Genomic DNA, 87,960 nt, shown 5'->3' with positions numbered 1-87,960 from the left:
AATTATAAAAGAATAAAAAAATTATATGAAAGCATTTGTTTTTCCAGGACAGGGTTCACAGTTTGTCGGAATGGGCAAAGACCTGTACGAGTCTAACGAGACAGCAAAGAATCTTTTCGAGAAAGCCAACGAAATCCTTGGCTTCCGTATTACAGATATAATGTTTGACGGCACAGACGAACAGCTTAAGGAGACCAAGGTGACACAGCCTGCCGTTTTCCTTCATAGCGTAATTTCTGCCATCTGCCTCGGCGACGAGTTTAAGCCTGCAATGGTAGCAGGACACTCACTTGGTGAGCTGTCAGCTTTGGTGGCTGCGGGTGCTGTTTCATTCGAGGACGGTCTGAAGCTGGTTTATGCTCGTGCTATGGCAATGCAGAAGGCTTGCGAGGCTGCTCCCGGAACAATGGCTGCTGTCATCGGTCTTTCTGACGAAGTGATAGAGCAGACATGTGCTGAGGTAAGCACAGAGGGCAATGTTGTCGTTGCAGCAAACTATAACTGCCCCGGCCAGCTGGTTATTAGCGGCAATATGGACGCTATTAACGCTGCTTGCGAGAAGCTGAAGGCAGCCGGCGCAAAGCGTGCTCTGCCTCTTAAGGTTGGCGGCGCTTTCCACTCTCCGCTTATGCAGCCCGCTAAGGAAGAATTGGAGAAGGCTATTCAGGCTACAACATTCTCGGCTCCTCTTTGCCCCGTATATCAGAACGTAGACGGACTGCCTCATACAGATCCTTCAGAGATTAAGGCCAACCTCATCGCACAGCTGACAAGCAGCGTACGCTGGACTTCAAGTGTGAAGAATATGATTAAGGATGGCGCAGACGACTTCACAGAATGTGGACCGGGCAAGGCCCTTCAGGGTATGATCGGCCGCATCGACAAGACTGTGGCAGCTCACGGTATCGCTTAAAGATATTATGGCCAAAGAGAAAATACTTATTTATCAAGTGTTCACCCGCCTTTTCGGTAACCGTGTCAACAACAATAAGTTCGATGGCACGATTGCCGAGAATGGTTGCGGAAAGATGAACTTCTTTGACGATAAAGTACTAAAACAAATCCGAGGCAAGGGATACACCCATGTATGGTATACGGGAATCATCCGTCACGCCACATCTACAGACTACACCTCTTATGGCATTCCGCGCCAGCATCCTGCTATCGTGAAAGGAAAGGCAGGTTCGCCTTATGCCATAACCGACTATTACGATGTCGATCCAGACTTGGCGGAGAATGTAGACAAGCGTATGACGGAGTTTGAGCAGCTGCTTAAGCGCAGTCATGCTAACGGACTGAAGGTCATCATCGACTTTGTTCCCAACCATGTGGCACGTCAGTACAAGTCGATAGCCAAGCCGGAAGGTGTGGCAGATCTTGGAGCTGATGACAATAAGGACCATTCCTTCAACCGCGACAATAATTTCTATTATTGCGTAGGCGAGGAGTTTCGTCCTGATATCGACCTCTACGGCGGAGAAGACACTCCGTACACAGAATATCCAGCCAAAGCAACGGGTAATGACCACTTCGATGCCCGTCCTGGAAAGAACGACTGGTATGAAACAGTAAAACTGAATTATGGCATAGACTATTGTGATGCCGGCGGAAGATCCGAACACTTCGAACCTACACCTGATACCTGGAAAAAGATGTTATCAATCTTACTTTTTTGGGCGTCAAAGGGCGTAGACGGTTTCCGTTGCGACATGGCTGAGATGGTGCCGCCAGCTTTCTGGAATTGGGCTATCGGTAGCGTAAAGCGTGCTTATCCGTCTATACTGTTCGTTGCGGAGGTCTATAACCCCATGGAGTATCGCCATTATGTTGACGCAGGCTTTGATTATCTTTATGATAAGGTGGGCATGTACGACACTATGCGTAACGTGATTTGCGGCAATAGCCCCACATCCCAGATAACAACGGCCTGGCAATGGGTTGACCCCATCCACGACCATATGCTGTATTTCCTGGAGAATCATGACGAGCAACGCGTAGCAAGCGATTTCTTCGCAGGCGACGCTTTCCGCGCTTATCCGGCTTTTGTCGTAAACACTCTGATGCGCTCCAATCCGTTTATGGTTTATGCGGGTCAGGAGTATGGCGAGAGAGGCATGGACGCAGAGGGATTCAGCGGCAAGGACGGACGTACCACCATCTTCGACTATTGGACAGTACCGTCATTATATAGAGCATACGTCGATAACAGCCTGTCAGAAGACGAGGCAAGACTTGACGCTCTTTATACCCGCATACTCCAAATCGCCAGCAAGGAGAAGGCTGTAAGCGAAGGTCAGTTCTTCGACCTTATGTATGTCAATGGGCATTTTGCCTCAAGACAATATGCTTTCCTCCGTAAGGCAGATGACGAAATGATGTTGGTGGTAGCCAATTTCGCAGACGAGGATGTAACGTGCAAGGTGGTCATCCCATCACATGCATTCGATTTCCTCGGTATTCCGCATAAGGCTGTTGAGGCTGAGGACATGCTGGGTGGCGGAAGAATGACTGCCGATTTCAAGAATGACGATTTCGTACTGGTGAATGTAAGTGGACACGATTGTAGAATATTTAAATTCAATTTGAGTATGGATACAGATATTGTCTTCAATGAGCATAACAAGGAAGAGTTTCCTCCTGCTCATACAGCCGAACATCTCCTCAATCAGACGATGATCAGAATGTTCGGATGTGAGCGCTCGCGCAACGCTCATATAGAGCGTAAGAAGAGCAAGATAAGCTTCATCCTCGATCACAAGCCCTCACGCAAGGAGGAGAAGGAGATAGAGGACCGCATGAACCAGCTTATCGCTGAAGACCTTCCAGTTACCTACGAGGTTGTCGACAGAGACCACATTCCTGCGGATGTCAAGCTTGACCGTCTGCCGGCTGATGCTTCCGAGAAGCTTCGCCTGGTGCGTATCGGCGACTATGATGTCTGCCCCTGTCTTGGAAAACATGTACGTTCCACCTCACAGATTGGCAAGTTTGTAATGCTTGGAACCAACTGGGACGAGATGAAGCGTTCATTCCGCATTAGATACAAGATTGTATAACATAAACGATATTTATTAACAAACATTATGACTGAAAACAGACAAACACTGAACCGCAACTTGGCACAGATGCTCAAGGGCGGTGTAATTATGGACGTTACTACACCTGAGCAGGCTCGCATCGCTGAAGCAGCTGGTGCATGTGCAGTTATGGCACTCGAGCGTATCCCCGCAGACATCCGTGCTGCTGGTGGCGTATCTCGTATGAGCGACCCTAAGATGATTAAGGGCATTCAGGAGGCAGTTTCAATCCCCGTTATGGCTAAGTGCCGTATCGGCCACTTCGCAGAGGCTCAGATTCTGCAGGCTATCGAAATCGACTACATCGACGAGAGCGAGGTTCTCTCTCCCGCTGACGATGTTTACCATATCGACAAGAACAAGTTCGAGGTTCCCTTCGTGTGTGGAGCACGCAATCTTGGCGAGGCTTTGCGCCGTATCGCTGAGGGTGCCACTATGATTCGTACAAAGGGCGAGCCGGGAACTGGCGACGTTGTACAGGCTGTTCGCCACATGCGTATGATGCAGAGCGAGATACGTCGTCTCACATCAATGTCTGAGGACGAGCTCTACGAGGCAGCTAAGCAGCTTCAGGTTCCCTACGACTTGGTGAAGTACGTACACGAGAACGGCAAGCTTCCCGTCGTAAACTTCGCTGCCGGTGGTGTTGCTACACCTGCTGACGCTGCTCTTATGATGCAGCTTGGTGCTGAGGGCGTATTCGTAGGTTCTGGTATCTTCAAGAGCGGCAATCCTGAGAAGCGTGCAAGAGCTATCGTTCAGGCCGTTACAAACTTCAACGATGCCAAGATGCTTGCTGAGCTTTCTGAGGATCTCGGCGAGGCTATGGTCGGCATCAACGAGCACGAGATCGAGGTTCTTATGGCCGAGAGAGGCAAGTAAGAAATGAGAATAGCAGTATTAGCATTACAAGGTGCCTTCATTGAGCACGAGATGATGTTGGAGCGTCTTGGAGCCGAAACCTTCGAGATTCGCCAGTTGTCTGACTGGGATCAGCCCAAGGACGGTCTTGTGATTCCTGGAGGCGAGAGTACTGTGCAACTGAAGCTTCTGAAGGACTTGGGCTTGCTCGAGTCCGTCAGAAACGACATACGTAACGGACTTCCCGTATTCGGCACATGTGCCGGACTTATCCTTCTGGCAAAGAAGGTGGAAGGACAGTCTTTCGACCGTATTTCCACTATGGACATCGACGTATGTCGCAATGCTTATGGTCGTCAGCTTGGCAGCTTCTATACGGAGGACAAGATGAACGGCGTTGGTGAGGACATCCCGATGACATTCATCAGAGCGCCTTATATTAATAAGGTGGAAGGTGACGCTGAGATTCTTGCTGAGGTCGGCGGACACATCGTTGCCGCAAGACAAGGCAATCAGTTGGTTACGGCGTTCCATCCAGAACTCAACGACGATGTTCGTGTGCACCAGTATTTCCTCAATATGATAAAGGGAGCGTAAGGCTTCTCTTTGAAAGGCAGAATAATGTAATAAAGACAAAAAGCGGACGATACAACTATAAAAAGTGTATCGTCCGCTTTGTTTATTCAGTTGTTTAAGTGTTTTCTCTTGTGGGCATTACTTTTTCTTCACTTCCTCCAATGCCTTCACCCAGTCTGTATCAAGCGAGAACTGCGTTATGAACTTGTCGTTGTCCACGTATCCGTAAACTAGTTCCTTGTCCATGTCGTTAAACAATGAGTTGTTTATTGTGGCAGCCTTAAACTTAGCCTTCAGCAGATCCTTGTCCTTAGCCTTGTCCGTAACCTTGAGACGGGCCACGAAGTAATTCACAAACTCTATCATGGCGTCAGTCTGTAAGCCCAATTCGTATTCTGTGAATGTGGGTTCCACGGCTGCCTTGTCGATGAGGTAATAAATGGCATCATACTTGAAGCAGGCAATCTTGCGCGACTCGAGATTCTTTGTCGTGTCGTTTGCAAGTGCTTCTGCGCTCTCCTGAATGTGCTTCACCTCCTTGAATATTTCTTGTCCTTGCGAGTTGATGGCGAATGTTAGCATCGCCACCATCATAAATACGATTTTCTTCATAATCCCGTGTGTTTCGTTATTTCTTTGTTGTTTAATGTCCGTTCTCGCTTAGTCGGTCCTTGTTTTTGTTCACAAAGTCCTTCCATCCCCGGTAGTGGGTTGTGGTGACTGGATTTCCGGCTTGCATGAAGTGGCAGTAAGCCACGCCCATAGCGTCCGTTGCGTCCATCAGCTTAGGCATTTCCTCCGTGTCCAGTCGGAGTAATCTTTTCAGCATTTCCGCCACTTGCTCCTTAGAAGCCTGTCCCTGGCCGGTAATTGCCATCTTTATCTTCATAGGGGCATATTCGTGGATGGGAACGCTATGATTGACGGCTGCTGCGATGGCCACTCCCTGCGACCTTCCAAGCTTCAGCATCGACTGTACGTTCTTACCGAAGAAAGGCGCTTCGATTGCCATCTCGTCCGGCAGATATTGGTCAATGACCTCCGTCACTTGTGCATAAATCTTGCCCAGGCGCAGGTAAGGATCTGAGCATTTGCGCATGTCAATTACGCCCATGCAAACCTTCTCAGCCTTGTTGCCTATGACGCGCAAGACTGCATAGCCCATGACGTTCGTACCAGGGTCGATACCTAAGATTATCTTTTCTGTTTTCAATCTCAACTTTTTAACTTCTCTAACTTCTAAACTTTTTTGAAAGTTTTGGCTTCTTATCTGTCCAGATACGGATTGTGTGCCAACTCATATCCCATCGTTGTCTTCTGTCCGTGTCCCGGCAGGAGAGTAATGTCGTCAGGGAACTGTACGAACATTCTTAGGCTCTGGATAATCATAAGCATGCTGCCACCCTCAAAGTCTGTACGTCCGATGGAGCCGCGGAAGAGCGTGTCGCCCGTGAAAGCCACCTTCTCGTCCTTGATGTAGAGTACCACCGAACCCATAGAGTGTCCCGGCGTCTCTATAACTTCGATGTCATGATTGCCGAAAAGGATGTGCTCGCCGGCGTGGAAAGTCTTGATGTCAGTCACGATAGGCTCATCCAGCGTCATTCCGAAAAGTGCAGCCTGCTTGTCTGCGGCTTTAACGTATTCCTCATCCGAGCTATCTATTTCGAGTGGAATACCGAACGTGCTGGTAATGAATGCGTCGCCGAAGTTATGGTCGAGGTGTCCGTGTGTGGCTATAAGGTGCTTTGGGGTAAGTCCGTTCTCCTTTATATACTTCTCGATGGCAAGCTTCTCTTCCTCATAATAAGCTCCGCAGTCGATGATGACGCATTCCTTGGTGTCGTCGCTAACCACGTAGCAGTTCTCCTGCAACATGTTGCATGTGAAGGTCTCTATATTAAGCATTTTTTCTTTTTTCTTGATTAATGATTTATAAGGGCAGATATATCAGATATTTCTCCTTGAACCACTCCTCGTCAAACATGTCATGGATGTCAGTCATGCTGACGATATTCTTAAATGGTCTTGTCTCGTTGTTGAGGTCGCCACCCTTCAGACAAATAAGACCGTTAGGCAACGAGTTCTGCTGACGCTTATGGTCGACGTTCTTCTTTATTATCTTCACAAGGTCGGGGAGGGGCATTACGGCGCGACTCACCACGAAGTCGTACTTCCCCTTTTCCTCTTCGCCTGAAAGCTGCTCCGCTTTCACATTCTCCAATCCAAGCGCCTTAGCCACCTCGTTCACCACGAGAATCTTCTTTCCAGTACGGTCAATCATCTTGAACTGACATTGCGGGAACATTATGGCGAGGGGGATTCCAGGGAATCCGCCACCTGTACCAAGATCGAGAATCTTCGAACCGTCCCTGAACTTAATCTCGTGAGCGATGGCAAGCGAGTGAAGCACGTGATGCTCGTAGAAGTTGTCCATGTCCTTTCTCGAAATCACGTTTATCTTACTGTTCCAGTCGTCGTAAAGCTCCTTCAGCTTGCCGAACTGTTCCGCCTGCTTGTCGGTTATGTTGGGGAAGTATTTCTTAATCAGTTCCATTTATTTGTTATTTGATAAATTGTATTTTAATTCTTGCTTGCAAAATTACGTAAAATCATCGAATTATACTAATAATTTATTGTACCTTTGCAAAGATATCGATTAATAAACTAATTTGTTATGGTTAAAATCACATTTCCGGATGGCTCTGTTCGTGAGTACGAAAAGGGCGTAACGGGGTTACAAATCGCCGAGAGCATCTCACCGGCTCTCGCTCGCAACGTTGTATCTTGCGGTGTAAATGGTGAGACAGTAGAGCTGAACCGTCCCATCGAGGAGGACTCTACCATCGCTCTCTACAAGTTTGAGGACGAGGAGGGCAAGCACACATTCTGGCACACATCAGCCCACCTGCTCGCAGAAGCGCTTCAGGAACTCTATCCTGGCATTCAGTTCGGCTTCGGTCCTGCAGTTGAGAACGGCTTCTTCTACGACGTAATGCCGGCAGAAGGACAGGTCATTTCCGAGAACGACTTCGGAAAGATTGAGGCAAAGATGATGGAGCTTGCCAAGAAGAACGAGCCGGTTGTTCGCCGTGAGGTTTCAAAGACCGACGCCCTTGAGGAGTTTAAGGCTGATGGTCAGACTTACAAGTGTGAGCACATCGACCTTGACCTTGAGGATGGAACCATCACTACATATACCCAGGGCAACTTCACCGACCTTTGTCGTGGCCCGCACTTGCTCAACACAGGCCTTATCAAGGCTGTGAAGATCACAAGCGTGGCTGGTGCTTTCTGGCGTGGCGATGCTAAGCGCGAGCAGATGACCCGTATCTACGGCATCTCATTCCCGAAGAAGAAGATGCTCGATGAGTATCTCGTAATGCTCGAGGAGGCCAAGAAGCGCGACCATCGTAAGATCGGTAAGGAGATGGAGCTCTTCATGTTCTCTGATCGTGTGGGTAAGGGTCTTCCCATCTGGCTGCCTAAGGGCACAGACCTCCGTCTGCGTCTGCAGGAACTTCTCCGCAAACTCCTCAAGCCGTACAACTATCAGGAGGTTATCACTCCGGGTATCGGCGGCAAGAGCCTCTACGTCACATCGGGCCACTATGCTCACTATGGCAAGGACGCTTTCCAGCCCATCCACACACCGGAGGAGGACGAGGAGTATATGCTCAAGCCGATGAACTGTCCTCACCATTGCGAGATTTTCGCCCGCAAGCCGCGTTCTTACAAGGACCTTCCTCTTCGTATAGCAGAGTTCGGTACAGTATTCCGCTATGAGAAGAGTGGTGAGCTTCACGGTCTGACACGTGTCCGCACGTTCACACAGGACGACGCTCACCTCTTTGTACGACCAGATCAGGTAAGGCAGGAGTTTGAGAACATCATCGACATCATCCTCAAGGTGTTCAGCATCTTCGGATTCGACAACTATGAGGCTCAGATTTCGCTCCACGATCCGAAGGATACCGAGAAGTATATTGGTTCTGAGGAGATTTGGGCAGAGAGCGAGAACGCCATTCGTGAGGCTTGCCGTGAGAAGGGGCTTGAGGTTCGTGAGGAGGTTGGCGAGGCTGCCTTCTACGGTCCTAAGCTCGACTTCATGGTTAAGGACGCCATCGGACGCCGTTGGCAGCTTGGTACCATTCAGGTGGACTACAATCTCCCGCAGCGTTTCAAGCTGGAGTATACAGATGAGGACAACACCAAGAAGACTCCGGTGATGATCCACCGTGCACCGTTCGGTTCAATGGAGCGCTTCACAGCCGTGCTCATCGAGCACACAGCTGGTCACTTCCCGTTGTGGCTTACTCCTGACCAGGTGGCCATTCTGCCTATCTCAGAGAAGTATAACGACTATGCCAAGGAGCTTCAGGCTTACTTCGACAACGCTGGCGTAAGAGCAATCGTTGACGACCGTAACGAGAAGATAGGCCGTAAGATTCGCGACAACGAGCTGAGCCGTGTCCCATATATGGTTGTCGTTGGCGAGAAGGAGGCTGCTGAGGGTCTCGTTGCTATGCGTAAGCAGGGTGGTGGCGAGCAGGCCACTATGACCAAGGAGGAGTTTGTTAAGCGAATCCTTGACGAGGTGAATGCACAGCTTAACGTTGCTACAAAGTAAGCGACGACTGATTTATAAAACAAAAAGTTGGGGATATTCTTGCATACAAGAACTTCTCCAACTTTTTTTGTGCCCTTTCCAAAGCTCAATCTTACTTCTTTAAAAGCCTTGCTTCGTTCGAATCATAACTTAAATAATTCTATTTCTAAACAAATAGAGTGCTTCTTCAGAATTTCCATTTCGCCTGTATTTCCATGTCGGTCTTCTTTGAATCGTTTATCTCTTGATAGCCGCTTGAAATCTTGTCACGGTCGAAATATTTCGTTGTGCCCACCTTGCAGATTAGCTGTAAGTTCTTTGTTGGCTTTGTGCTGAGGTGGAGGAAGAAGCGCATGCCCTCTCCGTAGAACATGGGGAAGGAGAAGTCGTAGAGCATGCCTCGTTCGTAAGTGTAGATGCGGCTGTCGTAGTCATGCGTCCGGAAATAACCCACGCCGGCGTTGCATTCCAGTATTTCTTTATATTTATATCCTGCCGACTGCGACACCATCCATCCAATGCTTTGACTGGTCTTCGTGGTGTATGCCATGTCATACTGCGTTCTCATAGTGAAACTTTTCTGCTTGTAGTTAAGCTGAAATCTTCCACGATGTTCTGTCTTGTCTATGAGTGGGGAAGAAGCGTCCGCACCGTTTTCCTGCTTCAGACGGAGACGATAGCGTAGAGTTATGTCTACGGGTGAAAAACTCAAGGTAGTCTGAATGAGATTGTCTATGGAACGAGACGCTTTTGAGGCGCGATAGACTGGCATAGGATGATAGGCGTAGTCGGAGTAAGCCATGATTTTCAGCTGTGAGAAAGGTGTCCATGTGGCACCAAGATACATTCCCGACTCGTTCTGCACATGACCGCCGTCGCTGAACGAACGGCTGAAGAGCGAATAATACTTATACGAGTAGAAGCGTTGTATTGCTGTCAGGGTGAGCGTCCGGCTGGCTTTGAGGGAGATGGTGTTGATGGTGGCAAGAGCATGTGAGTTGCCCGTTGCCGTCTCGCCCTTTACGGAGATTCGTGGATGTATGTATGCGTAGTCGATGCTGACGTTCCAGAAGTTGTTGCCGTTGGGAGAATAGAGTCTGAATGCTTGCGACTTGTCTGGCTTCAAGTCCTTGCTGAAAGCCGTATATACAGCCGTTGCACCTACGCTTATTCCGTTGTGCTTGACATTGACGTTCATTCCTGCTGTGGTCTGCGAAGCGTTGTGACGTTTCTTTATCTCGGTTTCGGTACGATGATAGCCGGTTTTGAGTATGGTCTTGATGGTAGAGTCGTCGTTAAGCGTGGCATCAATCTTGCGGTATGAAGCAAAAGCCGTAGTGGTGATGTTTTTGTATATCTCTATGGTGGATGCCACGCCTTGTAGGTATGCCGCTTCCGAACGTGAAGCGTTGGCTGTTATGCTGTTTTGTGGGGTTGCGAGAACCTGGGAAGTGGTCTTGCCCATACCGAATCCGGCGTTCATGACAAGTCCAAGACCGAACCTTGCCTTGTATTGTCCTAAGGCAAGAGTCCTGATTCTGCCGAGTTTTCTTGCAAGGACATAGAAAGCATAGTGGTCGTAGCCCATCTTGTTATGACTTCCGAAGAAAGGCTCGCCCGCATCCTGCGCCCCCGTAATGCCGGCTTGCAGGAGTTGTCCGTAACTATACTTATAGCGTATCCAATGCTTGTATTTATATCCAAGATACGCTTCGCGGTCGCCCTTACGTTCATAGAATGGTATCTTTACGTAGCCCACCAGCTCGTTCTTGCCATGCTTCGTTATTTCCTTCCAAGTCGGAAACTTACGGCTCTCGTCTATGTTGCCCAAATATACAAAGCAGTTCAGCAATCTCAGCGTAACATTATCGAGCGACTTTATCATTGCCAGTTCGCCTATGGAGCGGATAGGGCGGTGGCGGTCGAGGTATTCGGTAAGCTCCTCACGTTGTGTGTTGCTGAGGAAAGCCAGTCGTTGGATGTCGTCGTCCGTGGCGTTATTGAGGTCTATGGGATTGGTCTCCAGCTCACGCAGCAGCTCGTACATCTCCTCCGTGTTACCAGCTTCTATGTCGTCATAGTCGCTGAGATTGTCAAGGAATTGTTCCCATAGGCTGCTTGTCCCTGTCGGGGCTTGCCAGGTGTTGTTCTGGGCGTGTATGGCAGAAGCAGACAGCATAAGGACGACTGCGATGGCTTGCTTTTTCATGTGGGGTAGGTTTTGGTAGGTTGTAATAATTACTTTGTTTTTGTCTTCTTTTTTCTCCAGAAGAAGAGGTCAGACATCTTTGTGAAGTCCTTCCTCATGATTATACCCACTCCCTGCGTGTTAAGGCTGTTACGTGTGAAGTAGCGGTCATTAGTCTTGTTGTAGACGTTGATGGCGAGGTTGCCGTTGGGGAAGAGCAGGTATCTCAGGTCGAAGTCGCCGATGAAGCTGGTGGTGGCGTTCGGATTGTCGCGATAGCCGAACTGTCCGTTCAGAAGCAGGCGGTTATTGAGCAGGCGTCCGGATAGCAGACCTTCATATTCGGCGTTGTTGAATCCTTCGTCGCCCGTAGAGATGTTGGCTCCGAAGTTCCAGTTGCTGCTGTTTATGACATTGCTCAGCACGGTATTTATCTGTTGGCTGACCGTACCGCTCAGAAAGCTCTGCATGGCGAGCGATGTCTGGCTGTACTGCTGACCGGACTCGCCAGCGGCATTGTTTGTGCCTTGTGAATAGAATCTGCCAACAGCCAGCAGATAGAGCACCTGCTGATTGGTCTCCTCCTCGGCGTTGAGCAGACTGTATACCATCTGCTTCACGTCGTTGCCAAGCGTAGGCATGTCCAGATTGAAGTCCACCTTCGGTGCATCGGGAGTGCCCGTAATGTTCATCAGACAGTTTACGCGTACGTTGTTGTTTGTGAACGACTTGCCGATGTTAAGGTCGCTCAGGCTCACGCTGTTGAGCGTGTAGAGTGCCTTCATGTCCAGCGAGGCGTTGTATGGGTCGCCGCCGAACGATATCATGCCACCCTTTTGGAACTGGAAGTCCTTCTTGATGATGTTCTGTATAGTGAGCTTGTAGATGCCGTGGTCGATGATGTAGTTGCCGTAAAGGTCGAACGATCCCTTATTGAAGTATGAGGCACGCATCACGCCGTTTCCGTTAAGCGTGATGTAGTCGCCCGTGGCCTCGTCCATGATGATCTTCAGGGTGGCGTCAGGGTTGCAGTTGATGAGGAAGTTAAGCTTGATGTTGGTGCTGATGTCCACCTTGTTGCGCTTGTCGTTGTCCTTTTCATCGTCCTGACTGTCGTCCGTCTGGTCGTGGTTAGCCCAATGTATGTAGTCGTGAGAAGATACGGAACTGTTGTCGCTCACGTTATAAACAAGGATGCTGTTCTTTTCGGGCACGCCCTCCACGTCGATGGTCACCTCGCCGCTCTTGCCCACGATGGAGCAGTCGCCCGTAACGTACGCCGTGCCATAGAACGAGTTGCCGTCGAAGGAATGGGTGTCGTACGCTAAGAGGTTCTTTGCCTTCACGTTCAGGCTGTATGAGAGGTTGGTAAGGTGCTTGTGATAGATGCTGCCTGAGAGCAGACCTATGTTGCCGTTGCGGTCGCGTATGGTGTCGCCGGCGAACTTAATCTCGTCCGGAACGAATGTCACGGTGTCGTTCTTTAGATAATATGTGGTGTTCATCGCCGACATGTGCGCCTTGCCGCTCACTACAGCCTTACCCACAAGGTTGATGTTGCTGAGCGGTCCCACGACGTTCAAGTTGCCGATGATGTCGGCGTCGATGTTGTCCATGAAGCTGTCGCAGAATCCCTCCATAAATTCGGCTCTTGTGCGGTTGGCGTTAATGGCAAGGTCGATGAATTTGTGCTTCGGCGACACATATCCGTTGATTATCGTTCGTCTGTTGTCCTCGTCGAGCGCTTTGGCGTCGATGTTGATGCGTCCCTCCTCGTTGTCGTAAGCCACGTTGGCATAGAGTGTGCCCATGCGTCCCGTCTCGAACTTGAATTGCTTGACGGTAAGGTCGGCGCCCATCTGCGGTTCCTTGCTGAACACGCCAGCCATGACTGCGTTGCCCGACGCCATTCCGAAGAAGTCGACAGAATGGAAGTTGACGAGATTCAGGATGTAGCTCACGTCGATGTCCTTCAGCGCTATGGTAAGCGAGTCCTGCAGGTCGTTCGTGGCTGTGCCGTTAATGATAAGATGCTGGTCGCCGTGCTTGATGGTGAAGTTGTCTACGTCAAGATGATTCTTATAGTAAGTGATGCTTGCCGGCATGATGTGCCATGTGGAGTCGCCTATGGTGGCTTCAGACTTCAGCACGTCCACGTAAGCCGTGGCAAGTCCCTCCTCGTTCTTGGCGAAGAGGGTGCTGGCGTTGATGACGCCGTGCATGGGATGGCGGCTGTTGGTGCGGAATGCGGCGGAGGTCTTCAGACGGTTGCCGAAAGCGTCCGCCGAGAGACGGAGCGCCAAAGCCTTGCCCTTGTCAGACAGCTTCTTGAGGCTGATGTCGGCACGTAGAGTGTCGCCGGGCGAACCGATAGTCACAAAGGCGTCGCTAAAGTGTGAGTCTTTATAGGAAAAGTTGGGGATGTCGCAACGCAGGTCAATCTTCTGATTCTTCTCGTCCATGCCGCCACTAATGCTTATGGGCTGTGAGATATAGAGAGGTACGCCCAATAGCTTGTTGAGCCATTCGGTATCATTAATGAGTGCGTTGATGGTGAATGCGTTGTCGCCGCGTGTGGGCTTCTTTTCAAGACCCGGCATGGAAGGCAATTTGGACGCTATCATGTTCTTAAGGCTACGGACGATGGTCTGATAGTCAAAGCTACCCGTAATTGCCACGTTGCCGAAGTCGCTGTTCATGTCGAGGAAATGTTCGCCGTCCTTAAATCCTGTGTCAATTCTGAGGTTGGCGAGCGAGTATGCGTCCTCCGTCTCCTGCATGCTTAGATTGCTTATCTGCAACGAGCCTGCAGCATCGTTGACGTTATTGCCACGAATGTTGGCATCTATGTTGAGGGCGAATGCAGCAGCTCCCCATTTGTTGCTGATATTCAGCACGCTTGGCACAAATCTGCGAACTTCTGCTTTAAGGTCGATGTTAGGTGTTTTGGACGCTCCGTTATAGAGCGCGTTAATGTCGATGTCGGCGTTGCGGTCGTTCATGGTAAGAACGCCCTTGAGCGTCTTGCCGCGATAAGAAGCGTCAAGACGTATGTTGCGGTAAGTATATTTGTTGAAGTCGAGGCTGGCGATATTACCCTTCAGATGCACGTCGTCCTTTGACGTAGCCGTAGCAGTCAGATTGGCGGCTATGCGTCCGAGATTGTCGTTCTGGAGCAGTTCGCCTATGCCCAGTCCGTTTGTCTTGACGTCAGCCACAATCTTCTTGCCCTCCTTCTTCACGCCGAAGTCGGCATCGCCGAGATTGGTCTTCAGCTTGCCGTCTGCATGCAGAAGGTCGATGTTGCCGTAAGAGTGAGCCGTAAGGGCTATATGGTCTATATTTTCAACCACCTTAGGCAGGTCCTTGCCCGTAAACGTTTTCAATACCATAGCTGCAAACTGCTGCTTCATCTGCATTTCCTTCAGTCGGCAGTTCCATGAAGGCTTGGAGGAAAGTCCGTTTACGACGCCTTCCGCTTCAAGCTTCATGCCCATGTCGTTGGAAACGGCAAGCTGCTTGATGTCAATGCTTTCCGCCGTGCCACTGAACATCGCTTTAAGGGAAGTGCGACCGGTAATGTTGGCGAGTTTGGGTACGAAACATGCAAGGTCGGGTAGGGCGAAGCGTTCGGAAAGTATCTCGCCACGGTATTTAAGCGATTTCTTCTCGATGGTGTTGTCCTTGATGTTATACGTGGCCTCGATGTTCTTGACAAGCAGCTCGGAGTTGGGCAGTTTTATTTCGAGGTAGGGGAGTTCTGCCTTAGTTCGTCCCACGACTGCGTGAAGCGAAAGATGGTCTACGGAAAGTCCGCAACGCTCCTTGAATGACAGGCGCTTCACCTTAATATTGAGCGAATCGTTGGTGATGCGGTCAACTATAATATGTGAGCTGATATTGCGCACGTCAATATCGTCCACGGAGAAATTCTTCCGCGTACCGGCTTTCGAGAGACATCTGTATCGGATGTCGCTATGACGTAGAATAAGCGAGCTGATCTGCAGGTTTATGGGAGTGCTTTGCTTGGTTGTGTCCTTCGACGCAAGTGAGTCGATGACAAACTGAAAATTAGGCTTGGCCTCCGGAGTGGTCTTGTAGAGATTGGCTTTCAGACCGAAGAATTGGGCTGACGTAATCTCTATCTCGCCCTTTGCCAATGCCAAGGGAGAAATCTTTACAGATATGCGCGACACCTTTAGCATCTGCTTTCCGCTTTGGTCGAGCATCTGCGAGTCGTCGATGATAAGGCGATTGATAAAGCCCAAGTCTATGCGTCCGATGGTAACCTTCGTGCCTAACTTGCTGCTTAAAGCATTACTTGTGGCATTTCCTATAAGTGACTGAACTGTAGGAATATGTATGACAGCCACAATAAAGGCGTAAAGCCCTATCAAGGTCCATACTGTTATGTTGACAATTCGTTTTAACACCTGCTTGTTATTACTCTTTTTTTAACTTTAAAAAACCAATAGATTCTGAACCCGTGAGAGTCCGATAATTAAATCAAGTCTGCAAAGTTAGCCATTTTTTTTGGATTATGCTTTGGCTTTTCATACTATATTTTCTATTCGGAGTGCCATCGTGTCCTTGTCTATACATACTCCGTTGTCGCCGATATAGGCTTTCAAGTCTCCATTCTTAACAATATCTTTAGGCGTACCTTCCACAATGCCGTCTTTCTGCATCAGCCAGATGCGGTCAGCTGTCTGTAAGGCAATCTCTATGTCATGAGTAGACATTATTATTGTCTTGCCCTGCTCGTGGGCGAGGCGGCGTAGCGTCCGAAGCATCTCCACCTTTGCAGGAAAATCGAGAAAGGCGGTTGGTTCGTCAAGGATGATGACAGCCGTCTGCTGCGCCATCGACTTGGCTATTAGCACTTTCTGCATCTCGCCGTCACTAAGGCTCAAGGCTCTTCTGCTGCGCATGTGCGTCATTCCCACGCTCTCAAGGGCTGCGTCCACCTGACGACGGTCGTCCTCCTTAAGCGTTCCCCAGATGTTGGTGTAAGGAGCACGTCCTAATGCCACAAGCTCTTCTACCGTGGCGTTGGCAGTCTCAGGTCGTCTTGTCAGCACTATACTTATGGTTTGTGCCAATTCCGAAGCCGACAAGTCCTCCACCCGTCGCCCGCCTACGGCAATACAGCCGTCAGAATAGTCCTGAAGGCGAGCTGCGCAACGCAGCAGGGTGGACTTTCCTATACCGTTTCTGCCTATCAGACAGGTCAGTTCGCCTGCTTTTGCGCAAGCGTTAATGCCACGTGCAATCTCCGTAACAGAACGGCTGCCCTGCGTCCGGTAACCGAAAGCCACGTCGCGTAAGGAGATATTATTAGGGGCGGATTTTATGTCGATTTTTGGAATTGTATGCATCTGCTTTATGGTTTTGTGTGCAAAGTTAGTGGTATTGACCCAAAATTCGCTACTTGTAGTCCACTTTCCTTGCAAAAAAACGTTGTAAACACAGAATATTTCAGTAATTTTGTAGGCTGAAACGGCTATTGTCTAATTTTTGTTAAGGACAAATCTGCTACAGAATCAAAACGAAGACAATTTTATTATCTTTTTTATATATTTATGGCAAATGTAATTAAGTTACGTAAGGGTTTGGACATCAACCTGAAGGGAAAGGCTGCTAAGCAGAAGTTCTCCGTTAAGGCTGCTGCCCAGTACGCCCTTGTACCTGACGACTTTGTAGGCATGACTCCTAAGGTTGTCGTTCGCGAGGGCGACAAGGTGAAGGCAGGCGACGCTCTCTTTGTCAACAAGAAGCAGACCGACGTCAAGTTCGCCTCTCCGGTTAGTGGAGTAGTGCAGGCAGTTGTCAGAGGCGACCGTCGCAAGGTATTGCGCGTTGTCGTAGAAGCTGACAAGGATCAGCAGTATGTCGACTTCGGTCTGAAACAGGTGGCTTCGCTTGACGGCGACGCCGTGGTGAAGACTCTGCTTGAAGCTGGCTTGTTCGGCTACATCAACCAGCTGCCCTACGCAGTATCCACCACTCCCGACCAAAAGCCCCGTGCCGTCTTCGTCAGCGCTCTTCGTGATATGCCGCTGGCTGGCGACTTCGAGTATGAGCTGCAGGGTAATGAGGAGGACTTCCAGACGGGTCTGACAGCCCTCTCGAAGGTGGCTCCCGTTTATCTCGGCATCGGCGCAAAGCAGACCAGCAAGGCGCTTACCGAAGCAAAGGACGTGGAGGTGAACGTATTTGACGGACCCTGCCCCGCAGGCAACGTAGGCGTTCAGGTGAACAACATCGCCCCCGTCAACAAGGGCGAAGTGGTTTGGACTGTCGATCCGACAGCCGTAATCTTCTTCGGACGTCTGTTCCGTACCGGTAAGGTGGACCTCCGCCGTCTTGTGGCTGTAGCAGGTAGCGAGATCACGAAGCCGGAGTATGCAGAGGTGCTCGTAGGACAGCCCATAGCTGACCTCCTTGAGGGCAAGCTCGCTGCCAAGGACCACGTACGCATCATCAACGGCAATCCGCTCACAGGACGCAAGGCTACGAAGGACGACTTCGTAGGCGGTCATACATCGGAGATTACAGTCATACCTGAGGGTGACAACGTGGACGAGATGCTCGGATGGATTCTTCCGCGTACCAACGACTTCTCTGTAAGCCGCAGCTACTTCTCATGGCTCTTCGGCAAGAACAAGGAGTATGCTCTCGACGCTCGTGTGAAGGGTGGTGAGCGCCACATGATCATGAGTGGCGAGTACGACAAGGTGCTCCCTATGGACATCTATGCCGAATATCTTATCAAGGCCATCATCGCTGGCGACATCGACCGTATGGAGCAGCTTGGCATCTATGAGGTGGCACCAGAAGACTTCGCCGTGGCTGAGTTTGTTGACTCTTCCAAGCTCGAACTCCAGCACATCGTGCGTCAGGGTCTCGACATGCTCCGCAAGGAGAATGCTTAACGTTTAATTTAATTACAAAGAGAAAAGTATGAATTTTCTGAGAAAATATCTTAACGACATCAAGCCCAACTTCGAGCCAAAGGGAAAGCTCCACGCCTTCCGCAGCTTGTTCGACGGCTTTGAGACTTTCCTGTTTGTACCCAACCAGACATCCAAGACCGGTGTGAGCATTCACGACGCCATCGACTCGAAGCGCATCATGAGCTTCGTGGTGATAGCTCTGCTCCCCGCCCTGCTGTTCGGTATGTACAACGTGGGATTCCAGAACTACAAGGCTGCCGGCGCACTTGCCGACGCTTCGTTCTTCTCAATGTTCCTCTACGGAGCGCTTCAGGTGCTTCCTAAAATCATTGTCAGCTACGTGGTAGGTCTCGGCATCGAGTTTGCCTGGGCACAATGGAAGGGTGAGGAAATCCAGGAGGGCTTCCTCGTATCGGGTATCATCATCCCCCTCATCATCCCCGTGGGCTGTCCGCTGTGGGCACTCGCTGTGGCTGTAGCCTTCGCCGTGGTTATCGGCAAGGAAATCTTCGGCGGTACGGGTATGAACATCTTCAACGTGGCGCTCATCACGCGCGCGTTCCTCTTCTTCTCATATCCTACAAAGATGTCAGGCGACGCAGTATGGGTGGCTAACGACACATTCTTCGGTCTTGGCAACACTCTGCCTGATACCTTTACCTGCGCCACTCCGCTCGGCGAGATAGCACAGGGAACAGCCGTGAACGGTAGCCTCTGCGACATGATCGTAGGTCTTATCCCGGGTTCAATAGGTGAGACAAGCGTTATCGCCATCGCTATTGGTGCCGTTATCCTCCTTTGGACTGGCATCGCTTCTTGGCGCACCATGCTCAGCGTCTTCGTTGGAGGCGCCGTGACAGCCTACATCTTCCAGGCTCTCGGCATGACTCCGATTGCTTGGTATGAGCACCTCATTCTTGGTGGCTTCTGCTTTGGTGCTGTCTTTATGGCTACTGACCCCGTTACTTCAGCCCGCACACAATGTGGCCAGTACTGGTATGGAGCCTTGATCGGCATCGTGGCAGTTATCGTCCGCGTTATGAACCCCGGTTATCCAGAGGGCATGATGCTCGCCATCCTCTTCATGAACATGTTCGCTCCGCTCATCGACTACTGCGTGGTACAGAAGAACATCTCCAAGAGAATGAAACGTTTAACAAACAAATAACAAATTCGGAATATGGAAGAAACAAAGAAAAAGGGGCTGAACACCAGTTCAAACTCCTACACAATCATATATTCTGTCGTTATCGTAGTTATCGTTGCGTTCCTGCTTGCATTCGTGTCTTCTACACTCAAGCCGCAGCAGGACGAGAACGTGGCTCTCGACAAGAAGAAGCAGATTCTCGCTGCGCTCAACATCCGTGACATCGACGGAGCTGAGGCAACCGAGACATATAATAAGGTAATCACAGCCGACATGATCATCGACCGTAATGGTGCCACTATCGAAAAGGGCGCACAGGGCGGCACAGAGGCTGGATTCCTCTGCAACAGCGCCTCTATGAAGGAGGGTAAGCTCGCGCTTTACGTATGCAACGTGGACGGCGAGACAAAGTACGTCATCCCCGTATACGGTATGGGCCTTTGGGGCGGCATCAACGGCTACATCGCCGTAAACGCTGACAGGCAGACAGTCTATGGAGCCTACTTCAATCATGAGGGCGAGACCGCAGGTCTTGGTGCCGAAATCAAGGATTCACGCGCATGGCAGGACCAGTTCAAGGGCAAGCACATCTTCGTGGATGGCAAGTCTGACGTGGCTCTCTCAGTAGTGAAGAAGAATGAGGTGACAGACCCCGCCACACAATGCGACGCCGTAACCGGCGCTACGCTTACATGTAACGGCGTGAGCGACATGCTTCACACATGCCTCGGTGAGTATTCAAAATTCTTAACATCTAAATAAGGAGGAGAAATAAGATTATGAGTTTGTTTTCAAAAGAAAATAAGGCGGCTTTCACCAATCCTCTGAACCTCGACAACCCTATCCTCGTACAGGTGCTCGGTATCTGCTCGGCTCTCGCCGTGACATCGCAGCTCAAGCCTGCCATCGTGATGGGACTTGCCGTGACGGTGATCACAGCCTTCGCAAACGTGATTATCTCTATAATCCGCAACACCATACCTAACCGTATCCGCATCATCGTGCAGCTCGTGGTTGTTGCTGCTCTCGTTACCATCGTGAGCCAAATTCTGAAGGCCTACGTCTATGATGTCAGCGTAGAGCTGTCAGTATACGTTGGTCTTATCATTACCAACTGTATCCTCATGGGACGTCTTGAGGCATTCGCCATGCAGAACAAGCCTTGGCCTTCGTTCCTCGACGGCGTGGGCAACGGTCTCGGCTATGCCTACATCCTCGTTGTCGTTGGCGGTCTGCGTGAGCTTCTCGGTCGCGGCACGCTCCTCGGCTTCCAGGTTATCCCGCAGGGAGCCTACGATGCCGGCTACATCAACAACGGTATGATGACAATGCCTGCCATGGCGCTCATCCTTCTCGGAGGAGTGATATGGATACACAGAGCTTATTTCTACAAAGAAAATAACTAAGAATTATGGAACATTTAATAAGCCTTTTCTTTAGGTCCATTTTCGTGGACAACATGATATTCGCCTTCTTCCTCGGTATGTGCTCGTTCCTTGCCGTGTCGAAGAACGTGAAGACATCATTGGGACTGGGTCTTGCCGTAACGTTCGTCTTGCTCGTAACCGTGCCTGTCGACTATCTGTTGCAGACAAAGGTGCTGGGCCCGGACTGTCTCGTTGAGGGCGTCGACCTTTCTTACCTTAGCTTCATCCTCTTCATCGCTGTGATTGCAGGTATCGTGCAGCTCGTCGAGATGGTTGTCGAGAAATACTCTCCGTCGCTTTATGCAGCTCTGGGTATCTTCCTTCCCCTTATCGCCGTTAACTGCGCCATCATGGGTGCTTCGCTCTTCATGCAGCAGCGCATCAACCTCGATCCTTCCAACACGCAGTATATCGGCAACGTCGTTGACGCCATCGTATATGCGCTCGGTAGCGGTATCGGATGGACAATGGCCATAGTAGCCATGGGTGCCATCCGTGAGAAGATGCAGTACAGCGACGTGCCCAAGCCTCTTCAGGGTCTCGGCATCACATTCATCACCGTAGGCCTCATGGCAATGGCCATGATGTGCTTCTCTGGTCTTAAAATTTAATAAGGAGGACTCAACGCTATGAATACATCATTTATATTTGCAAGTATCGGAGTTTTCCTCGTTGTGATACTCCTCTTGGTTGTCATCCTGCTCGTTGCAAAGAAGTTCCTTAGCCCGAGCGGTAATGTCAACATCGAAATCAATGGCGACAAGACCATCAACGTGCCGCAGGGTTCGTCACTCATGACCACGCTTAACGAGAACGGCATCTTCCTTCCCTCTGCATGCGGCGGTAAGGCCAGCTGCGGACAATGCAAGGTGCAGGTGCTCGAGGGTGGCGGCGAGATTCTCGATTCTGAGAAGCCCCACTTCACACGTAAGCAAATCAAGGACAACTGGCGTCTCGGATGCCAATGCAAGGTCAAGTCTGACATGAAGATAAAGGTGCCCGATTCGGTTATGGGTGTCAAGGAATGGGAGTGCGAGGTTATCTCCAACAAGAACGTATCGTCGTTCATCAAGGAGTTTAAGGTGGCTCTGCCTCCTGGAGAGCACATGGACTTCGTTCCTGGTTCGTACGCTCAGATCAAGATTCCGGCATACGACTGCATCGACTACGACAAGGACTTCGACAAGGACCTTATCGGCAAGGACTATATCGGCGCATGGGAGAAGTTTAATATCTTCTCACTCAAGGCACACAACCCCAACCCCACAGTACGTGCCTACTCAATGGCCAACTACCCCGACGAGGGCGACATCATCACCCTTACCGTGCGTATCGCCACAACGCCGTTCCTGCCGCGTCCGCAGGTGGGCTTCCAGAACGTGCCCACAGGTATCGCTTCGTCATACATCTTCTCACTCAAGCCGGGCGACAAGGTTATGATGTCAGGTCCTTACGGCGACTTCCATCCTAACTTCACCTCAGGCAAGGAGATGATCTGGATTGGTGGTGGTGCCGGTATGGCTCCGCTCCGCGCTCAGATCATGCACATGACCAAGACGCTCCACACTACAGACCGCGAGCTCCACTTCTTCTACGGCGCACGTGCTCTCGGTGAGGCGTTCTTCCTCGAGGATTTCTGGGAACTGGAGAAGGAATTCCCCAACTTCCACTTCCACCTCTCGCTCGACCGCAAGGACCCCATTGCCGATGCTCAGGGCGTGAAGTACTACGAGGGATTTGCCGTCAACTGCATCCGCGACACCTACTTGAAGGATCACGAGGCTCCCGAGGACTGCGAGTACTATCTCTGCGGACCTCCAATGCTTATCAAGACTGTTACCGACTATCTCGATTCGCTCGGAGTGGATCCCGAAAGTATCATGTATGACAACTTCGGATAAACCGAAACTTATTGCGTGAACATTTCACGTAGCTTAAACATAAAGCCAAAAGGGAGATAAAAACTTTCTTTTGGCTTTTTTTGTGTCCATAAAAAACGCTACCTTTGTGGACTTTATAAATGGAGGAATTCTATGGAGACACGCATTACTGAGCAGTCGTCGCACTACGACCATTTGGAGCAGATGACTGTGGAGCAGATTACCGAGGGAATTAACAATGAGAGCATGTCGGTGGCTGTGGCTGTCGGCAAGGCCCTGCCGCGGCTGAACAGTCTGATAAGTGCCATCGAGGAGAGGCTTCGCGAGGGTGGCAGACTCTTCTATGTGGGCTGCGGCACGGGCGGACGGTTGGCTACGCTCGACACCATTGAGGTGCAGAACACGTATGGCACCGACGGAACGCAGATTCAGGCCATATTCCCCGGAGGTACGGGCTGTCTGACGCAGACACGCGAGTCGCGGGAGGACGACCTGCAGAACGGCTGGGAGCAACTGACAAAGCGAGGTGTCAGCGTTAAGGACATTGTTGTAGGTTTCTCTGCCAGCGGCACAACTCCTTTCGTCCTTGCCGCATTGAAGCGTTGTCGTGAGGCAGGAATAGCTACGGGATGTATTGTCAACAATCCTGACTCGCCCATATCCCGTGAGGCTGATTATGCAGTGGAGGTGATCACCGGACCGGAGTTTGTAACAGGCTCCACTCGCATGAAGGCTGGAACGTCGCAGAAGATGTGTCTCGACATGATTAGCACTACGGTGGAAATCAGACTTGGCAGGGTGGAGGGCAACAAGATGGTGAATGCCAAACTGATAAATGCCAAACTTATTGACCGCGCTGTCCGCATTTTCATGGAACGCAATCCGCAGATAACAGACCGTAAGGAGGCTGAAAGGCTGATATTGCAGGCTGGAAGTGTGAAGAAGGCAGAGGAAATGTGAGGAGGGGACGGGAGTGGACAGCCATCTGCATTCTTCCGTTTATGCTGCAAAGATACGGCGTAATCTCCGCTTATGCAATAGTTGTCCTTTACGACGTGCAAAGTTGACTTTTACAATATCCAAAGTTCTCCTTTACGACGTGCAAAGTAGCGCAAGCGCAATTCTGATTGTCATCTTGTCATTTTGTCATTTTGTCAAAATGAGAAAGCGAAAGTGTTTGTCAGACTCCTATAGTATAATATATATTAAATATATTATTCTATAGAGCTAAATAACGATATTCAGAATTTGATTTTGACAAGATGACAAGATGACCAAATGACAAGATTCCATCCCTGTATTTCTATGTTTTTCCTGATGAAAGAAACGATAGAGGGGCGTCGCGAAATGCGACACCCCTTCTGAATCTCGATTGATTGTATTGTGAACTGATGCAGATCAGTTGTCTATGAACTTCTTGGCTGCTCTCAGCTGATGGCGCATGTTGCTGAGGAGCTGCTGGCTCTCCTGCAGGAGGTTGAGATAGACGAGCGAAACCTGCAGCTTGCTGTTGTCCTTGCTCTGCTGTATGCGGTCGATATGCTTCTTGCGGATAACAGAAAGCTCGTCCTTGCATTGGTCGGCGAGGGATAGTGTCTCGCGATAGTTCTCGAAGCGGCATGTTGAAATCTGCGATTCGGTCTGCTGCATGAGGTCGTTGATCTGAGCGCGGATGGGACGGAACTCCTCAATGTACTCAGCCGGAAGCGGATTGAAGTTGTTGTCGACGTGCTCCTTTACAGGGTCGAGGATGCGGCGGAGACAATAGATGAACTGCTCTGAAGAGTTGATGCCGAGGTGGAACCATGTGTTTCGCTCTATGGCAATCTCTGTGGGTACGCGTCTCAAGGCGAGAAGCTCCTGACGGCGATACTTCTTAAGCTCAATCTTTTCCTTTGCCAAGTCGTTTGAGACACGGCGTAGTGTCTTTGCACGCTCGCTTTCCAGTCCGTCGATGATGGCGTTGAAGTTCTGCATTACGAAGCGTGTGGTAAAGCTCTGTGTGCGCGATACGTGCTTTGCAAGGAGGTCCCAGACAATCTCCGGGTCGCGGGTGCGCATCATCAGACGGAACACGTCCTCCTTGTCTGCGTCCTTCTCCTTCTCGGCATACTTGCGGTTGCTGCGGATGAGGAGGAAGACGACGAGAGCCATGAATGCTATCTTGGCAACAATGCCGCCGTAATACATTATGATGCAGACAATTGCGCAGGAAACGAAGGCTACACCTGCTGTGATAAACCATCCACCGATGACACTTATCACACCTGTTACGCGGAATACTGCGCTCTCACGGCTCCATGCACGGTCGGCAAGGCTCGATCCCATAGCCACCATGAACGTAACGTAAGTGGTGGAAAGCGGCAACTTGTAGTTGGTGCCGACGGTGATGAGGAGCGAAGCAAGCACAAGGTTGATGGCTGCACGTACCACGTCAAAGGCAGCGCCTTCGTTAAGTTCTGCCTCTTCCTTGTTGAAGCGGCTGTCAATCCAGCGTGCGATGCTCTTGGGCATGTATTGTGAAATCCAGCTTGACGACTCCTGTGTCACTCTAACGATGCTGCGTGCAGCACGGCTCGAACCGAACATCTCGTCGCCTTCGTCCTGACGTGCAAGGTCTACGCTGGTCTTGATTACGTTCTGGGCTTTCTTGGATGTAGCCATAGCCACAATCATTACCACGCCGGCAGCAAAGAGATAGACGGGAGGTGTCTGGGCGCTACCGTTGAGCGAGTCCATCATGAAGTGTGATACGCCTACGCCACCAGAGTTGGCCACATAGTCGTTGTATGAGTCGAGTCCTGCGAGAGGCACGCCGATGAAGTTGACGAGGTCGTTGCCTGCGAATGCCATAGCGAGGGCAAATGTTCCCATAAGGACGATAAGGCGGAAGATGTTGACGCGGAGCAGATGGAGCACCTCCATGACGATGGACGAGCCTACGAAAGTGGCAAGGAGGAGCATCTGCGTGTTAGCCTCCACCCATGTGCGTACGTCCTCAGCGATGTAGTGCGACTTGGCGATGCCCTTGAGGAAGATAAAGTAAGCGAGGGCTGTGAAAGCGATGCCGCCGAAGATGGCGATGGAGTAACGAGAATGGCGCTTGTAATTGAATGTGAAGACAATACGCGAGAGCCATTGTACGATAATACCGAACACGAAGGCGATGGCAACACTCACGAAGATGGCTATGATGACGCTCAATGCCTTGTCCGTATTGAGGAGGTCGCTGAAGGCAAGATTAGGGTCGGCTGCCACCTTCAGGACGGCGAGGATGAACGTACCTCCGAGAAGCTCGAACACCAATGAAACTGTGGTGGAGGTTGGCATTCCGAGCGTGTTGAACATGTCGAGGACGATGATGTCCGTCACCATGACCGCAAGGAAGATAGTCATCACGTCGTAGAAGGAGAAGTTGGACGGCTGCATGATGCCGTGTCTTGCCACGTCCATCATGCCCGAAGACATTATAGCTCCTATTGCCACACCTGCCGAGGCGACGATAAGGACGGTTCGAAACTTCGCCACTTTAGCTCCAATGGCGCTGTTGAGAAAGTTGACGGCGTCGTTGCTGACACCCACGAAAAGGTCGAATACTGCAAGACATAGCAGAAAGACGACGATGCATAAATAAATTGGTTCCATATATTTGTTTGTCTTTATTTTTCTGCTGCAAAGTTAGAATCTTGATGTTACACCATGTTTAAACACATATTACAATCGTGTTACAACGTTATTGTGAAAATTGATATGTTAAATTTAGGGGACAAATGAGTCATAGCTAAATATTTATTATTAATTTTGTAGGCAGAAAAATATTGCATCAATATAAGATATGAATGAATTTGAACTTATTGCCAAAACATTCATGGGACTGGAGCCCGTTTTGGCAAGAGAGCTTACCCAGATGGGGGCAAACAATGTGCAGATAGGTCGTCGTATGGTTTCGTTTACCGGCGATAAGGAAATGATGTATCGTGCCAACTTCCAACTCCACACGGCCATCAGAATTCTGAAGCCTATCGCAAGATTCAAGGCCCGCTCTGCGGACGAAGTGTATGAAGAGATTAAGAAGATAGACTGGGGACAGTATATAGAGAAGGGAAAGACTTTCTCCGTGGACTCTGTAGTTTATTCTGAGGAATTTCGCAATTCACGCTTCGTTACCTATAAGGTGAAGGACGCCATCGTCGACCAGTTCAGAGAGAAGACCGGCACACGTCCTAACATCTCTGTCAGCAATCCTGACATACGCCTGAACATCCACATCGCAGAGGCTGACGCTACGCTGTCGCTCGACTCAAGTGGCGAGTCGCTCCATCGTCGCGGCTACCGTCAGGAGTCGGTGGAGGCTCCGCTCAACGAGGTGCTGGCTGCAGGTATGATTATGATGACCGGATGGAACGGCGACTGCGACTTCATCGACCCTATGTGCGGTTCGGGAACGCTGCTCGTGGAGGCTGCTCTCATCGCCCATAACATGAGCCCTGGCATCTTCCGCAAGAGCTTCGCCTTCGAGAAGTGGCCCGACTTCGACGAGGAACTCTTCGACAAGATTTATAACGATGACTCGCAGGAGCGCGAGTTCACACACCATATCTATGGTTACGACGTGGACATGAAGGCCGTTAACACAGCCCGTCTTAACGTTCGTGCAGCAGGTCTCACAAAGGACATCACCGTGGAGCATGCTGACTTCAAGGACTTCAAGAAGCCTGCCGACAAGAGCATCATGGTGACCAATCCTCCTTACGGCGAGCGCATCTCTACGCCTAACCTCCTCAATACATATAAGATGATTGGCGAGCGTCTGAAGCATGCTTTCATGGGCAACGAGGCTTGGGTGCTGAGCTACCGCGAGGAATGCTTCGAGGCCATCGGTCTGAAGCCATCCATCAAGATTCCGGTTTATAACGGATCGTTGGAGTGCGAGTTCCGCAAGTATGCCATCTTCGACGGCACCATGAAGGACTTTCGTCAGGACGGCGGCGTGGTGAAGACTGAGGACGAGAAGCGTCAGATGGCAGAGAAGCATCGCTTCAAGAAGAACCGCGAGTTTAAGAAGCGTCTGGACGAGGACGAGGAAAACGCTGAGGCTGACATCCGCTCATTCAAGTTCCGCTCTATGGAACGTCAGGGCAGAGACTCTGACCGACGCGGCGGCGACCGTCGTGGCGGAAAGTTCCAGGACAATGACGACGAGCGCGGATCGTACAAGCGTCAGGGCGGTTTCGCCAAGGGAGGCTTCTCAAAGGGCGGCAAGCCGGGCAAGAGCAATAGAAAATTCTCAAACAAACGTAATTTTGATGATGAAGACTAAACTAATTTCCATTGCATTGTTCTCATTATTGGCATCTACTCCGATGAGCGCACAGGAACTGAAACATTTCACTCTGGAGGACCTGAACTTCGGCGGCACCAACTTCCGCGATATGCAGCCCCAGAACAAGTATTGCACCTGGTGGGGCAATCAGCTGGTTCGCCTTGACCGCAACGCCTGCTACCTGGTGGACAAGAAGACGGGCAAGGAGACGGAGCTGATGACGCTGGCACAGTTCAATCAGTGGGCTGGTCCTACGAAGGACATCAAGGCACGCTCGCTTATGGGCGCATCCTTCCCCTTTGCCGGCAAGCCGGTGGTGATGGTGCAGTCAGGCGACGTGATTTATATGGTCGACTTCAAGCGCCACAACCTCGTTGACCGCATGGACATGGAGGACGGCGAGGCAGTACTGGAGCTCAACACAAAGAGCGGAGCGGCTGCCATCCTCAAGGACGACAACCTCTACGTGAAGAAGGGCGACAGCAAATGGCAGCTTTCAGAGGACGGATCACGCGACATCGTCTACGGACAGGCTGTTCATCGTGACGAGTTCGGCATCAGAAAGGGCACTTATTTCTCACCAGACGGCGAGAAGCTGGCTTTCTATCGCATGGACCAGAGTATGGTGACGGACTATCCTCAGGTGGAAATCCCCGACCCCGTGTTTACGAATATGGATGAGGGCGAGTCGGTTATAGCCAAGTATGCCCCGTCAAGATATCCGATGGCTGGCGAGACTTCACACAAGGTTACTGTCGGCGTGTTCGACATGAAGACCGGTAAGACAGTTTATCTCAAGGCTGGTGACCCGACAGACCGCTACTTCACCAACATAGCTTGGAGCCCAGACGGCGAGAGCGTCTATATGTTTGAGGTGAACCGCGACCAGAACGACTGCCGCCTCACATGCTATAGCGCCAAGACAGGCGAGAAGACAGCCGAGCTTTATCGCGAGACTGACGAGCGATACGTGGAGCCGCAGGACCCCATCCTGTTCCTTCCTTGGGACAACACCAAGTTCATAATGCAGACACGTAAGGACGGATATAAGCACCTTTATCTCTGCGCTCTCGGCAAGAACGGCAGCCGCATGGCAAGCAACACCGTTTCGCTGGACGTGAAGCAGCTCACAAGCGGCGAATGGGAGGTTATGGAGGTGCTCGGATTCAACGCAAAGCGCCACGAAATCGTGATAGCTTCCAACGAGGCTAACCCCATTCAGCGCAATATCTTCTCTGTATCGGTGGACAACGGCAAGCGCCGCCTTGTGGACGACAACGGCAAGGGATGGCACAACAGCGTGCTGAGCGAAGACGGCACAAGCCTCTACGACAACTACTCAACTCCGGACATTCCCCGCAACATTGCCATCGTGGATATAGCAAGCGGCAAGAAGACATCTTACTTCAAGGCTGAGAATCCGTGGAAGGGCTACGACGTGCCCGAGTATTCTTGCGGCACTATTAAGGCTGACGACGGAAAGACCGACCTCTACTATCGCATGGTGAAGCCTACGAACTTCGACCCGAACAAGAAGTATCCCACTATCATATATGTATATGGTGGCCCGCACGCCCATAACGTGGATGCTCGCTGGAACTACTGCAGTCGCGGATGGGAGACTTATATGGCTCAGAAGGGATATCTGCTCTTCATCCTCGACAACAGAGGCAGCGAGCATCGTGGCAAGGCTTTCGAGCAGGCTACGTTCCGTCAGCTCGGACAGGTGGAGATGAAGGACCAGATGACTGGTGTGGAATATCTGAAGACCCTGCCTTACGTGGATGCAGACAAGATTGGCGTACACGGATGGAGCTTCGGCGGATTTATGACCATCTCGCTTATGACCAACTATCCTGACGTCTTCAAGGTGGGCGTAGCTGGCGGTCCGGTTATTGACTGGCGCTGGTACGAGGTGATGTATGGCGAACGTTACATGGACACACCTCAGGCCAACCCCGAGGGCTACGAGAAAACATCGCTCATCAACAAGGCGAAGGACCTCAAGGGCAGACTGCAGATCATTACAGGATATAACGACCCTACTGTCGTGCCGCAGCATTGCCTTTCGTTCCTCAAGGAATGTATAAAGGTGGGCACACAGCCCGACTTCTTCGTTTATCCGGGCGAGCCGCACAACATGCGCGGACACCAGAGCGTGCATCTCCATGAGAGAATTTCGCGTTATTTCGATGATTATCTTAAGTAAACGAATTTAAAATATAAAAATGAAAGTTCTTTTGTTAGGAAGTGGTGGCAGGGAGCATGCGTTAGCATGGAAGATTGCCCAGAGTGAAAAGGTGGAGAAGCTCTTCATCGCACCCGGTAATGCCGGTACAGGCGAGTGTGGAGAGAACGTGGCAATAGCTGCTGACGACTTCGAAAGCCTTAAGAAGTTTGCTGTCGACAATGGTGTGGACATGGTAGTGGTCGGTCCGGAGGATCCCCTTGTGAAAGGCATCTATGACGACTTCAAGAACGATGAGCGTACAGCCAGCATCCCCGTCATCGGCCCGTCAAAGGCTGGTGCGCAGATGGAGGGAAGCAAGGATTTTGCCAAGGCTTTCATGGCTCGCCATAACATCCCCACAGCCAAGTATCGTACATTCAACGGCACTAACGTGGAGGAGGGACTTCGCTTCCTCGAGACTCTGAAGGCTCCTTACGTGCTGAAGGCTGACGGTCTGTGCGCCGGAAAGGGCGTGCTGATTCTGCCTACGCTGGAGGAGGCTAAGAAGGAACTGAAGGAAATGCTCGGTGGCATGTTCGGCAACGCTTCTGCCAACGTGGTGATAGAGGAGTTTCTTTCAGGCATCGAGTGCTCTGTCTTCGTTCTTACGGACGGCAAGAACTATAAGATTCTTCCTGAGGCAAAGGACTATAAGCGTATTGGCGAGCACGATACGGGTCTTAACACAGGCGGTATGGGAAGCGTCACACCGGTGCCTTTCGCTGACGCCGCATGGATGAAGAAGGTGGAGGACCGCATCATTCGTCCTACTGTGGATGGTTTGGCAGAAGACGGTCTTGACTATAAGGGATTCATCTTCTTCGGTCTTATCAATGTTGACGGCGAACCGATGGTTATCGAGTATAACTGTCGTATGGGCGACCCTGAGACAGAGAGTGTGATGCTCCGTCTGAAGAGCGACATCGTTGACCTGTTCGAGGGTGTGGCTGAAGGCAATCTTGACCAGCGTCAGATTGAGTTCGACGAGAGATCTGTGGTTTGCGTAATGCTCGTAAGCGGCGGTTATCCGCAGGCTTACAAGAAGGGTTACGAGATTTGTGGCATCGGCGACGTAAAGGACTCTGTAGTGTTCCATTCCGGCACCAAGGAGGTTGACGGCAAGGTGGTCACCAATGGTGGCCGTGTCATTGCTGTAAGTTCTTATGGTAAGGACAAGGACGAGGCATTGGCAAAGTCGTTTGCTGAGGCTCAGAAGATTACGTTCACGGACAAGTATTTCCGTCGTGACATCGGTCAGGACCTGTAATACGCCACCGCTGACAAAGAGTAAACAATAAGGGGAAAGGGCGATGGCCACGCAATATGGCTTTCGTCCTCTCCCCATTTTTAATTTTTTTCGATAAGTAGTGATAACGAAGAGATTTCAAAACAAGGTGGCAGAGAGCCGCATCTCCCTGCCTGTTACGGGCATTTATGCCTTGGTGATGTGCCTGTTGGGAGGGATGTTTTCAGGACACATGTGGGCACAGTTCGGTCTGCTTGCCCTTGCTTCCTTCCTGATGATGATACTTAACAACGCCAACTCGCTGATTCGTATTTACAGTCGTATGGTGTCGTGCTCCTTCTTGGTGCTTTCGGTAATGTCGTTCTTCCTGTTGTCCGACATCAAGTGTGTGGCTATAGAGGTGAGCTTCATATCTTTTTATTTGTTCCTCTTCAGCGCTTATCAGGACAAGAGGGCTGTTGGCAAGGTTTATTATGCTTTCGTGATGTTGGGACTGGCAAGTGCCATGTACGTGCAGATACTCTATCTGTTGCCGGTGCTTTGGATTATTCTTTACACCAACATTATGGTGGGCTGCGGCAGGACCCTTCTGGCTTCGGTTCTTGGCGTGCTGACGCCTTATTGGTTTATAGGTGCGTATTATCTTTATCAGAATCAGACAGACTGGTTGGTGGACCATTTCTGCTCTATTGTAGACTTTCAGGGCATCGGCTTGTGGGCTGACGTGGAGTTTGTGAAGATTTGCACGATAGGCTTCGTGGTGGTGCTTTCGTTTCTTGGCATGATACATTTCCGTCTGAACAACTTCAAGGACAAGATACGTACACGTATGCTGTTCGAGGTGTTCTCGGTTATGTCGTTGGTTTCGATGGTAATGATGGCTGTTCATCCGCAGTCGATGGATTATCAGCTGGCTTTGCTGATAGTGAGCACGTCGCCTATGGTTGGTCATTACTTTGCGCTCACCCACACTTTCTGGACCAACATCTCTTTCTATGTCATTCTTATTGTCTCACTCGCATTAACAGCTTTTAATATATGGTTTCCGTTCTGATGCTTGTTTCGTTATCCGGCATTACGGATGCCATTATGGAGGTGTTGATGAGCTGGGGATACGTGGGAATGCTGCTGGCAGCGTTTCTTGCCGGAAGCTTCTTCCCGTTCAGTAGCGAGGCTGTCATGGTGGCTTTTCAGGCAGCCGGACTGAGTCCGATGACGCTGGTGGTTTATGCGACAATCGGAAATGTGCTCGGTTCGGTATTTAATTATGGTGTTGGTCGCCTCGGAAAGCTCGACTGGATAGAGCGTTATCTGCACGTAAAAGAGGAGAGTCTGCGTAAGGCTGAGCGCTTCATGGGCGGAAGAGGAGCCTGGATGGGATTCTTCGCCTTCCTGCCTTTGTTAGGAAGCGCCATAACGATATTATTGGGACTGATGAAAGCCAACTTTGTTATTTCTCTCGTTAGCATAACCATAGGAAAGCTACTGCGTTACCTGCTCCTCGCTTATGGAGCCTCATTCGTTTTCTGACATTTATGTGTTTAAGGTTCCACAATGCGGACAACGTCCTTTGTGGGTAAGCTTGGCTCCGCACTTGCCGCATACGTATGAGAAGTAATTGTTGGCTACGTATCGTTTTACGGCATAGAAAATGTATGCAAGTAAAAGGATGTAGCCTACGTAATAGAGCGTGGTGATACTGAAGATGATGTAGTTGGCAGAGCAAAGCGCAGCCAGTCCTGACAAGTACAATGTGGCATGGGCTGGCGACAATTTGTGGTAAACGTCATCTATGGTTGCTATCGTCATTATCACCATTGCCCATACCGATACTAAGAAAGCAGACAGTATGGGAGGAACGGCAAACGGATTAAGCGAAGGATGATAATAGAAGTGCTGCCATGTTTCGGGAGCGAATATCTGTATGCTGGAATAGAATGTGGCAGCCGATGCCACGCTTATGGCAAGCAGGGTGGGGTAGAACGAGTCGATATCGTTGAAATGCACCACCTTTGCCTTCTTCTTGCGTATGTTGAAGAACAGATAGCCGATGGCTATCACGCTGATGATTATCAGCGAGATGAGCAGATGAACATTTGAGAAGGTAAGGATAAACTGAGAAATAGGGTCGTCAGGCACCGTGCTCTTAAGCAGATGTTTCTCCCTTACCCAGCCGAATGTATACTGGTCACGTGCCACCTCAATCCATACCGAATCGACAGCGTCGTTCTTAAGCAGACGGAAGTCCACCACAACGAGTCGATCGTTATGGTAGACTGTAATAGTGTCCGTGGGAAGATTGACGAGCAATTCCTCCGGCTGTTGTCTGAGGAGAGGAAGCGAGTCGGCTGTCACTACGAAGTTATAGTTCTGTGCGTAGTGATGTTTATTGTAGAAAGCGTCGTTAATGCTGTCAGTCTGCTCTTCCTCGTCACTCAAGGTGTCTGGATTTCCGGAACTCACGTCGCCTGACACAAACACATTTTTCTTAGTGCTTGTGGAATTGTAGCATCCGGTCAGCATAGCTGCCATGACTAATGTTAATACAATAAACTTCAGTCTACTCATTACCTCTTTTTATATTATTCTTCTTGGAAATTATTCCTTCGGATAAATCTCCATCTGGCATTTTGCGCAGTTGAAGGCAAGCCTCATTTGTCTGCCGTCGCTTGACTGGATGAAGAGCGGCTCTTTCCATGTAGGCTGTTTGCCGCCACGCTTCACGCAGTAGCCCATGGCGTATCTCAGGCAGTAGCGGCACGTCATAAGCGGCTGTGCGGCTTGACGAGTGCCGTATGTGTGGCTGTTGTTCGTGGTTTCGTAAGCCGTTGTTGCATGAGCCACGCCGTTCTCCTCATAGAAGGTCTCTGCCATGTGATTGGCTACGTTTGAGGCATTTATCTTGGAGGCCTCTATGAAGTGTTTTTCTGACTTTCGTGCATTCTTGCGGCTTTGGCAGGAATAGTCATCCATAGTCTTTGCTGCGAGCTGTTCGGTTATGTCGCGTCGCATGGCAGCCAGTTTGCTGGAAGGAACAAAGAGTGAGCCTACGCCCTGACAGATGGTTATCTCTTCTGCGGCGAAGATGGTGTTGCCAAGTTTGCCGAGTTGTCTCTTTATGTTCTCCTCCTGTGGCGTCCTTGCTTCCTGCACGTCCTCGTCCAGTATGGCTTTTGCTTTTCTTCCCATCTCGTCACAGGCAGAAAGGCAAACCCTTCCGTCTTCAAGTGAAAGCGTGAGACTAAGAGCGATCTTGCGCTCAGCCGTACGACCTTCCATCTGACGTTCAAACTCCATGTCGTTATTGCGATAAAGAGCCATGCCGGGCTTTAATGATGCAGGCATGGAGAGAGGGTAGAGGCGGTTGTTGTCCACACGGTTGACGCGGAATCCTTCCAGTTTACGGTCCTTATCGAAGAAGCAGAGTCCGTCTCCGTTGGCGAAAGTAGCCGTTCCTGCCACGTTGAACGAACCGTGTCTTATTTCCTTCACATAGCCCACGTATTCGCCCATTGCTTTTGGAGTGTCCATAGACGAGATGTCGTCTCGGCGCTTGTCGAGGAAATAGTTGGTAAATCCACGATTGAACGTCTTGTTGATGTTGGGGGTGAACGTTGTCTTCACCTTTCCATAAGAACTACGGCAGTATTTGTCGGGATGTTGCTCTATTATTCTGTCAAGCTCCTCGTTATATGCAGCCACCACATTCTTCACGTATGTGGCATCCTTCAGTCGCCCTTCAATCTTCAGAGACGTGGCTCCTGCCTCAATTATCTCTTCCAGTCTGCTTAGCTGGTTGAGGTCTTTAAGAGACAAAAGATAGCTATCGTGAATGATGGTCTTCCCTTGGCTGTCCTTAAGATCGAAGGCATGGCGGCAGAACTGTGCGCATTCGCCACGATTGGCGCTTCTGCTGAAGCAATGTTGCGAAGCGTAGCAGGCTCCTGAATAGCTTACGCAGAGAGCACCATGTACGAACACCTCAAGCTCCACGTCTGGATGGTCGTTATGTATGGCTGTTATTTCCTGAAGCGAGAGTTCGCGAGCCAGAACCACACGGTCGAAGCCAACGCTTGCGAGCCATCCGACTTTTTCGCTGTTGCGGTTGTCGGTCTGAGTGGAGGCATGGAGCTGCGGAAAGCGCTTGCCCTTGAATCGTTCATCTTCTGATATTTCACGCATCATCTGGACGACTGCCATGTCCTGTACCAGTATGGCGTCCACCTCAGCAAGTACAAGGTCTTCGAGCAGACTCTTCGCCTTGCTAAGCTCGTTCTCGTATACGATGGTATTGACGGTAACATACACCTTTGCGCCGAACTGATGAGCATAGGCGGCAAGCTTGGCAATATCGCCGACCTCGTTACCGGCAGCCTGTCTGGCACCGAAATCCTTTGCTCCTATATATACGGCGTCCGCTCCATGGTCGATGGCCACGATGCCGCATTCTAAGTTCTTTGCAGGAGCAAGAAGTTCGATTGGGCGCAAAGTATGTTGCTTTTTACTTTTATGGGATGTGTATGTCATTTTATGTCGTCAATATTGAATGGAGTTTCCTGATAAATATAGTAGTTTATCCAGTTGTTGAACAGGAGGTTGCCATGTGCACGCCAAGTCACGTGAGGCGGATTGTCAGGATTGTCGTCCACGTAATAGTTCTGCGGCATCTTTACGTCATCACGTTTATCCTTGTCGCGACGATATTCATGATCGAGCGTATACGGAGCATACTCCATGTGTCCGGTTACGAAAATCTGTCGTCCGTCTTTTGCCATTACGATGCTCACGCCGCTTTCTTCCGACTCGGCTATGATGTCAAGTTCCTTATGCTTCTCTATGTCTTCGCGTCTTACTTCCGTATGACGGCTGTGTGGCATGAAGAAGGTGTCGTCGAAGCCACGGAATATGGGGAGTGTAGGCTTTAGCGGACGCTGCTCGAAGATGCCGAACTTCTTGGTGGGCAACTTATGCTTCGGCACTCCATAATGGAAATAGAGTCCGGCTTGCGCGGCCCAACATATATACATAGTGCTGGTGACGTGTGTGTCTGCCCAGCGGAAGATTTCGGATATTTCCTCCCAGTAGCTTACGTCCTCAAACTCGAGGTGCTCTATCGGCGCTCCTGTTATTATCATTCCGTCGAATTTCTCCTTTGCCAACACCTCAAAGTCCTTGTAGAACATCATCATGTGCTCTATCGGCGTGTTCTTCGACGTGTGGCTCTTTATCTTCATAAAGTAAATCTCAAGCTGAAGCGGAGTATTGGAGAGCAGGCGTACAAGGTCGGTTTCTGTGGTTATCTTCAAAGGCATGAGATTGAGAATCACAATTCTCAGAGGGCGTATATCCTGTGTCGTGGCGCGAGAGTTGTTCATAACGAAGATGTTCTCGTTCTTAAGCAGCTCTATCGCGGGGAGTCTGTCCGGTAATCTAAGTGGCATGTTATGATTTATTTTATATTTACATGCAAAGTTAATGATTTATTTTTGTTTGGAAAAACATAAACAAAAAAAGCCACTTTTGACAATTCAAAAGTGGCTATAGTATTATGTAATAATTTGCTTATCCGCAGCAGAATAGCACAATCAACTGTGCTGTGAAGATACGGAGGAACATGCTAAGCGGGTAAACCGTAGAGTAACCGATGGCAGGAGCCTCACGTGAGCATATAGAGTTGGCGTATGCAAGGGCTGGTGGGTCGGTACATGTACCGGCAATCATACCCATGAGCGTGAAGTAGTTGAACTTGAACTTCAGGCGTGCTATAACGCCTACGATAAGGATGGGCACGATGGTGATGATGAAGCCAGTTGCTACATACAAGAGTCCGTCGCCCTGCACTACTGTGTGCCAGAAGTTGGCTCCAGCCTTAATGCCGACACTTGCAAGGAAGAGCACAAGGCCAATCTCGCGAAGCATCATGTTGGCGGACGTCGTGGTGTAAGTGTTAAGCTTCATGCGATGTCCGAATCGGCCAATCAGGATGGCGATGATGAGCGGACCACCGGCAATACCCAACTTCATAGGTACGGGCATTCCTGGAATAGCGAAAGGTATGCTACCGAATAGGATACCTACGATGATGCCGATGAAGATCGTGGCGATGTTAGGATGGTCAAGACGCTTAACGGAGTTACCCATCATTTCTGCGATTCTGCTGACATTATCCTTAGGACCTACAACGAGAATCTTATCGCCCACCTGAAAGCGGTAGTTGCGGCTGGCAAAGACGTCCAAGCCCTGACGTGAGATACGTGTTACTGTTACGCCGTATACGCTTGAGAAGTGCATCTTGCCAAGTGTCTTACCGTTCATAGAAGAGTTGGTGACTACGATTCGGCGTGAAATCATCGGCTGGTTGCTGTCTTCCTCCTCCCAAGCCATCTCTATCTCAGGACCTATGAATGCCTGAATGGCTTCTGCGTCAGCTTCTGCACATACCACGAGTACCTCGTCGCCCATCTCTAAGACGTCCTGACTGCTTGGTATCGAAACTTTACCTTCATGCATAAGGCGTGAGAATACAACGTCGCGGTTGAGAAACTCGTTGATTTGCTCTACTGTACGGCCTGCTAGATAAGTATTGTTCACCTTGAGGTGCATCTGGTGGGGCTTTGCGTGAGGATCCTCAGCTTCTGCCTCTCTCAGTTCTTCTTCCTCCTCAGCCAACTTTGTGCCGGTGATGAAGCGTACGGCGATGGTTGCGCCGATAATGCCGAGCACACCAAGGGGGTAAGCGCAAGCATAACCTGAAGCAATCTGCGGGAGAGTGGACTTGTCAGCCCAAACAGACTCAAGAGCTTCGTTGGCAGCACCAAGACCCGGAGTGTTGGTGACGGCACCGTAGAGAGTACCCACCATCATCGGAAGGTTGGTCTTGTCGTTGGTGTCGAAGAAGAGGAAGTAACATGCAAACATCACAGCCACGTTCAGAAGAACGGTGGTGGTGGAGAGCAAGTTAAGAGTTACGCCACCCTTCTTGAAGCTTTCGAAGAAGCCCGGTCCGACCTGCAGACCGATACAGAATACGAACAGGATAAGTCCGAAGTCCTGTATGAAACTCAAGATGTTTACGGGTGCTGTGAATCCGATGTGACCGGCAACGATGCCTGCAAAAAGCACGAAGGTCACACCCAGCGAGATTCCGCCAATCTTTATCTTTCCAAGCAATATTCCGACAGCGATGACTATGGAATAAAGCAAGGCGATATGGGCAATGGAATCTGTGTCTGTGAATAATCTAATTATCCAATCCATTGTTTATTTGTTAGAGTTTGGTAAGTTTGGTTCTTTATGATGAATCTGAGCAACATACACATATATTATATGTATATTGCTCAGACTATGTAGCTTTTATTAGTAGCTGCGGGCGATGAGTACGCGATGCTTGGCTGGCTTGCCAGACACCATGTCTACGCCAGGAGTCTGCTCGAACATAAACGGCACGCAACGGATAGTGGCCTGAGTGTCCTCCTTGATTTTTGCCTCAGTCTCGGCTGTGCCGTCCCAATGGCAAAGGAAGAAGCCTCCGTCCTTTACGCGCTCCTTGAATTCTTCATAGTTGTCGCACTCATAGATGTGAGTGTTGCGATAGTCGAGAGCCTTCTTGAAGATGTTGTCCTGAATGTCCTCGAGGAGCTGCTTAACGTAGTCTGTAAGACCGTCGATGCTGCGTGTCTCCTTCTCCAGAGTGTCGCGGCGCATAATCTCGATGGTGCCTTCCTCAAGGTCGCGTGCTCCCATAACGAGGCGTACGGGCACACCCTTAAGCTCGTAATCAGCAAACTTGAAGCCCGGACGCTTGTTTGTGGCGTCGTCGTACTTGATGCTGATGCCTGCCTGCTTCAACTCGTTGATAATCGGCATGAGCTTGTCAGTAATGGCCTGAAGCTGTTCGTCGTTCTTTGAGATAGGAATAACCACAACCTGCAGTGGAGCGAGCTTCGGAGGAAGCACCAGTCCGTTGTCGTCAGAGTGGGTCATGATGAGCGCTCCGATAAGACGTGTAGACACACCCCATGATGTAGCCCATACATACTCCGGCTTATTCTCCTTATTAAGGTATGTAACGTCGAAAGCCTTGGCGAAATTCTGTCCGAGGAAGTGGCTGGTGCCGCTCTGGAGTGCCTTGCCATCCTGCATCATGGCTTCGATGGTGTAAGTGTCGAGGGCTCCTGCAAAACGCTCGGTCTCGCTCTTCACGCCCTGTACCACCGGCACAGCCATCCACTTCTCAGCGAAGTCGGCATAAACGTGGAGCATCTTCTTTGCTTCCTCTTCTGCCTCTTCTCTTGTGGCGTGGGCTGTGTGACCCTCCTGCCATAAGAACTCGGATGTGCGGAGGAACGGACGAGTGCGCATCTCCCAACGCATTACGTTACACCACTGGTTGCACATAAGCGGCAGGTCACGGTAAGAGTGAATCCAGTTCTTGTATGTGTTCCAGATAATGGTCTCGGATGTCGGGCGTACGATAAGCTCTTCTTCCAGTTTTGCATTCGGGTCTACCTCGATGCCTGTCTTGTCCTCGTTCACTCTGAGGCGGTAGTGTGTAACTACGGCGCACTCCTTGGCGAATCCTTCTACATGCTCAGCTTCGCGGCTGAAGAACGATTTCGGGATGAGGAGCGGGAAGTAAGCGTTCTGTGCTCCGGTTTCCTTGAACATCAGGTCGAGCTGATGCTGCATTTTCTCCCAAATAGCGTAGCCGTAAGGCTTGATGACCATGCATCCGCGTACGGCAGACTGCTCAGCGAGGTCAGCCTTGGTCACAAGATCGTTGTACCACTGGCTGTAGTTCTCTGAGCGTTTTGTCAGATGTTTTAATTCTTTTGCCATTGTTGTATAATGTGTATATTTTTAATCCGTTGTATTGCGTGTTTGACATCAACACATAATTGTGTGCAAAAATACAAAAAAATGTTGTAACATTACCATTGATATTGAAAAAACCATTATCTTTGCAAACAATAAAGCGTTGTGAAGACGCTTTTTCAGAATTAATTTAAAGAAAACAAATATTATGAACAAGATTAAAGGAATGACCATTGCAATGGGAATGTTGGCAGTGGTAGGATGTGCTACAAAGCAGGGTACAGGTTCGCTTATAGGTGCAGGTGGTGGCGCAATCATAGGTGGCATCATTGGCAAGTTGGCTGGCAATACAGCTGTAGGCGCAGCTATTGGTGGTGCTGTTGGTGCTGGTACGGGCGCCATCATCGGTCATCACATGGACAAGGTTGCTGAGCAGGCTAAGCAGATTGAGAACGCAAAGGTGGAGAAGGTAACAGACAAGAACGGTCTTGAGGCTGTAAAGGTAACCTTCGATTCAGGTATCCTCTTTGCAACAAACAAGTCAGACCTTAATGCCAACTCAAAGAACGATTTGGCTAAGTTCTCTACAGTATTGAAGAACAATTCTGACTGTCATATCGACGTATTCGGACATACCGACTCTTCTGGCAATGATGCCATCAACGTTCCTTTGAGCAACAAGCGTGCACAGAGCGTTGTCAACTACCTCAAGCAATGTGGCGTTTCTGCAGCTCAGTTCCAGAACGTACAGGGCAAGGGTAGTTCAGAGCCCGTTGCAGACAACACTACAGCAGCCGGCAAGCAGCAGAACCGTCGTGTAGAGGTTTTTCTCTACGCAAGCCAGGCTATGGTTGACGCAGCAAATGCAGGCACACTTAAGTAAGCATAAGATTTAAGTATTTAGGAAGTTAAGCAGTCGCAGATATCTGTATTGGGCGATTGCTTAACTTCTTTGCTTTATATATATGACATTACATAATCCTATTTTCAAGATAATACGTTGGGTGTTGGCGCTTTTCTTCAGTTCCACTATTCTTGCTGTTGTCGTCTATCGCTTTGTTCCTGTCTACATCACGCCGTTGATGGTGATACGTTGCTTTCAACAGGCGGCTGACGGAGAAAGCATAAAGATGAATCATCATTGGGTTTCGTTGGGAAAGATTTCGCCACACTTGCCGGTAGCGGTTATGGCGAGTGAAGACCAGCGTTTCCTTGTGCATCATGGCTTCGACTTTAATGCCATTCAACAGGCAGCCAAGCACAACCGTTCTGGTGGCACAAAGCACGGTGCCAGCACCATTTCGCAGCAGACCGCCAAGAACGTGTTTCTTTGGCCGGGACGCAGCTGGACAAGAAAAGGTTTTGAGGTTTACTTTACGGCACTCATAGAGTTGCTGTGGAGCAAGCAACGCATTATGGAGGTGTATCTTAATTCCATAGAAATGGGTAACGGCATTTACGGCGCGGATGCTGTGGCACGTCACCATTTCGGCAAGACAGCCATTGAGCTGTCGCGCTCAGAATGTGCTTTGATAGCTGCCACGTTGCCTAATCCGCGTGTCTATGACAGTAGCAATCCCAGTGCCTATGTCCGTGCACGTCGTGGCAAGATAGAAAACCAGATGAGGTTTATCCCGTCCTTTCCGAAGGAGGGTGAAGACTATGATCCGGAGACCACCTCAGGCGGATATTACCGTCAACGTCATTAATTGCTGACACACAATACCATTCAGTTAGTTTTACATATCCATTCATAATCCCATAATCGTGACAAATCTTCTTTCTTCTCTGAGCCAAAGCCAGAAGGCTGCGGTGGAATATATTGACGGTCCTGAACTTGTTATTGCAGGTGCAGGATCGGGCAAGACGCGTGTGCTGACATACAAGATAGCGTATCTTATCAGCCAGGGCTATGAGCCTTGGCGAATCCTGGCGCTTACCTTCACCAACAAGGCTGCCCGTGAGATGAAGGAGCGTATCGGCGGTTTGATGGGTATGGATGTGGCACGCTATCTGAATATGGGAACCTTCCACTCCATATTCCTGCGAATCCTGCATGTGGAAGCTGAGAAGGTGGGACTGAAGTCGAACTTTACCATCTATGACGATTCTGACTCGCGCACGCTTGTCAGCGGCATCGTGAAAGAGATGGGGCTTGACGACAAGAAGTATAAGCCTTCTGCCGTGCTGTCAAGGATAAGCATGGCAAAGAACCGTCTGATTTCTCCTGAAGCCTATCTTTCTGATGGCAGCATTCTTGAGAGCGACATAAGGAGCAGCATGCCTAAGGTGGGCGAGATTTATCATCGCTACATGTTACGTTGCCGCATGGCCAATGCCGTCGACTTCGACGACATGCTCTACTATACGTACTTCCTCCTTTCTAAAAACAAGGACATCTGCGTCAAGTATGCCGAAAGGTTCCGTTATGTTCTTGTGGACGAGTATCAGGACACCAACTATGCCCAGCAAGCCATTATCACGCTCCTTACACGCGATTCAGGAAAGATCTGCGTCGTAGGCGACGATGCTCAGAGTATCTATGCTTTCCGTGGAGCCAATATTGACAATATCCTGAATTTCAGAAATGTATATCAAGGAGCGAAGCTGTTCAAGCTTGAACGAAACTACCGAAGCACGCAGAATATAGTGGAGGCTGCCAATTGTCTTATTGCCCACAACCAACGTCAGATTCCGAAGAATGTATATAGTGAGAATCTGGAAGGCGACAAGGTGCAGCTCGACATTACATATTCTGACCGTGAAGAAGTAAGCGTTGTGTGCAACAATATCCGACGCCTGCATCTTCGTGAGCAGGTGGCTTATTCCGATATGGCGATATTGTATCGTACGAACGCTCAAAGCCGTCTCTTTGAGGACGAGTTGCTGCATGCCCGAATACCATATCGTATTTATGGTGGACTCAGCTTCTATCAGCGTAAGGAGATAAAGGACATCATAGCCTATTTCCGCCTTGTGGCAAATCCGGATGATGACGAGGCGCTGAAGCGAATTATCAACTATCCTAAGCGTGGTATCGGAAATGTCACGGTAGATAAGATCTCGGCTGCAGCTCATGACCGCAACATATCTCTATGGGATGTGACGGCAGATCCTCTCGGAAGCGGAACCGGACTTGCTGTCGCCACTTCACGTAAAGTTTCTGACTTCCATAAGTTTATCCAGGGATTTATGGATGATATGGCTGAAAAGGACGCTTACCAGCTTGGAAAGCGAATAATAGAGGAGAGCGGCATCTCGCAGACTATAGTGTCGGAGGCTGACGACGACAAAATTAAGAAAGAGAAGATGGAGAACGTAGAAGAACTTGTGTCCGGACTCCGCGACTTTGTCGACACAAAGCGTGAGGAAGGGCTCTTGGAGAGCGTCTCGTTGAGCCATTTTCTTCAGGAAGTGTCGCTACTTACCGACTTGGATCGTGACGGTAAAGGTGATGAAGCCTTAGAGGACAATTCTGACGAGGGAAGAGTGTCGCTTATGACCGTACATGCTTCGAAGGGATTGGAGTTCGATTCGGTTTTCGTCGTAGGTCTGGAGGAGAATCTTTTCCCAAGTGCAAGAGCACTTGAGAGCTTGCGTGAACTTGAGGAGGAGCGTCGTTTGTTGTATGTGGCGATGACCCGTGCCGAACGCCATTGCTTTCTGACTTGTGCAAAGAGCAGATATCAGTATGGCAATATGCAATTCAATACCCCCAGCCGTTTCCTTCGTGAGATTGACAGTCATCTTATGAATGTTAACGGCAAGCTCCCGGGACGTGAAAGCCGTGAATATGCTACTTCGCCTACAAGTTTGCGTGGCTTCGATTCGCCATTGCGAAGGACAGATTCGGCTGCCTCCAGTCGTCTTGGAGTGTTCAGTCGCCAAGCCTCTCCATCAGACCGTCAGTCGCCTTCTTCAGGTTTTCGTCGTGTTTCGGCTTCCTCTTTGCAATCCCCCGCAGCTTCTCTGTCTTCAGCAGCAACGGAGAAACATAGCCTTGCGGTTGGATCCACCATCGAACACCAGCGTTTCGGCATCGGCAAGGTGATTAAAGTGGAGGGAGTAGGAGAGAACGAGAAAGCCACAGTATTGTTCAATAACGTGGGAAGCAAGTGCTTGTTGCTTAAGTTTGCGAAATACAAACTAATGTGATAAAAAAGCATGGCTTGGAACTCTGCAGAATGTTCAGAATGTCCAAGCCATGCTTTCTTTATTTAGTTTCTATTTCTTCCTTCATGTCAATAAACTGCTTCTTGCTGTCGTAGAATTCGTATTGCAGGAATGCGAGTTTCTGCGAAGGAATGACGTGTACTCCCAGTCCGTACTTTATCTGCCACTTGCGCTTGAGGGAGACAAATCCCTTGTTGATGTAAGCGGCTACGTATGGATGGACGTGCAAATAGAATGTTTTTACTCCAATCTTGTTTACGAGTCGGTCTATCTTACTCTCGAGCTGATCCGTGAAAATTATGCTCGACTTTATCTTTCCCTTACCAAAACATGTAGGGCAGGTTTCCTCTACGTTGACATCCATTGCAGGACGAACCCTCTGGCGCGTAATCTGCATTAAGCCGAACTTGCTTAACGGCAGGATGTTGTGGCGTGCGCGGTCCTTCTGCATGTTCTTACACATGCGCTCGTAAAGGAGCTGTCGGTCTTCCGCAAGGTTCATGTCAATAAAGTCAACGACGATGATGCCTCCCATGTCTCGCAGGCGTAGTTGGCGTGCAAGTTCGTCTGCTGCACCAAGGTTGACGTCCAGAGCGTTGGCTTCCTGACCGTTGTCAGAATGCGATCGGTTGCCGCTGTTCACGTCCACTACATGCAGGGCCTCGGTATGCTCGATGATGAGGTAAGCACCGTGCTTGTAGTTGACCGTCTTTCCGAAACTTGACTTTATCTGCTTTGTGACGTTGAAATTGTCGAAGATGGGGACGTTTCCTGTATAAAGCTTCACTATGTTAGCCTTCTCTGGGGCGATGAGAGACACGTAGTGTTTCACTTCTTTATATACATTCTCGTCGTTTACGTATATGTTCTCGTATGTGGGGTTGAATAAGTCCCTCAATAATGCTACGGCTCTTCCTGTCTCCTCGAAAATCAGCTGTGGGCGCTTTTGTGTTTTCTGCACTTTGATGAGCGCGTCCTCCCAGCGTTTCATGAGGATCTTGAGCTCTGCGTCGAGTTCTGCCACTCTTTTGCCCTCTGCCACCGTGCGTACTATGACGCCACAGTTCTTGGGCTTGATGCTGTTAATGAGTTGCTTGAGTCTGGCACGTTCTTCGCCGCTTTTTATCTTAGTAGATACAGACACTTTGTCGCCGAAAGGCATAAGGACAAGGTATCTGCCGGCAAAACTCAACTCTCCCGTAAGTCGGGGACCTTTTGTTGATATCGGCTCTTTGACAATTTGCACCAATACTTCCTCGCCTACAGTAAGCGTGTTCTGCACACTTCCGTCCTTTCTGAGGTCAGGTAGCTTGGTGGCTTTTGAGAATGGATAAAGTCTTTTTCTGTCGCTTTGAACTTGTTTGAGATATTTCTCGTAAGAACTGAATTGACTTCCTAAATCAAGATAATGGAGAAAAGCGTCGCGTTCATAACCCACGTCCACAAAGCTGGCGTTCAGTCCTGGCATCAGTTTCTTTACTTTAGCAACGTATATGTTGCCAACAGAGAACGATGCTGAACGTGGTTCTGTCTGATACTCCACAAGTCTCTTGTCTTCCAGGAGAGCTATGGAAATTTCGTTTTGTTGTACGTCAATGATTACTTCGCTTGTCATCTCTCTTTTTTTAGATTATAAAAAATAAAGGGGCGCGCCAAGTCCTCTGCGGATGCATTGATTTGACACGCCCCTTTCAGGAACTGACACTTATTGGCCGGCTCTATTTACTTGCTCTTGTGTCTGTTCTTGCGTAATCTCTTCTTACGCTTGTGAGTAGCCATCTTGTGTCCCTTTTTTTTTCTTTCCGTTAGGCATAACTTTAAATTTTTATTGATTAATATGTTAATTGTATGTATTTATTCTTACTTCTCCATCGTTGCGTTCTTCATCTCTTCAATGAAGCACTTAGCAGGCTTGAAGCTAGGCTGATCGTGAGCGCCAATTTTCATCGTTGTCTTCTTCAGGATGTTTCTGGCTGTCTTAGCTGCACGATGTTTTACTATGAAGCTTCCAAATCCACGCAGGTACACATTCTCCTTGTTTGACAATAGGCTGTCCTTGATGCTTTCCATAAAACTCTCAACTACAACAGCCACGTCTTTCTTTTGTAGACCAGTGTTATCAGCAATTTTGTTAATGATATCTGCTTTTGTCATTTGAACTTTATAATTTTATTGTTATCTTGTTTTTACCCTTTTCTGAAAAAGGTCATGCAAAGATACAAGTTTTTCGTGTTATATAAAAATTTCTGACCTACTTTTTCAAGGTTTTTACAATATTCGGCTTTCGAAGTGCTTTATTTTCACGTTGTTAAGAGCAGATATTGATGTGTGTCAATTTCTTGAATGCATGTTAAGGTCGACTGTTTATCAGTATTCGTAGTTTTCCTGCTTCCATTCTCCGTCTATGCTGACATTGAATCCGCGTCCGCCTTCGGGTGCTTCGCCATAGAAATAGCCTGAATATTGGGTTATGGTGTTTGTCCTCATCGTGACGTTTTCAATTGTTCTTACGTAGTCGGCAGGCGAGTCTGTCTTTGTTCCTCTAAGAGCGGATATCTCGAATTTCAGCTTCTTGTCGCCTTGATGCGGGAAAGTGTATACTTCGTATCTCGATTCCTGTTCGTATGCCTCTTCGCTTACCGTTCTGTATTCTGTCTGTTTTGAGTTGACGCAGCCATATCCTGTGGTAGCGTCGAATGTGCTGCTGCCGCCTGTATAGTAGATTTTCATCTGCTTTATGGTCTTCGGAGTCTCGTCTTTCACCACGAGTCTGAACTTTCCGACGGCTCGTTTCAGAGTTACGTCATAGGTGGCGTCTTCTTCTATGTCCATTTGTCCATAATAATAAAAGGTGTCGGTAACCTTGTTTCCTGGAAATTTTATTTGCGATGGGGATGTGAAGGTTGGGTTCCCGTCACCATTGTGTGCTATAAACACGAAGCCGTATGTGCCTTTGTTAAGGCTTATGTCGAAGTGCCCGAAGTTGTTGTCTGACAATTCCTGATTGGCTGCTTTTAGTTTGTTGTCTGTTTCGTCGAATATTGCGAGGCTTATACGGCTGCAATAATTCTTTAATGCGGTATTTCCGTTCCTGCTTGCCTCGTCATCTCCGTCGTATGAAGGGTTGGATATGTTATTGGCATCGAACGATATTTTTATCTCCGATCCCAATTCTATTGGTTTGTTGACCGCCCCTTCTTCCTCCATTGTGGCTTTTTCGCATGAGAAAAGGCTCGTAAGAAGCATAGCAGCAAAAGTAATTCTTAGTAGCGTTTTCATATGGTTGGTCGATAGTTCTATTTAGTTTATAAAAAATGTAAGTTTAGAATTGAGAGTAATCATAACTCCCAATTCTAAACCTTAAACCTTAAAACTTGAACGCCAGCGGTTCTGCCTTTGTTCCTGCAGGTATCTGTACAGTCACTTGGTTGCCCTTGACCGTGTATTTCACTTTCTTGCCGTTATTTAGCAAGGTCATCTTACCCTTGGGGATATTGGTAGTCCATGTCACGGTTGTCGGAGTCTTCTCGTTATCCTCCGTTGCGTAGATGGCGTAGAGAGTCTTGCCGTCCTTTCCTGCTGTGAACCATACCTTGCCGTCGTTATAGTGAGGAGTGGTTACTGTGCTGTAGATGGCTGCTCCGTTGCGCTTGAGCCAGTCGCCTATCTGAAGCAGAATCTTCTGTTCTTCTTCCTGGATGGTTCCTTCAGGTGTCGGTCCTACGCCGAGAGCCAGACAGCCGCCTTTTGCCACAATCTCTGAGAGGATGCCCACCACTTTGGAAGCCGACTTGAATTTAGCTCCGGGAATATATCCCCATGCGTGGCTGAGCGTTATGCAGCTCTCCCAAGGTATGTTGAGCTGCTTGGCGGGAATGCCCTGTTCCGGTGTCTGATAGTTCTCGTTCTTTCCGCGTATGGTGCGGTCCACGCTTATCATGCCCGGATTGCGCTTTCGTGCTTCCACAAGCAGCGAGTCAAGTCCGATCTGCTCGCCGGTTATCCATCCGCCGTCCAGCCATAGAATGTCTATGTTGCCGTAGTCTGTGGTCAGCTCGCCCAGCTGGTTCTGCGTGTATTTCACGTAGTTGCGCCACCAGTCAGGATGCTGTTCCGGCTTATAGTTGATGCCTCTGCGTGGTGTGGCGTAGTAAGGATTCCAGAACCACTCCGAATGCCAGTCTGGCTTTGAGAAGTAACAGCCTATCATAAAGTCCTTCTTGCGGTATGCGTCGAACACTTCTTTGGCTACGTTCTTGCGCGGGTTGTTGGCAAAGGGTCCGTGAGCAATGGAGAAGTCGGTGTATTTCGAGTCGAACATACAGAATCCGTCATGATGCTTTGTCGTAAAAATCATGTATTTCATGCCTGCCTTCTTCATTACGTCAGCCCAAAGATCAGGGTTGAACTTCACGGGATTGAGCGTGTCTTTCAGACTCCAATACCATTGCTTGTCCTGCTCATAGTTGTTATAGCGCTCGCGGCGAATCCAGTCTTCCGAGCATATCGACCATGACTCCACGATACCTGCCTGACTGTAGAGTCCCCAATGCATCAGCACGCCGAACTTCTGATCCTGCCAATGCTTCAGTTTCTGCATCACTTGTGGCGATTCCGGCCATACATAGTCCGCAGCTTCCGATTGTTGATGTACGAAGCTTTGGTCGCTTTTCTCTTGCGCTTTCACCATCGGCAGCGACGCCATGAGCGCCAGACCGATACCTAATAGTTTAATGTTTCTCATCTTATGTTTGTATATGTTTGCGTAATATGTATATGTATTTTAGTTTTTAGGTGATATTTTGTTTGCAAAAATACATATATTAAATCTAAAATACAAAAATACTACAAGTTAAATTCCTAACTTCTTTTCATTATTTCTTCCGTCATCATTCTGTATACGTCTTTCTCCTTCTGGTCTTTCAGCATGTCCAGATGCTTGTTTATTACGTTCATGTCCTTGCGTCTTGCCGGACCGGTCTGGGCTTCGGAAGGCTTCAGAGTGCGAAGTTTGCTTACTGTCTCTTCCACGAGCGGCAACATCACGCCGAAGTCAAGACCGTGTTTCCTTAATATATCGTCTGCCATGCCGAAACAGCAGTTGGCGAAGTTGCAGGCGAAGACAGCAGCCACATGTAGCCATTGTCTCTCTTCGCTGTTCATCTCATACACGTGGTCAGACAATATCTCCGCCAATTCCCTTACTGTTCGCTTCGTCTCTTCGTCTGAAGCCTCTACGAAGCATGGTATGCGTCCGAAATCCACGGTCTTCGCCTTTGAGAATGTCTGCATAGGATAGAGCACGCCGTAATGCTTGCAGCTTCCTTCCAGTACGTCCATCGCCATCGATCCCGCAGTATGTATCACTATGCCGTTTATTGGTTTTTCGCCAAGTTGCTTCGCCACGTCCTGCAAGGCGTCGTCCTTTACCGATATTATATATATGTCTGCGTCCGTGCGGATATCGTCAATGCTCGTCACAGGACGGCTTCCTGTCTGCTCCGCCAAAGTCTTGGCTGATTCCTTCGTCCTGCTCCATACCTGTATGGGCGTATGTCCCTTTTCCTTGAGCCGTAAAGCTATGTGTGTGGCCACGTTGCCGGCACCTATCATAATCACATTCATATTCTTTTTTTTAGTTTCGAAAGCAAAATCCGTTCTTTGATATTCGTTTCAGACGTCAAAAGTACAAAAAAGAATCGGTAAATATCGGTTCTGCTTTGCAAAATATTCTCATGACATGCCTGTCTTTTAAAAAAGATTTGCTACATTTGCCGTATGAAAGAGGAGGTCATAATCCGACTGGTGTCAAAACAATCTGATTTGCCCGACTTCCACAGCCATAATTTCTTTCATAGCAAGGAGATGTTCTGTATAATGGAGCACACACCTTCGCTTGAACCATGCATGGCTATTGCGGAGGACGGACAGGGATGTGTTGTGGCTCATATGCTCGTAGGAGTTTTCCGTCACAGGACTCTCTTCCCTCCCTTTGTCTACTGGCATGGACGTGCGTACGGCGAAGGCGAGTATGACGATAGTGTGAATCGCGACAGGGTGTTCTGTCTATTCCTTAAAGCCGTGACTGATTATTTCCGCCACAAAAGATGTCTTTACGTGGAGTTTAGCGACCTCTCCTGCAAGATGTTCGGTTATGACGGTTTTCGACGAAACCATTATTTCCCCGTAAAATGGCAGGAGGTGCATAATTCGCTGCATAGTGTGGAGCCGTCACTTCGCCTTTCAGAGAAGATGCTTCGGCGCATAAGCGAAGCCAAGGAGAAGGGAGTGGCGAGCTTTGCCATTAAGGAGGACAGCCCGGAATTGCGTCAGGCTTACCGTCTGCTCAAGCGCTTCTTCCGTTTCAAGCCACGTCGGTCCATCCCCGACATTCAGTTCTTCCGGATGATAGCAGCTTCGGACAACTGCCGGATGAATGTCACGTGTTACAAGGGACGCGTCATCGGCGTGAGCGTATGCGTCTACAGCGAGGACAATGCCTATATGTGGCATATGGCGTCCCTTCGCAAGACACACCATTCCCTCCATCCCACGACGTTCACGGTATGGTCTGCCATTGACAATGCCCATAAGGCGGGTATGCGCCACATCTATTTCCTCGATGCCGGACTGCCGTTTGAGCGGTCACGCTTCCGCGACTTCATACTTAGTTTCGGAGGCAAGCAGGTGTCGAAGTATCGCTGGTTCAGAATTGGCGTGCCTGGCATAAACCGTCTGGTTGACCGCTTGCTCTGACCATATAACTGTAAAAGAATATTTTTAACCGTATATATAATAAAAACAATAAATATCAATAAGCGATGAAAGTTCTGAAAGAGAGAATTCTGAAAGACGGCAAGTGCTACCCTGGTGGCATCCTTAAAGTGGACAAGTTCATTAACCACCAGATGGACCCTAACCTTATGAAAGACATTGCGGTGGAGTTTATCCGTCGCTTTGCCAGCTCCAAGGTCAATAAAATCATAACCATCGAGGCATCAGGCATCGCTCCTGCCATTATGATGGGCTTTCTAATGAATCTGCCCGTGGTGTTCGCAAAGAAGAAGAAACCGAGCACTATGGACAACATGCTCACCACTAAGGTCACTTCTTTCACAAAGCAGCGCGATTATGACGTCATCATCAGCAAGGACTATCTCACACCTGACGATCACGTTATCTTCGTGGACGACTTCCTTGCTAACGGCAATGCTGCCAAGGGCATCATCGACCTCTGCCGACAGGCTGGAGCCACAATCGAGGGAATGGGATTCATCATTGAGAAGGCATTCCAGGACGGCGGCCAGTATCTCCGCGACAACGGCATAAAGGTGGAGTCGCTTGCCATCATCGAGTCGCTCGACAATTGCGAGATAAAGCTCAAGGAGGCATAGCCGACGATGACCACCACCTTGGACAGTCTCGCAGCCGACATCATACGCATTGCAAGAACCGACCATAATGTCCTGTCCATGCTCTTGTGCGACCAGACGCTGACGCTCCTCAACGGCGAACGGCGTAACATATCCTGGCTGACACACGAGTATGGACAGGACAGTCTTGCGCCCATACGTGAGAGCTTCTTTCAGGAGCGCGGCATAGATGCCATCAGCCCACGTGCGCTGAAGCACGAGTCGCTAAGGACGGCACGTTCAAAGGCAAGGGCAGAGGTGTTCACCCCAACGTGGGTCTGCAATATGCAGAACAATCTCGTGGACGAGTGCTGGCTTGGCATCCCTGATGCCTTCAACACCACTCTGGCACGAGAGGACGGCGTACACGAATGGCAGCCAACCATTGCTCCCGTCAGGTTTCCAGAAGGAAAGACATGGAAAGACTACGTAAAGAGCAAGCGGCTGGAAGTGGCTTGTGGCGAGGCTCCTTACCTTGTCAGCCGCTATGACGCCACCACGGCATGCCCCATACCCATATCGCATCGTGTAGGCATTCTGGACCGCAAGTTTCGTGTCATCGACGAGAACACGCCCTCAGAGCCTACCGTTGCCAACAAGCGTCTGTGGCTGCGCAAGGCCCTGCAGGCAGTACAGTCCGTCTATGGCTATGACTGGCAAGGCGACAACGTCTTTCTCTCACGTGAGTCCATCCTTGTGAGCTTCTGCGAGTATTATGCGAGGAGATGGGGACGTCGTCCGAAGCTACCCACCATTATGAAGGTGGCGGAGATAGTGTCGTGGAATATATGGCAGATGGACGGCACACGCTTCACCATACCCGAGACCGACTGTCTCTGCGTCATAAGGGAATGGCGTCGCACGTCACCACTCGTAGCCGACAACATCCTATTCAGAGACCTCATTCTTAAAAAAAACACCAAACAATAAATGACATCCGATCATAAAATCATATTCCGTTCCGAACAGCAGGACGCCATCAGTCGTACCGTTGCCTGCCTACGTACCGGGCATCGCATGCTCTGGAACGCCAAGATGCGATTCGGCAAGACGCTGTGTGCCTTGGAAGTGGCACGCAGATGCGGATACCGGCGCACCCTTATCCTCACACATCGACCTAATGTAAGGACTGAATGGTACGTCTCCTTAGAGCGTCTCGGACTGACAGACTGGCTCTATGGCGGCAAGCGTCCTGCCATGGCCGATTCTTCCGTCCTTTCCTTCGAGGATCTGGAGGCACGTCTTGCCGACAATCCTGACCTACATTACGTCTACTTCGCCTCCATGCAGGACCTCAGAGGCTCAAAGAGAGTGAACCTCAAGAAGGGATTCGAGAAAAACAACAACATCTTCAGCGCTCCTTGGGACCTCCTCATCGTGGACGAGGCTCACGAAGGCATAATCTCTAAGCTCGGCGAGAAAGTTATAGCCGAGCTGCAGAAGCGTCATTCGCTCCGCACGCTTTATCTCTCCGGCACGCCATACAACATTCAGCAGATGTTCGATAATGCCGAGGTCTATCATTGGGACTACGCCATGGAGCAGAAAGCCAAGCAGGAATGGACATCGCAACATCCGGGACAGCCCAATCCTTACGAAGGAATGGCAAGGATGAACATCCTTACGTATAATCTCTCACGCGACTTCCGCAGCTTCCATAGCACGGATGCCGACGGCTTCGCCTTCTCCGAGTTTTTCCGTACGGAGACGGCAGAAGAAACAGACCCCACAACCGACTCGCTTGACAATCTTGTCTTCGCACATGAGAAGGATGTGCGCCGCTTCCTCCAGCTGATAGGGCAGGGCAGCCAGAACAAGCTCTTCCCATACGCCAACAAGGACATCTGCGGATCGCTTCTCCATACTCTATGGTATCTTCCCGGCGTGAAGGAGGCCTACGGCCTTGCCAAGCTGCTCAGAGAGGACACACCTTCCAATCCGTTCCGTGGGTATACTGTCGTAAATGTGGCGGGCAATCTCGGCGATGAGCGTCAGGACGCCGTGGAGAGAGCACGCTCTGACCGTGACGCTCTCCAGCGGGTAAGGGAAGCTGTGGCTGCCAACGATCGCACCATTACGCTTACTTGCGGCAGGCTGACAGCCGGTGTCTCCGTTCCAGAATGGACAGCCGTGCTTATGCTTGCCGGATCTGCCGAGACAGGAGGCATGCGCTATTTCCAGACCATCTTCCGTTGTCAGAGTCCCTATGCAGGAGATCGCGTAAAGGAAGAATGTTACGCCATCGACTTCTCGCCGCGACGCACCCTCGCCGTGGTCGACCAGTATGTCCTCAACAACGTCTCTTCTTCGTCAGAAGACGACCGCTACGCCAAGTTGGCAGAGTTTCTCCGCTTCTGCCCTATAACGGAGATTTCGGCTTCCAAGCAAAGTCATTACGACACGGAGCTGTTCATCCGTAACGTCACTTCCGTCTATTCAGAATCGCTTATCCGCAACGGCTTCCGCGACGACTGTCTCTATGGCAATCTTGACAATCTCCGCAAGCAGGACCTTCGCGTCCTCGACCAGATAGCCGAGGCCATCGTGCGCGGCATTGCCACAGAGCGCCAACGCAACCGTGAGATGGTGGAGAACGCCAAGAACGGAGGAAAGCGTAAGACACGCAAGTCGGCTGCGGAGAAGAAAGCTCCCGCTGACAATCGCGACGCCAAACTGAACGCGGCTCAGGAACTCACACGCCGCCTCACTCCGCGCCAGCGAGCCATAGCCATCCTCAATCAGATATCCAGCCGCTTCCCCATCATGATTTACGGTACGGTGGAGAGCATCGAGGGACTGACGCTCGATTCGTTCATCAACGGCATCGATGCCGACTCATGGAAGGAGTTTATGCCTACGGGCATTACCGTGCGCCTCTTCAACAAGCTGAAGCGATTCTATCGTGAGGACATCTTCGTGGCTACAGCCAAGGTCATAGTGGAGCGCCTCCGCAAGGCTGACAACATGACCGTCGGCGACCGTATGAATGAGGTGGCTGCCATCCTCGGCGACTTCTGCTATCCTGACCGTGAGACCATCCTTACCCCATGGCGAACCATAAACAGCCAGATGGCAGACACGCTTGGCGGCTATTGCTTCTTCGATGACCGTACGGGCAAGCCCATCGCGCAGCCACGCTTCGTATATAACGGCGACGTCACGGAGCGCGTATTCATGAAGCCTGGCACACGCATCCTCGACATCTGCTCCAAGACCGGACTCTATGCGCTCTATGCAGCATATTCCGTCTACAAGTCGAGAAGCAGCCAGTCGCAGGGACTCTTCGATATGCTTACCGACGAAGAATCATTAAAGCTCTGGAAGGACATTCTCGAGAATAACATCTTCGCCGTCTGCCGCACGCACATAGCCGAAAAGATAACCAGACGCACCCTGCTTGGCTACAGAAAGGACATCTGCGTGAACGTACGACGCGTGGACAATCTTGTGCCGCTCGTCATGGTGTATAAGAACCGACTGGCGCGTATGCTCTCTGACGGTCCCGCTTTCTGGAACAAAAACGACAAAGAAATGAAATTTGACGCAATCATAGGCAATCCTCCTTACCAGCTTAACATCGGAGAACAGAAGGACAATTACGGCATCCCGCTCTACAACCAGTTCCTGGAAGTGGCACGCGACATGGGCCCAAGCTACATCTCCATGATCATGCCCTCAAGATGGTTTACGGGAGGTAGAGGACTGGACGCTTTCCGTCGTGACATGCTTGCAGACTGCCGCTTCCGCGCCATCGTCGACTATGTTGACTCGAAGGACCTCTTCCCCACGGTGGACATCTCGGGAGGTGTCAACTACTTCCTTTGGGACGCTCGCCACAACAGCCCTTGCCGCTTCACCAACACCTTCCATGGCAAGACCAGCACGTGCGACCGGTCGCTCAATCAGTATGCCATATTCGTCAGAAACAACGACGCCCTCTCCATCGTCAATAAGGTAACGGCTGTTTGCGGAGAAGATAATCTCAGCACGCAGGTTACCGGACAGACTCCCTTCGGATTTGTCACCACTTACCGTGGAACTGCCGACCCTGAGACCGATCGTGACGTCGTGGCTCTCAAGTCCACCGGTCCCGTCACCTATGTACGCCGAGACGAGATTCGCAAGAATCAGGACATGACCGACCTCTATAAGGTGGTCTTCTCCAAAGCCACCTGCGAACATGCCGGCACGCCCGACCGCAACGGAATGTTCCGCGTTCTCTCTGCCATGACCATACTTCCTCCTGCCACCATCTGCACGCAGACCTATCTGGTGGGCGGAGCATACAAGACCGAGGTTGAGGCCAAGAACCTCTATGCCTTCCTGAGCACCAAGTTCGCGCGTTTCCTGATGCTCCAGACCATAACGTCGCAGGATCTCTCCCCAGAGAAGTTCATCTTCGTACCAAAGGAGAACTTCACGTCCTCCGGCGACATCTCCTGGACTCCGGACGACATCCCATCCATCGACCGACAGCTCTATGCCAAGTATGGCATAACGGAGGAAGAAGTGGCGCTCATAGAGCGTACCGTGAAGGAAATGTAAACAGTAAATCTTCTCTTATATCACAGGTGGCATTCGTGCCGCCTGTGATTTTTTTATAACAACACAAAGTTACTTACTATGCTTCGCACATCCAAATAATGAGGGTTTGCGGAGGGCAGAAACAGAGCGATTAAGAATTATTAACTCTTATAGCGGCTTCACATGCCGTAAAGTGGCGGTTTTCGGTGCTTCAAGTGGCTGGTTGTTGTTGTATAGTGGATGTTTCTTGCCTCCATATCTTTGCATCAGAAATCTCGGAATACTGGGAGAGTTAATTGATAATTGATAATTGACAATAAGGCCTTTTATGTAGGAGAAATATAGGAGAACGAAAAATGAAGGAATGAAAACAATAGAAAGTGATTAGAAAAATTTTATATATACAATATAATATATTGTATATATAAAGAAATGGTGCCAGAATTGGTGGTATACTCAGAATGCCTCTTATTATCAATTATCAATTTGTCAATTATCAATTACGCCCTTATGAAGAGATTAAAAAAACATGAAGACAGACCTGACGTGGGTACGTGGCTACGGCAAAGGATTTTACAAAAAAAAAACAACATTCTTATTTCTCCCTAAAAGCAAGATTTAAGAATGTTGTTTTTTTGTCCCTATGTGTGATAGGGGAGTTTATGTGATAGGGGAGTGGCTTACTTCAGAACGCCAAGCTCCTTACCGATCTTGATGAATGCTGCGATGGCCTTGTCGAGCTGCTCGCGTGTGTGACCTGCTGAGAGCTGTACGCGGATACGAGCCTCGCCCTTCGGTACAACAGGATAGTAGAAGCCTGTAACGTAGATGCCCTCCTCGAGGAGTCGGTTGGCGTAACGCTGTGAGAGAGGAGCGTCATAAAGCATAACGGCGCAGATGGCGCTCTGTGTGGGCTTGATGTCGAAGCCGGCAGCCATCATCTTGTCGCGGAAGTAGTTTACGTTTTCCACGAGACGGTCATGTATTGAGTTGTCCTCCTTGAGCATCTTGAATACTTCGAGGCTTGCGCCGATGATGGAAGGAGCGAGTGAGTTAGAGAAGAGGTAAGGACGGCTGCTCTGACGGAGCATGTCGATGATTTCCTTACGTCCTGTTGTGAATCCTCCGAGTGCGCCGCCGAATGCCTTGCCGAGTGTGCCGGTATAGATGTCCACGCGGCCGTATGTATTGCAGAGCTCGCTAACGCCGTGGCCTGTTGCGCCTACAACGCCTGCAGAGTGCGACTCATCCACCATTACGAGAGCGTCATACTTCTCAGCGAGGTCGCAGATCTTGTCGATAGGAGCCACATTGCCGTCCATTGAGAATACGCCGTCTGTGCAGATGATGCGGAAGCGCTGCTCCTGAGCCTCCTGAAGGCATTTCTCCAGCTCTTCCATGTTGGCGTTGGCGTAACGATAACGCTTAGCCTTGCAGAGGCGTACGCCGTCGATGATGGAAGCGTGGTTGAGGGCGTCAGAGATGATGGCGTCCTGGTCGGTAAGGAACGAGCCGAAGAGACCTCCGTTGGCGTCGAAGCAGGCAGCATACAGGATGGTGTCTTCTGTCTGGAAGTATTCTGTGATGGCAGCCTCCAGCTCCTTGTGGATGTCCTGAGTGCCGCAGATGAAGCGTACTGACGACATACCGAAGCCGCGTCTGTCCATCATCTTCTTTGCACCCTCGATGAGGCGTGGGTTGTTAGAGAGGCCGAGGTAGTTGTTGGCGCAGAAGTTGAGCACTTCCTTACCATTTACCTGGATGGCAGCCTGCTGCGGGCTTTCGATGATGCGTTCTTCCTTGTACAAACCTGCCGCCTTAAGGTTCTCCAATGCGGTAGCGAGATGTTCTTTTACTTTTCCGTACATGTTATTAAGATTTATAAGTTATGTTGAATTTATTTTGCAAATTAACACATAATTTTTCATACGCAATCACTTTTCAGCGTTAAATATGTTAAATGCCATGTAGATTACGTATCAGCAGCTTTCTTTTTGATGTCAGGACGATAAAATCGAAAAAAAATGAAGATGGAAATTTGGTAAGTATAGAAAAAAGTAGTTATTTTGCACTCGCAAACGTAAATCTTAGAAAACGTAAAACTTATAGTTAACGAAAATCCTTTATAACAATTTAAACTATTAGTATGAAAAATATCTTGGTCATTGGTTCAACCGGTCAGATCGGTTCGGAACTGACAAAGAAGCTGCGCGAAATCTATGGTGGCAACCATGTAGTGGCAGGTTACATTAAGGGTGCTGAGCCCAAGGGCGAGCTGGCAGAAAGCGGTCCTAAGGCAGAGTGCGACGTAACGAATCCTCAGATGATAGCTGATGTTGTGAAGCAGTACAACATCGACACCATATATAACCTTGCAGCCCTGCTCTCAGTAGTAGCTGAGTCGAAGCCGCGTCTGGCATGGCGTATCGGCATTGACGGTCTTTGGAACATCCTGGAAGTGGCTCGTGAGCACGGATGTGCTGTCTTCACTCCCAGCTCCATCGGTTCGTTCGGTCTTGACACTCCGAAGTGGAAGACTCCGCAGGACACCATCCAGCGTCCGCGTACAATATACGGCATCTCTAAGGTGACAACAGAGCTCATCAGCGACTATTACTTCAACAAGTACGGTGTGGACACTCGTTCGGTAAGATTCCCGGGCGTTATCTCTTACGTTACACCTCCGGGTGGCGGCACAACCGACTATGCTGTTGACATCTACTATTCAGCTGTTCGTGGCGAGAAGTTTGTCTGCCCGATCAAGGAAGGCACTCTCATGGATATGATCTACATGCCGGACACTCTGAATGCTGCCATCCAGCTGATGGAGGCTGATCCTACACGCCTTATCCACCGCAACTCATTCAACATCGCTTCTCTCAGCTTCGGTCCTGAGACCGTATTCGAGGCCATCAAGCGCTACAAGCCCGACTTCGAGATGGTTTATGACGTGGATCCTCTGAAGCAGGGTATCGCAGAGAGCTGGCCTGACTGCATGGACGACCATTGCGCTCGCGAGGAGTGGGATTGGAATCCGAAGTACGACCTCGACTCAATGACACGCGATATGCTTGAGAAGCTCTCTATTAAGTTGGGAGTAAACAAATAAAACAATAGGTTCCTGAAAATATAAAAGGCTTTAAGTCATGTGTTACAAAGATTGATCTGTAACTTCAAGACTTAAAGCCTTTTTTTATTAGATTCTGTCCAACACGAGAGTGATGAGTTCGTCTATGATGTTCTTATATCCCGTATTGGCCTTGCCTGCTCTGCGGTTGGCTATGACCATGCACGTTGTGGTGGCACGATGTCCCATCAGCTTTGCCAGACCAGCAAGAGCCGAACTCTCCATTTCGAAGTTGGTAATGTGCATACCCTCATACTCGAAACTCTCTATCTTCTCGTTCTGATGCGGATCTACGAGAGGCACGCGCAGCTGCCTGCCTTGCGGTCCGAAGAAGCCACCACAGGCTACGGTTATGCCTCTTACCATATCGTTCTGGGCGATGCGCTCCACCAGATTCTCGTCAGCCTTGATGACGTAGGGATAAGGCTGGCACATATTGCCGGTCCATCCGAGGTGACCGATAAGGGCGCGTTCCATCTTAAGGTCGCAGACGGCGTTTCTGCCCTCATAGAAGTTGAGCAGACCGTCGAAGCCTACAGAGTATTCCGAGCAGATGAAGGTGCCTTCGGGAGTGTTGAGCTGCAGTCCGCCACACGTTCCGATACGTACAATCTCGAGGCTGCGCAGCTGCTGCTTCTCCGTGCGGGTCTGGAAGTCGATGTTGGCGAGAGCGTCCACCTCGTTCATGACGATGTCAATGTTGTCGCAACCGATGCCCGTTGAGATAACCGTGATGCGCTTGCCCTTGTATGTTCCTGTGACAGTACGGAATTCGCGGCTCTCCACCTCCATTTCTTTCTCCTCGAAGTGAGAAGCCACCAGAGCCACACGACCTGGGTCGCCCACGAGAATCACCTTGTCAGCCAGCTGTTCCGGACGTACATGAAGGTGGAACACGCTGCCGTCCTTATTTATTATCAGTTCAGATTCTGCGAAATACTTTTTCTCCATAATATCATTAGTTTTTAGGTTATGTCTGTCTTTTGCCGGAATTCCTATCGTCTGATGAGCTGCATCTCGGCACGTCTCAGATTGTCAGATAGCGTCTTGAGGTCGCGTAGGGTCTGTTCGGTCTTTTCCTCGAGCGACATTATCTGCCTTGCCAGCTTGTTACGCTCAGAAGCCGAGGCGTAATGGTATTTGTCACGCAATGCCTCGAGCGAGTTTTCCTTGCTCTTTATGTCATTTCTGAGGCGTATGACGTCGTAGTAAGTCCTGCGGGTCTCGTCGGAGCGGAAGTCCTGTGCACTATGGTAAGTGAGGTTGTCGTTCACGATGAAGTCGGCATTCTCCGTGGCACCCTTGCTGCTCTTAGCCTTTTCCTTCATGGCAGCCAGACGGTTGACCTCCTGGTCTCTTATCTCGGGCGTAGTCCATGTGTCGCGTATTCTTATCAGCGATGCGAGGCTTTTCAGACGTGCGTCCGTCATCTCGTCCTTCTGATAGTTCTGGCGTTGCTGCGACGGCACGAAGGCGTAAACGCAGATCTTGCCTTCAGACTGTCGGCGTGACGTGCCGAACCATGCCATCTTGTCCGCATCCGCTTCTACGTATATCACGTCGTCGTCCATTGAATTGAATGGCAAGCCGATATTCTCCGCTTGCAGGAACTTGCCTTCCTCCGCGTCATACTTCGTCATGTATATGTCACGCTTGCCCAGACCTTCCTCCTCTGATTTGGCTGAGAAGTAGAGCGTAAGGCCGTCTGACGACATGAACGGGAAGCTGATGTCCGTGAAGCGCTCGTTTATCTCTTTAACGGGAATGGGTTCGCCCCACTCATTGCCCACCTTCTCCTGCATGTAAAGGCGTGAGATGCTGTCCGTGCCCATCTCCGTGTAGTAGCATTTGTTGCCGAATCCGTTGACAAAGGCATATCCCTCCTTCGCCGGATTGTTGAAGAAGTCGGCTGTCTTCTCCATTCTTCCGTATGTCGCTGGCAGGGGGATGGCTTCCAGAATGTTGTCCTTGCTCACCACCATGCTGTCTATGACGAATATCTTCTGCGTATTGGGCAGCATCTCGTCAAAGAGAGCCTTCGCATGAGCCGACATGGCAGGCTTCACGGCTGTGGTCTTTGCCTTGGGCTTGGCAGCCTTCTTGTTCTGCGCTCCTGCAGAGGCAGTCCCCATAAGGGCAAGCAGCAGAAACATATCATACTTGATGTTCATATTTATGGTTTTCTGTATTTCTCGTTTTTATTGTTTGTTTTCCTATTCGTTAAGGATGCGCATATAAATCTCCTCATACCTCCGTGCCACCTTCACGTAGTCGTGATGCTTGGCAATGTATTCCAGGCTCTCCTTCTTCAGCTGAGCTATGCGTTCGGGATGCATTATGAGGCGTTCTGTCTCGCTGTAGACGCTCTCGTATGTGGGTCTCACGTTTATTATGGGTCGCAGGGTCTGTTCGCCGAGGATGTCGTAGTTAGCTTCTTCTCCGCCTCCTATGCAGATGATGCCCTTGCTCATCGCTTCCAGGGCGTTCATGGCAGGCGTATAGCTGTAGAGCTGGTCCATGATGGCGTCCGAACCGTCCATCATCTTGCAGTATTCGCTGAACGGCACCGACTCAGCCACTACGAGCTTCATTCTCTCCGGATGCTTCCTCTGCACGTCCTCCGCAGCCTTCAGCATGATGTCCGTACCCTTATATTCTGAGCGTGTGCGGTTGATGCCTATGAAGATGCGTGTGGGGCGTTGTTGCTCTTCGTGATTGTCTGCTTCGTGCTGCGCTTGCTCCATGACGTTCGGCTTGCAGACGATGGGGAAAGGAATGAATGACGTCTTCTTTGGGAAGTGTCGTTCATAGCACACCTGATATTCGTATAGCCCCGTAATGATGTGGTCGCAGTCAGCGGCTATGTATTTGTTGAGTCTTTCCTTCGCTGTCCCCAGCCAGTCAGCCTTCTCCTTGAGAGCGTCGGCATTGGTGCGTAGCTCGGACCCGATATTGAAGTCGCTGTAGAGCAAAGGCTTGTCTTCGCAGCAGGTGTTCACCCAGTAATAGTCCATGCCGAATCCTCCGAGCACCATCTTCCGGTTATGTCGTCTTAGGAAGTCGTAGATGGGGAAAATGCGTTCCGCCTTCAGCTCCACGAACATAGGATTTATGATCTGTACGATGTCATATCCGCGCAGCTTCGGCAGGGTAAGCGCCAGGCGTCCCAAGAATCTGAGTCCTCCCGTCCTTCCGTGTCGTCTGACGAGCGAGATGTCGCGTCGGTAGTCTTTCCAGAAGTCGCCGTTGGACACCACCGTCACCTTATGTCCGAGACGTCTCAGTCCCTCAGCTAGAGTCCAATGCACGTTGCTGTATTCGCCGATAAGTAATATCTTCATCGTTTTATTATTAAGAGGAATAACAGTCGGCGCGTTACCGAATGCGACATCATCTTCCTGAAATACACGTATTTCTTCGTATAGTTGCGGTCGGGCAGGGGATAGAGTCCCTTCTGCGTCAGCCTCTCCATAGTCTCTTCCAGTGTCTTGCGGTCGCGTGTCCTGCGTATGACGTTATATAGATAGTCCATTGTGAGCTGCGCTATGCGGCGGTTGAGGGCAGGGCGGTCATGCTCCGGCACTACGAGCGACTGAAGGTGTTCCAGGATGCGCTCCGTGTCAGCCAGCAGGTGTCGCGTATGCTCGGGGTTGTCGTTGTTGACAATTGATCCGCTTCGCATACGGTAATAGTATGCTTTGGCGTCTGTGGTGTAGAGGCGTTCGGAGCGTAGCATCAGTTGCGGCGTAAACTCCTCGTCCTCATGATAAAGTCCGGGCGTAAACCTCAGTCTGCCCAATATCTGTCTCTCGAAGAGGTAGCCCCATGCCGCAGCCCTCATGTTGTTCTGCCTCATATAGCTGCTTCCCGTCTTCGGACCGTCGTAGGCGAAAGGCGTCTTAGGCTGCTTCTCCTCCTTCGAGGTGCTCTCGAAGAGCACAAGGTCCGGGTTGTGATATCTGGCAATGTCGAGACAATGCTCGTACGGCGCCCTGATAAGGTGGTCGTCTGCGTCTACAAACTGGACAAATCGTCCTGTAGCCAATTTTATACCGATGTTCCTCGCTTCGGAGAGTCCCTTGTTAGGTTGTCTGAGATACACAATCTCGTCAGCTACGTCTGTAAGGCTGCAGATGGCAGGTACGTCCGAGCCGTCGTCTATTAGTATTATCTCGCGTTCCTCCCTACTCAACGACAGCGCCATGATGCTCTCCAGGCATTCCCTGAGCATGTCAGCGTCCACGTTGAAAGCGGGTATGATGAAACTTACTAACGGTTGTTTTTGCATGTCTTATAGATTGTTTTCATTATTCTACATGTTCTTTCCACTCCCAATATCGCCACCATGGCAAGCTTTGGAGTTCCGAAATATCTCTTTCGTCTTACCAGGAGCATCTTGCGTCCCACAAGACGATAAACGTCAATCTGGATATTCAGCACGTGTGCGTAATATCTGGCGAAGAGCTTTTCCCGAATGCCCTGCGGACATTCCCATCCTATGATATCCATCATCGCCGAATGAGCTTCCAGCAGGTGCGCCAGTTCCTTGCCAGCCTTTGCCGTGATGCCATCGGGATTGTCCACATATACGTAACGTCCGACGCTTGTCATGCCTATCTTACGGCATGCCTTTAGGAAGCGTGGCAGCGTCAGCATGTCTTCAAATTTCTTTCTCTCCACAAATCTCACGTTGCCAAGCGTCGTGCGGCGGTAAATCTTGTTCCATGCATAGGAGTGAGTATAAGCCTCCTCCTTGAAGAAGTAGACGATAGGGTCCGTGTAGGTGCGCGGCGTGAAAGTTCTGAGCTCTGACTGCCCGCCAGCGCGGATCTTTTCGAACGGAAACTCCGCCATGTCCACGTCTTCGTTACGGTCCATATATGCGGCAAGTGCTCCGAGCGTTCCTTCTCCCACGTAGTCGTCCGAGTCGGCAAACATAATCAGCTCTCCATGTGCTACATCCATGCCCGTGTTGCGTGCTGCTCCCAGTCCTCGGTTGGGCTGGTGAACGGTTCGGATGCGCGGGTCCTTGGCAGCATATTCGTCACATATCTGTGGCGAAGCGTCGTCACTTCCGTCGTCCACAAGAATCATCTCCCAGTCAGTAAAGTCCTGCCTGAGGATGCTGTCCACACATCTGCGGAGAGTGTGCTCCACGCGGTAAACGGGTATGATGACGCTGATTTTCATGTTTCGGATTGTTATGTACTATCTGCAAAGATACGTTTTTAAAATCAATCTAATCCCCTGTTTTCTGCTTTTTTTAAGCTCCGTGTGGTATTATTTCCCTCCTGCACTTTATTATGCATGAAAATATAGGAGAATGTAGGAGGAAAGTGGGTGAGAATTATAAGAAGGGATAGGAAATCTTAAAACATGCCCTATGGTTAATTTTTAATTCCTGGAAATAATTAATAATTAACAAATTAATAATTAACCATAAGGCATGTTTTTATATGAAAATGTCTGTATCTTACAGCTTGTTGAAGACGTTGGACATCTGTTCACCGAGACCGATGGTGTAGCCCTGTGAAACGAAGACTACGCGGTTGAAGGTGTCGGCGATGATGAACATCGGCATCTGTGTCTTGCTCTGAAGCTTCATGGCTGTGGCGATGCGGTTTCGGACTGTAGCGTCCTTGTCGATACCGTAAATGACGGTAGAGGGGAGGTTGGCGAATTCGTCCTTATTGAACTTATGTGCGTCTGCCTCGCTCTCGAAGAGCAATACCACCGGACGTCCCCAGTCCTCGAATGCCTTCTTCATCTTCTCGATGTCGTGGAGAGCGTGGTTGGTGGGCTCCTGACCTACACCAAGGACTGCCACAACGTAATAGCCGCGACCTGTCTGTGAGAGGATGCTTACGTCCTTTCCGTCCTTTGTGATGATGGTCTCGCTGTCGAACGATCCCAATACGCTTATCTCACTTGACGACTGTCTGATGTCGAGGTCGATAGTGGTGGTCTCGCCTTCCTTGATGTTGAAGACGGTGGTCTCAGCCAGCACGCTGCCGTTGGCAAGACGTGTGCCCGTGGTAAGCATGTACGTGCCGCAGTCGAAGTTATGACCGTCCTTGAAGGCATTGCTCCATGTGGTGCCGTTGCCCATATCTGCCTGACCTTCCTCAAAGTTCATGAGCTGCAGACTGCCGTTTACGATACGGCTGATGGTGAAGTGATTGTAATACTTCGGGTCGTCAAGAGTGGCAGTCGGAGTATACTTGAGCACCAGCTTGCCGGTAGCGGCGTTCTTCTGTCCGGCGCTCTCAAAGTTGACATCTGTCCACTTGCCGTCCTTCTTATACTGCACCTTGCCTGTCACGGCGTCCTTCTGAGCTTCGATGCCAAGGCTTCTTGCCACGTCCACGAAGAAGATGTCGCGAGAGCGATTGTCAGTCATCTTAGCCTTCATTGTTCCGACAGGAGTCTGTGCTATCTGGAGCGCCTTTTTGTCAGGGTTGAGACGGATGTTCTTATTTATCCACAATACCAGTTTGTAAGGATCGTCGCGGAACTGCTTCTGCAGCTTGGCGTCAATGTTCTTCTCGAAGTAGTTCTTGAAGGGGATGGTGATCATCTCGTCCTCCACGCGCGGCGAAACCTGATCGGTCTTAGCCGTGAAGTTGTCTTCCAGAATTTCTTTCGTAATGTCTCTGAGGTCTTTGTCTGAGAGTGTGGCGAGGATTGCCATCACACGGTCTTCGTTGTCCTTGTGGCTGTTGATGAAGTCGATGATGGTGGCCTTGTTTCCGCGTGCCTTAACAAGGTATTCGGCTCCTCTCTGGCTTATCTGCTTGGCCTGTTCGAGTGTGAGGAACGTGCTGGTGTAAGCCTTTCTTAGCGAGTCCTCATAAGCGAAGCGGCGGAGATTCTCCTTGCGCATCTCGTCAGTCACCTCTGGCATCTTGGCGTTCTCTGCTGGAGGAACGATGTCGATGGTCTGCTTACGAGCCACCGTCTCCTTGCTGTCGCTGACGGCGTCATGGTCGAGGACGACGGTAAGCGTCTTGTCCTTGCCGAAAGAAGCCTTCTGATAGCCATACTTGCCGTCCTTCGATGCCCATACGAGCATGTCGCCTATGCCGGCTGAGAGCGAAGACTGACCATTCTTGTCAGTATACTTTGTTACGGCTGTGAAGAATTCGGCATAGTTATAAATCTTGTATTCCACACGAGCGTTGTCGACGGCGCGTCCTTCCTTGTCCTTAACCACAATATTCACCTGTGCTACAGGAGCGTAGTTTGATGTAAGGTTTATCTCGGTGAAGTTGGTGGTGCGGAGCATCACTTCCTCCGGACCGTTATAGTCGCCGAAGGCTCTTGTGTGCATAAGCATGGCACGTGAAGCCGGGGCATTAAACCATCCGAGATTGAGAACCGGCTCAGGCTCGCAGGCTCCGAGGAAATACCACTTGCCGTCAGCCCATGCCTCCACCCAAGCGTGATTGTCATCAGTATGTGCCCAACGCGGGGTGTAGACCTGACGTGCGGGGATGCCGATGGAGCGGAGCGCAGCCACGGTGAATGTGCTCTGCTCTCCACATCTGCCGGTGGCAGTACGTACTGTGGCGAGCGGTGAGGATGTGCGTGCGTCAGATGGCTGATATGTCACCTTCTCGTGGCACCAATGGTTGACCTCAAGGATGGCGTCGTACATGCTCATACCCTTGACACGGTTCTTGAGTTCGTGGAAGAACACCTCGCGCGAATTGTCGAGCGCTTCGTTGTTAACACGGATGGGAAGTACGAAATGGCGGAAGAGAAGGTCAGGAACCTTGTTTCCCCATGCCATCTCGTTGCGTGCCTCGAAGGACAGCTTTACGTTGTTGGCATAAAAGGAGGTGGGGTAGTCGGTTACGTCAGCAAGTGGCATATAGGCGTAAAGGAACTTCATAGCCTCCAGCTCGTCGCCGGTAAGCTTCTCGCCCTTAGTGACGAAAAACTGCTTGCCCACGGTCTTGACACGTTCTCCGAACGCTGTCTCGACCTTAGCACGATACTGGTCTTCCTGAATGAAATGTGTGGCTGTCCTTGCGCCTGCTGACAAAGTGAGCGCCAAGGACAACATAACGAAAGTTTTTCTCATGATGAGTTTTAGTAAGATTGAAAAAAGGAGGGGCAGAATATTTTTGTCTATTATGCCCCTCCCTCATTAGTAAGATTCTGTTTCGGATGATTAGAGGTCAATCATCTCTACTCTCTTGGCGTGACGGCCACCCTCGAACGGAGTTCTGAAGAACTCGTCCATGATCTTCTCGGCTGTCTTGTTGTCGATGAAGCGTCCCGGCATAACCAGAACATTAGCGTCGTTGTGCTGACGAACCAACTGAGAGATCTCCGGTGTCCATACCAGAGCAGCGCGTACACCCTTGTGCTTGTTGAGTGTCATGGACATGCCCTCGCCGCTACCGCAGATGGCGATGCCGGGATAGACCTCACCATTGGTGATGGCCTCTCCGAGTGCGTGAGCGAACTCGGGATAGTTACAGCTGACGTCGCTGTATGTACCATAGTCCTTATAGGGCATATTGTGACTCTCAAGATACTCGATCACGAATTTCTTTAATGCGTAACCTGCATGGTCGCATGCAATTCCAATTGTTTTTATTTCCATAGTAATATTATTTAGATATGTAGTCTTTTACCTGATTGTAAACATTTTCTGCTGTGAAGCCCAGCTTCTCGTCCAGCACCTTGTAAGGAGCTGAGAATCCGAACGACTCGAGACCGTAAACCATACCCTCAGCACCTACGAGGCCCTGGAGTGTTACGGGGAGTCCGGCTGTAAGACCGAAGATCTTCTTGCCCTTCGGCAATACAGACTCCTGGTATTCCTTGCTCTGGCAGCGGAAGAGACCTTCTGAAGGAGCGCTTACGATGCGCACCTTTACGCCGTCCTTGCGGAGGAGCTCTGCACCAGCCACCAATGTGGAAACCTCTGAGCCAGAAGCTAAGAGAATGACGTCATAGTCAGCATCAGAGCAGTTGAGCACGTATGCTCCCTTGCGTACCATCTCGTAGTCGTTGTCCTCTGGGAGACTCTTGATGTTCTGACGTGAGAGTACGAGGGCTGTCGGAGTGTCCATGTTCTCCATAGCCATCTGCCAGCATACTGTTGCCTCGTCAGAGTCGGCAGGGCGGAATACGCGTACCGAATCCTGACCCTTATGGTTCTTGAGCTTCTCCATGAGACGAATCTGAGCTTCCTGCTCCACAGGCTCGTGTGTGGGGCCGTCCTCGCCAACGCGGAATGCGTCATGTGTCCAGATAAACTTGATTGGCACTCTCATAAGGGCTGCCATACGGATGGCTGGCTTCATATAGTCTGAGAATACGAAGAATGTGCCGCATGCGGGGATTACGCCGCCATGCAGATACATACCGATGCATACACAAGCCATGGTGAGCTCGCTTACGCCAGCCTGGAAGAATGCTCCGCTGAAGTCGTCAGCAGCGAGGTTGTGTGTCTTCTTGAGGAAGCCGTCTGTCTTGTCCGAATTGCAGAGGTCGGCAGAAGAACATACCATATTGTCCACCTGCTCAGCGAGAAGAGAAAGACATGCTGAGGAAGCGGCACGTGTGGCAGCATCCTTCTTCTGTACGAGTGAGCTCCAGTCAATCTTAGGAGCGTTGCCAGAGAACCATTGTGCCATCTTCTCTGCCTTCTCAGGATTGTTCTTGCGCCACTCGTTCTCTTCCTCGTGTCTCTTCTTTACGATGGTGCGAAGCTCTTCGTTGCGCTTAGCGTAAAGCTCCTTCACCTCGTCGAAGATGCGGAAAGGATCTTCGGCGTTGCCTCCGAGGTTCTTTATAGTGTTCTCATAAGCGCCTTCTCCTAAAGGTGCACCATGAGTCTTGACGCTATGCTCGTAGCTTGATCCGTCAGCCTTGCGTGCTCCCTTAGCCATAACGGTATGGCCGATGATAAGTGTGGGGCGCTCTGTCTCCTTATTGGCATCGATGAGTGCCTGACGAATCTGGTCTGGATCGTTGCCGTCAATGTCGAGGACGTTCCATCCCCATGACTCGTATTTCTTACGTGTGTCCTCCTTCATTACGACGTCGCACTCTGTAGAGAGCTGAATCTCGTTGGCGTCGTAGAACATAATGAGGTTGTTGAGCTTGAGTACGCCGGCTACGCGGGCTGCTCCCTGAGAGATTTCCTCCTGCACGCCACCGTCAGATATATAAGCATATAGCTTGTGCTGCATCATGGTATCTCCCAAACGTGCCTGTAAGAATTTCTCTGCAATGGCAGCTCCTACAGCATAGGTGTGACCTTGTCCGAGCGGTCCTGACGTATTCTCAATGCCATGCTCTACGTCACGCTCCGGATGTCCGGGGCAGATAGAGTCCCATTGACGGAAAGTCTTCAGGTCGTCAAGGCTGAACTTGCCTTGCAGGGCAAGCGCAGAATAAAGCATGGGCGACATGTGTCCAGGGTCAAGGAAGAATCTGTCTCGTCCTTCCCAAGATGGCTGGTCAGGATCATAGACCAAGAACTCAGAGAAAAGAACATTAATAAAGTCGGCACCACCCATTGCTCCACCCGGGTGTCCCGATTTTGCCTTCTCTACCATTGAGACAGCCAACATGCGTATGTTGTTTGCTGCTTGATTCATTAAATTCTTATTGTTCATTTCGTATATTAAAGTTAATAATTTTCTTGTTGATTTATAAAATTGCGTTTAGGTTGGGGTTTGAAATATTACATTCATTCTTTACACTATGCAAAGATAGTTATTTACTTGAAACAATCAATCAATTTTTCGAATATTTTTCAAAATAATGAATAATAAGCTTTGAGAGGCTGAAAACGAAAAAAAGCATAGACAATCTCACGACTCTCTATGCTTCCTTAACCTTAATAATCTAATACCATGAAAAACACGTTGCAAAGATAATTTTTATTTGCGTCTATTACAAGTGTTTTATTGATATTAATCAATCTTATAACATTATTTAATATTTCATGATAAAAATACTAAACTATTAACTTTCCAATTTGGTAAACCAGGGCAGAAACCACCCATGCCAGCAATGTGGTATATGTGGCTGCGAAGGCTGCCCACTTCCATGAGCCTGTCTCGTTCTTTATGGCTGCGATAGTGGCGATGCAGGGGAAATAGAGCAGGACGAACACCAGGAAGCTGTATGCCACGAGCGGCGTGATGCCGTCTGCGAGCATCTGATGCTCAAGATGGCGGTAAGCCTGCTCGCTTCCTTCCTCTGCAGCATCGTCGCTGGTGTAGAGGATGCCCATCGTGGACGCCACAATCTCTTTGGCACCTACGCCTGATACGACTGCTACGTCAAGCTTCCAGTCGAAGCCCTGAGGACGGAATACGGGCTCGATGGCATGTCCGATATGTCCGATGAAGCTTTGCTCTTGCTGTTCCTGCTTTGTGAGCTGGTCGTTATGCGGGAAATAGCCGAGCGCCCATACTATGAGACTTGCCACAAGGATGATGCCTCCCATTTTCTTCAGATATTCCTTGCCCTTCTGCCAGGTGTGGCGTCCGATGGCTTTGGCTGTTGGGAATCGGTAGGGTGGCAGCTCCATTACGAACGGCGTGTCTTCTCCCTTGAAAAGGAACTTGCTGAAGAGACGGCTCATCAGCACAGCCATTAGGATGCCTATGATGTAGAGCGAGAACATGATGGTGGATCGGTATTGTTGTGCGAACATCGTTCCGATTATCATTATATATATAGGGAATCGGGCGGAACAGCTCATCAGGGGGAGAATGAGCATGGTGATGAATCGGCTACGCTTGCTCTCGATGGTACGTGTTGCCATGACAGCCGGAACGTTACATCCGAATCCCATTATAAGTGGTATGAACGACTTGCCGTGAAGTCCCATCTTGTGCATCAGCTTGTCCATAATGAAGGCTGCGCGTGCCATATAGCCGCTGTCCTCCATGAAAGATATGAAGAAGTAGAGGATGAGGATTTGGGGGAGGAACACTATTACTGAACCCACGCCGCCTATGACGCCGTCCACCAGCATATCCTTAATAGGACCCTGCGGCATGTTGTCAGAAACGAGACTTCCAATCCATTCCACCAAGGACTCAATCCATTCCATAGGATATTGACCGAGTGAGAACGTGGCTTCGAACATCACCCATATCATTATGAGGAAAATCGGGAATCCCACGTACTTGTTGGTTATGACGTTGTCAATAAGGTGTGTGATGAAGTATGTGTCTTTCTTGTCGCCGGTCTTATATCCTGCCTCTTTCAGGGCGCCGTGTATGAATCCGTACTTGGCGTCCATGATGGCTGTCTCGCTATCCTCGTGTGTGTATTCGAGGATATCTGCCATGGCTTTGTCTCGGGCTGCGAAAATCTTCTTGCTTGGTTCCGATCCGTCATCCAGGAGCTTGACGGCTTCCTTGTCCTTCTCGAGAAGCTTTATGGCAAGATAGCGGGTGGAGTATTTATGACGCAGCTGACCGTCCTCCTTGAGGATGGCCTGGATAGAGTTGATGCCTGCTTCGACGTATTGTCCGTGATTGATGTGGATGTGACGGATGACGTTGTTCTTCGGCTTGATGCCGCTGGCGAAGTCTTCCTCATGATCCGAGCTGTCCGCCTTGTCCTTATCATACTGCTCATGCCATTGTCTGATGCCTTCGGCTATTTCGGGCGACATATTACCCTTGGTGTCGAGGAAGTCGAGACCTTCATACATGTTGATGATGATATGGAAGAGGAGTTCCACGCCACGTCCTGTGGTGAATGTGGTCGGAATCATCGGAACGCCGAAGAGCTGTCCGAGCCTCGTATAGTCGACGTTGTCGCCACGCTTCTCCGTCTCGTCGAACATGTTCAGGGCGCAGACCATTCTGAGGTTCATGTCTATGAGCTGTGTCGTGAGATAGAGATTTCGCTCCAGGTTGCTTGCGTCAATAACGTTGATGATGACGTCAGGAGTATGCTCGATGATCTGCTTTCTGACGTAAAGTTCTTCTGGAGAATATGCTGAGAGCGAATATGTGCCGGGAAGGTCGACGATATTAAACTCGTATCCCTCGAACGAGGCATGGCCCACCTTGGCGTCCACAGTTACGCCTGAGTAATTGCCGACACGCTCATGAGCTCCGGAAGCGAAATTGAAGAGTGAAGTCTTGCCGCAGTTCGGATTGCCGATAAGAGCCACGTTTATGGTGCGTCGTTTCTTCATGGCAGCGTTACGCAGCTGTGTGTCTGAGAGGTAATGGTTGCTGGCAGGGATTGGTTCAGCCGTTTCGTTCCGGCTTTCCATCTTTGCCGCTTCCTCTTCAGATACCACCTCTATCATCTCCGCCTCGGAATGGCGAAGCGACACTTCATAGCCCATTATCTTGTATTTTACGGGATCCTGAAGGGGCGCGTTCTGAAGCACGTCCACCACCTTTCCTTTGATGAATCCCATCTCGACGATGCGTTTACGGAATCCGCCATGTCCTGTCACCTTGACTATGACTCCGCGTTGTCCTGTTTTTAAATCAGATAATTTCATGTGTCTTTAATAAAAATTATTCTTGCAAAGTTACTGCAATTTATGTTTTTCGACAATACCTAATAGTAGGTATCGAGGTATGTTATTCTGCCAAATTAGAGAGACTGGCAACGAATCTCACACATAGCGTGCTGACGGCTTCCATGGGAGCGTACTGCATGTATCGGTGGCAGTTGCGAATGGTTTGGAGCATCACCTTGTTATTGTTCTCAATCATACCGTTGGAGAGCTGTCTGACATGCCATTCGTCAGCCTTGATGCGCAAAGGATGGTCAATGGAGTAAGTGACAAGCGTGTGTGCCGACTTGTCCATATATTCCATATATTGTATTTCGTCAGCCTCGAAGCCAAGCGAATCTACAAGAATGGAAGCCTCGAGTTGTGCCATTCGGAAGATGTGCAGATCGTGCAACCATTTGGTCAGCTTTATGTAGTCAATCTTGTGACCGTCCTGCCGTATGTATTGCCCGATTTTTATGATGTATCCCAACGAAAATCCGTAGGTTATTATGGACTGTGTGGCCTGTACGATGATGTCGAGCATATTGAGCGTCTCTATAGATGCGTCCTCCGAGAGAGGCTCGTTCTCACGGATGCTCATCAGCTTACGGTTGAGCCAAGCGTTGCTCAGGTGTGAGGCTCCTGCGTCAGGAATGGATTGTCCGGACACGGTCAAGCCTTTGTCAAGGCTGTCGCCCACCCAGTTGTCCACCAGGTGTATCTTTGCCACGCTAAGGAGAACTTTCCACTTGAAGTCTGACATAGCTTCAATGGGCAGTTGCTCGCCGAAAGCTCCGTTTCGGAGCAGATTGAGGAAATTGCGCTTGATAATGTCCATATTTGCCATTATATTTATAATGTGTAAGATTACTTGTAATGATAATTAGGGGCTATGCATATTTCTTCGGATACCTAACCACTATTGATAGCGCCACGCATACGATGAGTGCCATTGGGTAATAGAGATAGGGGATGATCTCCATTGGAGCAAGCTGGGACAGACCTGACGCCATAAGCATCTGGGCGCCGTAGGGGATGATGGCCTGCACGCAACATGAACTGGTGTCGAGAATGCTGGCGGCACGTCGGTTGTCGATGCCATATTTCTGGCTTATCCGTTTGGCAATGTTGCCGACGGAAATGATGGCCACGGTATTGTTGGCTGTGCAGACATCCACGATAGCAACGAGCAAGGCTATCACGCTTTCTGCTCCTCGCTTGCCGCTTATCCGTGACGAAATCTTCTCTATGATGTATTCGATGCCGCCATTACGACGTACCACCTCAAACATGCCTCCTGCAAGCATCGTGACGATAATCAGCTCGCCCATGGATGTAATGCCGTCTCCCATGGCGTGAAGCAGAGGGAAGAGTCCGGCTGCGCCTGTGCCAAGACCAACAGCCAAAGTCATAATGATGCCTATAACCAAGACTATCGAAACATTCAGTCCCATTATGGCTGTCAGCAGAACGGCTATGTATGGTATGACCTTCCATATATTGACATCGTATGAGGATGTGCTTGTGTGCATATCCATTCCCATGAACGTGTAGATGGCAAGGATGACGACTGCTGCAGGAAGCGTGATGTAGAAGTTCACTCTGAACTTGTCCTTCATGCTGCATCCCTGAGAGCTTGTGGCGGCTATGGTGGTGTCAGAGATGAATGAGAGGTTGTCTCCGAAGAAGGCTCCTCCCACCACGATGGCAGTCATGAGTGCCGTGCTGACCCCTAAGGATTGTGCCAGTCCTGCCGCTATTGGCACAAGAGCAACAATCGTGCCCACACTCGTGCCGATGGACAGGCTTATGAAGCATGTTGCAAGAAAAAGGCCCGGCAACAACATGTTGTTAGGCAGGACGGACAACATAAGATTTACGGTAGCGTCTACCGAACCGATGGTCTTTGCTGTATTGGCGAAAGCTCCAGCCAAGACAAATATCCATATCATCAGCATGATGTTCTCGCTGCTGGCGCCTTTGCTGAAAACGTTTATTCTGGCGCTCAGGTTCTTGGCCTTGCAGATGCAGACAGCATATATGCAGGATACCATGAATGCCACGCTTATGGGAATGGCATAGAAGTCTGCCTTTATGATTGACGTCAGAAGATAAATCGCTATAAAAACGAATAAGGGGCTGAGGGCAAATAGTCCTTTTCTGTTGTTCATTTTTTATTATAATAAATAAAATGTGTGCCACAGAATCTGAATCGCTTCAAATTGTGACACACAATTAAGATGTTTGGCACGGCTGTATATGTGTTATGTCAGCTCGGTTTAGAGCTGCGTGCGTCTGTAGAAATCCACGTTCTCCTTTGTGAGAAGCTCGATGGGCATGTAGTTGACCAGCTGCACTTTCTTGCGCAAGACGATGGCTTTGAAGAGGGTGTCTATGCAGCTGTAGCCTTGCTGATAGCCATGCTGCGCTATGAGGAAGGAGATGCTGCCCTGTCGCAGACATTCGGCATTCTTTGCCACCATGTCATATCCCATTATCTGAATGTCGCGACGGTTGTTTCGCAAGAGATAGTCTCCAACGATATGGGCTTTTGAGTTTAGGGTGATGCAATGATGGATATTGTGATGTGTGTCGAAGAATTCTTTCAGAATAGCGTCATATTCGGCACGTGTGCCTTTGAAAGGTACACAAAGTTCCGTAATCTTTATGTTAGGGAAATGATCTACCATGTAATGGCGGAATCCCACCTCACGGTTTACCTGCTGCTTGCTGGTCACATGTCCGTCCTTCATCTGCTTGAGAAGCATAATCTCGGTTTCGTTGGATGCGATCAGCATGAGCATCTTTGCTGCAAAATAACCACTACAGAACGAGTCCTGACCGAAGAACGACAAGGGCTTGAGGTCAGGCATGTAAGAGTCGAGAAAAACGAAGGGTATCTGACGTGCGTGCAACTGGTCGGTAAAGTCGCGCGTAATTTCTATTTCATTTGGGACGATCACGACGCCGTTGGGATTTGAGTCGAGGCATTTGGTGTAACAGTCTACGAATGCTTCCTTGTTGAAGCGCTCGTAATAATAGAATTCCACGTCTATATGGAAGTCGCGTCTTACCTCCATGGCTTTTTTCACGCCCTGTTCGATTTCCTCCCAATATGCTTCCGACTCGTGCTGCGGAAGCACAACATTGAAAATGTATGACTTGTTATATGCCAAAGCACTTGCATACACATTGGGCTGGTAGTTCATTTCCTTTAGAGCAGCCTCCACCTTCTCACGAGCAGGTTTCGAAACGTTCGGTCTGTCGTGAAGCACACGGTCAACCGTTCCTACAGATACTCCGGCGCGTTGCGCAATATCCTTAATTCTGATCTTTTCCATTTTGTTTATCGAGTAGTTATTGTACAGCTTTGTTTGTGCAAAGTTACAACAAAAAGTGTAAATTGTGTAAAAACACACAAATAAATTGTTTGATATTGTGCTTTTAGCTTTATAATCTCATCCTTTTTCTGATTATATTACGTATCTTTGCAGCACATAGGTCTGATTATTAACATGAAATATAAGCTTTTCTCACATATATCCGTCATTGTGCTGCCAATGCTGTTTGTGGTATTGGCATGCCTTTCGTGCGACAATAAGGAGAGTGTTATGCGTATTGACCACTATAATGACGTGTCATACCAAAACCATTATCGTTCGCTCGAAACCACGAAGCGTTATGCACAAAGGGCTTTGATATTGGCTGAAAATATCGGTTATGATGACGGAAAGGCGGAAGCGCTTAACAATCTGGCTTTTGTCAGCATCGCAAAGATGGATTATGACAAGGCGTATGACCTGCTCAATCAGGTGGCAAGCACAACAGACAATACTATTGAGCTGCTTGTGGCAAAGGTGCAGCTTATGCGCTTGTGCCAGCGACAGTCTGAAAACAAGAATTTTTATCATCACAACCAACGTGCCCTACTGTATATGCGCCGTATAGAGGAAGACAAGCAACTCCTGGACGAGCGTCAGAAAGCACGTATGGTTTATGCACGTACAGAATATGACATCGTGTTGTCATCTTACCTTTACTATGTGGGACAATACGAGAAATCGGCTGAATGTCTGAATGCCATCGACCCTAATGGGGAAATTGTGAAAGACACGGCTCAAATGCTGTCCTATCTATATAATGTTGGAGCAGGAGGCATTCTCAAGGCATCGTCCAAAGCGCAATTAGAGCAGGATGAGTTCGACTACCTTATCAGATGCTATGTTCTTTCAAGACAATACAGATTCTACTTCTGGGAAGCAAACTCTCTTCAGGCTATTAGCGAGCACATACAAAATCCAGCTTCAAGAAAGAACTTGATAAAAGCCAACTATCCTGAGTTTGAATATATAAACGTAGACGATATGCCTGACAGCCTCCTTGCCGGAAACCTCGCACAACGTGCCTTGGTGCTCTTTGCGCGCTATGGCGACACGTATCAGGCAGCTGGAGCCTGGCGTACGCTTTCCGAGGCTTACAGCTCGATAGGCGACTATCCTTCCTCCCTGATTTGCCTTAACAATGCTCTCAGTCAGGACACAGCCATAAACGCAGCTCCTGACCTTGTGGCGTCCATACGCGAACAGCTCTCTATTGTATATTCTGCCATCGACGACAAGAGACAAAGCGACTATAACCGCAATCTCTATCTTGACATTCAGGAACGTACGAGGCAGGACCGCATGCTTGAGGCACGTGCCGAACAGCTCGACTCGTCGCTAAAAGAACTCGACATAATGATAGGCACAGCCATCATAGCCATCCTTTTGCTCGCAAGCTTGCTGGTCTATATAGTCCTGAAGCGTCGCAAGAATCGTCCGTCGTTTCCGTTAGAAGAGATTGAGGAGCTAAAGGAGGAATGGGTAAAGAAAAAGGAAGAGCTGACCGAATCGCTCCGTGACCGAATCGTGGAAACCGAAGAGGAGACTGGGGCTGCAGAATGCCAGCTTGATAACTACAGAAGGCGAAACATCGAGCAACGTGCAAAGGTGTTTTTCGCTTCCAGCGTCATGCCTCTTATAAATCGCATGAAACGCGAAGTGGAGAAGATGGCGTACAAGGTGGAGGCTCCGTCAGAGGTGAAGGAAGAAACCGAATATGTGCAGCTATGCCTTAATACTATCGAGTTGTATAACGGACGACTGACAGACTGGATAAAGCTCAGTAAAGGCGACTTCATGATGCATATAGAGAGTTTCTGCATGGAAGAACTGTTTGCTGTACTGGCAAAGTCTGCCATGGAATATCGTATGCGAGGCATTACGCTCGACATAAAACCTACAGACGTCGTGGTAAAGGCTGACCGAACTATGACATTATTCATGATAAATACCATAACTGACAACGCTCGTAAGTTCACTCCTTCGGGAGGACGTATAGTACTGGAAGCATGTGTGTTGGACGATTCGATTGAAGTTTCGGTTACAGATAACGGAAAGGGTATGACCAAAGAACAGACCCAACAGATATTCAACCATAATGTCATACAGGAAAGCAAGAGCGGCGGACATGGATTCGGACTGATCAACTGTAAAGGCATCATAGAGAAATACCGCAAGCTAAGCAGTCTTTTCAACGTCTGCACAATAGGAGTAGAGAGTGAACCTGGTAAGGGAAGCCGCTTCTTCTTCCGTCTTCCCAAGGGTATAAGACGGACGCTTGCCATTCTGATAATCCTTGCCGCAGGATTGCAGGGCGCCATGGCAGAACAGCAGCATAATGCTGCAGGAAAAGCTACTGCACAACAGTCTTATTATGCACGTAAGGCTGCTGCATTTGCCGATAGCGCTTACTACTCGAACATTAGAGGCAATTACTATAAAACCCTGATCTTCGCCGACAGTTGCCTAAACTGCATAAACGAACAAAGACTCTTGCTGATGGCTGACGACGAAAGAGCGGGGAAGAAAGCCAAAATGATGAAGCTGTTCGGAGACTATCCTTCCGTTGCAGCCGAACTTGAATGGTTGCAGAACGGAGTGAAAGTAGACTATAACATCATTCTGGATGTGCGTAACGAGACAGCCGTCGCCGCCCTGGCGCTACATAAATGGTCGCTCTATTCGTACAACAACAGCATATACACGCAGATGTTCCGCTTTCTGAGTGCTGACGCCACCTTGCCTTCTTACGTAAGCGCCATGCAGGAGTCGGAAAGCAACCGAAATGTGGCTATGGCTGTTCTGATAATAGTGCTCTTGATGATATTCCCGGTTTACTACCCATTATATTATCGTCATAGACTTTCTTATCATTTCTGGACGGACAAGATAGGTCAGACGGAGGAATTGCTGAAAATGACAGATATGGACGTATCGTTGTTCATAAAGAATATGGAGGCGTTATGGCGAAACGAAAATAACAAGCTACGACTCGACAAAGTGCCTGACGAAATTTCAGGTATAGTGAACGAGATTATCCTTACGGCAAAGAAATATGAGAAAGCCAAAGAAGATCTTAACGAAGAAGAGGAAATAAAGAAGGACAACCTCCGGCGAGCTATTACAGATCGTGACAGGCTATACGTAGCCAATAATGTCCTTGACAACTGTCTGTCCTCCCTCAAGCACGAAACCATGTATTATCCCTCACGACTGAAGCAGATGCTGGATAGGGGAGGGGAAGTACGTTTTACAGCAGAACTTGTGGAGTATTACGAACTCATCTATTCTTCGCTCCTCAAGCAGGCTGTCTCCACTCTTGGCGATGTCGGAGGATTTTTGCGTACGCCAGAACTGATGCGTTATCTGACAACTCTTCTTAAACGCAAGAATGGCGGAAACAAACCAAGTGTTGAAATCAACCAGGCAGAAAACGGTTACGTCGTCATCTCGCTTGCCATGAACGCCCTAAGGCTGACGTCAGAACAGGCCAAGAATCTGTTCTCGCCTTTGACAACGGACGTCGATTTTCTGGTATGTTGCCAGATAATGCGCGACATAGGCGAGATAACGGGAGCACGGGCTTGCGGAATATCGGCATCCGTAGATAATAAGGACCAAACAATAATAAAAATAAAGACAACTAAAGAAACATGGAAAAATTCACAATTATCATAGTAGAAGACGTACCCTTGGAACTCCGTGGAACCGAGGGCATTCTCAGAACAGAGGTGCCGGAAGCTGAGGTTATAGGAACGGCAGATTCGGAACTTGCATTTTGGGAAGTATTCGCCAAGCAGCAACCCGACCTCGTATTGCTCGACCTTGGACTCGGCGGCTCAACAACCGTCGGTATTGAGATCTGCCGTAAGCTGAAGACTAATCATAAAGAGGTGAAAGTGTTGATTTTTACGGGCGAGATTCTCAACGAACGTCTTTGGGTGGACGCTCTCGATGCAGGATGTAACGGCATTATCCTCAAGAGTGGCGAACTCCTTACGCGTGACGACGTCATCAACACGATGGAAGGCGACAAGCTGGTCTTCAACAAGCCCATTCTTGACCGTATCGTGGAATGCTTCAGACTGACCATCGAAGCCCAGACGCTCCATCAGGAATCGATGGTGAAGTACGAAATCGACGAGTATGACGAACGCTTCCTGCGCCACTTGGCTTTAGGCTATACCAAGGAACAGATATCCAACCTGCGTGCTATGCCATTTGGCGTCAAGAGCCTCGAAAAGAGACAGAACGAGCTGGTGCAGAAACTCTTTCCGCTTGGCAACGGCGGAGCCGGAATAAACGCCACACGTCTGGTGGTGAAAGCCATCGAACTCCATATTCTTGACATAAACAATCTTGTAGCCGATGACGATTAAACATCAACGTCTGATGGCGTATGCCTCGTGTGTGCTCCTCCTGCTGCAAGTCATTACCGTGCTTGTGTCATGGGTATGGGGATCTGTCATACTCGACACGAATGTCAGCTCCCTCCTGACAGCCGACGGCGTAAGATGGTTCTGCAGCAGCTTGGTCGACAACGTACGTTCGCCCTTGCTTATCTATATATTGCTCATAGGGCTTACGGCAGGACAAGTAAAGCGCAGCAAAATCCTTGCAGACCTGGCATCCTTCAGCACATTGCCCTCCTTCCAGCGTAAGGCCATGACCGTGGCGTTATGGGAGATAGCCGCCATTCTTGTGGTGGTGGCTTATCTGACATTAGCCCCGCATGCCGTCCTCTTAAGCGCCCTCGGCACCTTATTTCCGAGCAGCTTCTCCGCCTTCCTCGTCCCTTTGTTGTGTACGATGGCAGGCGTGGCAAGCATCACCTATGGCTGTATATGCGGAAACATACGCTCAGGAAGCGATGTCTTTGACGCAGCCGTGGAAGGAGGACAGATGTCCGTACCATACGTTATCGTGTATATGCTGTCAGCCGAACTTTATAGCTCGGTATGTTGGGTTTGGGGGATTTAGCTGGCTCATATCAGCTATATCCAATACCTGATATTTTAAAGATTAATTGTTTTTAACGGGCGGTTGCGGAAATTTCTTAATTAATTTTTGTGAATTACATCTTTTTTTATTTACTTTGCACTATAGAAATATCAACTAAAAACTTAGATTATGAACAACATTACCGAAACTGAAAACGTTTGTGGTTTGAAAAAGAACTGATTTTCAAACCACTATTGGTGGTAAGCAGACCGATCTCTATATCCTGAGAAACAATCAAGGCAATGAGGTTGCTATTACTAACTATGGTGGCGCTATCGTAGCTATCATGGTGCCGGACAAGAACGGAAATCGCGCCAACGTAATACAGGGACACGACAACATCCAGGACGTAATAAACTCTCCGGAGCCTTATTTGTCTACTCTTATCGGACGATATGGCAATCGCATTTGCCGCGGCCATTTCCAGCTCAACGGAAAGGAATACAACCTTGCCATCAACAACGGCCCTAACAGCCTTCATGGAGGTAAGAACGGATTCAACGCCAAGGTTTGGGAAGCCCTTCAGATGAACGACAGCACGCTTGTGTTGAAGTATATCAGCCCCTATGGAGAAGAAGGATATACCGGAGAAATGAAGGTTACGGTAGAGTATTCGTTCACGGACGATAACGAGCTTGTAATCGAATACATGGCTACAACCAACAAGAAGACTGTCGTTAACCTTACAAGCCACGGATTCTTCTCTTTGGCAGGTATCGCAAATCCTACACCCACTATCGAAAACCTTGAGTGCGAGATTAACGCAGACTTCTATATCCCCATCGACAACACATCCATTCCTACAGGCGAAATCCGCTTAGTAAAAGACACTCCCTTCGATTTCCGTACGCCGAAGACCGTCGGCAGAGACATCGATGCAGACGACGAGCAGATAAAGAACGGAGCCGGATACGACCATTGCTTCGTACTCAACAAGAAGGAAGAAGGCGAACTGTCGTTTGCAGCTCGCATTAAGGAACCCGTAAGCGGACGTACCATGGAGGTCTATACCACGGAGCCAGGCGTTCAGGTATATACAGACAACTGGGCAGACGGATATAAGGGTCAGCATGGCGCCACCTTCCCCCGTCGTAGTGCCATCTGCTTCGAAGCCCAGCACTTCCCCGATTCGCCCAACCGTCCATACTTCCCGTCAGTAGTCCTTAAGCCAGGACAGGTCTACACCCAGAAGACGGTCTATAAGTTTGGCGTGGAGAAGTAAAAAAAACGATAACTATAATAAAAACAATTAGCGATTGAGAGTTGGAAGCACAAGTTTCTGATTCTCAATCGTTAATGCAAATAAATTAAAGTAAAAGAAATTCCCCCAACACTTGAAAATAATAACCAATAAATAATATAACTAAAACAAAAAACATGGGAAATTCCTCTAAAAAACAGGGCAGTATCGTAGCCATCATGGCGATGATATTCCTCTTTGCTATGATTGCCTTTGTGACAAATCTTTGCTCGCCTATGGCTGTCATTCTGAAAAATGCTTTCAAGGTACCTGAAGCACTTGCACAGGTAGGTAATTATGGTAACTTTGGCGCATATTTTCTTATGGGTGTTCCGGCTGGATTGCTTATTGACAAGTTCGGTTACAAGAAGACTGCCATTGCAGCCTTGGTAGTAGGCATCATTGGCTTGCTCATCCAATGGGTCAGCGGTTCTATGGGCTTCGTCGTTTACCTTATCGGCGCCTTTATCTCTGGTCTTTGCATGTGTATGCTCAACACAGTAGTAAACCCGATGCTCAACCTTCTTGGTGGTGGCGGTAGCACAGGCAACCAGCTCATCCAGATTGGTGGCGTATTCAATTCTGCTGCTGCCGTTTGCGTATATATGCTTATGGGTAGCCTTATTGGTGACGCTTCAAAGGCTCAAGTGTCTGATGCAGCTCCAGCTCTCTTCATCGCCCTTGCCATCTTCATCTTTGCTCTTGTGGTTATCTTCTTCACAAAGATTGAGGAGCCCAAGACCGGTTCAAGCAATAGTGTTCAGAAAACAGAAGACAAGTATAGCTGCTACTCATTCCGTCACTTCAAGCTCGGCATGCTCGCCATTGCCGTTTACGGCGCAGTAGAGGTAGGTCCTCCTACATACATTCTCAGTTATCTTACAGCTGCTAAGGACGCCGTCAATCCCGGACTTGGCATGGATGCCGGCTATTGCGGCACTCTCGGAGCCGTATACTTCATCTTCATGCTCATCGGTCGTTTCGTTGGCGGTATGGTAGGTGGCAAGGTTTCGCCTAAGGCCATGATTGCTACAGTTAGCTTCGTTGCTATGGTTCTCGTTGCTTTGGGTATGATTCTCCCGACTTCTCAGACCATCAGCTGCCCGGGTATCAACTATACAACCATGAGCTTTGTATGGGGTGAGGTTCCGGTAGGCATCTTCGCATTCTTGCTCATAGGCCTTTGTGCTTCAGTTATGTGGGGCGGTATCTTCAACCTCGCCACAGAGGGACTCGGCAAGTACACAGCCAAGGCTTCAGGCGCATTTATGATGATGGTTGCAGGTTTTGCCGTTATGATTTGGCTCCAGGCATTTGTCGTTGACCTCACACACAACTACATCACCAGCTTCATCGTTGTGCTTCTGAGTGCAGCATACATCTTCTACTTCGCATTCTGGGGTTCGAAGAACGTCAATACAGACATCCCAGTAGAATAACAACTAAAAAAACCAATAAAGACTTGCCCCCATTATGACTTCATCGTCTCAGGAGCAAGTCTTTTTTAAATATCAAATTATTATTATTAACTTTAAAACTTTTAATCATGGATATCGAATTCGTAAGAAGCCGCTTCATCAAGCATTTCGACGGCAAAACAGGTAATATCTATCAGTCTCCGGGCCGTATCAATCTTATCGGAGAGCATACCGACTATAACGGAGGTTTCGTATTCCCGGGAGCTGTCGACACAGGCATCATGGCAGAGATTCGTCCTAACGGCACAAACACAATCATGTGCTACTCAATCGACCTCAAGGACCGCGTAGAGTTCAAGGTGGACGATCCTCAGGGACCACGCGCAAGCTGGGCACGCTACATCTATGGCGTTGTGCAGGAGATGCGCAAGCTTGGCGTAGACGTTAAGGGCTTCAATACAGCATTTGCCGGCGACGTACCCCTCGGAGCTGGTATGTCATCATCAGCAGCACTTGAGAGCTGCTTCGCTTTCGGTCTGAACGACCTCTTCGCTGACAACAAGATCAGCAAGTGGGATCTGGCTCTCGTAGGACAGGCCACAGAGCACAACTATTGTGGCGTTAATTGTGGCATCATGGACCAGTTTGCCAGCGTCTTCGGCAAGGAAGGATGCCTCATGCGTCTCGACTGCAACAGCCGCGAGTTCGAGTACTTCCCGTTCCGTCCTGTCGGATACAAGCTCGTATTGCTCAACTCTTGCGTAAAGCACGAACTTGCAGGTTCGCCTTACAACGACCGCCGCAACAGCTGCGAGAATGTCGTAAAGCATATCGCAGCAAAGCATCCTGAGGCACATTTCCAGACTCTCCGCGACTGCACATGGGAGCAGCTTGAGGAAGTCAAGGCTGAGGTAGGAGAGGAAGACTACAAGCGTGCCCACTTCGTTCTTGGCGAGAAAGACCGCGTTCTTGCTGTCTGCGACGCCCTTAACGCTGGCGACTACGAGACAGTAGGCAAGAAGATGTACGAGACACACGAAGGTCTGAGCAAGGAGTATGAGGTATCATGCGAAGAGCTCGACTTCCTCAACGACATCGCCAAGGAGAACGGCGTAACCGGTAGCCGTATCATGGGTGGCGGCTTCGGCGGCTGCACCATCAACCTCGTCAAGGAAGAACTCTACGATCAGTTCGTAGCTGACGCAAAGGCAAAGTTCTCTGCCAAGTACGGCAAGGAGCCCAAGGTTATTGATGTTGTCATCAGCGAAGGCTCACACAAGGTCTGCTAATCGAAGACCATATTAGATCTGCTAATATGTGTGACTTCTAAAAAACATACAGAAAACCGACTGATTTTAAGTTTTGTCGCTTAAAGCCAGTCGGTTTTTTCTGTCCATCAACTTACTTATATTCCTCCGCCGCGTCAAAGCAGGGACAGGCTTTGGCGGCGAACTCACGGTGTCCGTGTACCCTTGCTTCAGGGAACATCCTCTTCAGCACGCCAATCAGCATCATCATGCTCTCGCGTTGCTCCTCCGTACGGGTGTCCTGAGGCTGTCCGTCTCTCGAGAGACCTCCCACGTAGCACACCCCGACGCTCGTCCCGTTATGTCCCTTGCAATGGGCGCCGACACGCTCAATGCTGCGTCCCATCTCTATCCTTCCATCCGTACGTACCACGAAGTGATAGCCGATGCAAGCGAAGCCCTGCGCCTTATGCCAACGGTCGATATCCTCAGCCGTGAAATACTTACCCTCACGAGTGGCAGAGCAATGAACGATAATCTCAGTAATCCTTCTCACATTTATTAATTATTAGTTATTATTTAGTATTTAGTAGTTATTATTTGGTAGGGTGCGAACTATTAGGGCGTAGCCAATTAATAAGTAATAAATAATAACTACTAAATGAGGCTCAGCGCCGAGTCCTTTCCTCCACGTACGCCCTCAACTCCGCATACTTCGTCTGAATGTATATCGCCACTCCGAAGATGCTTCCTGCGTAAATCAGGCATTCGGCGAAGATGCCCAGCACGCTTTCGTGTATCTGACCCACGGGAGGCGTGAAGAAGCCGATGACGGCAAGCGCGAAACCTCCTATCAGCATCCCTATGGCTGATGCCACTTGTATGTTTTCTCTTGTATTTTTGTCCATAAACACGTCTTATTCTTGATTATTAATTATTGATTATTGATTATGGCTGCTCCGTGTTCACCGAATCCGCCTTAGCCGTCGGCTTCACCTCCGCAGTCTTGGCCAGATTGTGCTTGGTGTTAACTTCGAGGCGACTGCTGCGAAACTCGTCCACGCCTCGGCAGCAGACAACCAGATTCAGGACATTCTCGGCAATGTTAAACTCCGGCCGCGTCTTCGCACCCTTCGAACGTACGCGAGCCTCGAAGATGCCCAGTCCGTCTATCCTTACCGACTTGCTCTCCAGACACAGCTCCTTGATGCAGCCCACGATGTCCGTGAGGATGGCAAGCAGCTGACCCTTCGAGAAGGGGGAGTTATGCGAAGCCATGTGCTCTGCCAACTCGTCCAGCCCAACTGTCTCGTCATAAACCGGACGAAGATAAAACTTGCCCTTAGTGCCGTTGTTTACCTTTGATTGATGTATCGTATAACGCATTTAGTTATTTATTATTTGTTATTTCTTAGTTATTACTTACCACTCCACGCACCACATACTCCACCTGCTTCCATTTCACGCCGAAACCGTTGCGGTCGTCGCCCCACATCCTCGACCTCATCGCGCCCGAGGGACGGAAGCTGAGATTCTTATTGCGAAGACAATCGTCGATGGTGCACTCCTTCGCGGTTTGCGCCCCCTTCGAGTTGGTCTTGATGCGGAAGATGCCGAGGTCAGGCAGCTTCACTTTCTTGCCCTCCGTGGTAAGCTCATAGATGCATCTCGCCATGTCCGTGATGATACCCTTCAGCTGACCCTTCGAGTAAGGGGCGTTGTGGCGTCGCATGTGTTCCGCCAGCCCCTCAATGTCGACAGTCTCCTCATGCACGATACGCGCATACCACTTGTCCTTGGTGGCGTTGTTGACGCCGCTCTTGTAAACGATGTACTTTAGCATACAAAATAGGATTTTTTAGTTAAACATTCAGATCATAAACTTTCACAACGCAAAGTTACGACATCCCCGCGACCCACTTATACGTTCCCATACGCAACGTGCGCCGCGAGGACATCTTCTCCATCTTTTTCTCCTCTCAAGGCTCCCCCAGATGCTCCACGATAAGCCTCACCTCGCGCGACGTAAACCACCTGGCGGTCTTGCAGTAGCCCAGACCTTCCAGCCCCACTAACAGAGGCACGTTGCGGTTTATCCATCTCATCAGCCTATTGACAGCCGTGTGCGGACTGGCATCCGGAAAATAGAAAAGAGCCAGCTCCTTCTTTGTGTAACTACGTACCTTAAATTCATCCATAAGAAAAACAAAAAATTAAAATTAATTATTATATACTCCCGCAGATTCCACGGATTCCCACGTATTTTGCTTGAGAATGTTGTCCCACAGATTCCACGGATTGTCACAGATTTTGCTTGAGAATATTCTCCCACAGATTCCACGGATTTTCACAGATTTTTTCTTGTGCTGCATTCGTGTGATTCGTGCTATTCGTGTTTTTTCGCACGCACCCACATCCGTGAAAATCTGTGACATCCGTGGGAGACTCCTCCGCACGCTTCTTAATGGGTGTTCTCCCACAGATTTCACGGATTTCCACAGATTTTTTCTTTGATTACGGATTTATCTGATTATTCTGCGCCATCCGTGGGAGAATAATTCCGCACCCAACATCCGTGTAAATACTGCGCCATC

Annotated in this window: 65 protein-coding genes and 2 pseudogenes; 31 read left to right on the top strand and 36 right to left on the bottom strand. The window is 49.6% G+C overall.

The window, feature by feature from the left end:
• Positions 1 to 25: 25 nt before the first annotated feature.
• Genes fabD through pdxT form a run of 4 tightly spaced genes read left to right on the top strand, consistent with a single transcriptional unit; the run spans position 26 to position 4,535 of the window.
• The gene (fabD, locus tag CHL74_RS05040; RefSeq protein ID WP_094880079.1) at positions 26 to 913 is read left to right on the top strand and encodes an ACP S-malonyltransferase; all 888 of its coding nucleotides are present in this window, start codon (positions 26 to 28) and stop codon (positions 911 to 913) included.
• Between the two features lie 7 nt (positions 914 to 920).
• Positions 921 to 3,056, top strand: coding sequence for an alpha-amylase family glycosyl hydrolase (locus CHL74_RS05035; RefSeq protein ID WP_094880078.1), 2,136 nt, complete (start codon positions 921 to 923; stop codon positions 3,054 to 3,056).
• A gap of 27 nt (positions 3,057 to 3,083) precedes the next feature.
• Entirely contained in the window at positions 3,084 to 3,959 is an 876-nt protein-coding gene (gene pdxS / locus CHL74_RS05030; protein ID WP_094880077.1) for a pyridoxal 5'-phosphate synthase lyase subunit PdxS, read from the top strand.
• Positions 3,960 to 3,962: 3 nt separating this feature from the next.
• On the top strand, positions 3,963 to 4,535 hold the full coding sequence (gene pdxT / locus CHL74_RS05025; protein ID WP_094880076.1) for a pyridoxal 5'-phosphate synthase glutaminase subunit PdxT: 573 nt from the start codon (positions 3,963 to 3,965) through the stop codon (positions 4,533 to 4,535).
• Positions 4,536 to 4,652: 117 nt separating this feature from the next.
• On the opposite strand, the gene CHL74_RS05020 is transcribed toward pdxT, so the two are convergent.
• Genes CHL74_RS05020 through rsmG form a run of 4 tightly spaced genes read right to left on the bottom strand, consistent with a single transcriptional unit; the run spans position 4,653 to position 7,071 of the window.
• Positions 4,653 to 5,126 (bottom strand): hypothetical protein, encoded by a 474-nt coding sequence (locus tag CHL74_RS05020; protein ID WP_094880075.1) that lies wholly within the window; start codon positions 5,124 to 5,126, stop codon positions 4,653 to 4,655.
• Positions 5,127 to 5,157: 31 nt separating this feature from the next.
• Entirely contained in the window at positions 5,158 to 5,727 is a 570-nt protein-coding gene (gene ruvC / locus CHL74_RS05015) for a crossover junction endodeoxyribonuclease RuvC (protein ID WP_094880080.1), read from the bottom strand.
• 53 nt (positions 5,728 to 5,780) lie between these two features.
• Complete coding sequence (locus CHL74_RS05010) at positions 5,781 to 6,422, bottom strand: MBL fold metallo-hydrolase (protein WP_094880074.1); 642 nt, start codon at positions 6,420 to 6,422, stop codon at positions 5,781 to 5,783.
• A gap of 25 nt (positions 6,423 to 6,447) precedes the next feature.
• The gene (gene rsmG / locus CHL74_RS05005) at positions 6,448 to 7,071 is read right to left on the bottom strand and encodes a 16S rRNA (guanine(527)-N(7))-methyltransferase RsmG (protein ID WP_094880073.1); all 624 of its coding nucleotides are present in this window, start codon (positions 7,069 to 7,071) and stop codon (positions 6,448 to 6,450) included.
• A 120-nt stretch (positions 7,072 to 7,191) separates the two neighbouring features.
• On the opposite strand from rsmG, the gene thrS reads away from it, so the two are divergent.
• The gene (gene thrS, locus CHL74_RS05000; RefSeq protein ID WP_094880072.1) at positions 7,192 to 9,144 is read left to right on the top strand and encodes a threonine--tRNA ligase; all 1,953 of its coding nucleotides are present in this window, start codon (positions 7,192 to 7,194) and stop codon (positions 9,142 to 9,144) included.
• Positions 9,145 to 9,310: 166 nt separating this feature from the next.
• Here thrS and CHL74_RS04995 read toward each other — a convergent pair whose 3' ends face one another.
• The 3 genes from CHL74_RS04995 to CHL74_RS04985 form a co-directional block, all read right to left on the bottom strand.
• On the bottom strand, positions 9,311 to 11,332 hold the full coding sequence (locus tag CHL74_RS04995; protein WP_094880071.1) for a hypothetical protein: 2,022 nt from the start codon (positions 11,330 to 11,332) through the stop codon (positions 9,311 to 9,313).
• A 29-nt stretch (positions 11,333 to 11,361) separates the two neighbouring features.
• Positions 11,362 to 15,744 (bottom strand): translocation/assembly module TamB domain-containing protein, encoded by a 4,383-nt coding sequence (locus tag CHL74_RS04990; protein ID WP_141241235.1) that lies wholly within the window; start codon positions 15,742 to 15,744, stop codon positions 11,362 to 11,364.
• A 120-nt stretch (positions 15,745 to 15,864) separates the two neighbouring features.
• A complete protein-coding gene (locus CHL74_RS04985) occupies positions 15,865 to 16,689 on the bottom strand; it encodes an ABC transporter ATP-binding protein (protein ID WP_094880069.1) in 825 nt (274 codons plus the stop codon).
• A gap of 204 nt (positions 16,690 to 16,893) precedes the next feature.
• Between CHL74_RS04985 and CHL74_RS04980 the strand changes: the two genes are divergently transcribed.
• From CHL74_RS04980 to CHL74_RS04950, 7 genes are all read left to right on the top strand, one after another.
• Positions 16,894 to 18,246, top strand: coding sequence for a Na(+)-translocating NADH-quinone reductase subunit A (locus tag CHL74_RS04980; protein WP_094880068.1), 1,353 nt, complete (start codon positions 16,894 to 16,896; stop codon positions 18,244 to 18,246).
• Positions 18,247 to 18,274: 28 nt separating this feature from the next.
• Positions 18,275 to 19,435, top strand: coding sequence for an NADH:ubiquinone reductase (Na(+)-transporting) subunit B (locus CHL74_RS04975; RefSeq protein ID WP_094880067.1), 1,161 nt, complete (start codon positions 18,275 to 18,277; stop codon positions 19,433 to 19,435).
• Between the two features lie 12 nt (positions 19,436 to 19,447).
• On the top strand, positions 19,448 to 20,176 hold the full coding sequence (gene nqrC / locus CHL74_RS04970) for an NADH:ubiquinone reductase (Na(+)-transporting) subunit C (RefSeq protein ID WP_094880066.1): 729 nt from the start codon (positions 19,448 to 19,450) through the stop codon (positions 20,174 to 20,176).
• A 17-nt stretch (positions 20,177 to 20,193) separates the two neighbouring features.
• Complete coding sequence (locus CHL74_RS04965; protein WP_094880065.1) at positions 20,194 to 20,820, top strand: NADH:ubiquinone reductase (Na(+)-transporting) subunit D; 627 nt, start codon at positions 20,194 to 20,196, stop codon at positions 20,818 to 20,820.
• A gap of 5 nt (positions 20,821 to 20,825) precedes the next feature.
• Entirely contained in the window at positions 20,826 to 21,452 is a 627-nt protein-coding gene (gene nqrE / locus CHL74_RS04960) for an NADH:ubiquinone reductase (Na(+)-transporting) subunit E (RefSeq protein ID WP_094880064.1), read from the top strand.
• An 18-nt stretch (positions 21,453 to 21,470) separates the two neighbouring features.
• Positions 21,471 to 22,742, top strand: coding sequence for an NADH:ubiquinone reductase (Na(+)-transporting) subunit F (nqrF, locus tag CHL74_RS04955; RefSeq protein ID WP_094880063.1), 1,272 nt, complete (start codon positions 21,471 to 21,473; stop codon positions 22,740 to 22,742).
• A 132-nt stretch (positions 22,743 to 22,874) separates the two neighbouring features.
• Positions 22,875 to 23,681: an N-acetylmuramic acid 6-phosphate etherase gene (locus tag CHL74_RS04950; RefSeq protein ID WP_094880062.1), complete on the top strand. Its 807-nt coding sequence runs from the start codon at positions 22,875 to 22,877 to the stop codon at positions 23,679 to 23,681.
• Positions 23,682 to 24,119: 438 nt separating this feature from the next.
• On the opposite strand, the gene CHL74_RS04945 is transcribed toward CHL74_RS04950, so the two are convergent.
• Positions 24,120 to 26,366, bottom strand: coding sequence for an inorganic phosphate transporter (locus tag CHL74_RS04945; protein ID WP_094880061.1), 2,247 nt, complete (start codon positions 26,364 to 26,366; stop codon positions 24,120 to 24,122).
• Positions 26,367 to 26,556: 190 nt separating this feature from the next.
• Between CHL74_RS04945 and CHL74_RS04940 the strand changes: the two genes are divergently transcribed.
• From CHL74_RS04940 to CHL74_RS04920, 5 genes are all read left to right on the top strand, one after another.
• On the top strand, positions 26,557 to 28,041 hold the full coding sequence (locus CHL74_RS04940) for a THUMP domain-containing class I SAM-dependent RNA methyltransferase (RefSeq protein WP_094880060.1): 1,485 nt from the start codon (positions 26,557 to 26,559) through the stop codon (positions 28,039 to 28,041).
• A complete protein-coding gene (locus CHL74_RS04935; protein ID WP_094880059.1) occupies positions 28,031 to 30,253 on the top strand; it encodes a S9 family peptidase in 2,223 nt (740 codons plus the stop codon). Before CHL74_RS04940 ends, CHL74_RS04935 begins: the two co-directional genes overlap by 11 nt.
• A 19-nt stretch (positions 30,254 to 30,272) precedes the next feature.
• Positions 30,273 to 31,541 carry a phosphoribosylamine--glycine ligase gene (purD, locus tag CHL74_RS04930; protein ID WP_094880058.1) on the top strand — a complete coding sequence of 423 codons (1,269 nt, stop codon included), beginning with the start codon at positions 30,273 to 30,275 and terminating at the stop codon, positions 31,539 to 31,541.
• A 100-nt stretch (positions 31,542 to 31,641) separates the two neighbouring features.
• On the top strand, positions 31,642 to 32,574 hold the full coding sequence (locus CHL74_RS04925) for a hypothetical protein (protein ID WP_254923223.1): 933 nt from the start codon (positions 31,642 to 31,644) through the stop codon (positions 32,572 to 32,574).
• A 35-nt stretch (positions 32,575 to 32,609) separates the two neighbouring features.
• Positions 32,610 to 33,050: a YqaA family protein gene (locus CHL74_RS04920; protein WP_441339037.1), complete on the top strand. Its 441-nt coding sequence runs from the start codon at positions 32,610 to 32,612 to the stop codon at positions 33,048 to 33,050.
• Positions 33,051 to 33,053: 3 nt separating this feature from the next.
• Here the strand turns inward: CHL74_RS04920 and CHL74_RS04915 are convergent, their stop codons facing one another.
• The 5 genes from CHL74_RS04915 to proS all read right to left on the bottom strand — a co-directional run bounded on the left by CHL74_RS04915 (position 33,054) and on the right by proS (position 40,358).
• Positions 33,054 to 34,088 carry a zinc ribbon domain-containing protein gene (locus CHL74_RS04915; RefSeq protein WP_094880055.1) on the bottom strand — a complete coding sequence of 345 codons (1,035 nt, stop codon included), beginning with the start codon at positions 34,086 to 34,088 and terminating at the stop codon, positions 33,054 to 33,056.
• A 30-nt stretch (positions 34,089 to 34,118) separates the two neighbouring features.
• The gene (locus CHL74_RS04910) at positions 34,119 to 36,008 is read right to left on the bottom strand and encodes a peptidase U32 family protein (protein WP_094880054.1); all 1,890 of its coding nucleotides are present in this window, start codon (positions 36,006 to 36,008) and stop codon (positions 34,119 to 34,121) included.
• A 35-nt stretch (positions 36,009 to 36,043) separates the two neighbouring features.
• Positions 36,044 to 36,961 carry a homoserine O-acetyltransferase MetA gene (gene metA / locus CHL74_RS04905; RefSeq protein WP_094880053.1) on the bottom strand — a complete coding sequence of 306 codons (918 nt, stop codon included), beginning with the start codon at positions 36,959 to 36,961 and terminating at the stop codon, positions 36,044 to 36,046.
• A gap of 121 nt (positions 36,962 to 37,082) precedes the next feature.
• Entirely contained in the window at positions 37,083 to 38,777 is a 1,695-nt protein-coding gene (locus tag CHL74_RS04900) for a putative transporter (RefSeq protein WP_094880052.1), read from the bottom strand.
• A 99-nt stretch (positions 38,778 to 38,876) separates the two neighbouring features.
• On the bottom strand, positions 38,877 to 40,358 hold the full coding sequence (proS, locus tag CHL74_RS04895; protein ID WP_094880051.1) for a proline--tRNA ligase: 1,482 nt from the start codon (positions 40,356 to 40,358) through the stop codon (positions 38,877 to 38,879).
• Positions 40,359 to 40,542: 184 nt separating this feature from the next.
• On the opposite strand from proS, the gene CHL74_RS04890 reads away from it, so the two are divergent.
• The 3 genes from CHL74_RS04890 (at position 40,543) to CHL74_RS04880 (ending at position 44,489) form a co-directional block, all read left to right on the top strand.
• Positions 40,543 to 41,217 carry an OmpA family protein gene (locus tag CHL74_RS04890; RefSeq protein ID WP_094880050.1) on the top strand — a complete coding sequence of 225 codons (675 nt, stop codon included), beginning with the start codon at positions 40,543 to 40,545 and terminating at the stop codon, positions 41,215 to 41,217.
• 82 nt (positions 41,218 to 41,299) lie between these two features.
• Positions 41,300 to 42,043 (top strand): monofunctional biosynthetic peptidoglycan transglycosylase, encoded by a 744-nt coding sequence (gene mtgA, locus CHL74_RS04885; protein WP_094880049.1) that lies wholly within the window; start codon positions 41,300 to 41,302, stop codon positions 42,041 to 42,043.
• A 58-nt stretch (positions 42,044 to 42,101) separates the two neighbouring features.
• Entirely contained in the window at positions 42,102 to 44,489 is a 2,388-nt protein-coding gene (locus CHL74_RS04880) for an ATP-dependent helicase (RefSeq protein WP_094880048.1), read from the top strand.
• Between the two features lie 58 nt (positions 44,490 to 44,547).
• Here the strand turns inward: CHL74_RS04880 and CHL74_RS04875 are convergent, their stop codons facing one another.
• From CHL74_RS04875 to CHL74_RS16545, 5 genes and pseudogenes are all read right to left on the bottom strand, one after another.
• Positions 44,548 to 46,122: an Rne/Rng family ribonuclease gene (locus CHL74_RS04875; protein ID WP_094880047.1), complete on the bottom strand. Its 1,575-nt coding sequence runs from the start codon at positions 46,120 to 46,122 to the stop codon at positions 44,548 to 44,550.
• Positions 46,123 to 46,367: 245 nt separating this feature from the next.
• Positions 46,368 to 46,661 (bottom strand): HU family DNA-binding protein, encoded by a 294-nt coding sequence (locus CHL74_RS04870; protein WP_094880046.1) that lies wholly within the window; start codon positions 46,659 to 46,661, stop codon positions 46,368 to 46,370.
• A gap of 213 nt (positions 46,662 to 46,874) precedes the next feature.
• The gene (locus tag CHL74_RS04865; RefSeq protein WP_094880045.1) at positions 46,875 to 47,786 is read right to left on the bottom strand and encodes a FimB/Mfa2 family fimbrial subunit; all 912 of its coding nucleotides are present in this window, start codon (positions 47,784 to 47,786) and stop codon (positions 46,875 to 46,877) included.
• A gap of 88 nt (positions 47,787 to 47,874) precedes the next feature.
• On the bottom strand, positions 47,875 to 49,251 hold the full coding sequence (locus CHL74_RS04860; RefSeq protein WP_094880044.1) for an alpha-L-fucosidase: 1,377 nt from the start codon (positions 49,249 to 49,251) through the stop codon (positions 47,875 to 47,877).
• Between the two features lie 116 nt (positions 49,252 to 49,367).
• Positions 49,368 to 50,138 (bottom strand): annotated as a pseudogene (locus CHL74_RS16545) (Rossmann-like and DUF2520 domain-containing protein); the annotation flags it as partial.
• Between the two features lie 147 nt (positions 50,139 to 50,285).
• Here CHL74_RS16545 and CHL74_RS04850 point away from each other — a divergent pair.
• The 4 genes from CHL74_RS04850 to CHL74_RS04835 all read left to right on the top strand — a co-directional run bounded on the left by CHL74_RS04850 (position 50,286) and on the right by CHL74_RS04835 (position 56,464).
• The gene (locus CHL74_RS04850; protein ID WP_094880042.1) at positions 50,286 to 51,263 is read left to right on the top strand and encodes a GNAT family N-acetyltransferase; all 978 of its coding nucleotides are present in this window, start codon (positions 50,286 to 50,288) and stop codon (positions 51,261 to 51,263) included.
• Between the two features lie 65 nt (positions 51,264 to 51,328).
• On the top strand, positions 51,329 to 51,901 hold the full coding sequence (gene xpt / locus CHL74_RS04845; RefSeq protein WP_094880041.1) for a xanthine phosphoribosyltransferase: 573 nt from the start codon (positions 51,329 to 51,331) through the stop codon (positions 51,899 to 51,901).
• A gap of 6 nt (positions 51,902 to 51,907) precedes the next feature.
• Entirely contained in the window at positions 51,908 to 52,849 is a 942-nt protein-coding gene (locus CHL74_RS04840; RefSeq protein ID WP_094880040.1) for a hypothetical protein, read from the top strand.
• Positions 52,850 to 56,464 (top strand): Eco57I restriction-modification methylase domain-containing protein, encoded by a 3,615-nt coding sequence (locus CHL74_RS04835; RefSeq protein WP_094880039.1) that lies wholly within the window; start codon positions 52,850 to 52,852, stop codon positions 56,462 to 56,464.
• 659 nt (positions 56,465 to 57,123) lie between these two features.
• Here the strand turns inward: CHL74_RS04835 and kbl are convergent.
• Positions 57,124 to 58,311 (bottom strand): glycine C-acetyltransferase, encoded by a 1,188-nt coding sequence (gene kbl / locus CHL74_RS04830; RefSeq protein WP_094880038.1) that lies wholly within the window; start codon positions 58,309 to 58,311, stop codon positions 57,124 to 57,126.
• Positions 58,312 to 58,589: 278 nt separating this feature from the next.
• Here kbl and CHL74_RS04825 point away from each other — a divergent pair, with 278 nt between their 5' ends.
• On the top strand, positions 58,590 to 59,552 hold the full coding sequence (locus CHL74_RS04825; RefSeq protein WP_094880037.1) for an NAD-dependent epimerase/dehydratase family protein: 963 nt from the start codon (positions 58,590 to 58,592) through the stop codon (positions 59,550 to 59,552).
• An 87-nt stretch (positions 59,553 to 59,639) separates the two neighbouring features.
• Here the strand turns inward: CHL74_RS04825 and CHL74_RS04820 are convergent, their stop codons facing one another.
• The 12 genes from CHL74_RS04820 to CHL74_RS04765 form a co-directional block, all read right to left on the bottom strand.
• Positions 59,640 to 60,521, bottom strand: a complete 882-nt coding sequence (locus CHL74_RS04820) for a nucleoside phosphorylase (RefSeq protein ID WP_094880036.1) — start codon at positions 60,519 to 60,521, stop codon at positions 59,640 to 59,642.
• Between the two features lie 44 nt (positions 60,522 to 60,565).
• Entirely contained in the window at positions 60,566 to 61,741 is a 1,176-nt protein-coding gene (locus CHL74_RS04815) for a hypothetical protein (RefSeq protein ID WP_094880035.1), read from the bottom strand.
• A 42-nt stretch (positions 61,742 to 61,783) separates the two neighbouring features.
• A complete protein-coding gene (locus tag CHL74_RS04810) occupies positions 61,784 to 62,911 on the bottom strand; it encodes a glycosyltransferase (RefSeq protein ID WP_094880034.1) in 1,128 nt (375 codons plus the stop codon).
• Positions 62,908 to 63,858, bottom strand: coding sequence for a glycosyltransferase (locus CHL74_RS04805; RefSeq protein WP_094880033.1), 951 nt, complete (start codon positions 63,856 to 63,858; stop codon positions 62,908 to 62,910). The genes CHL74_RS04810 and CHL74_RS04805 overlap by 4 nt, the downstream gene beginning before the upstream one ends.
• Positions 63,840 to 64,760, bottom strand: a complete 921-nt coding sequence (locus CHL74_RS04800) for a glycosyltransferase family 2 protein (RefSeq protein WP_094880032.1) — start codon at positions 64,758 to 64,760, stop codon at positions 63,840 to 63,842. The genes CHL74_RS04805 and CHL74_RS04800 overlap by 19 nt, the downstream gene beginning before the upstream one ends.
• A gap of 283 nt (positions 64,761 to 65,043) precedes the next feature.
• On the bottom strand, positions 65,044 to 67,656 hold the full coding sequence (locus CHL74_RS04795) for a transglutaminase-like domain-containing protein (protein WP_094880031.1): 2,613 nt from the start codon (positions 67,654 to 67,656) through the stop codon (positions 65,044 to 65,046).
• 90 nt (positions 67,657 to 67,746) lie between these two features.
• Positions 67,747 to 68,184 (bottom strand): ribose 5-phosphate isomerase B, encoded by a 438-nt coding sequence (gene rpiB, locus CHL74_RS04790; RefSeq protein WP_094880030.1) that lies wholly within the window; start codon positions 68,182 to 68,184, stop codon positions 67,747 to 67,749.
• A gap of 7 nt (positions 68,185 to 68,191) precedes the next feature.
• Positions 68,192 to 70,210 (bottom strand): transketolase family protein, encoded by a 2,019-nt coding sequence (locus CHL74_RS04785; RefSeq protein ID WP_094880029.1) that lies wholly within the window; start codon positions 70,208 to 70,210, stop codon positions 68,192 to 68,194.
• Between the two features lie 344 nt (positions 70,211 to 70,554).
• A complete protein-coding gene (feoB, locus tag CHL74_RS04780) occupies positions 70,555 to 73,080 on the bottom strand; it encodes a ferrous iron transport protein B (RefSeq protein WP_094880028.1) in 2,526 nt (841 codons plus the stop codon).
• Between the two features lie 82 nt (positions 73,081 to 73,162).
• Entirely contained in the window at positions 73,163 to 73,927 is a 765-nt protein-coding gene (locus CHL74_RS04775; RefSeq protein WP_094880027.1) for a hypothetical protein, read from the bottom strand.
• 43 nt (positions 73,928 to 73,970) lie between these two features.
• Entirely contained in the window at positions 73,971 to 75,251 is a 1,281-nt protein-coding gene (locus CHL74_RS04770) for a Na+/H+ antiporter NhaC family protein (RefSeq protein ID WP_094880026.1), read from the bottom strand.
• A 108-nt stretch (positions 75,252 to 75,359) separates the two neighbouring features.
• Positions 75,360 to 76,421, bottom strand: coding sequence for a LacI family DNA-binding transcriptional regulator (locus tag CHL74_RS04765; protein WP_094880025.1), 1,062 nt, complete (start codon positions 76,419 to 76,421; stop codon positions 75,360 to 75,362).
• A 174-nt stretch (positions 76,422 to 76,595) separates the two neighbouring features.
• Between CHL74_RS04765 and CHL74_RS04760 the strand changes: the two genes are divergently transcribed.
• From CHL74_RS04760 to galK, 6 genes and pseudogenes are all read left to right on the top strand, one after another.
• Positions 76,596 to 80,138 carry a DUF5112 domain-containing protein gene (locus CHL74_RS04760; RefSeq protein ID WP_094880024.1) on the top strand — a complete coding sequence of 1,181 codons (3,543 nt, stop codon included), beginning with the start codon at positions 76,596 to 76,598 and terminating at the stop codon, positions 80,136 to 80,138.
• On the top strand, positions 80,114 to 80,839 hold the full coding sequence (locus CHL74_RS04755; protein ID WP_094880023.1) for a DUF5932 domain-containing protein: 726 nt from the start codon (positions 80,114 to 80,116) through the stop codon (positions 80,837 to 80,839). The genes CHL74_RS04760 and CHL74_RS04755 overlap by 25 nt, the downstream gene beginning before the upstream one ends.
• On the top strand, positions 80,829 to 81,440 hold the full coding sequence (locus CHL74_RS04750; RefSeq protein WP_141241234.1) for an AbgT family transporter: 612 nt from the start codon (positions 80,829 to 80,831) through the stop codon (positions 81,438 to 81,440). Before CHL74_RS04755 ends, CHL74_RS04750 begins: the two co-directional genes overlap by 11 nt.
• 150 nt (positions 81,441 to 81,590) lie before the next feature.
• A pseudogene (locus CHL74_RS04745) lies at positions 81,591 to 82,683 on the top strand (aldose epimerase family protein).
• A 155-nt stretch (positions 82,684 to 82,838) separates the two neighbouring features.
• Positions 82,839 to 84,140: an MFS transporter gene (locus tag CHL74_RS04740; RefSeq protein WP_094880021.1), complete on the top strand. Its 1,302-nt coding sequence runs from the start codon at positions 82,839 to 82,841 to the stop codon at positions 84,138 to 84,140.
• A 107-nt stretch (positions 84,141 to 84,247) separates the two neighbouring features.
• Positions 84,248 to 85,408: a galactokinase gene (galK, locus tag CHL74_RS04735; RefSeq protein WP_094880020.1), complete on the top strand. Its 1,161-nt coding sequence runs from the start codon at positions 84,248 to 84,250 to the stop codon at positions 85,406 to 85,408.
• A 112-nt stretch (positions 85,409 to 85,520) separates the two neighbouring features.
• Here the strand turns inward: galK and CHL74_RS04730 are convergent, their stop codons facing one another.
• The 5 genes from CHL74_RS04730 to CHL74_RS04710 form a co-directional block, all read right to left on the bottom strand.
• On the bottom strand, positions 85,521 to 85,922 hold the full coding sequence (locus CHL74_RS04730) for an N-acetylmuramoyl-L-alanine amidase (RefSeq protein WP_094880019.1): 402 nt from the start codon (positions 85,920 to 85,922) through the stop codon (positions 85,521 to 85,523).
• A gap of 112 nt (positions 85,923 to 86,034) precedes the next feature.
• A complete protein-coding gene (locus CHL74_RS04725; protein ID WP_094880018.1) occupies positions 86,035 to 86,274 on the bottom strand; it encodes a hypothetical protein in 240 nt (79 codons plus the stop codon).
• A gap of 40 nt (positions 86,275 to 86,314) precedes the next feature.
• Entirely contained in the window at positions 86,315 to 86,752 is a 438-nt protein-coding gene (locus CHL74_RS04720) for a hypothetical protein (RefSeq protein ID WP_094880017.1), read from the bottom strand.
• A gap of 25 nt (positions 86,753 to 86,777) precedes the next feature.
• Positions 86,778 to 87,209, bottom strand: a complete 432-nt coding sequence (locus tag CHL74_RS04715; protein WP_094880016.1) for a hypothetical protein — start codon at positions 87,207 to 87,209, stop codon at positions 86,778 to 86,780.
• 136 nt (positions 87,210 to 87,345) lie between these two features.
• Positions 87,346 to 87,564, bottom strand: coding sequence for a DUF4248 domain-containing protein (locus tag CHL74_RS04710; RefSeq protein WP_094880015.1), 219 nt, complete (start codon positions 87,562 to 87,564; stop codon positions 87,346 to 87,348).
• Positions 87,565 to 87,960 lie beyond the last annotated feature (396 nt).

The organism is Prevotella sp. 885, assembly GCF_002265625.1.
Lineage (GTDB): Bacteria > Bacteroidota > Bacteroidia > Bacteroidales > Bacteroidaceae > Prevotella.
The sequence above is the reverse complement of the archived record's forward strand: the minus strand, read 5'-3'. Positions and strand labels throughout refer to the sequence as shown.

Bases quoted from the DNA above. Each gene is read 5' to 3' on its own strand.
- CHL74_RS04815 (WP_094880035.1), bottom strand. From the start codon at position 61,741: ATGAACATCAAGTATGATATGTTTCTGCTGCTTGCCCTTATGGGGACT.
- CHL74_RS04975 (WP_094880067.1), top strand. From the start codon at position 18,275: ATGAATTTTCTGAGAAAATATCTTAACGACATCAAGCCCAACTTCGAG.
- CHL74_RS04720 (WP_094880017.1), bottom strand. From the start codon at position 86,752: ATGCGTTATACGATACATCAATCAAAGGTAAACAACGGCACTAAGGGC.
- fabD (WP_094880079.1), top strand. From the start codon at position 26: ATGAAAGCATTTGTTTTTCCAGGACAGGGTTCACAGTTTGTCGGAATG.
- CHL74_RS04755 (WP_094880023.1), top strand. From the start codon at position 80,114: ATGGAAAAATTCACAATTATCATAGTAGAAGACGTACCCTTGGAACTC.
- rsmG (WP_094880073.1), bottom strand. From the start codon at position 7,071: ATGGAACTGATTAAGAAATACTTCCCCAACATAACCGACAAGCAGGCG.
- CHL74_RS04965 (WP_094880065.1), top strand. From the start codon at position 20,194: ATGAGTTTGTTTTCAAAAGAAAATAAGGCGGCTTTCACCAATCCTCTG.
- CHL74_RS04985 (WP_094880069.1), bottom strand. From the start codon at position 16,689: ATGCATACAATTCCAAAAATCGACATAAAATCCGCCCCTAATAATATC.
- CHL74_RS04890 (WP_094880050.1), top strand. From the start codon at position 40,543: ATGAACAAGATTAAAGGAATGACCATTGCAATGGGAATGTTGGCAGTG.
- CHL74_RS04750 (WP_141241234.1), top strand. From the start codon at position 80,829: ATGACGATTAAACATCAACGTCTGATGGCGTATGCCTCGTGTGTGCTC.
- CHL74_RS04945 (WP_094880061.1), bottom strand. From the start codon at position 26,366: ATGGAACCAATTTATTTATGCATCGTCGTCTTTCTGCTATGTCTTGCA.
- CHL74_RS04820 (WP_094880036.1), bottom strand. From the start codon at position 60,521: ATGGAGAAAAAGTATTTCGCAGAATCTGAACTGATAATAAATAAGGAC.
- CHL74_RS04870 (WP_094880046.1), bottom strand. From the start codon at position 46,661: ATGACAAAAGCAGATATCATTAACAAAATTGCTGATAACACTGGTCTA.
- xpt (WP_094880041.1), top strand. From the start codon at position 51,329: ATGAAAGTTCTGAAAGAGAGAATTCTGAAAGACGGCAAGTGCTACCCT.
- CHL74_RS04805 (WP_094880033.1), bottom strand. From the start codon at position 63,858: ATGCAAAAACAACCGTTAGTAAGTTTCATCATACCCGCTTTCAACGTG.
- CHL74_RS04860 (WP_094880044.1), bottom strand. From the start codon at position 49,251: ATGAGAAACATTAAACTATTAGGTATCGGTCTGGCGCTCATGGCGTCG.
- CHL74_RS04710 (WP_094880015.1), bottom strand. From the start codon at position 87,564: ATGGATGAATTTAAGGTACGTAGTTACACAAAGAAGGAGCTGGCTCTT.
- CHL74_RS04715 (WP_094880016.1), bottom strand. From the start codon at position 87,209: ATGCTAAAGTACATCGTTTACAAGAGCGGCGTCAACAACGCCACCAAG.
- pdxT (WP_094880076.1), top strand. From the start codon at position 3,963: ATGAGAATAGCAGTATTAGCATTACAAGGTGCCTTCATTGAGCACGAG.
- CHL74_RS04900 (WP_094880052.1), bottom strand. From the start codon at position 38,777: ATGGATTGGATAATTAGATTATTCACAGACACAGATTCCATTGCCCAT.
- CHL74_RS04725 (WP_094880018.1), bottom strand. From the start codon at position 86,274: ATGGACAAAAATACAAGAGAAAACATACAAGTGGCATCAGCCATAGGG.
- proS (WP_094880051.1), bottom strand. From the start codon at position 40,358: ATGGCAAAAGAATTAAAACATCTGACAAAACGCTCAGAGAACTACAGC.
- CHL74_RS04980 (WP_094880068.1), top strand. From the start codon at position 16,894: ATGGCAAATGTAATTAAGTTACGTAAGGGTTTGGACATCAACCTGAAG.
- metA (WP_094880053.1), bottom strand. From the start codon at position 36,961: ATGCCACTTAGATTACCGGACAGACTCCCCGCGATAGAGCTGCTTAAG.
- CHL74_RS04995 (WP_094880071.1), bottom strand. From the start codon at position 11,332: ATGAAAAAGCAAGCCATCGCAGTCGTCCTTATGCTGTCTGCTTCTGCC.
- CHL74_RS04840 (WP_094880040.1), top strand. From the start codon at position 51,908: ATGACCACCACCTTGGACAGTCTCGCAGCCGACATCATACGCATTGCA.
- CHL74_RS04825 (WP_094880037.1), top strand. From the start codon at position 58,590: ATGAAAAATATCTTGGTCATTGGTTCAACCGGTCAGATCGGTTCGGAA.
- CHL74_RS04940 (WP_094880060.1), top strand. From the start codon at position 26,557: ATGAATGAATTTGAACTTATTGCCAAAACATTCATGGGACTGGAGCCC.
- nqrE (WP_094880064.1), top strand. From the start codon at position 20,826: ATGGAACATTTAATAAGCCTTTTCTTTAGGTCCATTTTCGTGGACAAC.
- CHL74_RS05020 (WP_094880075.1), bottom strand. From the start codon at position 5,126: ATGAAGAAAATCGTATTTATGATGGTGGCGATGCTAACATTCGCCATC.
- CHL74_RS04920 (WP_441339037.1), top strand. From the start codon at position 32,610: ATGGAGGTGTTGATGAGCTGGGGATACGTGGGAATGCTGCTGGCAGCG.
- CHL74_RS04950 (WP_094880062.1), top strand. From the start codon at position 22,875: ATGGAGACACGCATTACTGAGCAGTCGTCGCACTACGACCATTTGGAG.
- CHL74_RS04810 (WP_094880034.1), bottom strand. From the start codon at position 62,911: ATGAAGATATTACTTATCGGCGAATACAGCAACGTGCATTGGACTCTA.
- CHL74_RS04765 (WP_094880025.1), bottom strand. From the start codon at position 76,421: ATGGAAAAGATCAGAATTAAGGATATTGCGCAACGCGCCGGAGTATCT.
- CHL74_RS04760 (WP_094880024.1), top strand. From the start codon at position 76,596: ATGAAATATAAGCTTTTCTCACATATATCCGTCATTGTGCTGCCAATG.
- rpiB (WP_094880030.1), bottom strand. From the start codon at position 68,184: ATGGAAATAAAAACAATTGGAATTGCATGCGACCATGCAGGTTACGCA.
- CHL74_RS04875 (WP_094880047.1), bottom strand. From the start codon at position 46,122: ATGACAAGCGAAGTAATCATTGACGTACAACAAAACGAAATTTCCATA.
- CHL74_RS04835 (WP_094880039.1), top strand. From the start codon at position 52,850: ATGACATCCGATCATAAAATCATATTCCGTTCCGAACAGCAGGACGCC.
- CHL74_RS04850 (WP_094880042.1), top strand. From the start codon at position 50,286: ATGAAAGAGGAGGTCATAATCCGACTGGTGTCAAAACAATCTGATTTG.
- galK (WP_094880020.1), top strand. From the start codon at position 84,248: ATGGATATCGAATTCGTAAGAAGCCGCTTCATCAAGCATTTCGACGGC.
- CHL74_RS04770 (WP_094880026.1), bottom strand. From the start codon at position 75,251: ATGAACAACAGAAAAGGACTATTTGCCCTCAGCCCCTTATTCGTTTTT.
- nqrF (WP_094880063.1), top strand. From the start codon at position 21,471: ATGAATACATCATTTATATTTGCAAGTATCGGAGTTTTCCTCGTTGTG.
- CHL74_RS04935 (WP_094880059.1), top strand. From the start codon at position 28,031: ATGAAGACTAAACTAATTTCCATTGCATTGTTCTCATTATTGGCATCT.
- CHL74_RS04865 (WP_094880045.1), bottom strand. From the start codon at position 47,786: ATGAAAACGCTACTAAGAATTACTTTTGCTGCTATGCTTCTTACGAGC.
- CHL74_RS04800 (WP_094880032.1), bottom strand. From the start codon at position 64,760: ATGAAAATCAGCGTCATCATACCCGTTTACCGCGTGGAGCACACTCTC.
- pdxS (WP_094880077.1), top strand. From the start codon at position 3,084: ATGACTGAAAACAGACAAACACTGAACCGCAACTTGGCACAGATGCTC.
- feoB (WP_094880028.1), bottom strand. From the start codon at position 73,080: ATGAAATTATCTGATTTAAAAACAGGACAACGCGGAGTCATAGTCAAG.
- CHL74_RS04795 (WP_094880031.1), bottom strand. From the start codon at position 67,656: ATGAGAAAAACTTTCGTTATGTTGTCCTTGGCGCTCACTTTGTCAGCA.
- CHL74_RS04785 (WP_094880029.1), bottom strand. From the start codon at position 70,210: ATGAACAATAAGAATTTAATGAATCAAGCAGCAAACAACATACGCATG.
- nqrC (WP_094880066.1), top strand. From the start codon at position 19,448: ATGGAAGAAACAAAGAAAAAGGGGCTGAACACCAGTTCAAACTCCTAC.
- CHL74_RS04740 (WP_094880021.1), top strand. From the start codon at position 82,839: ATGGGAAATTCCTCTAAAAAACAGGGCAGTATCGTAGCCATCATGGCG.
- thrS (WP_094880072.1), top strand. From the start codon at position 7,192: ATGGTTAAAATCACATTTCCGGATGGCTCTGTTCGTGAGTACGAAAAG.
- CHL74_RS05035 (WP_094880078.1), top strand. From the start codon at position 921: ATGGCCAAAGAGAAAATACTTATTTATCAAGTGTTCACCCGCCTTTTC.
- purD (WP_094880058.1), top strand. From the start codon at position 30,273: ATGAAAGTTCTTTTGTTAGGAAGTGGTGGCAGGGAGCATGCGTTAGCA.
- mtgA (WP_094880049.1), top strand. From the start codon at position 41,300: ATGACATTACATAATCCTATTTTCAAGATAATACGTTGGGTGTTGGCG.
- CHL74_RS04915 (WP_094880055.1), bottom strand. From the start codon at position 34,088: ATGAGTAGACTGAAGTTTATTGTATTAACATTAGTCATGGCAGCTATG.
- kbl (WP_094880038.1), bottom strand. From the start codon at position 58,311: ATGTACGGAAAAGTAAAAGAACATCTCGCTACCGCATTGGAGAACCTT.
- CHL74_RS04775 (WP_094880027.1), bottom strand. From the start codon at position 73,927: ATGGCAAATATGGACATTATCAAGCGCAATTTCCTCAATCTGCTCCGA.
- CHL74_RS05010 (WP_094880074.1), bottom strand. From the start codon at position 6,422: ATGCTTAATATAGAGACCTTCACATGCAACATGTTGCAGGAGAACTGC.